This is a genomic window from Pseudarthrobacter sp. NPDC092439 (assembly GCF_044754945.1).
Classification (GTDB): domain Bacteria; phylum Actinomycetota; class Actinomycetes; order Actinomycetales; family Micrococcaceae; genus Arthrobacter.
Genome location: NZ_JBIVQB010000005.1, coordinates 1 through 110,251 on the forward strand (window position 1 = coordinate 1; position 110,251 = coordinate 110,251).

Genomic DNA, 110,251 nt, shown 5'->3' on the forward strand with positions numbered 1-110,251 from the left:
CACCACGGGGTGGCGGCACAGCAAATCCAACCAATTCATAAAAAATCGGTATCAATAAACTTGGCACACTATTGAGTTCTCAAACAACAGACACACCCGGCACCACCCAAACCAACGTTCAGGATCGCTCCGGAGCAACTTTTCAAACTTACCCGATCCCCCGCCCCAACGCAAATCCATCTTCCAGGACCCACCAGGACAAGAAACCACCCCGCCAACTTTCCAGCGCCCTAAAGAGCAACCAAAAACTGGCCTTGAAATTCGGGGGATTCGCCACCCGCGGTACCCAGCTCTTCGCTGTCTCCCTCGCGGCGACTTAGAAAACAATACACCCCACCCAACCCCACCGCAAATCCCCCAAATGAGGGGTGCAAAACCCCGGAATTGCGCGGCAGAACGGCCCCTTGAGGCACCCAAGCCGCCCTTCGCCGTCGTACTCAAATTTTGTGTGCTGCAGCACAATGCTCGACGCCCGGGCACTCGTCCGCCACCGGATCCTTAAAAGCACAAAAAGGCCGGCAACCAAATGGTTGCCGGCCTTTTTCAAGCTGCTGGATTCAGCGGAGCTGAATTACCAGGAAGACTTGGTGATGCCCGGAAGTTCACCCTTGTGGGCCATGTCGCGGAAGCGGACACGGGAGATACCGAACTTCTGGAAGGTACCGCGGGGGCGGCCGTCGATGATGTCGCGGTTACGCAGACGGATCGGGGACGCGTTACGGGGCAGCTTCTGCAGGCCCAGGCGGGCTGCTTCGCGTGCTTCGTCGGTTGCGTTTTCGTCAACCAGCGTCTTCTTCAGCTCGAGGCGCTTTGCGGCGTAACGCTCAACGATGACCTTGCGCTGCTCGTTGCGAGCAATCTTGGACTTCTTAGCCATTGTTTAGCGCTCCTCTCGGAATTCGACGTGCTGGCGGATCTTGGGGTCGTACTTCTTCAGAACCATACGGTCCGGGTCGTTACGACGGTTCTTGCGGGTTACGTAGGTGTAACCCGTGCCCGCGGTCGACTTGAGCTTGATGATCGGACGTACGTCCTTGTCCTTAGCCACTAGAGCTTCACCCCACGAGCAAGAATGCTGGCGACGACTGCGTCGATGCCGCGCACGTCGATGGTCTTAATGCCGCGTGCAGAAACCTGCAGCGTGACATTACGGCGCAGGGACGGAACCCAGTAGCGCTTCTTCTGAATGTTCGGATCGAACCGGCGCTTGTTGCGGCGGTGCGAGTGCGAAATGCTGTGCCCAAAGCCCGGCTCGGCCCCGGTCACTTGGCAGTGTGCTGCCATGACTTCTCCTCAAGAATTGAAAGTAATGATCCGCATATCTGCTGCTGGACCATGCTGCTAAGTGCGACCCAAAAGTGAAGAAGGGCAACGGTTAGTCACGCAACTTGAGCCCCTAACTACCGGCCGCCCTGGAGAAATTACCGGACAACCGGAGCAATTGCGCACGCTCCGCGCACTTAGCGCCTACCAAGTCTACGAGTTCGCGCAATTAAAGACCAATCCGGCCGCCGGAGGGTGTATAAGGAGCGCACGACGGCGGCGGCTTCCGGAGGCGCTAGAGCCGGGTCAGTGCAGGGTACCTGGGCAGGAGATTATCCCCCGACGACTTGCCTGTGACCCGCCGCATGACCCATGGCCCGGCGTACTCCCGGACCCACTGGGCGTTGGCGCGCAGCGCTTCGGCGCCGTTCAGTTCCGGGACCGGAGTCATGGGCGGGATGTCGATGGAGTGGTCGTATTTGAGGACCTCCAGCACGCGCTTGGCCATATTCGCATGGCCGGCGGCGGACATGTGCATCCGGTCCCGGGCCCACATTCCCCAGTCGTAGTACTCGCTGAAGCGCCAGTAATCCACCAGCAGCGCGCCATGGTCGCCGGCAATGCCGCGGACCAGCTCGTTGTAGATGGCGGTGCGCCCGCGCATGGTGCCGAAAACCTTGGAACCGCGCGCATCGAACCCCGTGAACATCACGACTGTGGCGCCCGTGGCACTCAACCTGCGGATGCCGTCGTCGTACTCTGCCAGGAGGTCGTCAATGTTGATCCGGGGTCGAAGGATGTCGTTGGCGCCCGCATAGATGCTCACCAGGGTGGGCTTAAGCTCGACGGCGGCGTCCACCTGCTCTGCCAGGATCTGCCGGAGTTTCCTACCGCGGATGGCGAGGTTGGCGTACCCGAAGCCGGGGTCCTCGGCGCCCAGCCGTTCCGCCACGCGGTCAGCCCAGCCGCGGACACCGTTGGGGCGGGCGGGGTCGTCGTCGCCGACCCCTTCGGTGAAGGAATCGCCAAGGGCCACGAACCGGGTAGTGAAGTCCATTCGGCTAGTTTGCCACCCGTTGCCGGGAGCAACCAACCAGCGGGCGCGGAGGCTAGTTTTCCCGCAGGATCCAGTGGTCGTCGTCGAGGCGGCCCACGATCTTTTCACCGATCCGGGCCAGGTCCAGTACGTCCTGTTCGGAAAGGGCATCGAGGAAGAGCTCCCGCACCGTCTCCACGTGGTCCGGCGCGAGCGCGACGATGGTGTCCATTCCCTCGGGGGTGAGGTGCGCGATGGTGACCCGGGCATCGTGCGGGTGCGGCCGGCGCTCCACCCAGCCCCGCTTCTGCAGCTTGGTGACCACGTGCGAAAGCCTCGACAGCGACGCGCTCGTGCGGGCCGCGAGTTCGCTCATCGGCAGGAACCGCTCCTCGGCCTCGGAAAGCATGGCCAGCACGGTGTAGTCGAAGAGGGAGAGCTTCCCCGCGGCGTGCAGCTTGGTATCCAGGGCAGCCGGAAGCAGCGTATTGATGCTGACCAGGGCCAGCCAGGCACGGCGTTCGTCAGCGTTGAGCCAGCGCGGTTCGGTCATCCGCCCATTCTACGATTGATCGTTCAAGCTCCGGGGACGGGCCGGTAGGCTGGGCGCATGTATGTTGTCTCCCTGACCTACCGGGTTCCCCAGGACATCGTCGACTTCCACAATGACGCCCACATCGCGTGGCTGCAGCAGGCTTTCGACGACGGCGTATTCATCGCGGCAGGGCGCAAGATTCCGCGCACGGGCGGGCTGCTCCTGTCCCAGGCGGACCGCGCAGTGCTGGACGCGGCGCTGGCCAGGGATCCGTTCTACGTCAACGGTGTGGCCGAGTTTGAGGTCATGGAGTTCCATGCCGGCCGCGTTGCCCCCGGGTTCGAAAACCTGCTGGACGGCTAGCTTCCGGTTTCCCGGGCCAGCCCTGCCTCCCGCGCCACTTTTTTCATTCCCCCCTTGCGCGGCACCTTCACCGGCTCCGGCCAGCGCGGCGTCAGACCATCCCCCAGCGTGACTCCGCGCAACTTGCGCCCGAACAACGGCAGCACCCAATCGTGCACCCAGCGGCGCTGGTGCCGCTCCCATTCGCGGATGCCCGGTCTGGTGGGCGGCTCCCAGTCCTTCGGCCGGATTTTGTGCGGCACGCCCAGCTGGTCCAGCACCTGGCCGGCGAGGTACTTGTGGCCCGCCTTGGACATGTGCAGGCGGTCCGAATCCCACATCCGCCTGTCCTGGAAGGCGTCCAGGCACCAGTAATCCACCAGGACGGCACCGTATTTTTCCGCAATGCCGCGCACCCGCCGGTTATAGAAGGCATTGCGCTTCTTCAGCGGCTCCAACAGGGCGGACACCTTCACGTCGAAGCCAGTGAACAGCACAAGGACCGCACCGGTTTCCGCCAGCCTGGCCACCAACTGCTCATAATCCGCCATCAGCGCGGCCATGTCGGTTTTCAGGTCCAGGATGTCATTACCGCCGGCATACAGCGTGACCAGCGAGGGGCGCATCCGCAGCGCCGGTTCCAGCTGCTCGTCGATGACGTGCCGGAGCCGCTTGCTGCGGATGGCCAGGTTCGCGTACTTCCAGCCGGGCTGGTGCCGCGCCAGTTTGTCCGCCACCCGGTCCGCCCAGCCCCGCACGCCGTTGGGCATGGCCTCGTTCCGGTCCCCCACGCCCTCCGTGAACGAATCGCCCAAAGCGACAAAAACCCGCCTGCCGGTCTGGGGAAGCAAAGGTTCGGGAGGCACCCGCCCACGGTAGCCAGCCAAACCAAAGGGCGGACGACGGCGGGGTGAACAGTCAGTGCCGGCGGGTCAGGGCTGCGCTTTGCGCAGACCCCAGCCGGTCAGGCCGCGGGGTTTGTAGACCGAAAGCAGCACGGCCAGGACGAGGAGGACGAGGGCGCCGGAGGCGTGAAGAATTGATGAGGACTCCTGCGCGCTGCCGTGAAGGCCTCCACCGGTTTCCGGCCCGCCATGGCCAAACGACTGCATGAACACCAGCAGCACGGCCGTTGCAACGACCGTAATCAGCAGCTTCGCCAGGACCCAGTAGTGGCGAAGGAGGCCCCACGGGGTGACGAGCGACTGGAGGATGCCGGTCGTCAGGGAGGCGAGGCTGAGCGGAACCAGCACTGTCCAGCCGATCAGTTCCAGCGCGGCCTCGGCCGCCTGCGCCGCGTCCGCTGTGGCGCCCTGCCGCGCCCCGGCCGCAACCGCCAGAAAGGCCAGGACGGCACCGATCCAGCCGGCGGATACAGAGATGTGGAGGACCAGCAGGCCCTTGCGGAGCTTCTGTCCTACAGCCATGGCGCTGATGCCTCCCCGGACAACGCCACCGCTGCTGTCTGGGGAAGAACCATCGCGGCAGATCCATGCTGCGCGGGCCTGTGTCCGCTGAGCAGCGCGACTGCCACAAGGACCCCCAAAGCTGCCAGGACGATTATCGTCACCTTGACCCAACGCGGCATCTCCGTGGACAGAGGCCGTTGAGCGGACTGCCGGCGCTGCCCAAGTTTCTGTTGCTCCATGGCGTCTATTCCTCTGTTGATCCGACTGCGCCATCTCCGCCATCGACGCCTATCTAAACAGAGTGTAACCCTCTAGACATAGTGCCGCCTATCGGGCAGCGCGTACACTAGAGCGTGCCCAAGCTGTGGAGTGAAACGATGAGCGCGCACAGGAGTGCCGTGCGCGAGGCCATTCTGGACGCTGCCGTGTCGCTGGCGGCGGAACACGGCATCCTTTCCGTCACCATGTCTGACGTGGCAGCCTCGGCCGGCGTAAGCCGGGCTACGCTCTACAAATACTTTCCGGACGTCCAGTCCATCCTGCAGGCCGCGCACGACCGGCAAACGGCCGGCGAACTGGACGAACTCCATTCGGTCAAAGCCGCAGGTGGAGATGCCCGCCGTCAGCTCGAGCAGGTGCTGCGCATCCACGCCATGATGGTTCATCGGCATCACGACAGCGCCATAGCCGGAGTGCTGCACCAGTCCGGCGCCCTGCAGCACAAGGAACAATTCCTCGAAGTGATCATCCGCAAGGCCGGTGACGACGGGATGCTCCGGACGGATGTTGCGGCTGCCGAGCTGACCAGGTTCTGTCTGCATGCCCTTGCCGCCGCAGGCCAGGCGGACTCAGAGGCGGAGGTTGACCGGCTGGTCCGGCTCACCCTGGACGCGCTGGAAACCCCGGCGCCCCAGCAAACGTGAGCGGGCGCGTCAGAGTTCGGCTTTGCCGCGGCGCCAGTAGCCCATGAACGCAACCTGCTTGCGGTCGATGCCCACGTCGCGGACCAGGTACCGCCGCATGTCCTTGATGACGGCGGCCTCCCCGGCGATCCAGGCGTAGAACGGCATGGCGCCGGCAGGCATGCCGGGGTTCTTGGACGCACCGATCGCCGCCGTATCCATGCGCGCGGGCGTCTCCCAGAGGATGTCCACGTCCACGTTGACGTCCTCTGGCTCGGGCCCCGCACCGCCGTCGGACGCCTTGATCCCCACCCAGCCCGGAACAGGGACGGCCTTGCGCACCGCGGCGGAGAGCAGCTCGCCGTGCGGGCGCGAACGGCCGATCCGGGCGCCGCGGGCCAACCAGGTGATGTCGATGTCGGCGGCAGTCTTCAGTTCCTGGAAGTCCCCGGCTTCGGGAACTTCCAGGAACGCGTGGCCGGTCATGTATGGCGGGAGGCTCTCAAGGATGGCCGAGATGGCGGGAACGGCGGTCTCATCGCCGGCCAACAGGACGCGTTGCGCCAGGCCGGGACGCCATTCGATGCCGGAGTAGATCTCGGCAGTGACGCAGTGCGCGGCGCGGTTGTTGGGTCCGATGATGGTGATGGCGTCGCCGGGCCGGGCGTTGAGGGCCCAGTTGGCGGCCGGCCCCGGTTTCGCCTGGGCATGCCCAGGTTCCTCGAAATGCATCACGAAATCCACGTCGATCTCCGGGTAGACGCCGTCCAGGCGCGCCTCGCGGACCGTGTACGTGCGCATGGAACCGCGTACTGCCGGGTCCATGGCCAGCCACTCGCGGTACCAGCCGGCGTGGGCCATCTCGAACACGGGGAGCGGCAACGCACTGCCATCTTCCGCAAGGGAAGGGATCATCAGCTTGATCCGCAGGTCCAGCGTTCCGCCGTGGACGCCGAAGTCGCGCAGCGAGTAGCCGCCAAACGTAATCCTGCGGAAGTTGGGACTGAGTTCCCGGACCGAGGAAACTGTAACCTCGAAGGCCAGGGTCATCGGCTCGGTGTTGACGGCCTTTGCGGACGCAGCTTCGCGGATCTTCATGAAACGAGCTCCAGTTCAGTGGCAGGGACGTGGTGGCGGCCGATGGGGACAACAAGCGGGGTTCCGGTCACAGGGTCCGGGATCACACGGGATTCGAGTCCGAAGACGCTGCGGACCAGTTCTTCGGTGACCACTTCGCGGGCACTGCCACCGGCCACCACAGCGCCGCCCTTCATGGCAATGACGTGGTCCGCATAGCGCGCGGCGAGGTTGAGGTCGTGCAGCACGATGGCCACAGTGGTGCCGCGCCGGCGGTTCAGGTCCGTGATGAGGTCCAGGACCTCCACCTGGTGCGCCAGGTCCAGGTAGGTGGTGGGCTCATCCAGCAACAGGACCTCGGTCTCCTGCGCAAGGGCCATCGCAATCCACACACGCTGCCGCTGTCCGCCGGACAGTTCGTCCACGTCACGCGCGGCGAGGGCGAGCGTATCGGTGGCTTCCAGCGCCCGCTGCACGGCGTCGTCGTCCTTCTCACTCCAGCTTCGGAAGAAGCCCTGGTGCGGGTACCGGCCGCGGCCCACCAGGTCCCGGACCGTGATGCCGTCCGGCGCCGTGGGATGCTGCGGCAGGAGGCCCAGGCTGCGGGCCAGTTCGCGGGCGGGGCGGGCATGGATGTCCTTGCCGTCCAGGGTCACGGCGCCGCCGGCCGGCTTCAGCAGCCGGGAGAGTCCGCGCAGCAGGGTGGACTTTCCGCAGGCGTTGGCACCCACGATCATGGTCACCTTGCCTTCCGGGATCTCTACGGAGAGCCCGTCCACCACGCAGCGCTGGTCGTACTTCAGCGTCAGGTCCTTGGCGTTGAGAACTGCCACGTCAGGCGTCCTTTCGGTTGGCGGTGACCAGCAGCCACAGCAGGAAGGGGGCACCGAGTGCGCCGGTGACGACGCCCACCGGCAGGACGGTGCCGTTCAGCAGCAGGGGCGCCAGATTGGCGGCGAAGTAGTCTGCGGCGAGGACTATGAGGGCACCCACCAGGGCCGACGCCGGAAGGCTGGCTTGCCCGATGGCGCGGCGGGCGATGGGGCCGGCCAGGAAGGCGACGAATGCGACCGGGCCGGCTGCCGCCGTCGCCACCGCAGCGAGGGCCACCGCGATGACCACCAGGGCCAGCCGCGAGGCGTTGACCCGGATGCCCAGGCCGGCGGCCGTGTCATCGCCCAGCTCCATAATGCGCAGCGGCCCGGCGATCACGGCGACGGCGGGGACCAGGACCAGGAGGGCCAGGGACAGGACGCCGGCGCGGTCCCAGCTGGCGGAGTTCAGCGAGCCGTTCAGCCACACGAGGGCCTCCGCGGCGGTGCGGATATCCGCGCGGGTCATCAGGAAGCTGACCAGCGCGTGCAGCGCCGCTGCGATCCCGACGCCGGCCAGCACCAGCCGGTTGCCGGCGGCGTTTCCGCCGGTTGCGCCGCGCATGGCGCCGCCGCTGGAGATCGCGTAGATGATCGCTGCCACGGCCAGGGCACCACCGAGCGCTGCGCCGGACACCACTGCGCCGGACGCGCCGAACATCACGATGGCAAGAACGGCCGCGGCGCTCGCACCGTAGCTGATCCCGATCACATCGGGGCTGGCCAGCGGGTTGCGGAGCATCGTCTGGAACAGGGCGCCGGCCAGGCCGAAGGCAACCCCGATCATGGTGGCGATGACCGCGCGCGGCAGCTTGTTTTCCATCACGATGAAGCTGGCGCCGGGGATCCTGGGGCCGCCGGTCAGGTGGTTGAAGACGATGGTGAAGAAATCCGGGATGGTCACCGTGTAACTGCCCAGCAGCACGGAAGCGGCGAACAGGAACACGACACCGGCGGCCAGTACGGCGGTCCTTCCCACTCCGCGAGATGGCAGTTCACGGGGGTGTCTGCCCGCCGCACTGCCGTTAAGTGCCATCTCGCGGGGGTGGAGGAGGCTCACAGCCCGGCCCCCTTGCCGCGGCGGACCAGCCATACGAAGACCGGCGCGCCCACCAGTGCGGTCATGATGCCGGCGGGGACCTCGCCCGGGAGCAGGATCACGCGGCCAATGATGTCGGCGGCCAGCAGCAGCACCGGCGCGGCCACCAGGGAGAACGGCAGGATCCAGCGATAGTCAGGGCCGGTCAGGAAACGGACGGCGTGCGGGATAACCAGGCCCACGAAGCCGATGGGACCGGCCAGCGCCGTGGCGGAACCGGCCAGCAGCACAATTCCCAGGGCAGCGACCGTCCGGGCCAGCCCCACGCGCTGGCCAAGCCCCCGGGCGATGTCGTCGCCGAGGGCCAGGCTGTTGAGGACGCGTCCGGTCAGGAGCACAATCAGGGCGCCCAAGGCCAGGAACGGCAATCCGGGGAGGACCACGGACCAGTCGCGCCCGGCCACGCCGCCCACCTGCCAGAAGCGGAAGCGGTCCAGGGTGTCCTGGCTGGAAACGAGAATGACGTTCATGAGCGAGTACAGCCCGGCACTCAGCGCTGCCCCGGCGAGGGCCAGCTTCACAGGCGTGGCGCCTTCCCTGCCCAGGGAGGCCACCAGGTAAACCACGACGGCGGCACCCGCTGCGCCCGCAAAAGCGAACCAGATGTAACCGGAGAGCGAGCCGACGCCGAACACGTAGATTCCGGTCACCACGGCAAGCGCGGCCCCGGCGTTGACGCCCATGATTCCGGGGTCGGCCAGCGGGTTGCGGGCCAGGCCCTGCATGGCAGCGCCCGCAAGCCCCAACGCGCCGCCGGCCAGCAGGCCAAGGACGGTGCGGGGAATGCGGGCGTGGACAACGGCATGGTCCCCGTTGCCCGGATCAAACCGGACCAGCGCCTGCCAGACAGTGGCAAGCGAGAGGTCACGGGCGCCGATGGCAAGGGACGCCCCGGCCAGCAGCGCAAGCACGACGACGGCGGCCAGCAGCCACGCGGCACGCCGCGGCCCTGCAGCCAAGGCACGCGCGGAACCGGGAGGAACCTGCGCCGGCACCTGGGCGCCGGGAACCCCCGCAAGGGGCGCCGCCGTCGTCGTACTCTGCGTCATGAAGGTGCTACTTCACGGCATCCGCTGCGGTGGCCAGCTGCGGCAGGAACGTGTCCAGCGACCACGGCAGGCTCAGCGGGGAGGAAGCCGAGATGGACAGCGTCAGGGTGTTGTCCGAGTCGGCCACCAGGGCGCCGTCCTTGATGGCGGGAATCTGGCTGAGCAGCGGGTCGGACTTGATGGCCTTGGCCGTGGAGGCGTCCGGAACCCAGGTCACGAAGATGTCGGAATCCAGCTCGTTGGCCTTTTCTGCGGACCAGGGCAGGAAGAATTCCTTGGAACCCTTTGACTTCTCCTCCACTACCGGGGCGAGCTCCATGCCGATTTCGCTAAGGAACCGGGGACGGTTGTCGTTGGCGGTGTAGACGTTGACGCCGTCGCCCTTGGCGGGCTCGAGGTTGCCGTAGATGAAGCTCTTGCCCTGGATCTGCGGGTACTCGGCGACCTTTTCCTTGATGGTGGCCTCGGTGTCGGAAATCAGTTTGGCGGCTTCGGCCTCCTTGCCCAGGGCCTTGCCGATGATGGACGTGGAGTCCTGCCAGGACGTGCCGTAGGCCAGCTCAGGGTGCGCCACCACCGGGGCGATCTCGCTGAGCTTCTTGTAGTCCTCTTCGGTCAGGCCGGAGTAGGCGGCCAGGATGACGTCCGGGTTGAGCTTGGCGACCTCGGTGAAGTTGATGCCGTCAGCCTCGGAGTACTGGGCCGGGGCCTTTTCGGACCCGAAGCCGGCGCCGAGTTCCTCGAGGGCTGCGTCCTTCCAGGGCGTGGAGCCCTTGTCATTGCCGCCCCATTCGTTCTTGGGGACGCCTACCGGTACCACGCCCAGGGCAATGGCCACATCGTCATTGACCCAGGAAACGGTGGCAACGCGGGAGGGCTGCTTTTCGATGGTGGTCTCGCCGTACACGTGCTCGATGGTCACGGGGAACCGGGCTGCGCCGCCCGTCTCTGCCGGGGCCGAAGCCGCCGGTCCCGTGGAGCAGGCGGAGAGGGTGAGAGCCGCCGCGGCCAGGACGGCCGATGCCTTGCCGGCCGACTTAAGCAGTGTGCGCCGGGTGGCGCTGAGGCGGGGAAAGAGGGGGGAAGTCACGGAACTCCTTAGGTGAATAATGCGAACCTAAGTAAGGCTAGCCTAGCCTCCAGTGCATTACGCAACGTTCACGTAACTTAATGCCCATAGTGACGAAGCACACACCATCCCGACGCTCTCTCACTTAACGCAGAAAACCCCTGACCCTCTCTCACCAGGTGAGAGAGGGTCAGGGGAAAAGGCACATTAAGTGAGAGAGCGTCCGGGTCAGCGGAGCAGGATGTCCACCGGGTTTGCCTCGGACCGCCACGCGCCCTCTTCGCCGGGGCGCGGCCGGATCACCGGCGCCGTGAGCACGCCGGAGCGGTTGGTGCGCTTGTCGCGGAGGATTTCGGTGACGGAGCCCAGGTGCCGGGAAAGGTCGATGACGTTCTCCGGGGCGGCCAGCAGCAGCTGGAACCCAAACTCGTGCAGCGCCTTGATGCCGGCGCCGGCAAATTCCTCCGACGCCAGCACGAACGCCTCGTCCATCATCACGGTGCCGTAGGTGGTAAACCCCTGCTCGGCGATGCCCAGCTGGTAGCTCAGCGCCGCGGCCATGATGAACGCGGTGAACCGCTGCCGCTCGCCGCCGGACATGGAGCCGGTGTCCGCATGCATGAAGACTTCGGTCCTGCTGCCCACTTCGCGGTGTTCCTTGCACTGGATGAACAGATGTCCGCGCACGTCCAGCACTTCGGCCCGCCACCGCCTGTCCTCCGGAGCCTGCGAGCCCAGCCGCTTGACCAGGGTTTCCAAGGACTTGTACCGGGCGGTGAGCTCGGCGTCCTCGTCACGTTCGGGAGCGGCGCCCTCCGTTTTGGGCGCGCGCGAGTGCCGCGCCTTCAGTGCGTTCTGGATGGCGTCCTTGAACTGCTTGGCCGTGGCGGGCAGCGTCTGCTTGATGTCCAGTTCGAGGTAGCTGCCCTCGTGGAAGTTCACCTCGGACAGGATCCCGTTCAGGGGCAGGATGCGGCTGGTTATGGACCGGCGTTCCTCATCCAGCAGGTGCAGCAGCGTACTGAAGGATTCGTGCGTGCGCTGGTTGAAGAACTGCCGGAACTCGGCCTCCTGCGCGGGCAGTCCGTCATTCACGATCGCGTGGTACCGGGCTTCGAACTCCCCCGCAGCGCCGATTGTGGTGCCGTGGTCCGCGGAAATCGCGCTTCCCCAGTCCCGGACGAACGCTTCGAAGATTCGCGTCAGCCGCTCGGCGGTGCCCTGGCCCCGCGACTCCGCCGCGTGCAGTTCACCCAGGAGCACGGTCCGCACGCGGTTGGCCAGGTTGTCCAGCTCGTGCATCTGCGCCACTTCGCCAAAGTCCGCAAAGTACGGTTCCAGCGCGGCAACCGTGGCGTCCGACGGCGGCGCTTCAGCCAGGCGTCCCCGTGCGGCTTCCAGCAGCGCATCGGCGGTGGTGAGCTCCCGGTCCAGTGCCTTGTACTCGCTCTGCAGGACGGCCGCAGCCTCGGTGCTGGCCTGGTGTTTCTGCCGCACCTCCTCGATGGCGGCGCGCAGGGGTTCCAGGTCGGCCTGGGCCGCCAGGGCGTCCTTCAGCCGCTGTTCGATCCGCGCCAGTTCCTCGGCCGCCACCACGGCGGAGACCTGGTCCCAGGTCCGTTCGTCCTGGGCGATCCGGCGCAGGGCGTCCAGCTGCCGGCTCATGCCCTGGTGTGAGTCTTCGCGGCTCTGCGCCAGCTCGGCGGCCTTGGCCACTTCCTGCCGGAGGTCTTCAACCTGGCCGGCCACGAGTTCCAGCTTGGCGGCATTGTCGAAGCCCAGCACGTAATCCTGCCGGCTGGTGAAGCGGTCGTCCTTCTCCACGGTGTGGCGGTTCCGCTTGACCACGCCGCCGAGGCTCAGGCCGCGGTCCAGCCCGGCGAGCTCGCCGGGGTCCTCCACGCACGGGTATGCGAAGTCCAGGGCGATCCGCTCGCGGACCCAGGCCCCGGCGTCGGCAGCCGAACCGGTGGCGAGGATGTCCAGCTTGGTAAGCAGGTCGCCGTGGTGCGCTTCCTCCACGGCGAGCGCACCGCCTGCGAGCGGCTTGGAGATATCCACCGCCCGCAACGCGCCGCGGATATTGTGGCCGTTCAGGTACCGGGTCACCGCGGCGAAGTGCTCGCCGGGGACCAGCAGCGTGGTGGCCAGGCTGCGGAGCGCGCGCTCGGCGGCGGGGCGCCACCGCTCCTCCCCCTCCGCAAGGTCCATGAGTTCGCCGGCGAAGGGCATCCGGTCCTCCGGGACGCCGGTTGCGGCGGCGATCGCGGCACGGTTTTCGATGCTCGACGGCGGCAGGAGGGATTTGCGCGTCTTCAGCGAGTCGAGTTCCTGCTCAGCCGCGGCAAGTTCGCGCTTTCGGGTCGCGTGCGCGTCGAAGGCTTCGAAGCGGAGCTCCTGGAGCGCGTGCGAGTCGTCCTGAAGTTCGGCGGAGCGCGCGGCGGCCTGTTCGTGGGCCTGTTCCCAGCCTTCCTCCGTCCACTCGAGCTGCAGGCCGGCGTCGGCGAGCGCCTGCTTAGCGGATTCCTCCACCTGCTGGCGCAGCCTGAGCCCTACCCTGGCGTTCTCGAGGGCCTGCTCTATGGCTGAGATGGCGTTGCCGCCCTGGTTGTTGTAGTCCGCCTCGAGCTGACGCAGCTCCTTGGCCAGCCCATCCCGGACTGCGCGCTCGGCACCGAGTTCCTTCGCCTTGGCCTGCGCCAGTTCCTTGAAGCGGGCAAGCGTCTTCTGGTGCACGGATACCGCCAGCTGCTGCCGGTACGCCTCGAACTCTTCACCGGTGAGATCGCGGAGCCGGTTGGCGTCGAGCAGTGCCTGCGCGTATTCACGGTTCAGGCCGGGGACCGGCGCCAGCTGGTCCCGCTGCTGCCGGACGTCTTCCAGCCGCTGCCTGATGGACATGAGGTTGCTGAACTCCTCCACCACGTCATCAGCGGCGGCGAGGGTGGCCGGCGCGTCCAGGACCTGGTCGCGGAAAAACGTGTTGACGCTCCCGCCCAGGCCCTTGCCGGCCTGGATGACGCGCAGCAGAGGCAGCGCCTGGTCCGAGTTGATGCCCAGCAGCCGGCGGAAGCGTTCCGCGAAGGCCTTGTGCACGTCGAACACCTGCGCGTTGGGGAACACCGCCTCCAGGGCCGCGCGGCTGAACCGCTTGTCCGCGATTCCTTCCAGCGTTTCGAGGTCCAGCGGCGCGTTGTCGATCAGGTAGAACCGGCCCACGCTGGATTCGGTGCCGTTCTTGGGCAGGTCGAACAGTGCAGACACGGTAACCCGGGTGCCGGCGGCGTTGTCGAACGTGAGGGCGACGGCGGACCAGGTCGCCCCGGGGCGCTGAAAGGCACTTGCCGATCCCTCGCCCACGGCCTTGTCGCCCACCTTGCCACGCATGTAGGTGAAGGTGGTCCGCTTGTCCTCCACCGCCCCGCCGGCGCGCTGGGCGGCAGCCTCGTTGGACCGGGGGCGCGCGTCGAAGACCCGCAGCATCGCATCGAAAAGCGTGGACTTGCCCACGCCGGAGTTGCCGGTCAGCAGGGTGCCGTTGCGGTCCACGTGCATGGTGTGGGCGCCGTGGAACGTTCCCCAGTTGACCACCTGCACCAACGCCAGGCGCATCTGGCCGGGGTTGGTCAGCTCGCCCAGTGGCAGCATGCTCGCGATCGTCACTTGGTGCCCCTTTCGGTGAGCGCATCCTCAGGTTCGGTGTCCCCGTCAGGTGCCGCATCGCCGTCGAACTCCAGCAGCGGTTCCGTCCCCGACTGGTCTGCCGAGGCGGCAACGAGGGCTGTGATCTGGGCCGGGATGTCGCCGATGTTCTCGAACGGGAGCGCCAGGGGCAGGGCGTTGGAGATGGCGTACACGTCCTCCAGCCCGGTGGGGATGAGGAGCTGGCGGGCAAGGAGCTTGCTGATGGCGCGGGTGACCACGTCCGAATCCCGTAGGGCGTCCTGCTGGCCGGCGGGCTGGTAGTGCGCCACGAGGTCCGTGATCTCCTCGCGGGTCACGGTGGGGTCCGTCTGCGCGGTGACATGGCGGTCCAGGAGCAGCCGCAGTCGGAGCAGGACGATGGTTTCCACCCGGCTCAAGGCGCGCTGCTGGCGCAGGATGCTGGACCGGGCGCTTGCGCCGATTGCTTCGGGGTCCACGGGCCGCAAAACGGCGATCTTCCGTTCATGGTCAAGCTGCATGGTCAGGAACAGCTCCGACAGGCGGCTGCGCAGGATCACCTGGTTGTCCAGCAGCACCGTCCACAGCTTCTCGTCCCGTCCGCCGTCGATGTACGGGCCCTTGAGGAGCCTGACCAGCGCCTGGCGCACCTTCATGGGCAGCACGCCGGTGTCACCCGGAAACAGCGCGGCGCCGTCAACGAAGGTGTCCCGCGGCGCAGGTGCGGCGTGCCGCCCGGGAGCTGCCGCCGTCGTGATCTCTTCAGTCATCAGAATCCTTTGCGAGCGTGACCACCGGAAGGTAGGCCGTGCGGGTGGTGCCGTCTATCTGTTCAAAGTCCACGCCGTCCCAGGCGTCCCTGCTGAAGTCCGCCCCGGCGTGGAGGGCGTGCGAAAGGAGGCCGCGGATGGTGTTGATGTGCTGCTCCTCCCGCGGCAGCTGTGCCCAGGCCTCCGCGAGGGTCCCGGCGCCTGCCATGGCCGCCCGGATCACCTCGGGTTTGGCCTTGGCGGTCCGCGGCGAGCGCACCCGGTCCGAATCGCTGAAGGCGATCGGGTCAGCGAGCCTGGGCGGGGCGGCAAACTCGTCCGGGTCGAAGAGCTTGACCATTGAGAGGGATTCAAACCCGGCGTTGTAGAGGACCGGGCCAGGCACCAGGGCGGGACGTTCCCGTTCGTAGGGAAGGGAGCGGATGGCCTGTTCGGCCTCCCGGAGGACCTGGCGAAGCCGGACGGACTGGCGGAAATCGTCGCTCTGGACGTAGGTGTTCAGGCTCTCGCTGAGCTTGCCGTAGATCCGCTGGATCTGGCTGTGCTGCTGCCGCAGTTCCGCCACCAGGTTCTTGAGGGTTTCCCGGTCCTCCGGCGTAAGGTCGTCCGCGAACTGCCGGCCCAGGACCTCGCTGATGGCGGACCGGAACCTCAGCTGTTGCTGGGGGTCCTCCAGGAAGGCGGCGAAGGAACGGAAAGTCCTGCCTTCCGGGCTTTGCCGGAGCCGCTTGTCCGCCTCCAGCACCTGGGCCATGGTGGCGCCCTTGGTGAGCGACTCCTCGATGATCTGGTTGCGGAGCCCGCCCACCAGTTCCTCGATCCGGTCACGCATCTTCTTGTAGTCCGCCGGGAGGCTCGCGGCGAGGTCCAGGATGTTCCCGGCCGCTTCCACGGCCTCGTCGTCATCGAGCAGGCCGTCAAATTCACCGCTGCTGATGTCCTGGATCAGCTGCTGGCGCTCCTCGATCTCCTCTTCCAGGGATTCAAGGCGGGCGCTTTGGTCGGGGTTGGTTTCGTTGGCCAGCTTCTCCACGTCCCCCAGGAGGGTGCCCAGGCGGGACCCGTTGAGGGTGGAGCGGTCGCTGGAGAGGCTGTCCAGGAACGCGAGCACGCGTGCGGCCGGCTCGGTGACTTCGTAGACGATCTGGCCCGACTGGTTCCGGCGGGTGAGGAACTGCCTGCGCGTCCATTCGTCGCCGAACGCCTTTCCGTTGGCCCCTCCGCCCAGCGCAGGATCCTTGCGCCGGAGCTCCTCAAGGAAGGAGTCGACGTCGGCATGGAACTCCTCGAGCGGAAGCTGCGGCCGGGTGCGGGTAAATGAGGCCTGCAGTACCGCGATCACCCACGGCGCCGAACGCGTGAGGGCCCATGCCGGTCCTTTGGTGAGGAGTTCGAGGTCCCGGAGCCGGGCGCTGATGGCGTCAGCGGATGACCTGGCGGAGCGGGGCACGCACTCTCCTCGGGCTGGTTGGGGATTCTGTGGTCTTGGGCGGCGGAAAACCGCCACCCTCAAGGTTAACGCAGACCGTCTAAGGCAACGCGGGCCGCGACCCGTCCGTGACCTACCCCCGCGTAGTGTTTCGATCCCGTATCAACAGCTCCCGGGGGCCTTTTGGCTCTGGCTGGCGGCCCGGCCCGCACCTACGCTTCAGCTACCGATTCCGGCCAAAAGCAGCCAACAACACGTTTCGCAGCAGGGGGAACCATGCAGTTCGATCTCAGCGCATTTGAAACCGGGACCCTGGTGTTCATCGGAACCCTGGTCTTCGCAGCCGTCCTGGCAGCCTTCGTCCTCACCGCGGCCCTCGCGGCCCTGCTGCTGCTGGGGCTGGGCAAGCTCGCCTGGACGGTGGCCGCCGGCACGGTACTGGCGCTGGTGAACGGGATCAATGCGGGCTGGGAGATCGTGGCGCGTTCCGCCGCCGGGGTGTCCGACCGGGCCGCCACCGGCGACCGCCGGCCGTCACCGGCCCCTGGCACAGGAAGCTACCCGCGGGTAATATAGAAAGACAGCTGAAGGGTTCTCCAACCCGGCGGATCCATGGCTACACCGGCCGGTCCGGCCAAGGAGATGACCCATGAGCTCCGCAACTGACACCCCCGCAACCACTGATGCTCCTGGCGCGGAAACTCCCGTTCCGGCCGGCAACCTCGGTGCGGGAGCCACCGCGGATGACGCCCGCGCCATCGCCGAGGCCGCCCGCGAATCTGCCTGGGAACGGCCCAGCTTCGCCAAGGGCCTGTACCTGGGCAGCTTCGACCTGGGGCTGGTGCACCCGTGGCCCGCCGCGCGCTCCGAGGATGTGGAGCGCGGTGAAGCCTTCATGGCCCGGCTCACCGACTACGCGAAGACCCTGGACGGGAGCGTGATCGAGCGGGAGGCGAAGATCCCGGACGAATACATCCGGGGCCTGGCCGATCTCGGCGTCTTCGGCATGAAGATCCCGCAGGACTACGGCGGGTTGGGCCTCTCCCTGGTTTACTACGGCCGGGCGCTGGCGATGCTGGGCAGCGTGCACCCCAGCCTGGGAGCCCTGCTCTCGGCCCACCAGTCCATCGGCGTCCCCGAACCGGTCAAGGTTTTCGGCACCCCTGAGCAGAAGCGCGAGTACCTGCCGCGCTGCGCCGCCGGGGCCATCACCGCGTTCCTCCTGACGGAGCCGGACGTGGGCAGCGACCCCGCCCGCATGGGCGCCACGGCAACACCAACGGGCGACGGCGATGCGTACCTTTTGGACGGCGTGAAACTTTGGACCACCAATGGGGTGATTGCTGAACTGGTGGTGGTGATGGCGGTGGTCCCGGCCTACACCGGCCCGGACGGAACCGTTCACAAGGGCGGGATCAGCGCTTTCGTGGTGGAGATGGATTCGCCCGGGATCACCGTGGAAAACCGGAACGCCTTCATGGGCCTGCGCGGCATCGAGAACGGCGTCACACGGTTCCACCAGGTCCGGGTGCCTGCCGCCAACCGGCTGGGCCGCGAAGGACAGGGACTGAAGATCGCGCTGACCACCCTTAATACAGGGCGGCTCTCCATCCCCGCGCTGTGCGTGGCATCGGGGCGCTGGAGCCTGAAGATTGCCCGCGAATGGTCCAACGCCCGCACTCAGTGGGGCCGGCCGGTGGGTGAACATGAGGCCGTTGGCAAGAAGATCGCCTTCATCGCCGCCTCCGCGTTTGCCCTGGATGCCGTCTTTGAACTCTCCGCCGAACTCGCCGACGCCGGCCAGAAGGACGTGCGGATCGAAGCCGCGCTGGCCAAGCTGTGGGCAACCGAGATCAGCTGCCGGATCGCGGACGAACTGGTCCAGGTCCGGGGCGGGCGCGGCTTCGAGACGGCGGAATCACTGGCGGCACGCGGTGAACGGGCCGTGCCGGCGGAGCAGCAGCTGCGGGACCTGCGGATCAACCGGATCTTCGAGGGTTCGTCGGAAATCATGCGCCTGCTGATTGCCCGGGAAGCCGTGGACGCGCACTTGGCAGCCGCGGGCGACCTCGCGTCCCTGGATGCGAGCCTGCAGGACAAGGCGCGTGCCGCCGTCGGAGCCTCCGGCTTCTACGCCAAGTGGTTGCCCAGGCTCGTGGCCGGCGCCGGCATGGACCCTCGCTCCTACGGCGAGTTCGGCCGGCTGGCCAAGCACCTGCGGTTCGTGGAGCGCTCGTCCCGGCGGCTGGCCCGGCAAACGTTCTACGCCATGGGCCGCTGGCAGGCGAAGCTCGAGCGGAAGCAGGCATTCCTGGGGCGCGTGGTGGACATCGGCGCCGAACTGTTCGCGATGACCGCCTGCTGCTCCCGGGCCGAGATGCTCATGCGCACATCACCGGAGAAGGGCGCCGGCGCCTACGAATTGGCGGAGGCGTACTGCGAACAGGCGCGCGTGCGGGTGGACGAATACTTCGACCAGCTGTGGCGCAACACGGACGACGCCGACCGGCGCCTCACGCGCAAGGTCCTCGCTGGCGATTACACCTGGCTTGAGGCAGGGGTGCTGGACCAGTCCGAAGGGACCGGCCCATGGATCGCGGACGCTTCCCCCGGGGCCTCCACCAGGGAGAACCTGCACCGGAAGTATCGGTAAAACCGCTGGTCACCGCACCGTAAGCATGCTTGCTATCCGCCGAAGCGGGTGGTTGAGTTGAACCATGAGCAGCTCAACGGACCCAGAGAACCTGCCTTCCCGGCGTGCCCGCGAGGACGACACCCGCGCCTTTGACCGTCCACGGACGGACGACGACGCCACGCGCGCCTACCCGGAAACGTCCGGCGCGTCAGCCACGCGGGACTACGTCCCGGCGGCACCGGTTGCCGATCCCGGCCTGGCGGACCGGGAAACGGCTTTCACCCGCGAAAAGGAGCAGTTCGGCGGCATCAAGGCCGGCTCTGCCTTCTTCGGCTGGCTTACTGCCACGGGCATGGCTGTCCTGCTGACCGCACTGGTCGCAGCGGCCGGAACCGCCGTTGGCCTGGCGAACAACGCGGACGTCGGCGACGCCGTCAGCGAGGTGGCCAACAACGGCACCATCGGACTGGTGGGCATCATCGTGCTGCTGGTCATCCTTCTGGTGTCCTACTATTGCGGCGGCTACGTGGCGGGCCGGATGGCGCGGTTCAACGGCGCCAAGCAGGGGCTCATGGTGTGGATCTGGGCACTCATCGCCGCGATCGTCATGGCCATCCTGGGATTGGTGGCCGGCCAGCGCTTCAACGTGCTGGCAAGCCTGAACAGCTTTCCCCGGATTCCCATCAACGAGGGTGAGCTGACCACCACCAGCATCATCGCGGCAGTGGTGGTTGCCGCGGTGGCACTGCTGGGTGCCATACTCGGCGGGCTGGCCGGCATGCGGTTCCACCGGAAGGTGGACCGCGCGGGCTTCACCCCGGAAAGCGACTACCGGGACGAGTAGCCGGGCCACCTGGCCGCCAGTCCGGGACCGTCAGCCGCGGAACGTGCCGTCCACGTAGTACCAGCGGCCGCCTTCCCGGACAAACCTGCTGGCCTCATGGAGGATGCCGCGTTCATCCCCCTGCCGGTAGTAGGCCTTGAACTCCACCATGCCCTCGGTATCCAGCGGCCCGCCCCGGCTGGTGGACACGATATCCAGGCGCCGCCACTCCATATCCGGCTCCAGCACCAGTTCCGCCGGGACCGTGTCCGGATGGTGCGTCAGCAGCAGGTAATCGGCATCCAGGAGCGCAAACGCGCTGTAGCGGGAACGCATCAACTGCTCCGCCGTGGCGGCCTTGGCACGGCCTGAATGGAACCGCCCGCAGCATGCCCCGTACTGCTCGCCGGACAGGCACGGGCAGTTGGCGTCATCCCGGTTTCCGTTCATAAGCCGATGCTGTCATACCGGGTAACAGCTTTGAAACAACCCGCCCCGGCCGCCCTTCACACCGGCAATCGGCCACAAAAATCCGTATGGTGGAGAAAGAGCTGATGCCCTGGACGAGTGGGCGCCGGCGGGGCCTCGCTGCCGGCAGAGAGGAGAGATGACGTGGAAGATCCGGATACCCTCATCCTCAACCTGACCTTTTTGGGCACCGTGGGCATCGCCGTCCTGATGTTCCTTGTGCTCTTCCTTTTGGGCGTCCTCACCCTGATTCTTGCCGGCGTGGGCCGCCTTACCGCCGTAGTGTTGATGGCCCTCCTGGGCTACCGCCCCAGCCGGGAATCCATTCCCCTGGTGCGGCTCACGGGGGCCGACGGGCGCGCCGGAACTGAGGAACCGGCGGAAGCGTCGACGTCCGACGACGACGCTGCCGCCCCCCGGGTGCGGCGCAGCTGGCGGTCTGCACTCAGCCCGCGACGGCTGGATCCGAGGCGGTTTAAGCCCGCGCGCGTGAAGGCGGCGCTGCGCTCCGCCGTCGTGCATCACCCGGCCGTGGCAGCCGGACACCGTGAGCCGCCCGCCCTCGCCGACGACTGGGCTGCCGCCGTTGCCGAGGCGGACGCCCGCGCCATCGCCCGGGCACGCGCGGCCACCCCGGACATCAGACTCACGGTCCGCGACCTGCCCGACCCCAAGGTGCCGGCGGACAACCTGGCGGAGGTGGCGCCGCTGGTGGAATCAGCCGTGGAGACCAGCCGGCCGGCCGGGGAAGTGCCGCGGTCATTCAAGAAGCCGCCCGAGCCCAAGCCTCTGGCGCCGCTGGACACCGGATCGCTGGTATCGCTCGCCGGACCGGGTCTGCCCGGGAGACCGCTGCCGGAACTGAAAGGCAAACAGCCCTTACCCTGAGCAACCAACTGGGTTAGCGTAAAACCCATGGAATTCAGGTATCTCGGAAACAGCGGTTTCAAAGTCTCGGAAATCACGTTCGGCAACTGGCTGACGCACGGCTCGCAGGTGGAAAACGACGTGGCCGCCCAGTGCGTCCGCGCCGCGCTCGATGCCGGCGTCAGCACCTTTGACACGGCCGACGTCTATGCGAATACGGCCGCGGAAACGGTGCTGGGAGAGGCGCTGAAGGGCGAGCGCCGGGAGTCGCTGGAGATCTTCACGAAGGTCTACGGACCTACCGGGCCCAAGGGCAAGAACGATCTGGGCCTGTCCCGCAAGCACATCATGGAGTCCATCAATGGGTCGCTGCGCCGGCTGCAGACCGACTACGTGGACCTGTACCAGGCGCACCGGTACGACTTCGAAACGCCGCTGGAAGAGACCATGCAGGCGTTCGCAGACATCGTCAGGCAGGGCAAGGCCCTGTATATCGGGGTCAGCGAGTGGACCGCCGATCAGCTGCGCGAAGGCCACAAGCTGTCGAAGGAGCTTGGCTTCCAGCTGATCTCCAACCAGCCGCAGTACTCCATGCTTTGGCGGGTCATCGAGGCCGAGGTAGTGCCGGCGTCGGAGGAGCTGGGTGTATCGCAGATCGTCTGGTCGCCGATGGCCCAAGGCGTACTGAGCGGCAAGTACCTGCCCGGCCAGCCGGCTCCGGAAGGCAGCCGCGCAACGGACCAGAAGGGCGGGGCCAAGATGATCGAGCGCTGGATGCGGGACGACGTCCTGGCCGGCGTGCAGGAGCTGAAGCCGATCGCGGCCGACGCCGGGCTGTCCATGCCGCAGCTTGCCGTGGCGTGGGTGCTGCAGAACCCGAACGTGGCCTCCGCCATCGTGGGGGCTTCCCGGCCGGAGCAAATCGCGGACAGTGTGGCTGCCGCCGGCGTGAAGCTGGAACCGCAGGTTCTGAAGCGGATCGACGACGCCATCGGCTCCCTCGCCGAGCGGGACCCGGCGCAGACCAAATCGCCGGCCCAGCGGGAAGCCTAAACTCCAGACTCCCGCGCCGCCCTCCCCGCGGAGGGCGGCAGAGGGCGGCGGGGCCGTTGACGGCGCGTGCACCCGTGCGTAAACCTGTGAGGAGGGGGAACCAGCCACACCGGGCCCAACAGAACGCCGCGCCATGAAGCAGACCCAGCGGAACCGCAATGCCGCCCCTCCTTCCACGGGACCGCTCACCCGGGAGGAACTCCAGCTCGCCGCGCGGAACCACTCGATGCCGCTGGAGGCGCTCCGGTACGAAGTCACGCCGCCGGGGCTCCACTACGTCCTGACGCACTTCGACATCCCGGACATTGACCCCGACCACTGGCACCTGCGTGTCCATGGCGCCGTGGAAGGCTCCCTCGAGTTGTCGATGGCAGCGCTGCACCGTGAACCGGCCATTACCGTGCCCGTCACGCTTGAATGTGCCGGCAATGGCCGGTCCCTCCTGGAGCCGCGGCCGCTTAGCCAGCCCTGGGTGCTCGAAGGCGTCGGCACCGCCGAGTGGACCGGGGTGCCGCTTGCCTACCTGCTGGGGAAGGCCGGGGTGCGGCCGAATGCCGTCGACGTTGTCTTCACCGGGGCCGACTCCGGGGTTCAGGGCGGCGTCCCCCAGCGGTACGCACGGAGCCTGCCGATCCGGCGAGGCGTTGCGTCCCGACGTCGTGCTTGCCTACGCCATGAATGGTGCGCCGCTGCCGCCCCAGCACGGCTATCCGCTGCGCCTGGTGGTTCCGGGCTGGTACGGCATGGCCAGCGTGAAATGGCTGGAATCGATCGAGGTGGCCACCACCCGTTTCACCGGGTTCCAGCAGGACGTCGCGTACCGGTACCAGGAATCCGCGGACGACGGCGGCACTCCCGTTTCGCGGATCCGGGTGCGTTCGCTGATGGTTCCGCCGGGCGTCCCGGACTTCTTCACGCGGACCCGGATCCTGCCGCACGGTCCCGTTCTGCTGCAGGGCCGCGCGTGGTCCGGGGAAGGTGCGGTGACCGGAGTGGAGGTGGGCATTGACGGCAAATGGGTGCCCGCCCATCTCGAGCCGCCCGCCGGCGGCTTCGCCTGGCGCAAATGGACCCTCCCGTGGGTGGCCGATCCGGGCGAGCATGTCCTGAGCTGCCGCGCCACGGATGTAACCGGCGCTGCCCAGCCCCTGGAGCAGAACTGGAACTACCAGGGGCTGGGCAACAACGTGGTCCAGCGGGTGCGCGTGCTGGTCGAGTGAGGGCAGGGGCGCGGGGCTATACTCGGTCCCAGCCATGACGAGCCTTCCTTCTTCCCCCGCCACCGTCCGCATTGATGCCTGGCTGTGGGCAATCCGCGCCTACAAGACCCGGTCGGCGGCCACAGCGTCCTGCCGCGCGGGCCACGTCCGCCTCAACGGCACCCCGGCCAAGGCCTCGGCCACCCTGGTCACCGGCGACACCGTCACCGTGCGCATGCCGGGGTACGAACGCATTCTCGAGGTTCGCAGGCTGATCGCCAAGCGCGTTGGGGCCGAGGCGGCGTCGCACTGCTTCACGGACCACACCCCTCCACGCCCGCTGGCCCCTGCGCTCGGTATCCCTCAGCGGGACCGCGGCGCCGGCCGGCCCACCAAGAAGGACCGCCGCGAAATGGACCGCCTCCGGGGGCCGGCATGACCGGCCTGGCGCTCAAATCGGTCCGCTTCCCGGGTGACGGTGCTGCATACGACGTCCACATCCGCGACGGTGCCGTGGCCGGGGTCTTTCGTCGGGAAGCGGCCCCCGGCGCCGGCTTGCCTGTGCTGGACTGCGGCGGACGATACCTGATTCCCGGGTTGTGGGACGAGCACGTCCACATGACCCAGTGGGCCATGCACGCGAACCGGCTGGACCTCTCAGGCGCGGCGTCGGCACGCGAGGCGGCGGCCGCCGTCGGCCGTTCCCTTGCCGGCGTGGACACCGGGGAGGGGACCTTCGTGGGCGTCGGCTTCCGGGACGCCCTGTGGAGGGACAGTCCCACGCGTGACCTGCTCGACGCCGCGTCGGGGGAACGCCCCGTCGCGCTGGTGAGCCATGACCTGCACTGCGTGTGGCTCAACAGCGCGGCCGGACGCCGCTATGGCGTGGAACTGGACGCGTCCGGGCTGCTGCGCGAGGATCCCGCGTTCCGCCTCACCCGGGAGCTGGGCCGGCTGCCGGACGCTGTGGTGGACAAGTGGGTGGACTCCGCCGCCCGGGCTGCTGCCGCACGCGGCTTGGTGGGCGTGGTGGACCTGGAGATGACGTGGAACCGGGAGCCGTGGCTGCGGCGGATCGCCGGCGGCTTCGATGCCCTGCGGGTGGAAGCCGGCGTCTATCCGGAGGACCTGGATCGCGCCGTTTCGGGGGGCATGCGGACGGGGCAGGAGGTCGACGGCGGTGGCGGGCTCTTGCGCGTCGGGCCGCTCAAGGTGCTTGTCGACGGCTCGCTCAACACGCGAACCGCCTACTGCGTGGACCCGTACCCGTTCGGCGGGCACGGGCTCCTGACGGTCAGCGCCGGGGAGCTCCTGGCGCTGCTGGAGGCGGCCCGGGATACCGGGTTCCTCCCGGCCGTCCATGCGATTGGCGACGCGGCGAACCAGGTGGCGCTGGATGCTTTCGAGCGGGCGGGAATTGGCGGGCGGATCGAGCACGCGCAGTTTGTGCGGCGGGAGGATTTCCCGCGGTTCGGCGCCCTGGGCGTGGTGGCCAGCGTCCAGCCCCTGCACGCCCTGGACGATCGCGACGCCGCCGAGTCCAACTGGCCGGACGGGACGGACCGTGCGTTTCCCCTGCGCTCCCTTCTCGACGCCGGCGCCACGCTCGCGCTCGGTTCCGACGCCCCGGTGGCGCGCCTCGATCCGTGGGCGGCGATGTCCGCTGCCACCACACGGTCTGCCCTGGACGGGCGGGAGCCGTGGCAGCCGCAGGAGGCCATCACGCGTGAGCAGGCCCTTTCAGCGTCGATCCGGGGGCGGTTTGGGGCGGGAATCCGTGCGGGTGATCCTGCCGATCTGGTGCTCCTGGACGCCGATCCCCTCGCTGTTCCGGAACCTCATTTTGCCGCCATGCCCGTGGCGGCCACGCTGGTGGCAGGACGTTTTACGTACGACGGCGGCTGGGCGGGTTTGTAGGCCGGGCCACCTGGCGCAGTGGTCGAGTTAGAGCCTGGAAACCACTGGTTTTCCACGGAGGGCGGGTTTTCCACATAGGCCTGATGCTTACGGGAAGTTGGCTACACGGGCTGGAAGACTTGGTTCATGGTGATGCTCAGGGAACCAGCAGGGGTGGAGGAGGCCGAAAGCCGCGGCCTCCCCGCGGTTCCAGACGTCCTGGAGCTGTTGGACCGCGTGCCCGTTGCCGCAGAGGGGCCAGGCATGATTGATCAACTGCGCCTACTGGAAGATCTGAAATCCGCCGCCGCCGCGCTCCAGGCCCGGATCGCCGTCACTTTCGATGCTGCTGAGCGTCGCGCCCAGGCCGCTGCAGGCCTCCCTTCCGGTGAGGTGGGACGGGGTGTTGCGGCGCAGATTGCCTTGGCGCGTCGGGAATCCCCGGCCCGGGGCGGAAGGCTGCTGGGCCTGGCCCGGGCGCTGGTCACGGAGATGCCCCACACGCTCGCCGCCCTAGAGGGCGGACAGCTCAATGAATGGCGCACCACCCTTTTTGCGCGGGAAACCGCGTGCCTGCCCGCCGCTGACCGGTGCGCCGTAGACGAGGAACTGGGAGCAGACGCCGGCGGCTTCGCCGGCGCGGGCGACCGCACCATCCTTGCTGCAGTCCGTGCGGCAGCCTACCGGCGGGACCCACGGTCCGTCGCCCAGCGGGCCAGCCATGCCGCATCGGAACGCACCGTGAGAGCCTCCGGCCTGCACCGGACACCATGACCTACCTGACTGCCCTGCTTCCCGTCGCCCAGGGCGTGGCCGTGCATGCCGCGCTCACACGGGAGGCTGATTCGCTGCGCTCGGCCGGAGACGGCCGTTCCAGGGAACAGATCATGGCCGATTCGCTGGTGGAGCGCGTTACCGGCACCCCGGGAGGCGTCACGAGCATCGAGATCCAGCTGGTCATGACTGACCGCACCCTCTTCCAGGGCGACTCCGAGCCCGCCCGGTTGGCCGGTTACGGCATCATTCCGGCGGAAAGAGCACGTGCAGCCGTCACTCGCCGGTGCAGTACCCGGCACGGCGTTTTCCGGCGGTGCATTTTCCGGCGCACAAGGTTTCTCCGCCCGGGAAGAGATCCCGGCGCCGGACGCCATCTCCGCCCCGGCAGTCTTCCTCAGGCGGCTCTACACAGCCCCGGGTGGCGGGGAACTGGTTGCGCTGGATTCCCGGGCCCGGCTCTTTCCGCCGGGTCTCCGGCGCATGCTCCAGGTGCGCGACGACGTCTGCCGCACGCCGTACTGCGACGCGCCCATCCGCCACCACGACCATATCGTGGCGTGGTGCCGGGACGGTGCGACCACTGCCAGGAACGGCCAGGGACTGTGTGCAGCCTGCAACCACGCCAAAGAGTCCCCCGGCTGGTCGGCCGCGGCTGTGCCCGGGCCCCGGCACACAGTGGAGCTGCGCACCCCCACCGGTCACGGCTACCGCTCAACAGCACCACCGCTGCCGGGAACAGCGCCGCCGTCGGGAGCAAGGTCGCGGGAAACAGCAACACCCACGGATCACCAACTGCCGGTTCCCGCCTGACTCTCACGGCAGACGCCGGTTGAGAGGCGGTGCCTCCGGCTTCCCCTGCCCACCTCCAGCAGTGAAAGCGTAGAGTGGCATAAGACGCCTGATTCTGGACGCCTTGCTGCCGAGGGAGACATCGTGACGATTGACTGGGACGAAAAAAAGGCCCTGCTACAGGAACCGAACATCGCGAAGGTAACCCAGCTTTGCGATGAATTGATGGAAAAGAAGCCGGGCTCTACCGTCCCGTACATCGACCCAATCCACGATGAAGACGAATGCCGGATCGTCAGCCTCCACATCAGTCCGGGGAAGGGCACCGAATCAGGTTTTGTCTCCCATAACAACGACGACGAGGCCGCCCGGCGCGCCACCCAGATCTACGAATTAGCAGAACTGGACCCGCGTTACGTCATGCCCTGGAACGCCTACCCGTGGGTGCGGGATCCCGGCACGCCGTCGGCCCTGAGCGTGCAGGAAAAGACAGACGGCTTGCGCCCGTTCCGCCAGTTCCTCAAGATCAACTCCCGTGTCTCGGCAATCATTGCGCACGGTACGGATGCTTCAGCGTTCCTCACGCTTTTCGAGAAGACCTATCACTCGTCGCTGAAGAACAGCGGAATCAAGATCTACAAGGCCAGCGCCCTGGGCGGCCGCGCGTTTGCAGTCTCGGAGGCCAAGCAGGAAGAGCTCCTGACCAAGAACGTGGATATCTACAAGGACGCCATGCAGCGGGCGGGTATCCAGCACCTGTAGCAGCCTCCCAGTCCCTGCTCAACCCTCCAGCAGCCTCCGCCGGTGTTTCAACTCCTTAACCCACGCCCTTGTGACGAGATCGGGAAACGGCGAACCGCCGCCGTCGGAGGCTCCTGCCAGGCCTGCGCCGCCAGCAAAAGCAGCACCGGACTCAAGGTCACCGATGAGCGGGCCGGACGCTTTCAGGGCAGTATCCACCACCTGGGCGGCCGTGCGGTCGGTCAGGCCCAGCTCCGCGGCCCAGCCCAGGAAGTGGCGGCGGGAGATGCCCGTCCGCTTGCCGTTGAGGGCCAGCGCAAGAGTTTTGTCACCGTAGACCACGGTGGAGGGAATGTCGTAGACGGGGGCAATGGTCCATTCGCCGTGCGGCTGCTGGACCATTGAGACGTTCTTGGCATGAAGGTCGCCGTTTCCGGTCAGCCAGGCGAACGCGGCCTGAATTGCAAGGTTCCTGAGCGCAGGCATCGGCGCCGAGCAATAGTCGGCCAGCGCCCGGCAGACCTGGCCGTACCCCACGTTGTACTTGTCAGCCGGATAGAGCTTCAGCACTTGGGCTCCGTCCTCCACCGCCAGCCGCTGCACTCCCTGAAGGCCGCCACCGGGAAGCGGCACCCGGTCGAAGCGTTCCACCAGTAGCCCCGGCCGGCCGGCGACGTCCCGGATCAGCCGGACCCGGCTTAGCGGGATCCTCAGCCTGGCCGCATAGCGAAACATCGCCAGCTCGTTCTCAACCACGTGCGGATACTCGGGGGCGTTGAGTTTGAGGATGAACTGGCGGCCGGTGGCGGACACCGGCACCGAGATCATTCCGGCGGACATCTTGTCCTGAACGCCCGCCAAGGCCACCGGATCGATCAGGTCGGGATCCCCCAGCAGCTGGTCAAAGTCCACGGGCTGCTTTGGATTAAGCCGGACCGCGTGGTCATCGGGATCCAAGGGCTCCCCGTGCCCCACGATCTGCACGTCCCCCACCGGGTTTCCGCCGGCGGCGATGAGCAGGGACAGATCGTCATCAGCGCTGGTCTTGATGGAGCGGCGCAGGGCATTCAGGCGGCGGCCCTCGGGCAGGAGTCCGGTGAAGTACGGCGGGGCGGCACCTGCCGCGGACAGCACCGGTTCGCTGCTGAGCGGCAGGGACGTGGCGACGGCGGGTCCCCCAGTCTCGAGGTACGCGGGCAGGTAGCTGAAGCGGGTGCCGCCGTCGTGCCGTTCCAGGCGCGCGGCAAGGACGCCGGCCTTATAGATGTCCGCTACGCGGTGCCTCATTGCTCGACGCCGTTCTGGGCGGTGTGGTCCGCGTGCGTGCGTGCGGCCTGGCTGGTGCGGGTGCCGAGCGATAATTCCAGGCCCAGCGTGTCCAGCACTGCAAGCAGCGAGTCCAGCTGGACACTCGACTTTCCCTGCTCCACGAAACGGACAAAACGCTCGGAGACGCCTGCCATATCGGCGACATCGTGCTGGGTCAGCCGGAGGACTGCCCGGCGGCCGCGCACCTCGGCAGCGACTTTTTCTGCAAATGAGCCGGTCATGTTGAATTCCTTAGGCACGAACGTACCGATATTGATCTGGCTCAACTCTAGGCCGGACCGTACTTCCCCGCAAAGGGCGGATGCGGTACGAACGTGCCGGAACGGGTCCATAGGGGTTCATGCGCCTCCATATGGGGCACTAAACGCGCTCGGGTGATCACAGGTGAAATCACGTTCCAGGTAGACAAATCGAGTGCGTTAGATGTGCCGGTAGCCGAGGTGCCGGGTGACCTCGAGTGCCGAGCCGGGCGGGGGCGCCGCGTCAGGGCGCCAGGTCTTGCTGGACCTACCTCCGGTGATGAAGGTGCCGAGATGGTTCCCGTCCATGAGGAGTGTGCCGTCCGGTGCCACAACGCGCAGAGCGGTGACGTCCTCACCCCTGCTGGTGATAACAAACACCGTGCCGCTGGCCGTGATCTGCAGTTCAAGGCCAGCGAGTTCCGGGCTGCTGACCGGGCCGGGTTGGAACGGCACGCGTGTCGTGCGCACAATGTCCTCCGCGAGCACCCGGAAATCCACAAAGAGGGATGCGAGACCCCCATCGGCGGCCACACCCCAGTAGCAGGGGTACGCCCCGTCCCCGCTCGAGACCATGACCGCATCCGTTGCCTCGCCGGTGAGGCCGAACATTGCCCCCGGTGTTCCCTTGAGCAGTGCCGCATGATCTTGAAGCAGCTCCTCCATGCGCTGGGCCTGGCATTGCACCAGCGACCCGGCATCCAGGAGCGCAACGCTCCCGACGTCGACGCCAACACTGCGCGTGCCGTCGGTGAACTCGGCTGGATGCCAGCTGACCGCTGGGGCCTCCGAGAGCAGCAGCCGCACGGCGACAGTCGCTTCCGAAACCGTCGCAACTTCCACGGGGTACGCCCCCGGCACTATACGTCGCGCCAACGGCGCAAAGCGGGCGTCAGCAAAACCCAAGTCCAAGACTGCGAGCACGCCCGAGGCGCAGGTGAGCTTGCCCAGGTGGCGTGCTTCGATCGGCGCCTGTTTGCCAAATGATCCAGCCACCCGGCCAGCTGCGAACAACCCCGGCACGTCGAGCTCCAGATGGGCTGGCAGGTCAGGCAGGGCGGCCTCGGCCGTTGCACTGAGCATAAGCGCTTCAGCCCGGGCCGGATCGACGAAGGGGGCGCCCGGCGGATGGAGGAAAGTCGAGAGTTGGGAGATCCGCCAGCCGTCATCACCGCGCAGCAATTGGTACTTGTAGTAGTAGGGGCTGTTCCCTGCACTGTGGATGACTGAGCGCACCGTCGCAGCGTCCCCGTCCACCTCGACGTCGGTGATCAGCTCGGCGTCCGGATGATGCGCGGGATTGGAAGACAGTGCGCCTTCCCGGCCGGTACGCATTCCCGGCGTGCAGTGGGTCGCTAGCAAATCAGCCAGCTCGGCGGCCCAGGTTTCGAACACCCGGGGATCGAAACCGGAAGGGTCCGGCGACTTGCCCGACCGTTGCCATCCTGCGTGGAAATCGGCCACAAATGCCTCTACCCTGCCGCGGGCCTCCTTGCGGGTGACGCTTGACAGTTCCTCCATGGCAGGAGGCTACCGGGCGGGACCTTGAGACGGCACGGTTTTCCGGGATGAATTCTCAAAGTTCACCCCGGACCTTGGGCCCCGGGGAATTGACACGTCCTGTGACCCCTGCCATATTTAAACCCATGAACCTGTCAGACAGCCGGACAGCAGGACAGCCTGTGGCCTCTCCGCTCGCCCGCCTCAGCGCTGCCGAGGCGGTGTTCAACGCGATTCGCAAAGACATCGAAGCGGGCATCGTCCCCGTCGGCGGCAAACTCGGCGCCGAGGCAACGCTGGCCCAGCAGTACGGGGTCAGCCGTTCGGTGATCCGGGAAGCGCTGCGGTCCTGCACTGCGCTCGGCCTGACGGTCACCAAGACGGGCAAGGGCACTTTCGTCGTGGCCAACACGGTGGCCAATGACCTCACATTGGGCCAATACTCCGCCCGCGACCTCACCGAAGCCCGTCCCCACATCGAAGTCCCTGCCGCAGGCCTTGCGGCCGAGCGCCGGTCCGACGAGGAACTGGACACCCTCCGCAGCATTGTTGCCGCCATGGCCACCGAGTCCGATCCTGAATCCTGGGTGGCCCTGGACTCCAGCTTCCACGCTGCCATTGCCTCCGCCAGCGGAAACAAGGTCTTCGCCAGTGTTGTCGCGGAGATCCGCAGCGCCCTGGCCCACCAGTCCGAAACCCTGAACATCGTGGCGGACCGGCAACACGACTCCGACGTTGAACACCAGGAAATCCTCGCCGCCATCGAGTCCGGTTCCGCGGACGACGCACGGGCCGCCATGGCGCGGCACCTGGACGCCGTGGACCGCACCCTCGGAACAATCCTCAACCACAAGTAGCACCCGACAAGGAACCCATGCTCTCCCCCGCACCTTCCCCCGCCCTGGCTGCCGCCGAGCTTCCGCAGCATGCACCCCTCGTCACCGCCACCCGGGACGGCGTCGTGGAAAGCATCCATTACGGCTCCGCGGTCGCCACCGCCCCGGACGGCACCACCTTGGCCGCTGCGGGCGACCCCCTTGCCCCGTTCTACCCCCGCTCCTCGCTCAAGCCGCTCCAGGCGGTGGCCATGCTCCGCGCCGGCCTGCAACTTCCGGCGGACCTGCTGGCCCTCGCCTCGGCAAGCCACTCGGGCGGCACCCGGCACCGCAGCGGCACCCAGCGGATACTCGCCATGCACGGGTTGACCATCCACGACCTGGAAAACAGCACCGACCTGCCCTACGGCATCATCGAGCGCGAAGCGTGGCTGCAGGCGGGCCTCCACGCCACCCGGCTGACCCAGAACTGCTCCGGCAAGCACGCCGCCATGGCTGCCACCTGCGTCATCAACGGCTGGCCCGTGCGCGGCTACCTGGACCCGTCGCATCCATTGCAGCAGCTCATCGCCGCCACCATCACGGAACTGACCGGCGAGGAACCGCTCGCCCGCAGCACGGACGGCTGCGGCACTCCCCTGTTCGCGCTGACCCTGCGCGCGATGGCCCGCGCCTTCGGCCGGATTGCACGCGCCGCCGCAATCCGGAAAGACGCGGACGACGGCGGACCGGCCTCCCTGGGCGCCGAGGCCGCCGTCGGACTCGCCATGCAGCATCACCCCGTGATGGTGGCCGGCGAGCGCCGGGACGTCACCGAGCTGATGCGGCGGCTTCCGGGCGCCGTGGCGAAGGACGGATTCGAAGGTGTCCAGCTGGTGGGGCTCCCGGACGGCCGCGCCACCGCGGTGAAGATTTCCGACGGCGGTGACCGTGCCCGGATGCCCGCGACCGTCGCCCTGCTCGATGCCCTCGGCGTGGATACCGCCCCGCTGGCCGGCATCGCCGCAGCGCCCGTGCTCGGTGGCGGACGCCGCGTCGGCCTGCTGCAGGCCACCGACTTCCTGTCCTAGACCCCAACCCATTTCGTGAGGACCCCATGACCATCACAGACACCGCCGCGGAAACCCGGTCCGAGCACGATCTGCTCGGCGACCGCGATGTACCCGCCGCCGCCTACTGGGGCGTCCACACGCTCCGCGCAGTCGAAAACTTCCCCATCACTGGCCAGCCCCTGGCCTCCAACCTCCACCTGGTCCGCGGACTGGCCGCAGTGAAGCTGGCCGCAGCCCGCGCCAACCGGGACCTGGGCCTGCTCGACGCGGAACGCGCAGCAGCCATCGAACAGGCCTGCCAGGACATCCTGGAAGGACGCCTGGCCGATCAGTTCGTGGTGGACGTGATCCAGGGAGGCGCCGGGACGTCGTCGAACATGAACGCCAACGAGGTCATCGCCAACCGGGCCCTGGAAATCCTCGGCCGGCCGAAGGGCGACTACTCCCTGCTGCACCCCAACGACCACGTCAACCTCAGCCAGTCCACCAACGACGTTTACCCCACTGCGGTGAAGCTCGGCACGATCTTTGCCGCGCGGGAGCTGCTGGCCGCCCTCGAAGAACTCGAAGACGCGTGCGCAGCCAAGGCGGTGGAGTTCCGCACCGTCGTGAAGATGGGCCGCACCCAGCTTCAGGACGCGGTTCCCATGACCCTTGGCCAGGAGTTCGGCTCCTACGCCGTAACCATCGGCGAGGACCGGCTCCGCCTGGCCGAGGCTGAACTGCTCGTCCACGAGATCAACCTGGGCGCCACGGCGATCGGAACGGGGTTGAACGCCCATGCCGGCTACGCCGAGGCGGCCTGCCGGCACCTCGCCGAGGTGACCGGCCTGCCGCTGGTCACGGCACCCGACCTGATCGAAGCCACCCAGGACGTCGGCGCATTCGTGCACCTGTCCGGAGTCCTGAAGCGCGTGGCCGTCAAGCTTTCCAAGATCTGCAACGACCTCCGCCTGCTGTCCTCCGGCCCGCGCGCCGGGTTCGGCGAAATCAACCTGCCGGCCGTCCAGTCCGGCTCCTCCATCATGCCCGGCAAGATCAACCCGGTGATACCGGAAGTGGTCAGCCAGGTGGCCTACGAGGTCATCGGCAACGACGTCACCATCACCATGGCCGCGGAAGCCGGCCAGCTTCAGCTGAACGCCTTCGAGCCCATCATCGTCCACAGCCTCCACAAGAGCATCTCCCACCTGGAAGCCGCGTGCCGCACCCTCACGGCACGCTGCATCCGGGGAATCACCGCCAACACCGCCCATCTTCGGCTCACCGTGGAGCAGTCGATCGGCCTGGTGACGGCGCTCAACCCCCATCTTGGCTACGCCACGGCAACCGCCATTGCCCAGGAGGCGCTCGCCACCGGCAAGGGCGTGGCTGAACTGGTCCTCGAGCGCGGGCTCCTCAGGGATGCCCGGCTCCAGGAACTCCTCAGCCCCGAACGCCTGGCCAACCTGAGCACCACCTAAGGAACTCCCTATGACGAACTCCCCCATCACTGACCACACCATCCCGCCCCAGTCCCATGCGAGCGAAACCGCACTGCACGCCGAGGACAAGGGCTACCACAAGAACCTGAAGCCCCGGCAGATCCAGATGATCGCCATCGGCGGCGCCATCGGCACCGGCCTGTTCCTCGGCGCGGGCGGGCGGCTCAACGCGGCAGGCCCTTCCCTGGTGATCGCCTACGCCGTCTGCGGTTTCTTCGCTTTCCTGATCCTCCGCGCCTTGGGCGAACTGGTGCTGCACCGCCCTTCCTCAGGATCGTTCGTGTCCTACGCCCGGGAGTTCTACGGCGAGAAGGCCGCCTTCGTGTCGGGCTGGTTCTACTGGATCAACTGGGCTACCACCACCATCGTGGACATCACCGCGGCGGCCCTCTACATGAACTTCTTCGGCAACTACATTCCGTGGATGGCCGCGGTCCCGCAGTGGGCGTGGGCCCTCATGGCCCTGGTGGTGGTCCTTGCACTGAACCTCGTGTCCGTTAAGGTCTTCGGTGAAATGGAATTCTGGTTCGCCCTGGTCAAGGTCGCGGCGCTGGTCGCCTTCCTCGTCGTGGGCACCTACTTCGTCATCTTCGGCACGCCGGTGAACGGCCAGGAAGTGGGCTTCAGCCTGCTGACTGACAACGGCGGCATCTTCCCCAACGGTCTGCTGCCCATGATCATCCTCATGCAGGGCGTCCTGTTCGCCTATGCCTCCATTGAACTGGTGGGCACCGCGGCCGGCGAAACGGAGAACCCGGAGAAGATCATGCCGAAGGCCATTAACTCCGTGGTCTTCCGCATCGCCGTGTTCTACGTCGGCTCGGTCATCCTCCTGTCCCTGCTCCTGCCTTTCACCTCGTACCAGAAAGGCGTCAGCCCCTTTGTGACGTTCTTCGGTTCCATCGGCATCCAGGGGGTGGACGTCATCATGAACCTCGTGGTCCTTACGGCGGCCCTGTCCTCCCTCAACGCCGGGCTCTACTCCACCGGCCGGATCCTCCGCTCCATGTCCGTCAACGGCTCCGCCCCGAAATTTGCGTCCCGGATGAACAAAGCCGGCGTGCCCTACGGCGGCATCGCCATCACCGCGGGCGTGTCGCTGCTGGGCGTCCCGCTGAACTACCTGGTCCCTGCAGACGCCTTCGAGATTGTCCTGAACGTCGCGTCCGTAGGCATCATCATGACCTGGGCCACCATCGTGCTCTGCCAGCTGCAGCTCAAGCGCTGGGCGGACAACGGCTGGGTCAAGCGGCCGTCATTCCGGATGTTCGGTGCCCCGTACACCGGCTACCTGTCCTTGCTGTTCCTGGTGGGCGTGCTGGTTATGGTCTTCATCGATTCCCCCCTGGCCATGCTGGTCACGGCCGCCGCGTCCGTCCTGATGGTGTTCGGCTGGTACGCGTGCCGCACCCGGATCCGCGAGATCGCCGAAACGCGCGACGGGCACACCGGCCTCTCCCCCGTGGTCGCCAACCCGCCGGCGGCAACGTTCAAGTAGCGCCGTCACGGCGGAACCCTATGGCGGCAGCGCCCATGCCCGCGGCGACGTGACGTCTGCCCAGTGCAACGCGGGGTCATATCCGGCCCAATATCCGTCCTTTCGGCGGCCGGAAGTGACCCCGCGTTGGGTGCTCGCCTATGCTCGGCAGTATTGGCGCGCTGGCTCAACGACGAACCACGGGAGATACGCATATGACCACCTGGCGGATCAGGGACTTCCACTCGGCTGACCTGGACGGAATCCTGCACCTTTGGGAAACCCTCAAGGCAACCAATGTAGAGCCCGTGTACGCGCTGTCCGAGGTACTGGCATCCTGCGAAAAGGACCATGCCGTGGTGGCGGTGCTCGGCGAGCAGGTGGTGGGTGCCGCCGTCGGACGCGCCGCGCATGACCAGGGCTGGATCGTCTTCCTGGCCACCCTCCCCGAATTCCGCGGCCGCGGGATCGGCACCTCGCTGCTGGCCGCCGTCGAAAACCGGATGGCGCCGCACGGGTTGAACAAGCTGTCCGCGCTGATGCCGGAATCCGAAACCCGCGTGGAGCCTTTCCTTGGCCGCGGTTTCGCCCTGAAGAAGAACCTGCGGTACTTCGAGCGGACCATCCCCGTGCAGCGGCAGGAACTCGGGGCGCTCGGCCAGCTGGGCGGCCGCATCCTGGCACGGGACCTGTGGGAAAACGTGGCCGGCATGCGCCGGGAGAAGGAACTGCTGGAGCGGCGCCTGGTGCTTCCCCTGGCCGAGGCGGACCTGGCCGACGAGTTCGGGGTCGTGCCGCCGCGGGCCGTGGTGCTCTTCGGCCCGCCCGGCACCGGCAAGACCACCTTTGCCAAGGCTATCGCGTCCCGCCTCGAGTGGCCGTTCGTCGAAGTATTCCCCTCCAGGCTCGCCGCGGACCCCCAAGGCCTCGCCGGGGCCCTTCGCGAAACTTTCCTGGAAATCGCGGAGCTGGAACATGCCGTGGTGTTCATAGACGAGGTGGAGGAGATCGCGTCGCAGCGGTCCGGTGAGCCGCCGTCCCCCCTCCAGGGCGTCACCAACGAGCTGCTGAAGATCATCCCGGCGTTCCGTGAGCAGCCCGGCCGCCTCCTGGTGTGCGCCACCAACTTCATCCGCGCGCTGGACTCGGCCTTCCTGCGTCACGGCCGGTTCGACTACGTCATTCCCATCGGCCTGCCCGACCGCCAGGCCCGCGAAGCCATGTGGCAGCGCTTCATCCCAGCCCCCGTGGTGGACGCCGTGGACGTGGCGCTGCTGGTGGAAAAGACCGAAGGATTCTCCCCCGCGGATATCGAGTACGCGGCCCGCAGCGCCTCCCAGCGGGCACTCGAGAAAGCAGTGTACGACGACGGCGGGCTGGCTTCCGGCGGGACGCCTTCCGTCCGCGAGGCGGTGCGGAAGGGGCCCTCCACCCAGGATTACCTGGACGCCATCAGCGAGACCCGGACCACCGTCAGCGCCGAAGTGCATCAGGACTTCCTCGAGGACATCGACGCCCTGGGCCGGGTATAAGGGCCGCTAGGCTCCGCTTCCGCCGTCGTAACGGAGGTTCCCGTAATCCGTGTCGTCCGCCTCATCCAGCTGGGCATCGAACTGCTCCAGCAGCCACGGGTTGGCCCGGGCCAGGATCTTCCGGACCTCTTCCACGTCCACGGCGGCGTAGAGCACCGGCCGGGCATCCCGGTACTTGGTCACAGGCGGCTTGTCCGGCCACTTCGCCGCCAGCGCCTGGACCCGCTCCGGAAGTGAGTTATGCGCATTGTCCGCAATCTTGACCAGGGCTGCGTCGTGGTCCCGCGCGATCTCGGAGATCCCCGCCTGGTAGTCGTCCGGGTTGCTGTGCAGCCGGTTGGTTACCCGCTCAATGATGTCCACGGAACGCTCGGGCACGCCCATCTCCAACAGTGCCTGCCGCGTCATCGGCGTGTCCTCGGCGATGTCATGGAGATAGCCGGCAATCCGGATCTCGTCGTCGAAGTCCTCGAGGGCGTCCCCGACGGCAAGGACGTGCTCACGGTAAGGGCGCTTCAGTTTGTCCTTCTGCCGGTTGTGGGCCACCTCGGCCAGGACCTTGGCGGTCTCCACGGTGAACCGGTACTGCGGGGCGCTTGATTCTTCGGATTCTGGTGCGGACATGGCTCCACCCTACGCGCCGGCCGGGAGGTCAGGATCCGGGCCAGACCCATGGTTCCCGCGGGAGGGCCTCGGGCCGGAACCCCGCAAGCGCCCGTTCCAGTCTTCCGCCGGGGAGGCCCAGCGACTCTAAAAGCCGGTCACGCACTGCCTCTACCGGCACGCCGGCTGCGGCCAGGTCGCCCAGCGTGACGGCACCGTCGCGCTTGGCCAGCCGGGCGCCGTCGTGATTTACCACCAGGGGCACATGCGCATACTCCGGAACCGGAATATCAAGAAGCGCTGCCAAGTAAGCCTGGCGCGGAGTAGAGGAGAGCAGATCGTCCCCTCGAACCACCTGGTCGATGCCTTGGGCAGCGTCGTCCACGACGACGGCCAGGTTGTAGGCCGTCACACCGTCATTGCGGCGCAGCACGAAGTCGTCCACCGCCCCGGTATATGCCCCGCGCAGAACATCCCGGACGGTGTACTCCTGGACCTCCGCCCTGAGTCGGACCGCAGCAGGCCGGATGGACCGCTTGAACTCCAGTTCCGCCGGATCGAGGTTCCGGCAGGTTCCCGGATAGGCGCCCTGTGGCGCGTGCGGCGCCGAAGGGGCTTCCTGGATTTCCCGGCGGGTACAGAAGCACTCGTAGGTGAGACCGGCGGCGCGGAGCCGCCCGATCGCGTCGTCGTAGAGGGAACCGCGGGCGGTCTGGCGTACCGGCTCGCCGTCCCACGTAAGCCCGATCGCGGCAAGATCCCGCAGCTGCAGCGCTTCCGCCCCGGAGCGGGTGCGGTCCAGGTCCTCCACGCGGAGCAGGAACCGGCGGCCGGTGGAACGGGCAAAAAGCCAGGCGAGGATGGCGGTGCGCAGGTTCCCTACGTGCAGTTCACCGGACGGGCTGGGGGCGAAGCGGCCGGCTGGGATCATGGATCCACCCTAAGCCGCAGCAAGGCAAGAGCCCCTCAGCTACCGATAAAGCCGGTGCGTCCGGCGATCGGTGGCTCAGGGGCTCTTGCCATCGTGGTGCGGAATGACGATGCGTGAACAAGAGTCATCAGCGGCAGCCTCCTTGCGGGAAGCGGATCCAGCTGCCGGGTGGTGTACCGGAAAGCCTGTTAGCCCGCGGGCTCCGGCGGTAGCCGTTGCCCTGTTGCCAACATTTCAGCAGCAAGCCTACAGTTGGTGCAACGAGCCCCCACCCGATTGGTCAATTTGACCAATACTACAGCGACCGTTCGGCAGGAAAGTGATCAGATTGCAGCAACTCGACGCTACCGACCGTCGTATCCTCAACGCACTGGACGATGACCCGCGCGTACCGATCATGGTGCTGGCCCAGCGCCTGGGACTGGCCCGCGGCACGGTGCAGTCCCGGCTGGAGCGGATGACCGCGTCCGGCGCCCTGCGCCCGCACAGCAGCCGGGTGCTGCCCGCTGCGCTGGGCCGGGGTGTTGCCGCCTCCGTGAGCGCAGAACTGGACCAGAGCCACCTCAACGAGGCCATCGCGGCGCTGCGGAACATCCCGGAGGTACTGGAGTGCCACGCCCCCGCCGGCGACACCGACCTGCTGATCCGGGTGGTGGCCACCAGCCCGGACGACCTCTACCGGGTGTCCGAGGAGATCCGGCTGTGCCCGGGCATCGTGCGGACCTCCACCAGCATGTTCCTCCGCGAGGTCATCCCGTACCGCACCACCGGCCTGCTGCAGGCGTAGGCGCTGTTACACCGGGGGTCCGGAGTTGGATTTCACGGTCTTCATCACCAGCGTGGAGGTGAGCCGTTCCACGCCGGGGAGGGACGTGAGTTCAGAGTCGTAGAACCGCTGGTAGGCGGGAAGATCCTCGGCGATGACCTTCAGCAGGTAGTCTGGCGAGCCGAACAGCCGCTGCGCCTCCACGATGTTGGGATGGCCCGCGACGCGGCCCTCGAAAATTTCCATCGTGGGCCGGTCCACCTGGCGCAGCGTGACAAAGACAATCGCTTCAAACCCGAGGCCGACGGCGGCCGGGTCGATGTCCGCCTTGTAGCCCCGGATCACTCCGGACTGCTCCAGATCGCGCAGCCGGCGGTGGCACGGCGCCACCGTTAAACCCACCTGCGCGGCCAGGGCCGTGGCAGTCATCCGGCCGTCCTCGCGGAGGTGGCGCAAAATATTCCTGTCTACATGGTCAATCACGCAATAATGCTACTGCCCTGCTCGGAAGGGCGGCAAAAAAGGGACAGCACTTTCGCCCCGAAACTTCCTAAGGTTTGTGCAATACGACATCCCGACAGGAGAATCCCATGAACCCCGAGCTGTTCCTGGCCTTTATCGCGGTGGCGGTTGCCTTGGCCTGCACTCCGGGAGTGGACTGGGCGTTCACCATCAGCGCGGGCCTCCGGCAGCGCAGCTTCGTCCCGGCCGTCGCCGGCCTGTGCAGTGGCTACGTCCTGCATACCGTCCTGCTGGTGGCGGGCCTCGCCGCGCTGCTGGCCGGCATGCCCGGCGTGCTCGGCTGGCTCACCATGGCCGGCGCCGTGTACCTGCTGTGGCTGGGCGTCAGCACCCTTCGCTCGTGGCGCGGGGCCACCTTCAGTGCGGGAGCCGGCGACGAACGTTCCCGCACCGGGCGTTCCGGCGGGACCCAACTGAAAGCCTTCCTGCAGGGCGTCGGCACCAGCGGCATCAACCCGAAGGGTCTGTTGTTTTTCGTGGCCCTGGTGCCGCAGTTCGTCAGTGCGGAGGCAGCGCTGCCGGTTCCGGTGCAGTCGGGCCTGCTGGGGCTGACGTTCGTACTGCTGGTCGCGTTCATCTATACGGCGGTGGCACTGCTGTCCCGGACGCTGCTGCAGAGCCGGCCCGGGGCCGCGCGCGCCGTCACCCTCGCCAGCGGGGTGATTATGGTGATCCTTGGCCTGGCGCTGCTGGGCGAACAGATCCTTGCCCGCGCCTAGTCATCGCTGAGCCGGCGCCAGTCCTGTTCCCACATCCGGCGCAGTTCCTGGTCCTTGCGGATGGGCACCGGAGCCTCGATCTCCTTCTGCGGCACGGGATCCGGATGCTTCCTGCGCCAGTCCCGCGGATGGAGCGAGCGTCGGGAGGAGTCCAGGACCAGCAGCGCACGGTCGGTCAGCGCGTCATTCCGGAGCACATAGTGGGTCTTGCGGCGCCGCAATACTTCGGCGATGGCCTGCTGTGCAGCCTCGAACCGGCCTTCCCGGCGCAGTGCACGTCCGCGCACCAGCAGGAGCGCGGCGGAGAGATCGTCCGCGTTCAAAAGCCCGTCGGTCCAGTCAATCACGGTGCGGCTCCGGCCCAGCGAAAGGGCAAGGGTGCAGCGGGCCAGCGCGGTGGGGAGCGACGGCGGCAGCCCGGTCAGTGCCTCCAGCGCCGCTTCCGTCCGGCCGGTCTCGCGGAACGAATGCGCCAGCGCCAGGAAGACTGATTCCTCGCTGAAGAGGACGGGGACGGCCAGGCGTTCGGCGACCTCGACCCGGGTGACCACGCGCGTGAGGTAGGTGGAGGAGTAGCGGTTGGCGTCGTCGTCGTTCCTGGTGGCCAGCCCGCGCTGGAGCAGCTCCGATGCGCGCAGGTAGCCGCCGTGCTGGTAGTCGAGCAGCCCGGCCATCAGGTAGCAGAGGCCTGCCCAGCCGGGGTTGGCGCGTGCCAGCGCGATCAGCGCGCCCGGTTCTCGGCTGGTGAAGATGGCCTGGTGGACTGCCTTGGCGGGCCTGGGGAGAAGGAGCCGGGGGCGCGGGACCGGGCCGTCAACCGCCAGCAGCGCCGGGTGGCGGGTGCCGAGCACGCCCGTCATGAATTCACCCACTCCGCCGGCTAGGTCGTGGACCGGCGTGCGCACCTGCAGCGGGCCGAACGGGGTCAGGTCCCGGCTGTCCCAAAAAATCGGTGCAGTCTCGCCGGCGGTCATCTTCCTATCGTAGCGGCGCCCCCGACTGCGGCCACGGGTCAGCCGTTCAGCGCCGCCACCCATACGCCCGCCACCCACGTGCTCGCGGCGAGGCAGGCCAGTCCAAACTCGGCAAGCATGCCCAGGCCGGTCGCCTTGAGCGCCGCCCAGCTGGACGTGGCCGCCGTGCCAAGGTTCCGCGTCCTGGCCACTTCACTGAGCAGCAGCCCGGCCGCGAAACCGATGAACAGGCCGGCCACGGGAATGATGAACATGCCCACAACACCTGCCACGATGCCCACGACGATGCTGTGCCCGGGAATCGCGTGCTGCTTCAGCTTCCGGCCGGTCAGCACGGCACTGGCGGCCATCCCCGCGGCAACGAACAGCATGCCGACGGCTAACACCACCCACCCGACGGTGCCCGCACCGCCCCAGATGGCCCACGTGAGGAGGGCAGCCCCGATCAGGATGCTGCCGGGCAGGACCGGAATGACGGTACCCGCCACCCCCACCAGGATCGCCAGGCCGCACAGGATAGTCACCACGGTCTCGGAGTTCATGGGCTTCAGTCTAGGGCCGGCGGCGGGTGGCACTTTCCGGTGCTGACGCACGACGGCGGCGCCTCCTTGCGTGAGGAGGCGCCGCCGTCGTACTCATCCCCCTGGAGTGCTTATTCGGCAGCGGCTGCTGCAACCGCCGCGGTGACGGCGGGAGCGACGCGCGGGTCCAGCGGGCTGGGGACGATGTAGTCAGCCGAGAGGTCCTCCGCCGCGAGTTCCGCGATGGCGTTCGCCGCGGCGAGCTTCATGGCCGGGGTGATGCGCCGGGCGCCGGCATCCAGCGCGCCACGGAAGATTCCGGGGAAGGCCAGGACGTTGTTGATCTGGTTGGGGAAGTCGCTGCGGCCCGTGGCCACCACCGCCGCGTACTTGGCGGCGACCTCGGGGAGGACTTCGGGGTCCGGGTTGGACAGCGCGAACACGATGGCGTCCTGGTTCATGAGCTGCAGGTGCTCCTCGGCCAGCTTCGAGGACGAGACACCAATGAAGACGTCAGCCCCGGCCAGTGCCTCGGCCGGTCCGCCGCTGATGCCGCGGGGGTTGCTCCGTCCGGCGATGTCCGCCTTCTTGCTGCCTGCATCGGCGGCAAGATCTGGGCGTCCGCTGTTGATGACACCGCGGGAGTCCAGCAGCACCACATCCGGGATGCCGGCAGCCAGGAGGATTTCGGCTACGGCGACGCCCGCGGCGCCGGCGCCCGAAACAACGATCCTGAGGCCTTCCAGCCCGCGGCCGGTCACCTTGGCGGCGTTGGTGAGGGCAGCCAGGGCAACGACGGCGGTGCCGTGCTGGTCATCGTGCATGACCGGGCAGTCGAGGGCCTCGATGAGCTTTTCTTCGAGCTCGAAGCAGCGCGGGGCGGAGATGTCCTCCAGGTTCACGGCTCCGAAGCTGGGGCGCAGGCGGACGAGGGTTTCCACGATCTCGTCCACATCCGTGGTGTTGAGGACCAGCGGAATGGAGTCGAGATCGCCGAAGGTCTTGAAGAGGGCGGACTTGCCCTCCATGACGGGAAGGGACGCGCTGGCGCCGATGTTGCCCAGGCCCAGGACGGCCGTGCCGTCGCTGACCACGACGACGAGGCGCTCGGCCCAGGTCAGGGTGCGGGCGAGTTCGGGTGTGGCGTGGATGGCCCGGCTGACCTCGGCTACACCCGGCGTGTAGGCGATGGAAAGGTCGCGTTTGTTGGACAGCGGAACGGTGCTGCTGACTGAGAGCTTGCCGCCCTGGTGGGCTTCGAAGATCTCTGCCTCGGTCAACGCGGTGGCTGCGGAATTGTCGGTGGTGCTGATGGCGTCAATGGACACGTCGTTGTCTCCTGGTGCTGGCCGTCTACAGACGGCACGTGGCGGCTGCGGCGCACGGGCGCCGGCGAGGAAAAGTTGCGTCAGGAAACCCAGGGGTGGCGGGTCCGTGGAAGCTGCGGGGATGCGCCCTGTGGCTTCGCTTTCAGCAATCGTAGGCAAGCGAAAAACGGAGGGCTTCCCTCTTGACACGCTTAACCCCAAGCCAAACCGTTTTATCGCGCCCGGATGTGACTTAGGTCATGCGATTATGGCGGATTTATTGCCTGCTTGGTCTAGACCGGTTACGCGCTTTGATGGAGTGTGTAGCCCACGCGGTCTTCCGATGAGAGGTGCGAACACGCCTTCTTGAGGTCCTCTTCGGCCTCAAAGAGGGACAACCGGCGGTTTCGGACGGACTGGACCAGACCAGTGACCGCCAGGAGCAGAATGCGTGCCGAGGTCCGGTCGCCACAGGCTTCCGCAACCGCACGCTCACTGAGCTCGTCGATCTCGCGCAGCAGGGCCGTGGCATCATGGTGCGGCAGGTAGACGCCGCGGCTGAGGCACTGTTCGACGGCCGGCTGCATGACCCGCATGTGGAAGATCTCCATCACCAGCCCCGTGAGCCCGCGGCCCCTGAAACGCGGCGTGAGTACCCGGCTCCCGGCCGCCAGCTCCTCAAGCTGATGGCGGTACAGGGCCAGCATCAGGTGCGTCCGCGTGGGAAAGTAGCGGTACATGGTGCCCAGCGGAACGTCGGCCTGGGCCGCCACGTCGGTAAGCTCCACGTCGCACAGCCCCTTACGGGCGAAACTGCCTGCCACCTCCAGAATGCGGGAGTAGCGCAGCCGCTGCCTCGGAGCGGAGGGTCGGGCGGCCATGGGCGGATGATCTGGAAAAGTCTCAGGCATCGTGTTCCGGGGTTGGTTTCGACGTTTGCAGCAGTCGGGACCTTCGCCATAACGGACCGCCTGCAATCCGGATTAACTATACGGCACGGATCCGTTGCGTAATTAGTCAGGCGCCTTAGCTTCCAGCTGTTCCAGGTCCTTTTGAAGCGGCAAAAAAGATCAGGCCACGCCCTTGATTTTCACCACGAAGACGGCCCCCAGCAGGCCGATGACGGCCGCCGCCAGGAACAGCGTGGCGTAGCCGCCCAGGAACTGGACCGAGAGGAAAGCCAGACCCGGCGCCACTACCTGCGGCAGGGAGTTGGCCACGTTGATCACCCCCATATCCTTGCCGCGGTGGGCAGCCTGCGGCAGCACCTGGGTCAGCAGGGCAAAGTCCACAGCGAGGTAAGCACCAAACCCGATGCCCAACACCGCGGCGCCGGCCAGCGCACCCGGCCAGACGGGAAAGAACGCCATGATGGCGCCCGCCATGGCGATGGTTACCGATGAGCCGATGACGAAGGGCTTCCGCCGTCCCGCCCGATCGCTCCAGGGTCCGGCGAGCACCGCCGTCACCATGACCATCAGCGCGTAGATGCCGGTGAGGATAAGGACTCCGGTGGCCGGATCGTCATGTTTGATGATGTCCCGCAGGAAGAACAGCAGGTAGACGATGGTCATCTGGTTGCCCACGTTGACCAGGAACCGGGTGAGCCAGGCCCAGCCGAAGTCCGGGTAGCGCCGCGGGCTGACATAGAACCCCCGGAGGAAATCCGCCGGCCGGAACGGTTGCAGGGCGCCCGCGGGCAGGACCGGGTCGTTCCGGTGGAACAGGTACGGCAGCACGGACAGCAGCAGCGCCGCCGCGCAGAGCCAGTACCCCACCATAAAGTTTCCGGAGACCACGGCACCGAACACTGCCCCCGTCAGGATGCCCAGCGTCTGCCCCATGGCGGCCAGGCCGCCCACTCCGCCGCGCTGGGGAACCGGAACGCGGTCGGGAACGGCAGCGGTGATGGCGGCGTAGGCCGCATTGGCGCCCAGCTGGACCAGGCACCAGAAGAGCACCATCAGGGCCACTGCCGCGGCGCCGGACATCGCCAGCAGCGCGGCCGCTGCCAGGACGGCGCCGGCCAGCACCCAGGGGGAACGCCGGCCGAAACGGGATGTGGTGCGGTCCGAAAACGCACCGAAAAGCGGGTTGGCCACCAGGGACACCGCAGCGCCGCACGCAGTGACCAGCGACAGGATCGCTTCTTTGCTGGGGGCGTCAATGCTGATGGCCTGTTGGCCGATGAAGACGTTGATGGGGCCGAAGAACGCGGCGTTGATGCCCACGTTGACCAGCACCAGGCCTGCGACCCAGCGGGCCGTGACCCTCCGGGTGGGCTCGGCGAGCGCCGCGGCCGCAGGATCCGCCGGAGCGGGAGTATCGGGCAGACTCATGGCGTGCTTCCCCTGGTGCGGCGGTGATGTTAGGAGTCAGACTATCGTGGGCCGTAAACCGGCCACCGCAGGGACCCGCACTAAGGAGACGCATGAGCCAGCCCATCAACACAGCAGACCTCTACGACGAACGGGGCGGGCAACTGGCCTCGGTGTCGCTGCAGTTCCAGTCCCTTGGCGGGCGGAGCCACTTCAGCGGCAAGGCGCGGACCATCCGCTGCTTCCAGGACAACGCGCTGGTCAAGGCCACGCTCGCCACCCCGGGAAACGGTGCGGTGCTTGTGGTGGACGGCGGCGGCTCGCTGGGCACGGCACTGATGGGGGACATGATCGCGGAGAGCGCCGTGGCCAACGGATGGGCCGGCGTCGTCATCAATGGCGCCATCCGGGACCGCCAGGCAATCGCGGCGCTGGATCTGGGCGTGAAGGCCCTGGGCAGCAACCCGCGCAAGAGTGCCAAGGACGGCGCCGGCGAGGTGGATGTGGACGTGGTGATCGACGGTGTGACCATCCGGGCCGGGGCCATGATCTGGTGCGATCCGGACGGCATCCTGGTGGAGCGCTAAAGGGCCAGCAGGAAGAATCTGCCGACACCGGGAAGAAAACCGGGCCTAAGATAGTTACTGAGAGCAACTATCAACGCTCGATTCCCCTTCTTTCCCTGGAGCACCCATGTCCACACGCTCTGCCGCGCCCGGCGCCGGCGAAACGCTGACCCAGCGCCAAATCGTCACCGTGATGGTGGGCCTGATGCTGGGCATGTTCCTGGCCTCGCTGGACCAGACCATCGTGTCCACTTCCATCTACACCATCGCCAATGACCTGGACGGCCTCTCGCTGCAGGCCTGGGCCACCACGGCTTACCTGATCACCTCCACCGTGAGCACCCCGCTGTACGGAAAGCTGAGCGACATCTTCGGCCGCCGCCCGCTCTACCTCACGGCGATCGGCATCTTCCTGGTGGGCTCGCTGTACGCCGGCTCGGTCAACTCCATGACCGAACTGGCCTTGGCCCGCGGCGTCCAGGGCCTCGGTGCCGGCGGCCTGCTGGCCCTGGCGCTGACCATCATCGGGGACATCGTTTCGCTCAAGGACCGGGCCAAGTACCAGGGCTACTTCATGTCCGTCTTCGGCATCTCCTCCGTGCTCGGCCCCGTGGTGGGCGGCGCGTTCGCCGGTTCCGCCACCATCCTGGGGTTCGACGGCTGGCGCTGGGTGTTCTTCATCAACCTGCCCATCGGCCTGGCCGCGCTGGCAGTGGTCTTCCTCTTCCTTCACCTGCCGGCGAAGCACGTGAAGCAGAAGATCGACTACTGGGGCGCGGCGGCCATCACCCTGGCCATCGTGCCGCTGCTGCTGGTGGCGGAGCAGGGCCGCAGCTGGGGCTGGACCTCCCTGAACTCCTTCCTCTGCTACGGGCTGGGAGTTGCCGGCATTGTCTGGTTCCTGCTGGCCGAGAAGCGTGCGGGCGACTACGCGCTGATCCCGCTGCGGCTCTTCCGGAACAACACCTTCGGGCTGTCCTCGCTGCTGAACTTCATCATCGGCATCGGGATGTTCGGAGCCATCGCGATGCTGCCGCTGTACCTGCAGCTGGTGAAGGGCCTGACCCCCACGGAAGCCGGCCTGATGATGATCACCTTTACCGTGGGCATCCTGGCGGGCTCCATCACTGCCGGCCGCACCATTTCCGCGTCCGGCACCTTCCGGATCTTCCCCATCATGGGCACCGCCCTCCTTACCGCGGCCGCCCTGGTCATGGGCTTCTCGCTGGGCGTGGACACCGGGCTCTGGGTTCCCGGCCTCATTGCCGTTTTCTTCGGCATGGGCCTGGGCTTCTGCATGCAGCCACTCACCCTGGCCATGCAGACCTCCGTCCCGCCGCGGGACATGGGCGTGGGCACATCCTCCGCCGCGTTCTTCCGCTCCATGGGCGGCGCGGTGGGCACGGCGGTGTTCATTTCCATGCTGTTCAGCCTCGCCGCGAACCGCATCGCGGACAGCATGAAGACCGCGATGGCGGACCCCGCCTACCTGGCCGTCCTGCAGGACCCGGCAGTCGCGGCGGACCCGGCCAACGCCAAGCTGTACGAGTTCTTCCGGAACGGGGCGTCCAACGAGTCCCTCAACGACACCAGCTGGCTGCACACCGCCAACAGCACGCTGACGCGGCCCATCACCGAAGGGTTCGCGCACTCGATCGACGTGGTCATGCTGACCGCTTCGGCGCTCACTGCAGTGGCCTTCCTCATCAGCCTGGCACTGCCCAACAAGAAGCTGACGGACCAGAACGCTGCCCCGGAGGGCGAGGACTCCATGCAGGTCCCCGCCCACTAGCGCATCCGCCGGGCGTCACGGGAGGCACCCTTTTGGGCTGCCTCCCGTTGTATTTTCCCTACAATCCGCGGTTTCCCACGTTGAGGCGAGCCAAAAGCGTGCCGGGAGTGACGGATAGGGAGCAGCCTGGGAGAGAAGGCGTACGACGGCGGCGCCTCCCGCCGTCGTACGCATCCGGCTGCCGCGTCCCTGGCCGCCCGAGTGGAACCGCGGGCGGTGACATGCCACACTGTACAGCGCGAGTGCGCCGGCCGGTTGGGCCGGTACCGCAGCCGACGACGTCCGCACCGCATCCATCAACCCCCAGACCCAGGGAGAACCATGCCCACTGCCCAGGAGCCGACAAACGTGCACATTCCGAGGCGGGTGATCTGGCTGGCACTCGCGGGGGCGGTGGGCGGATTCCTGTTCGGCTTCGATTCCTCCGTGGTAAACGGCGCCGTGGATGCGATGAAGGACGAATTTGCGCTGTCCGAGGCCGTCACAGGCTTCGCCGTGGCCATCGCACTCCTGGGCTGCGCCGCCGGTGCATACCTGGCCGGTAAGGTGGCGGACCGCTACGGCCGGATCCCTGCCATGAAGATCGGTGCGCTGCTGTTCCTGGTCAGCGCGCTGGGCACTGGCTTCGCGTTCAGCGTGTGGGACCTGATCTTCTGGCGCCTGGTGGGCGGCCTGGGTATCGGACTGGCTTCCGTGATTGCGCCGGCCTACATTTCCGAGATCTCGCCACGGCAGGTCCGCGGCCGGCTGGCATCGCTGCAGCAGCTGGCCATCACTACCGGTATCTTCGCCGCACTGCTGTCCGACGCGCTGCTGGCCACCGGCGCGGGCGGCGCCGACGAGCCGCTCTGGCTGGGCATCGAGGCCTGGCGCTGGATGTTCCTGGCCGCCGCGCTTCCCGCCGTGGTGTACGGCTGGGTGGCCTACACGCTGCCGGAATCCCCGCGCTTCCTGGTGTTCCAGGGCAAGGAAGACCAGGCCCGGGAGGTGTTCGGCTCCATCGCACCGGCCGGGGACGTGGACCGGCACATCCGCGAAATCCGCGACGCCATCGAAGACGACAAGCTCGCCGGCCAGAAGGGCTCCCTGCGCGGCAAGACGTTTGGCCTGCAGGCCGTGGTTTGGGTGGGCATCACGCTCTCCGTGCTCCAGCAGTTCGTGGGCATCAACGTGATCTTCTACTACTCCACCACGCTGTGGAAGGCGGTGGGTTTCCAGGAAAAGGATTCGCTTGCCATCTCCGTGGCAACGTCCGTGACCAATATCCTGGTGACCCTCGTGGCTATCGCCCTGGTGGACCGGATCGGGCGCCGCCCCATCCTGCTGGCCGGTTCCGTGGGCATGGCAGTGTCCCTGGGCGCCATGGCGCTGGCCTTCTCGTCGGCCACCGGTTCCGGGTCCGGGATTTCGCTGCCCGGCGCGTGGGGCCCCGTGGCACTGGTTGCGGCGAACGTGTTCGTGGTCAGTTTCGGCGCCTCCTGGGGCCCGCTGGTGTGGGTTCTGCTGGGCGAGATCTTCCCGTCCCGGATCCGTGCCCGCGCGCTCGGCCTGGCCGCAGCAGCGCAGTGGGTAGCGAACTTTGCCATCACGCTCAGCTTCCCGGTGATGGCCGCGGGATCACTGCCGCTGACGTACGCCATGTATGCATTGTTCGCCGCGGCGTCCTTCTTCTTCGTCATGTTCAAGGTGCCCGAGACCAACGGGATGTCCCTGGAACAGGCGGAGACGCTGTTCGTGGCGAAGGGCTCGGCCCGGGTTTAGGTGTCCCTGGGCGGTACATCAAGGACCGCGCCCGTCCCCTCTCCGAACGCTCTCTCACTTAATGCGCCATCATTGCCGGCGCTCTCTCACTAACCGGCAACGACGTCAGGGCGGAAACTGCGGCTTCGCCACGTGAGAAAGCGCACGACGCCGGCACTCGGGTGAGTGCCGGCGTCGTGATTGCAGGAGGGTTGCGTCAAAAGCGACATGATCTGCACGAGCGATGCCGAAAAAGCCGCATTAAGTGAGAGAGCGTCCCACCTTGGAGTCAGGCGGAGGCGGCTGCCAGCTCCGCCTGACGCTCCTCCACCAGGGTGGCGACGGCGTTGAACAGCGGGTGCTCCGGCTCCAGTCCGGTGATGCGGGCCGTGGCCCCTGCCGCGCTTTCGGCGGCGAGAATGGCCGCCAAGTCGGTGGCCTCGGAATCCGCGGGATCGGTGAAGCGCAGCGCGGCGGCGATGGCCCCCAGCAGCGCCTCCGGCACCACGCCGCGCTCGGCAAGGTCGGCCGCCGGCCCAATGAACCGTTCGTGCCGGCTCAGCTTCCGCAGCGGCGCGCGGCCCACGCGGGTGACGGTGTCCGGCAGGTAGGGGTTGGCGAAGCGGACCAGGATCTTCTGGACATACGCCTCCTGCTCGCCGTTGCTGAACCCGTGCTTGGCCACCAGAAGCTGCTTGGTCTCCTCCAGAACCGCCCGGACGTCCTCGGCCACGTCCTGGTCCGCCATCGCGTCGGAGATCTTCTCCAGCCCGGCCTCGAACCCGAGATACGCGGCCGAGGCGTGCCCCGTGTTAACGGTGAACAGCTTCCGCTCGATGTACGGGGAGAGCTCGTCCACGAAGGTGGCACCGGGAATCACCGGAGCGGCATCGCCGAACGCGGTGCGGTCGATGACCCACTCGTAGAAAGTCTCCACGGTGACGTCCAGGCCCTGGCCGGGCTCCTGGTTGGGCACGATCCGGTCCACGGCGGTGTTGGCGAACACCACCTTGCCGTCCAGGGAACCCGCGGCGGCGCCCGGCTGGGCGCCCACCTCCTTGGCCAGGATGTCCGTGGCGTTGATAGCGTTCTCGCACGCCATCACCTGCAGCGGTGCCAGGCCGGGCTCCCGCGCAACGATGCCCCGTGCAATGGCGGGCGCCACGAACTTCAGGATGTGCGGGCCCACCGCAGTGGTGACGATATCCGCCGTCGCGATTTCCGCGACGAGCTCCGCCTCCTGCGTGGTGGAATTCAGCGCGCGGAAGTTCTCCACCGTCCGCACGGCCGGGTTCTCCCCCACCTCGTGCACGCTGTAGCTGTCCGCGGCCGCCAGTTGGTTGATCAGCCCCTCTGCGACGTCCGCGAAAACCACCTCGTAGCCGGCGTCGTGCAGCAGCAGGCCTACGAAGCCGCGGCCGATGTTCCCTGCGCCGAAATGAACAGCCTTCACTATGAGTTGACCTTTCCGAAGAGCGACAGGACTTCGTCCACGGTGGTGGCGGCCTCAAGCCGGGCCACCTGCTCCTTGTCCGTGAACACCTTGGCGATGGAGGACAGGATGTGCAGGTGCTCGTTGTTCACACCGGCCACGCCCACCACGAACTTGACCTCCTTGCCGTTCCAGTCGATGCCCTGCGGGTAGCGCACCACGGAGACGGCGGACGAACGGATGTGGTCCTTCGCGGCGTTGGTGCCGTGCGGGATAGCCAGGTAGCTGCCCATGTACGTGGACACGGATTCCTCGCGCTCGTGCATCGCGGCCAGGTAGCCCTCATCCACGGCGCCCCGGGCCAGCAGCAGCTGCCCGGCCTCGTCGATCGCGGCGTCCCGCGTGGTGGCGGAACCTTCCAGGATCACGCTTTCGCGGGCCAGCACCTCGGGGGCTGCACTTGCGGGAGTTGCATCCACCGGAGCGTCGGCGGCGTGCGCGCCGTGGGGGGCGGCAGCACGGTCGTCGCCCGTGGCGTTCTTCTCCCGGACCAGCTCCACGATCTCGTCATAGCGGGGGCTGTTCATGAAGTTGTCCACGGAGTAGTGCAGGGCGCTCCCGGTGGAGTGCCTGGCCCGTTCGGTGAGGTCCTGGTGGGTGACCACAACGTCGTAGGTGTCGCTGAGGTTGGCGATGGAGGCGTTGGTAACCTTCACGTCCGGGAAGCCGGCCGCTTTGATCTTGTTCCGCAGCACGGAGGCGCCCATGGCGCTGGAGCCCATGCCGGCGTCGCACGCGAATACGATGTTGCGCACCGGTCCGGCCACGACAGCCACGCCACCCGCGCCGGCACCGGTCAGGGTGGAGGCAACCGAGCTCTTCTTGCCCTTCATCTGCTCCATCTTCGCGGTAGCGTCGTGGAGGTCCACCTCGTCGCTGTGCTTGGTCGTCTTGAGGATCACCGACGCCACCAGGAAAGACACCGTGGCGGCCAGCAGCACCGAGAGGATGACGCCCACGTAGCTGTCGCGCGAAGTCTGGGCGAGCACCGCGATGATGGAACCCGGCGCTGCCGGGGCAACCAGGCCGGAACCGGTGATGGCAAGCGTGGCAACACCCGTCATGCCGCCGGCGATGGCCGCCAGGATCAGCAGGGGGCGCATCAGCACGTAGGGGAAGTAGATCTCGTGGATGCCGCCCAGGAAGTGGATGATGGCCGCGCCGGGGGCAGAAGCCTTGGCCACGCCGCGGCCAAAGAACATGTAGGCCAGCAGGATGCCCAGGCCGGGTCCGGGATTGGCTTCAAGCAGGAACAGGATGGACTTGCCCTGTTCCAGGGACTGCTGGACACCCAGCGGGGTGAGCACGCCGTGGTTGATGGCGTTGTTCAGGAAGAGTACCTTCGCGGGCTCGATGAAGATGCTGGTCAGCGGCAGCAGGCCGTTGTCCACCAGGAACTGGACAACATTTCCGGCACCCTCGCTGAATGCCTTGACCAGCGGCGAAATGCCGTAGAAGCCCAGCATGGCCAGGAGCGCGCCCCAGATGCCGGCGGAGAAGTTGTTCACCAGCATCTCAAAGCCCGGGCGGATCCTGCCGTCCCAGAGCGCGTCGAGCTTCTTCATGGTCCAGCCGCCCAGCGGGCCCATGATCATGGCGCCGATGAACATCGGGATGCCGGCGCCCACGATCACGCCCATGGTGCCGATGGCGCCCACTACGCCGCCACGGACGTCGTAGACCATACGTCCGCCCGTGTAGGCGATCAGGAGAGGCAGCAGGTAGGTGATCATGGGGCCCACCAGGCCGGTGTTGGGATCGCCGTCGGCGTTGGTGCCGAAGCCGCCCAGTTCCGGCACCGGCAGCCAGCCCTTCTCGATGAACAGGGCCGTGATGATGCCCCAGGCGATAAACGCGCCGATGTTGGGCATGATCATCCCGGAGAGGAAGGTGCCGAACTTCTGGACGTGCACGCGCGCGCTGGTGCGTGGCTTTGCAACTGTCTCTGTTGCCATGTGAATTCCTAACCGTTATTCCTGCAGCTGCGCAGGATGGTCCGATGTTTACGAGCTGGCGCTGATCCGGTGAAGCCATTCGAGGAACAGTTTGAGTTCCGAGCTGGAGAGCTGGTCAGAGTGCGAGGCCTGAAGTGCGGCGTTCAGGGCGATCGCTGCCACCACCACCGAGGACTTTCCGGTGCCGCCGGGGGCCGCGCCGGCGGCCGGCTCTGCGGACACCGCGAAAATCATGGCGTCACGGGTCATGGTGGACAGTTCAAGGTTCCGTTCTGCGGCCGGCTCCGCAATCAGCATCAGCGTCACGCCCACGTTGGCCGCCAGGATGGACCTGGCAGCCTCGCGTGGCTGGACGTTCAGCTGGCCCGCCACCGCTGCCTTGTTCAGCATTTCCTCCATGAGCGCCTCTGCATCAGCCACGATGGCAGGACGGCTTTCCGGGCGGATGTTGCCGAACATCACCAGGTACAGCTCCGGCTGGTTGAGGCCGAACCGGACATGGTTGTCCCACATTCTCCGGATGTCCTCGAGGGGATTGCCGGAAGGTGCGAAATCCCGCTCTCCGGCGACATACTCCTCGAAGCCCGCCGCTACAACGGCGTCGAAGAGGCCTTCCTTGTCACCGAAGTGGTGGTACAGCGTGGGGGCGGTGACGCCCGCCAGCTGGGTGATCTGGCGGGTGGAGACTGGCGCCCCCGCGGATTTGGCCAACAATTCCGCCGCAGCGCGCAGCAGTCGCATTTTGGGGGGAAGCTGGCCATCCAAACTCATAACCGCTACCCTAGCACCTATAGCACCGCTATATGAACTGAATCACATACAATTTTTTTCCGGCACATTTCCGTAGACCTAAGGACCTTCAGTGCAGAACTTCCCAGGAGTTGGCGTCAGCCCCGGCCGCATCATCGGCACCGTCCGGCAGATGCCCAAGCCCATCAGCGAACCGCCCGCAGGCCAGCAGCTGGCAGAAGGCACCACTCCTGAGGAAGCCACGGCAGCACTGAAAGCCGCCGCCACCGCCGTCCATGACGAGCTGAAGGCCCGCGCGGCGCATGCCAGCGGTGACGGCAAGGCGGTCCTCGAGGCTACCGCGCTGATGGCCAAGGACACCATGCTCCTCAAGGGCGCAGCCAAGCTGGTTGCCCGCGGGACCTCGGCAGAACGGGCCATCTGGGAATCCGGCTCCTCCGTCTCGGAGATGCTGCTCAACCTGGGCGGCTACATGGCAGAGCGCGCCACCGATGTCCTGGACGTCCGCGCCCGGATCGTCGCGGAACTGCGCGGCGTTGCAGCGCCCGGTATCCCGGCCTCGGAGACCCCCTTTGTCCTGGTGGCCGACGACCTCGCCCCGGCGGACACCGCGACCCTGGACCCGAACAAGGTCCTGGCACTGGTGACCTCCGGCGGCGGGCCGCAGTCGCACACCGCCATCATCGCCCGCTCGCTGGGACTGCCCGCGGTGGTCGCCGCCGTCGGCGTTGACGAACTGCCGGACGGCACCGACGTGTACGTGGACGGCGCCGCCGGCACCGTCATCGCGGAACCGGACGCGGAGCTCCGCGAAGCCGCTGAGGCCTGGGCGGCCACGGCATCACTGCTGGCCGAGTTCACCGGCACCGGCGTGACGGCGGACGGGCATGAGGTGCCGTTGCTGGCCAACGTGGGCGGTGGCAAGGACGCAGAGGCTGCCGCCAAGTTGGGCGCCCAGGGCGTGGGCTTGTTCCGTACCGAGTTCTGCTTCCTGGAACGGGATACCGAGCCTTCCGTGGAAGAGCAGGCCGCAGCCTACAAAAGCGTCTTCGACGCCTTCCCGGGCAAGAAGGTGGTCCTGCGCACCCTGGACGCCGGCGCCGACAAGCCGCTGCCCTTCCTCACGGACTCCACGGAACCCAACCCGGCCCTCGGCGTGCGCGGTTACCGCACCGACTTCACCACCCCCGGCGTCCTGGACCGCCAGCTGGAGGCCATCGCTCTGGCTGCTGGCCAGTCCCGGGCGGATGTGTGGGTCATGGCCCCGATGATCTCCACCGCGGAGGAGGCCGCCCGCTTCGCGTCCATGTGCGCGGACGCCGGCATCAGGACCCCTGGCGTGATGGTGGAGGTTCCCTCCGCCGCCCTGACGGCCGAGTCCATCCTGCGCGAGGTGGAGTTCGCCAGCCTGGGCACCAACGACCTCACCCAGTACGCCATGGCCGCGGACCGCCAGCTCGGCCCGCTCGCCAACCTGAACACTCCCTGGCAGCCCGCCGTCCTGCGGCTGGTGGGCCTGACCGTGGAAGGTTCGCGGGCCGAAGGCAGCAACAAACCCGTCGGTGTCTGCGGTGAGGCTGCCGCGGACCCCGCCCTCGCCGTCGTCCTAACCGGTCTGGGCGTGACCACCCTGTCCATGACTGCGCGTTCCCTTGCCGCCGTGGCGGCCGTACTCAAGACCGTGACACTGGCCGAGGCCCAGGAGCTGGCCAAGCTGGCCCTCTCAGCCCCGAGCGCCACAGAGGCCCGGGCCTGGGTGCGGGAGAAGCTGCCGGTCCTTGCGGAGCTTGGCCTGTAACTTCCCGCGCTGTGTGTATCGACAGCTAGGCTTCTGCCATGGCATTGATAGCTCCCCGGGTCACGGCCGGCCTGCCCACTGAGGACGCGCACAGCCTCGCCCGCGCGCTGGAGGGCGGGCAGGACATCACGGTTTTCGTTGACGGCACCGTCCACCGCCTGCCAGGGCAGGCGAGGGACGCCGTCGTGGACCTCCTGGCGCGGCTGGGCCGCGGCGAAACCGTGACCGTCAGCAGCGTGGAGGAAATGCTGACCACGTCGCAGGCCGCGGAACTGGCCGGCATCTCGCACACGTACCTGCGCAACATGACGGACCGGGGCGAGATCCCGGTGGAGTACCGCGGCACGCACCGGCGCATCCGGCAGGCCGCCATCATGGCTTGGCTGGAGGGGCAGAAGAGAAAGGCCGACGGGACCGGGGACCAGGCGTGAAGCTGCAGTCGCAGGCCCTCCATGCCCGCGGGCTTACGGGCCGGATCCTCTGGTCCGGCGGGACGCCTGCGCCGCGGGGCGGTGAACCGGCGGCCGCCGCCGTGGCGGCGACAGGTTCAGGCGAGGGACAAGCTGCGTACGTGCTGATCCACGGCATCGGCGTGTCCCACCGGTACCTGGCGCGCCTGCACGTGGTGCTCTCGGCGTCGGCCCCTACATACTCCCTGGACCTGCCCGGGTTCGCCGGCACCCCCAAACCGGAACGGCAGCTGTCCGTTGTTGATTACGGCGCGTTCATCGCCGAGGCACTCGCTGCATGCGGTATCACTTCCTACATCCTGGTGGGCCACTCGATGGGCGCGCAGTTCGCCATTGAGGCGGCCCTCGCAGCGCCCGAACGGGCGGAACAGCTGGTACTGATGGGGCCGGTGGTGGATTCACGCTACCGGAACGTCCGGCGTCAGTCGCTGGCGCTGTTCCTGGACGCGCTGCTGGCTGAGACCCCGTCCTCCAACTGGGCCGTGTTCACCGATTACCTCCGTTGCGGCCCCCGCTGGTACTTCACCGAGCTGCCCGTAATGATGGCCTACCGCACCGAGGAGCGGCTCCGCGCCGTGGCCGCTCCCGTCCTGGTGCTCCGCGGCGAACGCGACCACGTGGCCGGGTCCGGCTGGTCCCGCCACCTGGCCGAGGCAGTTCCCCAGGGCCGCTTCGTGGAGATTCCCGGCGCGGGCCACGTAGCGCAGCACCTCCGCCCGGACGCCGTGGCGTCGGCCATCCGGCACTTTGTCACCGCCACCGCGCGGCGCACCTGAGTCCGGGGGCGCCTGCCTTACTAAGGTAGGAGCCGGCATTAGAGTACGACGCCGGCGGAGCTCCTCAGATGCGCGGCCTCGCCGCCCAGCGTCGCATCTTGAGCGCGGCGTGGAGTTCCAGCCGGGGCATCCCCTTGAGCGGGTCCACGCCCAGGAGCTGCCGAATGCGGCCCAGCCGGTTGTAGATGCTGCTGCGGTGCAGGTGGAGTTTAGCGGCCACGTCCTGCACTGAGCCGTCATTGTCATAGAGCAGTTCCAGGACGGGAATGAGTTCCGCGTTGCGGTCGTGGTCCTCCAGCATCCGGAAGTAGACGGAGCCGGTATCCGCCCACGCGCCGGCCCCTCCCCCGGCGGACGCCAGTAGCTGGTAAACGCCGGTGGCCCGGCAGTCCACCAGTTCGCCCAGCTGAGGGTCCACGGCGGCTGCCTGCGCGGCCTGCTTTGACTGCCGGTACGCTTCAGCCAGTTCACGGGGGCGGGCAAACCCTTCGCTGATGCCCAGGATGATCCGGTGCACCGGACGGCCGGAGCGCTTGGCAAGCTCCAGCTGGTAATGGACCAGGACCTGCGCGTGGCTGGCCCGTCCGGACGTTTCGCGGAACAGCACCACCGAGTGGGTCTCCGTGCCGGCGCTGAAGAGGGCGGAGTCGACGCCGATGGTGGCCTGCAGCGCTGCCGACCGGTGGATCAGGGTGGACGCGATGGGGTCCGGGCCGCCGGACCAGCCGTCAGAGTCCAGCACGGTCACCACCTGCCAAGGCCCGCGGCCCTGCACTTCCTTCCACCCGGCCACCGCCGCCACGGCATTCGGTTCACCGGCGCATGCGGCCAGAAATTCCCGTTCGCGGCTTCGGCGGAACTCGGATTCGGCGGTGTTGGAATCCAAAAGCAGCCCGGACAGCGTCTCCAGCTCATGGCTGACGCCGGGCAACTGGGTGAGGATCGCCGTCGGGCTTTCCTCCGCCGAGTCCTGCTGCACCCAGAGGTACCCCACGCGGAAACCCCGTACGAGGAGGGGCACGCACACCCGGCCCAGCATGCCCAGGTCCGGGTTTCCGGGCACCACCACGGGCCGCACCGCCGTGGCGATGCCATGCGACAGCTGCCACGCACTCACGTCCGCCGGCACCTTTTTGCTCAGCAGGAAATTGACCCGGACACGGTCGGCGTGGGACTGGTTGGAACTGTAGGCCAGCAGCAGCCCGTCCAGGTCCTCAAGCGAAAGGCCCCGGCCCAGCTTCTGCGCCACCTGCTCAACGAGCTGCTCCACATCCTGCTGCATGGGCCAAGAGTACTGCCTGGAAGGGCTCCCCGACGAACGGACATGAGGCGACACCTGACGCTCTCCGACTGAACAAATGTCGCGCCGGCGGGGGAAAAATCCGCGAATTTCCGCGGACGACCTATGCCGGGGCCGGCGGGCCCGTGTCGGGTGGCTCACAACCGGTCCTATCGTGGATTAACGAATCCCCTTCCACCTTTTTCCGGCAAACCGGCCGAGAACTGGAGCCCAAAATGATCATCGGTGTCCCCAAAGAAATCAAGAACAACGAATTCCGGGTGGCCATCACCGCCGCCGGCGTCCACGAGTTCCGCACCCACGGCCACACCGTCCTGGTGGAGCGCGGCGCGGGCCTGGGCTCCGGCATCACCGACGAGGAGTACGCGATCGCCGGCGCCGAGATCGTCAACGAAGCGGACGACGTCTGGGGCCGCGCGGACATGGTCATGAAGGTCAAGGAGCCGGTCAAGGCCGAATACCACCGCTTCCGCAAGGGCCTGATCCTCTTCACCTACCTGCACCTCGCCGCTGAACCCGAGCTGACGCAGGAACTGATCAACTCCGGCGTCACCGCCATCGCCTACGAAACCGTCCAGGACGGCCGCGCCCTGCCGCTGCTGGCCCCGATGTCCGAGGTTGCCGGCCGCCTGTCCGTCCAGGTTGGCGCCACCTCCCTGATGGCCCCCGCCGGCGGCAAGGGCGTCCTGCTGGGCGGCGTCCCCGGCGTCCGTCCCGCGAAGGTTGTTGTCCTCGGTGCGGGCGTGGCCGGCACCAACGCCGCAGCCATGGCCCTTGGCCTCGGCGCCGACGTCACCATCCTGGACATCAACATCAACCGCCTCCGCGAACTCGACGCCCAGTACCAGGGCCGGCTGAAGACCGTGGCCTCGAACAAGTACGAGATCGAGAAGTCCGTGGTGGACGCCGACCTGGTCATCGGCTCGGTGCTGATCCCCGGCGCCAAGGCCCCCAAGCTGGTCACCAACGACCTCGTGGCCCGCATGAAGCCGGGTTCGGTGCTGGTGGACATCGCCGTGGACCAGGGCGGCTGCTTCGAGGACACCCGTCCCACCACGCACCAGGAGCCCACGTACAAGGTGCACAACACCATCTTCTACTGCGTGGCGAACATGCCCGGCGCCGTGCCGAACACGTCCACGTACGCACTGACCAACGTCACCCTGCGCTACGCGGTCTCCCTGGCCAACCTGGGCGTCAAGGCCGCCTTCGACCGCGACCCCGCCCTGGCCGCCGGACTCAACATCGCCGCCGGCCACGTGGCGCACCACTCGGTCTCCGAGGCGCATAACCTGCCCCTCGTCGCCGACTGGCACGAGCTGGTTTCCGCCTGACCTAGGCCAGTGCCCTGGCCTCCTCGATGATCTCGAGGACCCCGACGGCGTCTTCCGGGTTAACCGGGAGGGGCGCCGCCGGGGTGGGGCCGGCCAGGATCCTGTCCGCCAGGATCCGGTAAAACTCGGAGTATGCGCCGCGTTCGGTGGGCAGGGCATCAAGGTGGCCGTCACGGCCCAGCAGCCCTGCCCATTCCGGCGCCTCCAGGCCGAAGTCCGGATCGAGCGGGCTTCCCCCCGCCTCGATGTACGGTTCCTGCGGGTCCACCCCCTTCTTGGTGTAGCCCCCTTCGGATCCCAGCACCCGGAACCGGTGCCCCTGCTGGGCGCACATGAGGTTCATGGTGAGGTGGCTCGACACTCCTGAACCGTGGCGCAGCACCAGGAACGCGTCGTCCTCAGCGCGGGCGTCCGGGCGGCGGGCGTCCAGCTCGGCGTGGACCACGCGGGCCGGACCGAACAGCTGCAGCGCCTGGTCAATCAGGTGGCTGCCCAGATCGAACAGCACACCGCCGCCTTGCTCCGGCGTGGCCGCGGCCTTCCACGGCTTGGACACCACCGGCTGCCACCGCTCAAACCGCGACTCAAACCTCGTGACCGTGCCCAGCACGTCCGCGGCCAGAAGCTTCCGTACCGTCAGGAAATCGCCGTCCCACCGTCGGTTGTGGAAAACGGTGAGCACCCTGCCCAGATCCTTTGCCAGCCTGACCAGTTCCCGGCCCTCGCCGCTGGTCACGGCAAATGGCTTGTCCACCACCACGTCCAGCCCGGCTTCGAGGGCCGCCTTCGCCAACGGGTAGTGCGTGGCCGGCGGGGTACCCAGGACCACCAGGTCCAGTCCGGCGGCGAGCCCGAAAACCGCGGCGGCGTCGGGCACGGTCCTGGCCCCCGGATGGCGCGCCAGGGCGGCTGCCTGCCTGCCGGCGTCGGACGTTGCAATGACCTCCAAGGAGTACCGCGGGTCGGCTGCGATGAAGGGAGCGTGGAAAACGCGCCCGGAGAGCCCATAACCCACGACGGCGGTGCGGATGGTTGGCGGGGAGGCTTCAGTTCGGCTCATCCCGCCAACGCTACCCCCGCACCCTCTCTCACTTAATGCGCATCAAAACCAAACGCTCTCTCACTTCCGGTGGATGTGCGTTCCGGAAGTGAGAGAGCGTTGGTGAAACACCCACACTAAGTGAGAGAGCGTCGCGTGGGGTGTTACTTCTTTTCCCAGCCGATGGTGGTCCAGTCCGGAACCTGGGACAGGCTCTGGAACAGTGACGGGCCGTAGTTGGCCAGGCCGGTGCGGACGAAGGAGATCTGCGGGCCGTTCATGACCGGGCCCATGGAGAAGTACTTCGCCATGTGCTCCTTCTCGACGTCCATTGCTGCCTTGTTGCGTTCCGCGCCATCCTCGATGGAGGCGAGGTCGGCGATCTTCTTGTCCAGTTCCGCGTCGCCCAGGCCGTTTACGTTGGTCTTGGAGTCGTAGTACTGCTTGACCGAGTCCGTGGCGTCGGCGCCCACCGTGTATCCGGAGACGCTGAGGTCGAAGTCCCGGCCGCCAATGACCTTGCCAAAGTCGGCGGAGGCGCGCTGGTCGATGCCCACCTCCATGCCGCCGGCCTGGAGCTGCTTCTGCAGCGTCTGGGTGAAGGCGAGGGTGGTGGGGTCGTCACCGAAGTTGCTGATCCTGAAGGACACGGGTTTGCCGTCCTTCTCCATGATGCCGTCGGCGTTTTCGGTGTAGCCGGCCTCGGTGAGGACCTTCTTGGCTGCCTCCGGACCAGTCTCCGTCACGGGGTAATTGTCCTGGTAGTAGTCGGAGAAGGGCAGGAGCATCATGGAGCCGGAGCTGGGCTCTTCCCAGTTCAGGCCGTTGAAGCGCACCTTGCGGAGGGCCTCGCGGTCCACGGCGCTGAAGATGGCCTTGCGGACCGCCACGTCGGTAATCTTCTGGGCATTCAGGTTCAGGCCGCCGGCGAACAGTCGCTGGCCACGGCGGACTTCGGCGTCCTTGCTGCCTTCGAGCTGCTTGTACAGGGCGATGGTGTTCGCGGAGACGGCGTCGATCTCACCGTTCTTGAAGGCCGCCACCTGCGCACTCGTTTCCAGCTGGCGGAACACGACGCTTTCCAGGACCGGCTTGTTGCCCCACCATTTCTCGTTGGGGACCAGGGTCACCGTCAGGGCAGCGGAGTCGTACTGGTCCAGCTTGAAGGGGCCGGCCATCCATTCGGGGTGCATCTCGCCGACGAATCCCTCGTTGAAGACCTCCGGGGAATTCACTGCCGGGTGGATCAGGCCGAAGAAGAGCGACTCCAGGGGGTACACCGGACGGGATGTCTTGACGATGACTTCCTTGTCATTCGCGCCGGCCTCCACGGACTCAACGAACTCATAGGCGCCCGGGCTGACAATGTCGTACCCGGCGTCCGGGCTCTTCAGGATGTTCCAGGTGTTCTGGAAGGCCTTGACGTCGATGGGCGTGCCGTCGTTGTACGTGGCCTTCTCATTGACCTTGATGGTGATGGTCTGCTTGCCGTCCTCCACCTTGCTGTCCACGGACTCGCAGAAATCGGGGTTGGGCGAGGCCTTGCCCTCGAAGTTCACCTTCCAGCAGCCGCCGATGCCGCCGCTGTTGATGGCAACCGGGTTCATCGGAATCTGCAGTGCGGAATTGTCCGAGCTGTTGCCGTCGTTCGAGAAACCGTTGAAGTTTGGGCCGATGCTGCCCAGCGGCAGGGTGACCTTCCCGCCAGGTTCCAGGTCGGCTGCGGGCTTTTCGTTAACGCTGATGAGCTTGGACAGGTCGCTGCCTGCCTCCTGCCCCTTGCCTGCATCGGGGCCGGTGGAGCCGCCGCCGCATGCCGTCAGCGCCAGGGCAGCAGCTACTGCCGCCACGCCGCCGATCCTGGTCATGTTCCTCATGGTGTTCCCTTCATTGTGCGGGTGTTGGTACGGATGTGAAGCGTGTGAAGTGCCGAAAGAATCCTAGGGCGCAGTGTGCCCGGCGTCGCCATGGCTCACCAGCATGTCGTGGTCGATTTCCCCATCGGGGAAGAAGCAGGCGAACCGCTGGTCAACGGGGGTCTCCGGCGCCCCTTCGAGGGCCTGTACGGCCACGGACGGACCGGCGGGCTCCAGGGGCGGTTCCAGGGTGCGGCACTGCTCCTGCCTGGCCGCCGGAAGCGCCGCGTAAATGGGGCAGCGGGTGGCGAAGTTGCAGCCCTTGGGTGCGTCCAGCGGGGACGGCACGTCGCCCTGGAGGATGATGCGTTCCCGGGTGCGTTCCAGCTGCGGGTCCGGCACCGGGATGGCGGAGAGGAGCGCCCGGGTGTACGGGTGCCGGGGGTTGTCGAAGACCCGGTCCACCTCGCCGATTTCCACGATCTTGCCCAGGTACATGACGGCCACGCGGTTGGAGATGTGCCGCACCACGGACAGGTCATGGGCCACCAGCAGGTAACTGAGGCCCAGCTCTGCCCGCAGCTTGTCCAGGAGGTTGATGACGCCGGCCTGCACGGACACGTCCAGCGCGGAGACGGGCTCGTCCAGGACCACGAGCTTGGGGTTGACCGCCAGCGCGCGGGCAATGCCGATGCGCTGCCGCTGGCCGCCAGAAAACTGGTTCGGAAAGCGGTTCACGTGGTCCGGCTGCAGTCCCACCAGCTTCATCAACTCCATGATGCGGGTCCGGATGGCCTTGCGGTCCAGGCCGGCGTTCTGCAGCGGCTCGGCCAGGACCTCATAGACGGTGAAGCGGGGGTCCAGCGCACCGGTGGGATCCTGGAAGACCATCTGCAGTTCCCGGCGCATGGCGCTCTTGGTTTTGGCATCAGCCGCCTGCTTGTTGCTGATGCCGCCGATCACCACCTCGCCGTCCTGGTCCTTGTGGAACTCCATGATCTCCAGGAGCGTGGTGGTCTTGCCGGAGCCGGATTCACCCACGATGGAGAAGCACTCACCCTCACGGATGTCGAAGCTCAGCCCGTCCACTGCCTTCACCGTGCCGATCCGCCGCTTCATGAGGGCCCCCTTTGTGAGCGGGAAATGCTTTCGCACATCGGTCAGCTGCAACACGGTGGCCCGTTCCCCGCGCGGGATGGCGTCGAAACGCGAAACGGGGACTGGCGGCGCAGCGAAGATGTCATGGACATCCACGCCCCCACCGAGCGCTTCGGACTTGATGCACGCGGCATGGTGCAGCCCGTCGACAGTCACGGGCTGCAGCGGCGGTTCGCCCTGCAGGCACGGCTCCGAGGCCAGGGGACAGCGCGGTGCGAAGGAACAGCCGGTGGGCTCATGGATGAGGTTTGGCGGCATTCCCTCGATGGGCACCAGCGACGCTTTCTCCGCCGCATCCACGCGCGGAACGGCGCCGAGCAGGCCCATGGTGTACGGCATGCGCGGGTTGTAGTAGAGCTCGTCCACCGGCCCGGTTTCCACGGGTTTTCCCGCGTACATCACCATGATCTCGTCCGCCATCCCGGCAACCACGCCAAGGTCGTGGGTGATCATCACGACGGCGGCGCCCGTTTCCTCCTGCGCCGTGTGCAGCACCTCCAGCACCTGCGCCTGGATGGTCACGTCCAGGGCCGTGGTGGGTTCGTCTGCGATGAGGACGCGCGGGTTGTTGGCGATGGCGATGGCGATCATCACTCGCTGGCGCATGCCACCGGAGAATTCGTGCGGGAAAGCCTTGAGCCGGTCCCGCGGACTGGGGATGCCCACCATGGCAAGGAGCTCGACGGCGCGGGCTTCTTTGGCGTGCCTGCTCATGCCGGGGTTGTGGACAGTCAGCGCCTCGACGATCTGGGTTCCCACGGTATAGACGGGCGTCAGGGAGGACAGCGGGTCCTGGAAGACCATGGCCAGCTCGTTGCCGCGGTAGGCGCACATTGCCTTGTCACTGAGACCCAGCAGTTCCTTGCCCCGGAGCCGGACGGAGCCTGTCACATCGGCCGTGGATGGCAGCAGGCCCATGACGGCCAGGGACGTGACGGACTTGCCGGACCCTGACTCTCCCACGATGCCGAGCGTCTTGCCGGGCATGAGGTCGAAGTCAACGCCACGGACCGCGTGCACCACGCCGTTCTCCGAGTTGAAGCGGACGTTCAGCCCGCGGACGGACAGGACGGCATCCCGGTGCGCGGCCAACGGCCCGGCGTGGAGCCCGGCAATCTGCAGCCGTTCCACCGTTGTGGCAGACGGCTCTACGGGGCCGGTGCTGATTTCGCTGCTCATGCTGTCATCTTCTCCACGCCGGGGGTTGCTGTGCTGCCGCCGGCCGGGGACTTACGCTGCCGGCGCTTCCTGGCCCCGCCGATGGAACTGCTGTTCGGATCGAAGGCATCCCGCAACCCGTCGTTCATCATGGCCAGGGAACCGGTCAGCAGGAACATCACCGTCAGCGGCACCCAGAACATCCACGGAAAGGTCTGGACCTGGGACGTGGCGCCACCGATCAGGACGCCCAGGCTCACGTCCGGCACCTTGATGCCGATGCCGATGAACGAGAAGGCCACCTCGGCGAGGATGGCACCGGTGACGCCGCGGGTGATGTCCAGGACCAGGAGCGAGCCGATGTTCGGGACCAGGTGGCGCCAGACGATCCGGCGGGGCGGGACGCCCATGTACTGGGCAGCTTTGACGAAATCACGCTGCATGAGGGACATGGAGAGGGACCGGATAAGCCTGGCAGTCCCCATCCAGCTGAAGACGAGCAGCACCATGATCAACAGGAACCAGGACGGCAGGTCCCGCTTGAGGCCTTCACCGCCGCCGCTGGTGGCCACTGCCACAACGAGCAGGGCGGGCATCATGATGAGCGCCTCGAGGACAAAGAGCATGACCTTGTCCACCTTGCCGCCGAAATAGGCCATGGTGCACCCGTAAACGGCGGCCACGAGGACGGATGCCAGGCCCACTACCAGGCCGATCAGGATGGAGATCCGGGTGCCCTCGACGGTCATGGCATAGAGGTCGATGCCCGCCTGGGACGTTCCCAGGTAATGGTCCCCCGATGGCGGCATGCCGATGTTAAAGGGGTCGATGGTTTCTTTGTCCCAGGGCGTGAAGTAGCCGCCCACCAGGGAGAAGAGGGTCAGTGCAAGGAAGATCGCCAGGCCCGCTACGGCGGTCCGGTTCCGCAGGAACCGCCGGAGGATAATGGTGGATTTTCCAATAACGACGTCGGCGCTTTCCAGGTGCGCCTCCTGCGCCACGGCTGCCGGGTCAACGGCGTTCAGGTTGGTCACGGTTACTGCACCCGCACTCTCGGGTCCACAAGGGTGGTGGCGAAGTCGGCCAGGATTGCTCCCAGCGCGAAGATGACGGAGCCGTAGGCCAGGGTGGCCGTGGCGGCGTTGACGTCCTGGAGCGCAATGGCGTCGATGCTCCAGGAGCCGACGCCCGGCCAGGCGAAGATCTTCTCTGCGAAGAAGCCACCGGCAAAAATGGCGGGGATGGTGAACGCGATGCTTTGGGCCACCGGGATGAAGGACACCCGCAGGGCGTGCCGGGTGATGGCCTGGTTCCGGGTGAGGCCCTTGGCCCTGGCGGTCCGGACAAAGTCGGCGTTGACGTTGTCCAGAAGGTACTGGCGCTGGGCAATTTGGTAGGCACCCCAGCCCACCAGGGTGATGGCCACCGTTGGCACCACGTAGTGGCCCAGCATGTCCAGGAACTGTCCCCACCCCGGTGCGATGCCGGGGGTTGAGATGCCAGTGACGAAGAAGATCCGCTGGCCCACGCCCTCATTGATGTTGATGGCGCCCAGCTGCACCAGGAAGTATGCGATCGGCGCAGGCACAATGTAGGCGAGGTAGCTGTAGGACGTGATGACCCGGTCCTGCAGTTTGTATTGGCGCGCGGCTGAATATACGCCCAGGGCAACACCGATCACCAGGGTGAGGATGATGGAAGCCAGGAAGAGCCGTGTGGAGATCCAGACCCGGTCGCCGAACTCGGCGTTGATGAAGGCGCCGTTGGGGCTGCGGCCCCAGTCCCAGCGGGTCACGATTGCCGTGAGCCACTCGACGTACCGCTCCCACGGGCTCAGGTGGGGATCAAGGCCCTTGAGCCGCATGGAGTTGGCCACCTGCTCCGGGCTGGGCCGGGGAATACGCTCCTGCTCCAGGAGGGCGGGCTTGAGCGAACTGACCGCGAGGAAGTATCCGGCCGACGTCGTCAGGAAGATCATGAAGACGTACGTGATGCCGCGTTTGGCGAGGTACCTGAGCACGGGTTGAATCCTTCCGAATGTTCCCGGCCGGGACGGTTGTGGCGTCGCGCCGGAACTTCCGCCAGCGGGTAGCTGGGCTCCCGCTGCCCATAAGGCCAGTCCTGGCGGACCATGCTGCGGGTCACATTGAGAGGAAAGTATCACAACGCACGCCCCAAACCGCACGCCGTTGCAGGTAAAACTGCCCTGCGGGGCCAGATCGTTATGAATAAGTTTGTGAAGTTGATTTGACTGGACGAACAGCCAAAAAGGTGCATGAGCTAAGCGCCGGCGAGTACCCGTGTGACAAGGTCGCGCCACGACGCAGCCAGCCGCTCCGTACTGACACTGTCCCGCCGAACGAGCCCCAGGATGCGTTCCGGGTCGAGGGTCGCGCTCAGGGCGCCCGCCATCAGCCAAGGCTCCGGTTCAAACCCCGACTGCCGCAGCAGCATGTCGATGTGCCGCTGGCCAAGGACGGCGGCCGGTACCTCGAACCGTCCGGGCGAAGACTTCTCCGCGGCCAACACCAGGTCGCCGAACTCCACGACATACCGGATCCGTTCCGTGCCGTAGGCAACGAGCCGGCTCAACGGAGCGGCGCCGGGACCCAAGGGGGCCGGGCCAAACATGAACCGTGCCTGGAAGGCCGATTCGGAATCGTCGAGGAGCGCGAGCAAGAGTCCGGAGCGGCTGCCGAACCTGCGGAAAACGGTCCCCTTCCCCACGCCGGCGTGCTTGGCGAGCAGGTCCATGGTGAGGCATGCGGTCCCGCCCTCCCGGATGAGCTCGCGGGCGGCACCGAGCAGGCGCTCCCGGTTGCGGGCAGCGTCGCTGCGTTCCGGAGCCGGGCCGGGGGCAATGCCGGGCCCCAATGGGATGGATCTCACAGCTTCCAGTGTAGGTGCCGGGAATAGAAAACGGACTACGGTCCGTTTACTCTGGTGAAAGCCGGTGATAAGCGCCAGCCGCGTTCAGCCCGGAATGCAACCCGATACCAACCCAGGAGTTCCCATGACGAAAAGCACCGTCCTGACCCTCGTCGGCAGCCTGCGCGCTGAGTCCACCAACCAGAAGCTGGCTGAGGCGATCCAGCTCAACGCGCCGGAGCACGTGGATGTCGTCATCCACGAAAGCCTGGGCAACATCCCGTTCTACAACGAGGACATCGACGTGGAAGGCCAGGTCCCGGCCGCGGCCGCTGCGCTCCGCGCCGCCGCCGGCGAGGCGGACACCCTGCTGCTGGTGACCCCCGAGCACAACGGCACCGTCCCCGCCTCCCTGAAAAACGCCATCGACTGGCTGTCCCGCCCGTTCGGCGCCGGCGCCCTCGCGGGCAAGCCGACCGCCGTCGTCGGAACCGCTTTTGGCCAGTACGGCGGCGTATGGGCACAGGATGAGGCCCGCAAGGCCGTTGGCATCGCCGGCGCCGAGGTCCTGGAGGACGTCAAGCTCGCCGTTCCCGGCTCCATGGTCCGCTTTGCTGAGGTCCACCCCAAGGACGACGCCGAAGTCGTTGAGCAGATCCGGGGCATTTTCGACGCCTTGGCCGCAGACCGCGCGGCAGCCTAAGCTCCCGCCCGCCTGAACCCGCAGTGCCCGGTGCGCGTCATGCGCACCGGGCACTGCGGCGTTGGAGCCGCAGTACGGACTCCGGTAAATCAGTACTCAACATCTGTTGCCTTTTTGGCAACAAGAGGCTGTATCCTGATGGTGTGACACACGAAACAATCGACGCCGCAGCAGGGACGCTGCCAGCTGAAGCAATTGATGCCATCGAGAGGGCGGCCACGTCCGCCCACCGCCACGAGGAACTTTTCTCGGAGCGCGCCGCAAACATCCGTCAGTCCGCCGTCCGCGACGTCTTCGACATCTCCATGCGCCCGGGGCTTGTCTCCCTGGCCGGCGGCAGCCCCTACCTGCAGTCACTTCCGCTGGACCGCCTGGCTGCCACCGCGGCGGAGATCATTGCCCGCGACGGCCTCACCGCACTGCAGTATGGCGCCGGACAGGGTACCCCGGAACTACGCGCCCAGATCTGCGAAGTGATGGCCGCCGAGGGCATCCTGGATGCCCGCCCGGAGAACGTGGTGATCACCGCGGGCTCGCAGTCGGCCCAGGACATCGCAACCAAAGTCTTCTGCAACCCGGGGGACGTGGTCCTCGTGGAGGACCCCACGTACGTGGGCGCCCTGAACACCTTCGAGGCCTACCAGGTCCAGGTGGAGACCGTCGAAATGGACCAGTCCGGGCTGGTGCCGGAACTGCTTGAAGCCAGGATTGCCGCACTTCAGTTGGCGGGCAGGAACGTCAAGTTCCTGTACACCATCCCGAACTTCAACAACCCTTCCGGGATCACGCTGGCGAAGGAACGGCGGCAGCAGATTGTCGATATATGCCGTAAGGCGAATATCTTGATCCTGGAGGACAACCCGTACGGTCTCCTCCGTTTCGACGGTGAACCCCTGGCTCCGCTGCGGGCCGCGAACCCGGCCGACGTCATTTACATGGGGTCGTTTTCCAAGATCTTCGCGCCTGGCCTGCGCATCGGCTGGGCCCTGGTTCCGGAGCATCTGCAGCGCCGTTACTACCTCGCAGCCGAGGCTGTCACCCTCTGCCCTCCGGCCCTGAATCAGATGCTCGTTTCGGCGTACCTCCGCGACTTCGACTGGCGCGGACAGATCGAGACGTACCGCGGCCTCTACGCCGAACGGTGCCGGGCCATGCTGGCGGCCCTGGAAGAGCACATGCCCGCCGGAACCAGCTGGACCAGCCCCGAGGGCGGATTCTTCGTCTGGGTGACGCTGCCCGAGGGGCTGGACACCTACCCGCTGCTGCAAAAGGCGATCGACGCCGGAGTGGTGTTTATCCCGGGAGCCGCCTTCACGCCGTCGGACGAGCCGTCGAACAAACTGCGCCTCGCCTTCAGTGCCGTGCCCCCGGAGTCCATCACCGAAGGCGTGCGGCGCCTGGCGCCGGTACTGCGGGAAGCCATCGCCGCGCTGTAGCGTTGGCCTCACACATCGCGTATGACATGAGCAAAGGAGCACACACATGAGCGGAACCATCGTTGTAGGCGTGGACGGCAGCGCCACGGCCAAGAAGGCAGCAGAGTCTGCGAGGGACCTCGCGGCGGCACTGGGTGCATCGCTGCACGTGGTCTCGGCCTTCGACAGCGACCGCACCGAGGTGTTCGGCAGCGGCAGCGACCGCTGGATCGTCTCCGACGCAGATGCTGCCGAGCACGTGGCCCGCACCGTCGCGGAGTCGCTGGGCCGGGACGTCAAGGTGACCTACTCCTCCGCCCGCGGCCGCCCGGCCGACGCCCTCATCAAGGAAGCGCTGCGCATGGATGCCCGGATCATAGTGGTGGGTAACCGCCGGATGCACGGGATCGGCCGGGTGCTGGGCAGCGTCGCCAACAGCGTCGCGCACAACGCCCCCTGCGACGTGTACATCGCCAACACGTACGACGCCGACTAGCGCCACCGGCGCACGACCCGGAACAGAACCCTCCTGCGATCCCGCAGGAGGGTTCTGTTCTCAGGACGGCGCAGGGACTTAGTCCAGCAGCAGCGCCGGTTCCTCCAGGATCGCGGCCACGTCAGCCATGAAGCGGGCCGACAGGTCGCCGTCCACCACCCGGTGGTCGAAGGATCCGCCCAAAGTGGTGATCCAGCGCGGAATCACCTCGCCGTCCAGCACCCACGGCTTCTGCTTGATGGTGCCGAAGGCCACGATTGCCACCTCGCCCGGGTTGATGATGGGAGTTCCGGTGTCAATGCCCAGGGCGCCGATGTTGGTGATGGTCAGCGTCCCGCCCTGCATCTCCGCCGGCTGCGTCTTGCCGGCCCGCGCTGTGGTGGCCAGGCTGTTGAGCGCCTGTGCGAGTTCCTTGAGGGACAGGTCCTGGGCGTTCTTGATGTTGGGCACCATCAGGCCGCGGGGGGTGGCGGCCGCGATGCCAAGGTTCATGAAGTGCTTCACCTGGATCTCGGCGGTTCCGTCAGCGTTGTCCACCCAGCTGGCGTTGACGCTGGGGTTCCGCGCCGCGGCCCAGATGACGGCCTTGGCCAGGATGAGCAGGGGCGAGACCCGGATGCCTTCGAAGTCCCGTGACGCCTTGAGCCGCTTGACGAATTCCATGGTCCGGCTGGCGTCGACGTCCACGAAAATGCTCACATGCGGGGCGGAAAACGCGGAGTCCACCATCGCCTTCGCCGTGGCTTTGCGGACACCCTTGACGGGGACCCGTTCAATCCGCTGGTCCTGCGGCTTCCCCGCGGCACCCCAAAAACCGGTCGCCTTGTCCAGTTCGGCGTCACGCTGGGCCTGGTAGCTCACCAGGTCCTCGCGCGTGACCTCGCCGCGGGAACCGGTGGCCACCACATCGGCAAGGTCGATGCCCAGGTCCCGGGCGATCTTCCGGACAGGCGGCTTGGCCAGCACCTTGCTGACCAGGCCGGTGATGGTACCGCCGAGGGTGGGCCGGGGGTCGACGGCGGCGGCTTTCGCGGACACCTCGGCAGGCGTGTGCGGCTGGATCGGCTCCACCTCCGGGGCGTTGACCGTCACCGAGGCGGACGGCGACGTTTTGCGCGGGCGGCGCTTGACGGCGTCGGCCTTGGGACCCGAACCCACCAGCGGTCCGGCCTCCGGGCTGTCCGCTTCCGCTCCCGGAAGCGTGCCGTAGAGCGGCTGGGCCGGCTTTTCCGGTGCCCGGGCCGGCTGCCCGCGATTTTCGGGGGCGCGGACATCCGCAGGGGTGGGGTCGCCCGCGATGTCGTCGCTGACGCTAATGATGGGCGTGCCAACGTCCACCGTGACGCCTTCCGGCACCAGCAGTTCGCTGATGGTGCCGGCGTACGGCGACGGCAGCTCCACCAGGGACTTGGCCGTTTCGATCTCGCACAGGACGTCATTGACGGCCACGGCGTCTCCCGGCTTGACCTTCCAGGAAACGATCTCCGCCTCGGTCAGGCCCTCGCCGACATCCGGCAGGTTGAACTTGTTCAGTGTCATGGTGTCCTCGGGTTGGGCAGGAATCAGTACGCGAGGGCGCGGTCCAGCGCCTCAAGGATGCGGTCGATGTCCGGAAGGTAGTCTTCCTCCACCTTGGCCACTGGATACGGCATGTGGAAGCCGCCCACGCGGATGACGGGCGCTTCCAGCGAGTGGAAGGCCCGCTCGCTGACGCGGGCTGCGATTTCGCCACCGATCCCGCCGAAAGTGGGCGCCTCGTGGGCAATGATCAGGCGTCCGGTCTTCTGCACCGAAGCGGTCACCGTCTCGAAGTCGATCGGCGAGATGGAACGGAGGTCGATTACCTCCACGCTGCGGCCGTCCTCCTGGGCAGCGTCAGCGGCGGCGAGGGCGACGGGAACCAACGGGCCATAGGCCAGGATGGTGGCGTCGTTACCAGTGCGCAGGACGTGGGCCCGGAACGGATCCGCGGACGGTCCCGGGGTGGCCGTGTCCACCTCGCCCTTGAGCCAGTAGCGCCGCTTGGGCTCGAACACGATGACCGGGTCCTGGCAGGCGACGGCCTGCTGGATCATCCAGTAGGCATCGTGCGGGTTCGACGGGGTGATGATGCGCAGCCCGGCCGTGTGGGCAAAAAGCGCCTCGGGCGATTCGGAGTGGTGCTCCACTGAACCGATGCCGCCGCCGTACGGAATGCGGATCACCACTGGAACTGTGAGGTTGCCGTTGCTGCGGGCGTGCATCTTGGCCAGTTGCGTGGTGATCTGGTTGAAACCGGGGAAGACAAAGCCGTCGAACTGGATTTCGCACACCGGGTAGTAGCCGCGCAACGCAAGGCCGATTGCGGTGCCGATGATGCCGGATTCCGCCAACGGGGTGTCCACCACCCGGTCCGGGCCGAACTCGCCAATCAGGCCGTCGGTGACCCGGTAGACGCCGCCCAGCGGGCCGATGTCCTCGCCCATCAGCAGCGACTTTGGGTTGGCGGCCAGCGTGGCCCGGAGGCCCTCGTTGATGGCCTTGGCGATGGTCATGGTGGTCATCAGTGGCCTGCCTCTGCTGCTGCGCCGGATTCTTCGCTTGCCGCGTCACCGGCAAACCCGGCGCTGTAGTCCTCAAACCAGGCCAGTTCCTCGGCCACCAGCGGATGGGCCTCCGCGTAGGTATTGGCGAAGGCGGAACGGATGTCCGGGCTTTCCAGGTCGTGGGTGGTGCGCCGTACGTAGGCGGCGAGCTCATCGCCGTCCGCCTTGACCTGGTCGAAAAACACGTCGTCCGCCAGTCCCTCGGCGCGCAGGTACTTCTCGAGCCGCATCAGGGGATCCTTGGCGCGCCAGGCGTCCTCTTCAGCCGATTCGCGGTACTTTGTGGGGTCGTCCGCCGTGGTGTGGGCGCCGACCCGGTAGGTGAAGGCCTCAATCAGCACCGGGCCCTTGCCTTGGCGGGCGTGCTCCAGCGCCCATTCGGTGACGGCGTGGACAGCGATGACATCGTTGCCGTCCACCCGGATACCCGGGAAGCCGTAGCCCTTGGCCCGGTCGGACAGCGGAACCTTGGTCTGGACGTTGGTCGGGACGGAGATGGCCCAATGGTTGTTCTGGCAGAAGAACACCACAGGCGCGTTGTAGGAGGAGGCGAACACCATGGATTCGTGGACGTCGCCCTCGGAGCTGGCGCCGTCGCCGAAGTAGGCAATCACGGCCGCATCAGCGGCTTCCTGCCCGCCGGCCCCGGCGAGCTTCCGGTCCCGCTGGATGCCCATGGCGTAGCCCACCGCATGGAGGGTCTGGGCGGCCAGGACAAGGGTGTACAGGTGGAAGTTCGTATCTCTGGGGTTCCAGCCGCCATTGGACACGCCGCGGAACTGGCGCAGAAGTTCGGCCAGGTCCACGTTGCGGGTCAGCGCTACGCCGTGTTCGCGGTAGGTGGGGAAGATGTAGTCCTGCGGACGGCTGGCCCGGCCGGAGCCGATCTGTGCGGCTTCCTGGCCGGTCAGGGGCACCCAGAGAGCCAGTTGGCCCTGGCGCTGCAGTGCGGTTGCCTCGACGTCGAACCGGCGGATGGAGGCCATGTCCGCGTACAGGCCGCGGAGAGCTTCCGGAGTCAGTTTTTCCGCGTACGGGCTATAGACGGGGTCGTGGCCGAGCTTTCCATCCGCGGCCAGCAACTGGACCATCTTTACCGGGGGCTCGCCCATAACCGCTTCGGCATCAGCTTCACGCTGGTCCTCAACCGCTGTTCCGTCGAACTCGGTGGCAGGCAGATGTGTGCCCATACCGTCTCCTCGCTTGCCGCGTCCGGAAGGACCGCAATATAGCTGGGATATATGCCGCGCGGGGCATAGATTCCCCACGCGGCATATACATTGGCTTACTGATCCTAACTTTATCCGCAGCACCAGGCGGCAGGGCTACTTGTTAAGCGCTAGGAACCTCCGGGCGCGTTTGTATAGTCCGCACATAGGCCCAGGAAGCGGGTATTCGCCTCTTCCTCGCCGATGCTGACCCGGACACCCTCACCCGGGAAGGCCCGCACGGACAGCGCGCGTTCCCCGGCCAGCTCAGCGAACCGGGCGCTTTCCGCACCAAGTTCCAGCCACACGAAGTTGCCCTGCGCGTCAGGGACGCGCCAGCCAAGGTCACGCAGTCCAGCCACCACCCGGGAGCGTTCGTCCACAAGGCTTTGTACCCTTTCTACAACCTGGTCATAGTTCTGCACCGAAACCATGGCGGCTCTTTCGGCGATCTGCGACACGGCGAAAGGCGTGGCCGCCACCCTCAGGTGCCGGGTAAGTTCCGGGCCGGACACGCTGTAACCCACCCGGAGCCCGGCCAGGCCATGGGCCTTGGAGAACGTCCGGAGCACCACCACATTGGGATACTTCCGGTACATGGCGATGCCGTCCACCGCATCTCCAGCGCGGACGAACTCCTGGTAGGCCTCGTCGATCACCACCACCACGTGAGAGGGCACGGAGCGGATAAAGCGCTCGGTTTCTGCCGCGGTCAGCGCCGGGCCGGTTGGGTTGTTGGGCGTGCAGAGCAGGATGACCTTGGTCCGGGCGCTGACGGCACCGGCCATGGCGTCGAGGTCGTGGCGGCCGTCGGCGGTGACGGGAACGCGGACGCTCTCGGCTCCGGCCAGGCCCACGCTGATGGGGTAGGCCTCGAAGGACCGCCACGCATAGATGACTTCGTCGGCCTTGCCGTCGTCATTCTGCCCGGCGAAGGTGGCCAGGATCTGGTTGAGCGCGCCCAGGCTGCCGGCGCCGGTGACAATGTCATCGGCCGGGACGTCGAGGAATTCCGCCAGCGTGGCCCGCAGCCGGCTGCTGAGCGGATCCGGATACCTGTTGAAGTCGGTTTGCAGTGCAATTGCGTCCACGACGGCGGGGAGCGGAGGCAGCGGATTTTCGTTGGAGGACAGCTTGTAGCTTGCCAGTCCCTCGACGGTGACGGGGGGCTTGCCGGCGGCGTACCGGGGCAGCCTGTTCACCACGGGACGGGGCGGGATTCCGCCAGCCAGGGCATCAGAAGGAGTCATGGGGCTTAGCCTACTTCCCGGCAATCATCTTCCGCGGGGGCCGGTACGGTTCACCAATTCTTTGCCCCGGCGTCACGTTGCACTGATGGACTGGCAGCCCACGAGGACCAACAGGAAAGACACCACAATGATGATGCGAAAGTTTGCCGCGGCGCTCACAGCTGCAGCACTGGCGGTCGCCGGTGTGCTGGCCGCACATGCGCCAGCGCACGCCGAGGAGGATATTAAGACAACTGGCCACAGCGAGATCCGGGTCATGTCCTACAACATCCACCACGGCGCCAGTGGCGAAGACGTGCTTGACCTGGAACGGATTGCGCAGGAAATCGAGGCCACCGGGGCCCGGCTTGTCGGCCTGCAGGAGGTGGACCGTCACTGGTCCGCACGCAGCAATTACCAAGACCAGGCCGCGTGGTTGGCTGAGCGGCTGGACATGCACTACGTGTTTGCGGCAAACCTCGACCTGGACCCGGAACCGGGACGGACCGAGCGCCGCCAGTACGGAACGGCGGTACTCAGCAAATATCCGATCCTCAGCTCAGAGAACCACCTGCTCACCAACATTCAATACGCGGAGAAGCCGACGGAGCAGCGCGGGCTCCTTGAGACGGTCATCAACGTTGCGGGCAACCACATCAGCTTCTACAACACCCATCTTGATCACCGCCGGAGCGAACAGCGCCAGCTGCAGGTCAAGGAAATGATGGCGATCACTGCCGAATCCCACAGACCGTCCCTGCTGGTGGGCGACCTCAACGCAGTTCCGGAGTCGATCGAAATGCAGCAACTCATGACGCGCTTCCATGATGTCTTCGCCGCGCTCGGCCAAAGCAGTGACTACACGATGCCGGTGGAGAACCCCACCCGCCGCATCGACTACATCCTCAGTGAAGGGGAAATCGAACCTCGCTTCGCTGAGGTGATCAACACGGCGGCATCCGACCACCTGCCCATCGTTGCCGACGTTTCGGTGGCACAAAAGCCAAACGGCCAGATGCGCTAGCTGAAGCGTTTGACGGGTCACCCGGCGGAGCTCAGCCCTCCGTCGGGTGACTTTTCGGAAGGCAACCCTCAGATGCGCGGACTGTGTGGAAACATTGGTCCATGCGCATCATCCTGCGGGTCATCATCAACGCTGCCGCCCTCTGGGTTGCCAGCTGGATCCTGCCGGGACTGGACATCACCACCTCCGCCGCGTCCGAGGCCGTGGCAAAGACCGGGGTCACGCAGGGAAGTGAGACCACGGGCGTAGTACTTGCCTACCTGTTCATCGGGGCGATTTTCGGGGTTGTCAACGCGCTGGTCCGCCCCGTGGTGAGCTTCCTGGCGCTTCCCCTCACCGTCCTCACGCTGGGCCTGTTCACCATCGTCATCAATGCGGCGATGCTGTACCTGACAGCCTGGATCAGCAGCTACACGCCGGTAAAATTCACCATTGACTCCTTCTTCTGGACCGCTGTGCTGGCGGCCATCATCATCACCCTCATCTCCCTGGTGACCGGCCGGCTTGCCGGTGCCGGCCGGCGCTGACGTCCGGGCCGTAGCTGACATCCGAACGGTGCACGCGGGGAGAGAACGGCCGGAACGGACTGCCCGACTGCGGTTCCGCCCTGGTCAGGGAAAACCGCGTGGCCGTTGCCGTGCCTCCCGCACCCAGGACACCCGTGAGCACAGCGGATGAGGCCGCAAGCGCGGGATCTGTGCTGGCGGAGACCGCGCGGGCACCGTCTTCATAGTTGGCCAGCGCATGTCCCGGCCCCAGGGCACCGCGCTCATAACCGGACACGTCGTTGGTGAGAGTGACCGTGACCCGATGGCCGGTATCGGGGTTAGGCGTCCCGTCTCCCCCGGGCACTCCGTCCGCCTGGTGCTCAAGGTGGAGCAACTCGACACCCGGCCCCGGTTCGATGCGCCCCACCGGCGAACCCGCCGTAAGGACATAGCGGACGTCGAACTTCTCCAGGACCTGTGGGTCTGCCGCGAAGTTCATGGCGTGGATCCCGCCCTGGCTGTATCCCACCGCCACTACCGGGTCGCCTTCGTGGGCTCCGGCCGCCTTCAGGGCCTGCAGGGTCGCAGCCGTGACGTGCCCGGAATCCCAGGCCATGGACTCGTGGATGCCGCCCAGGTCAAAAGGGTTGTCCTGGCCGACGGCCACCGACTGCGTCCCCGGCACCACAACGACATAGGCCTTGCGGCCGGCGTCGTCGACTTCGATGACCTCGATGTACCCGGCTCCGCGCGCCTCGATGGCGCGGATGCGCTCCAACAGTCCTGCCGGGCTGGCATCAAGCTGTACCTGCAGCGTTTCCGCCCGCCGCGCATCAAGAGGACGGGAGAGGAAGTCCGGAGGGACGCCCTCGACCGCCTGGGTCAGTGATGATGCCAGCACCGCCCCCGCGCCAACCACCCCGACCGCCATCGTCTGATCCAGAGTGTCGCGGTCCGGCACCCAAGTGGCCAGGAAATTCGTTACCCGCTGGGACACCTCACCCCAAGTAAGGAATCCCAGCGTCCGCCGGGCCACCGCTCCCGCCTCGGCCAACTGGTAGTCACGGATGCAGTCCCTGATCCGGGCGCCGGTGCCCTCCATGTCCGCCGCAACGCGGCCGACAATTCCGTGCCCGGCCCGCACGGCATCAGCTGCCGGCGCAGTGGACCATGGCGGCAGGCGCTCAAGCCGGCAAAGTTCCTGCAGGATCCGCCCGGCCTCTGCTTGGACCGCCTGCAGCTCATCTGCCAGGGCATCCAGCTTTTCCGCGCCTCCCGTCAGCTCGGCAGACTGGACGCTGATGCCGCCGGTGCCGCCCCTGATCACCAGGCTGCCGTCCACGGCAGGCCCATGGATGCGCAGCGAGTCGTCCCCGGAGTCCACGCGCATCATTACGGCCATCGGGGTGGAGCCGCGGCCCCGTACTCAGGCGCCTCCCGGGCGCGGTTCCTGATGGCAACGCCCCCCTCATGGAGCCGGTCCAACGCGTTCCGCAGAACCGCAGCGTGTTCTGCGACCCTGCGCCGGTAGGCATTGCCCGCCGGTGACTGCCAATTGAGCAGCTGGATTTCGCCGCAGCGCCGCAGGACCTCCTCCACCCTGGCGGCGCAGGCCTCAGCACGGAGTGCCAGGTGCTCCAGCTCCACGGCGCGAGGTGGCTCCGTTCTGATCCCCGACATTGGATCATGGCCCATAGTGTGTTCCCCTTTGCCCCGTTCCGGACACCACGGTAGGGACGGTCCGCCGCGAAGGTAACTGCCGCCGTCGTCTATGTGGATAAAAGGGCGGCGGCCGGTAATGCAGGCCGCCCCGCTTAGAGGGGTGGGGGAGTTCGTGAAAGAATCAGCACATGCCTCAGACTGCCGCCACAGACACCCGTACGCCCTCAGGACGCCTGGCCCTCGCCGCGTCCCAGGAACAGATCGCGCTGGGCCCGCTGGACGGCCGTTACCAGGCCGCCGTCGCGCCGCTGGTGGACTACCTGTCCGAAGCCGCGCTGAACCGCGACCGCGTGGCCGTTGAAGTTGAGTGGCTCATCCACCTGACCAGCAACAACGTCCTCCCGGGCGCGGGTCCCCTGAGCCCGGAACAGCAGGACCGGCTCCGTGCCATCGTCACCGAATTCGACGCCGCCTCCGTTGCCGAGCTCGCGGAGATCGAGGCCGTGACCGTCCACGACGTGAAGGCAGTGGAGTACTACATCGGACGCCGCCTGCCCGCCATCGGCATCGAAAACCTGACCGCGATGGTCCACTTTGGCTGCACGTCCGAGGACATCAACAACCTCTCCTACGCCCTGGGCGTCAAGGGAGCTGTGGAGGACGTGTGGCTCCCGGCCGCCCGCAACCTCGTGGCCCAGATCAGCAGGATGGCGGAGGACAACCGTGCCGTCCCCATGCTCTCCCGCACCCACGGCCAGCCCGCCACCCCCACCACGCTGGGCAAGGAACTCGCGGTCATCGCGCACCGCCTGCATCGCCAGCTGGACCGGATCGCCAGGACTGAGTACCTGGGCAAGATCAACGGCGCCACCGGCACCTACGCCGCCCACGTCGCATCGGTCCCCACCGCTGACTGGCAGCGGGTCTCGAAGTCGTTCGTGGAAGGCCTGGGGCTCACCTGGAACCCGCTCACCACGCAGATCGAAAGCCACGACTGGCAGGCTGAGCTTTACGCCGACGTGGCACGCTTCAACCGCATCCTGCACAACGTCTGCACGGACATCTGGAGCTACATTTCCATCGGCTACTTCGCGCAGATCCCGGTGGCCGGCGCCACGGGCTCTTCCACCATGCCGCACAAAGTGAACCCCATCCGGTTCGAGAACGCCGAAGCCAACCTGGAAATCTCCTCCGGCCTGCTGGACGTGCTGGGTTCCACCCTGGTCACCTCCCGCTGGCAGCGTGACCTCACGGACTCCTCCAGCCAGCGCAACATCGGTGTGGCGTTCGGCCACTCCCTGCTGGCCATCTCCAACGTGGCCAAGGGCCTGGAGCGCCTGGACGTCGCGGAAGAGGTGCTGGCCGGGGACCTGGACACCAACTGGGAAGTCCTGGGCGAGGCCATCCAGATGGTCATGCGCGCCGAGGCGATTGCCGGCGTCGAAGGCATGGAGAACCCGTATGAGCGCCTCAAGGACCTGACCCGCGGCCAGCGCGTGGACGCGGCCCGCATGCAGGAATTCGTGCAGGGCCTGGGCCTCTCGCCCGAGGCCGAGGCGCGCCTGCTGGCGCTCACCCCGGGCAAGTACACGGGCATCGCGGACCAGCTGGTGGACCACCTCAAATAGGCGGCTCCCCCCACTGCAGCGTACGACGGCGGCGCCGGGCTCTTCGGGGCCCGGCGCGTTCGCGTTAACGCAGCGGCGCCGGGCCGGGAGGGTGCGAAACTGGGAGAATGAAGCTCCTCCTCATCCGGCACGGCCAGACTCCCGGGAACGTCCTGGGCCAGCTGGACACCGCCCACCCCGGGCCCGGGCTCACCGAACTCGGAGAGCGGCAGGCCGAGGCGATGGCGCGTTCACTGGCGCATGAGCCGATCGGAGCACTCTATGCCTCCACCCTGGTCCGCACACGGATGACTGCAGCTCCGCTGGGCCGGCTGCACAACCTGGACGTGGAAGTCCTGGAGGGCGTGCAGGAAATCGAAGCGGGTGCGCTGGAACTTCTGACGGACCACGAGTCCATCCGCCGCTATCTGGGAACAGTGTTTTCCTGGGCTGCGGGCGAGCTGGACCGCAGGATGCCCGCGGGGCCGGACGGACACGAGTTCTTTGGCCGCTTCGATGCCGCCATTGCGGAGGTGGCCGGGCGGGCCGCAGCCCGGGAGCACGCCGCAGCCGCCGTTGTCAGCCACGGCGCAGCCATCCGGACCTGGGCCGGCTACCGGGCCAGGGACGTGGACCACGAGTTCGCCGCCCGCCACATGCTGTCCAACACCGGCATCGTTGCCCTGGAAGGCGATCCTGACAGAGGCTGGACCCTCATTCACTGGGACGGCAGCCCTATCGGCGGACTCGCGCTGGCCGATCCCGCCGCGCAGGACCCGGCCGGCCGCGGCGGCGTCCGGCCGTAACTGGGGAGGCTGCCAGCAGACCGGTCCTGCCCGCTGATCTAGCGGCGCATCAGGCGCGCCGCCGTGACGGCGGCCTCCGCCGCCGTCGGCCGTTCTGCACTGTCCATGGCAGTGAGGGAGCGGAGAAAGGACCGCCACTCCGGATCCAGCGAATCCGGGACATGGGGGCTGCGGAAGGTCCGTGCCACCAGTGACTCGACGGCCGTTCCCGGGAAGGCCTTCGCGCCGGTATGCAGTTCGAGAAGCACCAGGCCCATGGAGTAGACGTCCCACGAATGCCGGGCCGCGCCCCCGGAGGCCTGTTCCGGGCTCATGTAGTGCACTGTGCCGGAGGAAATGCCGGGCTCCGGGGAAGCTCCCGAGCGGGCGGTGATGCCGAAGTCGATGATGCGTACGGGGCTGCGCCGAAGTCCGCTGAGCATCAGGTTGGAAGGCTTGATGTCCCTGTGGACCAGCCCGTGGGAGTGCAGGTGGGCGAGCGCCTCAAAGAGGCAGTGCGCCCAGGCCGCCAGCTCCCGTTCGGGGCAGCACCCCAGCGCCGCCACCCGGGCCAGGCTCTGACCGAGCGCAAGCTCTTCCACCAGGTAGGGCCGGCCGGCGTGGGTGCCGTCCCCGGGAGTGGTTCCGGAGGCGATGAAACGAATGATCGAGGGGTGGTCCAGGGTTGCCAGGACGGCCGCTTCGTTGAGAATCACGTTGCGGTTCTTCGGCTCGCCCGCCACCGCGATCTTCACGGCAGCATCCGGGCCTCCGGCCAGGTCGACAGCACGGTATACCTCGGCTGCAGAACCCCTGCCTACGCGTTCCCGCAGTTCATAGCGGCCTGCCAGGACGGCGTCTCTCGCATGCCCGACGGCGTGCCGGCCGATGGATGCACCGGAGGCAGCCGGCGCCGCGGGGCAAGTTGGTCCGGCGAAGCCGGCCGGCGTGGCGAGGGTCGCGGACATTACGCGCAGAGTGCGGACACGTAGGCGGACGCGGGTTCCAGCAGCCCCTCCGGGGCGGTGGCCCCGGCGTCCAGCTGGAAGCCGCAGCTGCAGCGCCAGACCGGCGGGAGGTGGACGGGTTCACCCTCTTCCGGCTCGAAAGAGTACTCCACGGCCTGTGGCCCTACCGCCGGAACCACCAATTCCATGGGCTCGCCACAGTGCATGGCAAGGCTGTCATCGGTCGTTGGCATGCCGGCGAAAGAATTCGACGGTGAAAACTCTGCGAAGGTAACCAAAATGCTCACGACTCCATCTGGATGTAAACTCAGGACTGATCGTAAGCATACATATTACTAGCCGCACTAGCTAGTCCGCCTAGCTATTTGCTTCGGACGCTTCCTCCAAGGCCCTGGTCATGCGGTGCAGGAAGTCCACCACCACGCGGGCTTCATCCGGACTCAGGCTTTCGGCCACGGCCATCATGCGCCGGTGCATGGCGCCCAGCGTCACCCGCACCTCCTTGTCCGACTCCACGGTGGGGACCACCACCACCGAACGCCGGTCAGTGGGGTGCGCCTCGCGCCGGACATGGCCGCTGGCCACCAGACGGTCAATCAGGGATGTGGTGGAGGCGCTGGTGATGCCGAGGAATTGGCTCAGGTCCTTGGGGACAACAGCCCGCCCGGACGCCTGGGCGCGCAGGAGGTAGCGAAGGGCGAGGATATCGGTCTCGCCCATGCCCATCGAGTCGCGGGTGGAGCGGCGGACGGCCGTTTCGGCACTTCGGTAGTCGCGCAGGGATTTCAGGATCGCGGCGCTGTTGTCCAGTTGCCCGTCCTGCCCGTACCAGTACCCCGAGCCCTCGTTCAGCGAAGCAGCCATGCAAAACATCTTAGGCCAACTGATAACTAGCCCACCAAGAAACTTGATTTTCATCGCTGAAGCGGGCGGGTGTTTGCGCCTGGCGGCTGTTCTCCAGCCGCTTACGGGGCGGAAACACCAGCGTAACCGGGTCCTCCTAGCCTTGAGAGGCATAACCCTTCGGCGAATCGAGGCAAACATGCAGACCAACCCGCGGCTGAACATCCGGCAGGTAGCCTGGTCCAACCCGGTGGGCGCGGATCTGCGCAGGGCCCAGCAGGCGGAGCTGGACGCCCGCTTCGGCGCCCCGGACCACGAACCCGGCCCGCCGCCGTCGGGCGCCGACTGCGCGGTATTCCTGGTGGCGTACGACAAGGGATCCGGGCAGCCCGTGGGATGCGGCGGGCTGCGGCTGCTCGACCCGGTCACTGCTGAAATCAAGCGCCTCTACGTCGTGCCGTACATGCGGGGATCCGGGGTGGCCAGTTCCATCCTCGCTGCCGTGGAAGCCGAGGCCTACCGGCAGGGCATCACGCACATCAAGGCGGAGGCCGGCTCCGCGCAGCCTGACGGCAGGAACTTTTATGCCAACGCAGGGTTCAAGCAGGTCCCGAATTTTGGCCCCTACGTCGGCCTGGAACATTCCGCCTGCTACGCCAAGACCATCGACTGCCACAGCGCTGCCCACACCGCCATGGCGTGACGGCCGCGAATCCCGTCACGCTCCGGTCCCAACCCGGGGCCCCCGTCCCCTAATCGGAACCCGGGGGCAACACCGCTGAAACAGCATCGGGGAATCCTTGGAACCATGAAGCCCAGTAAAAGGAACATCCCGGCCGTGGACCTAAGCTGCGAAGTGTGCGGAATGATGCCCGAGCCTCCAAAGGGACGGCTGACCTTGGCAAACGTGGCTGCGATGCTGCCAATAGAACTGATAGTGCACGCCCTGGTGGTGGACACCCCTCTCCCCTACGCAGCCAAGGTTCTGGTGCTGACGGTGACAGCCACTGTCCTGGTGATCTGGGTGGCGGAACCCTCAGCCGCCAGGGTGCTGCGCGGCTGGCTCCATGCACCGGCGGTCCGCCACCGCCGCCGCCTGGCTGCCGCGCCGGCGCTGTGGCGGGCACGTGCCGTGCTGCGCGACCAGCCGGGCTCCCTGGAACGCGTCACCCGGGCGCTGGCCCGGATGAACGCCAACATCCTGAGTATCCACGTCCATCAGGTCCCGGGGGGCGTACTGGACGAGTTCGTCCTGTCCGCCCCCGGCAGCGTTCGTGAAGCGGAACTCCTCGGGGCACTGCACGACGGCGGGGCGTCGGCTGTGCACGTCTGGCCCACCACCGCGCTGGCCATGGCTGACGGCCAGACCCGTGCCCTGAGCCTGGCAGCCCGGCTGGCGCACGCGCCGGATGAGCTTCCACTCGCCGTTGCCGAACTGCTGCGGGCCCGGATCCTGGATCCGGCCGGCTCTGCCCTGGAGAAGCACGAAACCGGCGACAGCCTAAAGATCCCGACGGCCTGGCATGGACCCATAACGTTTGTCCGGCCCGGTGAGCCGTTCACCCCTGCCGAGTCGGCACGGGCGCACCGGCTCGCGGAGCTCGCGGAAATCCTCACGCACCGCTTCGGGCCTATCCAGCCAAACAGCGCGAAGTGCCGGTGTTAGGCGCTCAAAACAGGACGCGCTCCCTGTGGGGTCACATTCGCAGGGTGAGGGCGCCCGGGTCGATGGTCATCCGGACGTGCTTGCCCTCGCCTTCATGGTCCCCGTCAAGCTGGTAGTCGTCGTTGTGTTCCAGGGTGATCTCCACGGACTTGCCCTGGAAGTACTCAACCGAGGTGTCCTTGTTCCGGCCCTTGCCCATGATCCCGGCCAGCACGGAGAGCCAGCCCAGCTTGCCGTGGTGCGGGGCAAGGACGGCGACATCCAGGAGACCGTCGTCGATCTTGGCATCCGGGAAGATCTCCAGACCGCCCTGGACCTTCCCGCAATTGCCCACCATCACGCTGCGCACGCCGCGGCGCACCACGGTCCTGCCGTCCACCACCACGGTGGCCTTAACCGGCTTGCCGGGCAGGTTCCTGATGCCTGCATCCACGTACGCCAGCCAACCCACCTTGTCCTTGAGGTCCTCGTTGGTGTCCGCCATTATCGTGGCGTCGTACCCCACTCCGGCCATCACCAGGAACATTTGTTCCTGGTCCGGCTCGCGGCGGAGGGCCCGGACCACGTCGATCCTGCGCTCAGTGCCGATCAGCGCGCCGGCCATGGCGCCGTCGTAGTCCGTCACGTCCATGCCCAGATTCCGGGCCAGCAGGTTGCCGGTGCCCAGCGGAAGCAGGCCCATCGGGATCTCCCCGCCGGCGAGTACCTCTGCCACGCACCGCACGGTTCCGTCGCCGCCGGCGGCGATCACGAGGTCCGCTCCCTGGGCCAATGCCTCCTTGGCCTGCCCCACTCCGGGATCCTCCTTGGTGGTTTCCAGCCAGATCGCCTCGCCCCACCCGTTTTCGACGCAGTGTTTGGCCACCAGGCCGCGCACGTCGATGTCCACCGGCTTGGCAGGGTTGACGATAATGGCAGCGCGCGGGGGCGACGCGGGGTTCTTGGCAGTCATGGCGCCAGCCTACAGTGCCTTGACCGCTCCCAGGACCTGCGCCAACGACTCTTTGGCGTCACCGAAGAGCAGCGACGTCTGGGGTTCGTACAGCAGCTCATTCTCGATGCCGGCGAACCCCGGGCGCATGGACCGTTTGAGGAACACCACCTGCCGGGCCTCGGCCACTTCGAGGATGGGCATGCCGTAGATCGGCGACCCGGAGGACGTCTTGGCCGCAGGGTTGACCACGTCGTTGGCGCCCACCACCAGCGCCACGTCGGCGGTCTTGAAGGCCGGGTTGATCTCCGCCATCTCCTTCAATGACTCGTACGGCACGTTGGCCTCGGCAAGCAGCACGTTCATGTGCCCGGGCATGCGGCCTGCCACCGGGTGGATGGCAAAGTCCACCTCGATCCCCCGCGCCTCCAGGGCCTGCGCCAGTTCCGCCGCCGTATGCTGCCCCTGCGCCACCGCCAGGCCGTACCCCGGCACGATGATCACCCGCTGTGCATAGCCCAGCAGCACCGCCACGTCTTCCGGGCTGGAAGACCTTACGGGACGGTCGCTCACGGCGGTGGAACCCGCCGTCGAACCTCCGCGGAAAGCCCCGAACAGGATGCCCGCAACGCTGCGGCCCATCGCGGCCGCCATGGCCCGGGTGAGGATCGTACCCGAGGCGCCCACCAGCGTGCCGGCCACCACGAGCAGGACGTTGCCCAGGACCACGCCGGACGCCGCAACGGCCAGGCCGGTGAACGCGTTCAGGAGTGAGATGACAATCGGCACGTCCGCACCGCCGACGGGCAGCACCAGCAGGATGCCGGCGGCCAGGCCCAGGATAAGCAGACCCACCGCGAGCGCCGGGGACCCCGTCAGGATGATTCCGACGGCGGCGCCCACCGCCCCGAGCAGGACGAGCGCCATCACCACCGGAAGGCCGGGGAAGACGACGGGGCGGGTGGTCATCAGTTCCTGCAGCTTGGCGAACGTGACGCCGGAGCCGGCGAAGGAGACGGCACCCACCAGCAGCGTGAACACAATGGCCAGGCGCACCCAGGGATTCTCCGTGTGGCTCAGCTCCAGCAGTGCCACCAGCGCTGCCGCGCCGCCGCCCACGCCGTTGAACAGGGCCACCAGCTGCGGCATCTGCGTCATCTTCACCCGGCGCGCCACGGGGGCAGCCACGGCGCTGCCCACCGCGATGGCCGCCAGGATCCAGGGGATGTTGTCCAGCCGTGCGGACAGGAACACGGTGACGACGGCGACCAGCGCACCGAATGCGCCGATCAGGTTGCCCCGGCGCGCGGTCCGCGGTGAGCTGAGGCCCCGCAGCGCCAGGATGAAGAAGACTGCGGCGGCCAGGTACAGGAGGGAGGTCCAGACGGGATCGAGGAGGCTCATTTGCTGGCCGCCTTCGGTGCTGCCTTCTTCGCGTGGAACATGTGCAGCATCCGGTCAGTAACCACAAACCCGCCCACCAGGTTCGCCGTAGCCAGGACCACGGCCAGCAGCGCCACCGCGAGGACCCACGGATCCCCGGCCTGGCCGGCCACAATGATGGCGCCCACCAGGATGATCCCGTGGATGGCGTTGGCACCGGACATCAGCGGCGTGTGCAGCGTGCTGGAGACCTTGGAGACCACCTCGAAGCCCACGAAAACGGCCAGCACCGTGATGGTCAGCAGGCTCATTCCATCCATCACTGCGCCCCCTCCTGCCATGCGTCAATACGTTGTGCCAAGAGCTCGGCTGTCGGCTGGTGCCGCACCGCGCCGCCATGGGTGAGGCACGCGCCGGCCACCACCTCGTCGTCGAAATCCAGTGTGAGCGCGCCGTCCCTGACCAGAAGGGCCAGCAGGTTCGCCACGTTCTTGGCATACAGCCTCGAGGCGTCGGCCGCCATCGCCGATGCCGGATCCTTCAGCCCCACCAAAGTGACGTAGCCGGAACCGTCCGTGGCGGGAACCAGGATGTCCTGGCCCGGGACCGATCCCTCCACGTTGCCGCCGGACTCCGCGGCGAGGTCGATGACGACCGAGCCGGAGCGCATGTCCTGCACCATTTCGCGCGTCACCAGGAGGGGCGCAGGGCGGCCGGGGACCGCCGCCGTCGTAATTAATACGTCCGACTGCGCCACATGCGGTGCCAGCAGCTGGCGTTGGCGGGTGCCGGCGTCGGAACTCAATTGGCGGGCGTACCCGCCGGCCGCCTCCGCGGTCTCCAGGTCGAGCCGGATGAAGGTGCCGCCCATGGATGCGACTTCGTCGGCGGAGGCGGGGCGGATGTCATTGGCGAAGACGCGGGCGCCCAGGCGTTTGGCGGTGCCGATCGCCTGCAGGCCGGCCACGCCCGCGCCGAGGACCAGGACCCGCGCCGGAGGCACCGTGCCCGCAGCGGTCATATAGAGCGGGAAAAATCGCGGCAGGCGGATGGCCGCCTCGAGGACGCAGCGGTAGCCTGCAACCAGCGCCTGGGAGCTGAGCGCGTCCATCGACTGCGCCCGGGAAATTCGGGGCACCAGCTCGAGCGCGAATGACGTGACGCCTGCGTCCGCCAGCGCCTGCACCGTGGGAAGCGCGGACGACGGCGACGCGAGCCCCACCGTCACGGCGCCCGTTTTCAGGGCGGCGGCTTCGCCCGGGTGCAGTGGGCGGACGTGGGCCAGGATGTCCAGGGCGGCCGGGTCGAGTTCATTGGCGATCTCCGCGCCCGCCTGGCGGTACTCCCGGTCCGGATGCCCGGCGAACTCCCCGGCACCGGCCTCGACGATGACGTCCAGGCCCAGCCCGGCCAGCTGCTTCACCGTCTCCGGCGTGGCGGCCACGCGCCGTTCACCGTCCGTCCGGTCCCGCGGTACGCCCAGTTTCACCCGCGACTCCCTTCCTGCTGCACATGGAACAAGGTCCGCGGGCAGCGGCACTGCAGCGCGCGGTTGGCTAGAGTCTATGGCCCACACTGCCGTGGCGGGAGTAGGACGGAGTCCGTGGGGGCAAAGAGGTGCCGGGAGCCCGGCCCCGGGTCCCCGCGCAGTGGCAGCTGCCCTGAGGCCGCTGCCGGGCCGGACCCGGGTCAGCCGCGGGCCGTGAGGTCCGCCGAGATCAGCTTGGCCGTGGCTACGGTTTCCTTTGCCACGGAGGCCAGGTAGGCGTCAGGGTCCGGCTGCGCGGCCACCGACTGCGCCTGCAGGGAAACGTTCACCGCCGCCACCACTTTGGGCCCGTCAAACACCGGCGCCGCCACGGACATGAGTCCGAGTTCCAGTTCCTGGTCCAGCACGCACCAGCCCTGCGCCCGGACGGTGTCCAGGACGGCGAGCAGTTCCGGGACGGTTCCCAGTGCGCGGGGCGTCAGGGGTTTGATCTCCGCGGCCTCAAGGTACGCCGCCAGGGCGTCCGGCGGCAGGTTTGCCAGCAGCACCCGGCCCATCGAAGTGGCGTAGGCCGGGAAACGGGTCCCCACGGTGATGCCGATGGTCATGATCCGGCGCGTGGTCACCCGCGCAATGTAGGCGATGTCGGTGCCGTCCAGCACGGCCGCGGAGGTGGACTCCCCCAGTTTCAGGGACAGTTCCTCCAGGTGCGGCTGCGCCAACTGCGGCAGTGAGAGTCCGGACAGGTAGGCATATCCCAACTGCAGGACCTTGGCCGTCAGCGCGAATGTCTTCCCGTCCGTCCGCACGTAGCCCAGCTCCACGAGCGTGTGCAGGAAGCGCCGCGCGGTGGCACGCGTCAGCCCGGTCCGCGCCGCCACCTCGGTGAGCGTCATCACCGGGTGCTCCGCCCCGAACGCGCGGATCACCGCCAGGCCGCGCGCCAGCGACTGCACGTACTGGTCGCTGGCCTGCGGGGTTTCTGTAAGGGCGGCGTCGGTCATGGTTACCAATCCTAGCCCCGGCGCCTTTGCCTAATTCCCGACGGCGGGCGCGGCCTTCAGCGGCACCGGCACCAGTTCCTGGAGTTCTTCAAGGGTGCAGCCGAAGGTTTCGCGGACGCTGACGCCCTCGGGTCCCGTGAGGAAGACGGCCTTGTCCGTGTAGACCCGCGTCACGCAGCCCACCCCGGTGAGCGGGTAGGTGCAGGACTCCACGATCTTGGATGCACCCTCGCGGGTCAGGAGCGTCATCATGACGAACACGTCCCGGGCGCCGGTGGCAAGGTCCATCGCACCCCCGACGGCCGGAATGGCACCGGGCGCACCGGTATGCCAGTTCGCCAGGTCGCCGGTCACAGAGACCTGGAAAGCTCCGAGCACGCAGATGTCCAGGTGCCCGCCGCGCATCATCGCGAACGAGTCGGCGTGGTGGAAGTAGGACGCACCGGGGAGTTCCGTCACGGGGATCTTGCCGGCGTTGATCAGGTCCTCGTCAATCTCCTCCCCCTTTGCTTCGGGGCCCATGCCCAACATGCCGTTCTCGGTGTGGAGGGTGATGTTCTGTTCCTCGGTGAGGTAGTTCGACACGAGGGTGGGCTGGCCGATGCCGAGGTTCACGAAGGAGCCCGGGGCGATATCGCGGGCCACGAGTCGTGCCAGGTCTTCACGTCCCAACGGGGTGTCAGAGGTCCGGAGGGACTGCTCATTGGACTGGATGGTCATGCTAGGCCGCCTTTTCTGCCGTGTTGCCGCTGCCGGCCACCTGGACGATGGTGTTGACGTAGATTCCCGGGGTTACGACCTCCTCCGGGTCCAGGGCGCCGGTGGGCACGATCCCGGAGACCTGGACGATGGTCTGCTTTGCCGCGGCGGCCATGATGGGGCCGAAGTTCCGGGCGGTCTTGCGGTAGACCAGGTTGCCCTTGCCGTCCGCCTTCAGTGCCTTGATCAGCGCGACGTCGGCGTGGATGGGCGTCTCGAACACCTGGCCGCGGCCGTCAATGATCCGGGTTTCCTTGCCCTCGGCGAGCATGGTCCCGTACCCGGTGGGCGTGAAGAACCCGCCGATACCGGCGCCGGCGGCCCGGATCCGCTCGGCCAGGTTGCCCTGCGGGACGAGTTCCAGCTCGATCTCGCCGGCCTTGTACTTGGCGTCAAAGTGCCACGAGTCGGACTGGCGCGGGAAGGAACAGATCATCTTCTTCACCCGCCCCTCCTTGATCAGCAACGCCAGGCCCTGGTCGCCCTGTCCCGCGTTGTTGTTGACCACGGTGAGGTCCGTGGCGCCGCAGTCCAGCAGCGCGTCGATCAGTTCGAACGGCTGCCCGGCGTTGCCGAACCCGCCGATCATCACCGTGGAACCGTCCTTGATTCCGGCGACGGCCGCCTGGACCGAATCTACGAAGTTCAACATTGCCTATCCCTTTCCAGCAGTTACGTTCTCGAGGACCACGGCGAGGCCCTGGCCCACGCCGATGCAGATTGCCGCGACGCCCCAGCGTTCCCCGGAGGCCTGCAGGGAGCGGGCCAGCGTGCCGAGGATCCGGGTGCCGGAAGCCCCCAGGGGGTGCCCCATGGCAATCGCGCCGCCGTGCCGGTTCACGATCCAGGGATCGATGCCCCAGGCGTTGACGCACGCCAGGGACTGCGCGGCGAACGCTTCGTTAAGCTCGACGGCGCCTACCTGGTCCCAGCCGATCCCCGCCTTCGCGAGGGCCTTGTTCGCCGCCTCCACCGGTGCGTAGCCAAAGTACTGGGGGTCGTTCGCGTGCGCGCCGCGCCCCGCGATCCGGGCGAGCGGGTCCAGCCCGAGCAGCCCGGCGGCAGTCTCGGATCCAATCCAGGCCGCGGAGGCGCCGTCGGACAGCGGGGACGCGTTGCCCGCCGTGACCGTGCCGTTTTCCGTCCGGAACACCGTCTTGAGGCCGGCCAGCTTCTCGGCGGAAGAGCCGGGCCGGACTCCTTCGTCCCGGACCAGGTCGGTGCCGGGGACCGGCGCCACCAGGTTGTCGTAGAAGCCCTCGTCCCAGGCGGCGGCGGAGAGGTTGTGGGAGTTCGCGGCGAACTCGTCCTGGGCCTCCCGCGTCACCTTGTACTTCTCGCGGAGCCGTTCGGTGGCCTCGCCAAGGGAGATGGTCCATTCCTTCGGCATCGCCTTGTTCACCAGGCGCCACCCCAGCGTGGTGGAGGCCAGCGTCATGTCCCCCGCCGGGTAGGGCTTCTCCGTCTTCGGCAGCACCCAGGGTGCCCGGGACATCGACTCCGCACCGCCGACCAGCATCAGGTCCGCGTCGCCGGCGTTGATCTGCCGCGAGGCGATAATTGCAGCGTCCAGCGACGAGCCGCAGAGCCGGTTCACCGTGGTGCCCGGGATGGAAACCGGCAGCCCCGCCAGCAGCGTGCCCATGCGGGCGATGTTGCGGTTCTCCTCGCCGGCACCGTTGGCGTTGCCGAACACCACCTCATCGATCCGTTCGGAATCAAGTCCAGGGGCGCGCTTCACGGACTCCCTGATCACGTGCGCGGCCAGGTCATCCGGCCGGACTGCAGCCAGTCCGGAACCGAACTTGCCAAACGGGGTGCGCACGGCGTCGTACACAAAAGCCTGGTTCATCAGGAGGCATCCATTTCTTTGAAGACGTTCTGGGCAGTTTTGAAAGCCGTGTTGGCGGAGGGGACGCCGCAGTAGATGGCGGTCTGGAGGAGGATCTCCTTGATCTCGTCCCGGGTCAGGCCGTTGCGGAGGGCTGCGCGGACGTGCATGGCCAGCTCTTCCCAATGGCCGTGGGCCACCATGGCCGTCAGGGTCACGGCGGAGCGCATCTGCCGGGAGAGTCCGGGCCTGGTCCAGATGCCACCCCAGGCGATCCTGGTGATCATGTCCTGGAAGTCGTCGGTGAACGCATCCTTATTGGCGTTGGCACGGTCCACATGGGCGTCACCGAGCACCTCGCGCCGGACCACCATCCCGCCGTCGTAAATCTCCTGGCTCGTGGCCTCCGGCTGAACGACGCCGTGGCGCGGGTCGCTGGTGTTCATGCCTGTGCTCCGTTCGTCTCGGCCCAGGCGATGAGGCTGCGCATCAGGTCCGCCACGTGTGCCGGGGCCTCGGCAGGGGCGAGGTGGGCCACGCCTTCGAGGCTCACGGCCGTGGCGGTGCCGCCGCCCGCGGTGATCCCGGCCGCCACCTCTTCGGCCATTGACGGCGGCGCCACACCATCCAGGACGCCGGCAATGATCTGGGTAGGGACGCGGATGCTGCCCAGTTCGCCGCGCACGTCAAAGGCGGCCAGCGCCTCGCAGCAGAACGCGTAACTGAAGCGGTCGGCGTCGCGCAGGGCGTGCAGGAGACGGCTGCTGAAGTCGGGTTCGCGGTCCATGAAGCCGGCGGCGAACCAGCGTTCGGCGGAACCCTGGATCATCACGGCTGTCCCCTGGGTGCGGACGGTCTCGGCACGTTCCAGCCAGGCCTCCGGGGTGCCCAGCTTGGCGCCGCTGCACTGGACGGAAAGGCTCTTGAGCCGCTCCCCGTGCTTGATGCCCAGCTGCAGTCCGGCGGCTCCGCCCAGGGAGACCCCGGCGTAGTGGAACCCCGCGCCCGGCGCAATGGAATCCACCAGGTCCACCACGGCGTCGGCCAGGTCAGCGACGTCGAAAGCTTCGGCCGCAGAAGGCGACAGGCCGTGGCCGGGCAGGTCCCACGCCACCACGTCATAGTCGTTGCCCAGCAGGGAGGCGGCCCGGTTCCACAGGAGGATGGAGGTTCCCAGCGAGGGCCCCACCACCAGCAGGGGGTGGTCTCCGAGGGGTCGCTGGGGGGAAAGCAGTGCGGCTTTCAGGGCGGGCTTAACCACGGGGGGCTCCGTTCGCATCGGTGCTGGATGGGGCAAAGTCGGGATAGGCGGCCAGGATGCGGCGCGCGACCTCCTGCGCCTGGCCCAGGTAGCTGGCCGGGTCCAGTAGTTCTGTGAGCCGCAGGTCCGTGAGGGTCCCGGCCGGGACGGCCCCACGCAGCAGCCTGCGGTAGGCCGCGGGCTGGTCTGCGGGCGGGGCTTCCAGGGTTTGGTCCACCACAGCCTGGAGCTGCTGCCTGCCGTTCAGGCCGTCCCGTTCCGGAAGCAGGGGGGCCACGGCGGCGGCCACGCCTTCGGCCAGCAGCAGCGGACCGGCGAGGTCCAGGTTGCGCCGCATGCCCCCGGGGAACGCCTGCAGCCCTTCGGCCAGCTCCCGTGCGTGGCCCGCAGCGCCCAGGGCCAACGCCAACAGCTGCCGGAGTGCCGGCCATTCGGCATGCCAGGCGCCGTCCGGGCGTTCGTCATTGAAGTTGGCGGCCGCGAGGTGTAGTTGCGCGGACAACCCGGGGGCCTGCAGCGCGGCGCTGCGCACCAGGACGGACAGGACCGGGTTCTGCTTCTGAGGCATTGCGGAGGACACACCGCGGCCGGCAGCCCGCGGTTCCGCCACCTCGGCCACCTCCGGACGGCTCAGGAACAGCACGTCCGAGGCGACCTTGCCGAACGCGTCCAGCACGGAGGCCAGGGCGTGGCCGAGCGCTGTTATGGGCAGCCGGTTTGTGTGCCACGGGCCGGGGGCGGCTGCCAGTCCCAGCTGGACGGCCAGCCCATCCGCCAGGCTGAACGGAGTGGACGGGGAATCTGCGGTGAGGACCGTTGCGGCGGCCAGTGTCCCGGCGGCCCCGCCGGACTGCACCGGAAACTCCAGCGCAGCGAGCTGCCGCCCTGCCGCGGCCACGCCGTGGAACCACTGCGCGGCCCGGAGCCCGAAGGTATAGGGAAGCGAATGCTGCGTCAGGCTCCTGCCGACGCACAGCGTGTCCGCATACCGCTCCGCCAGGGCGGCGAGCGCCGCCGTCGTGCCTTTCAGGTCCCCCAGCACCGCCTCAACGGTGTTCCGGGCCAGGAGCATCAAGGCGGTGTCCAGGACATCCTGGCTGGTCAGCGACGTGTGGACGGCGCTGGACGCACCAATGCCTCCGTGGTCCAGTGCCTGGACGTTCTTCCGGAGGTCCGCCAGCAGCGGGATGACGGGGTTGCCTCCGCCCTGGGCGCGCCGGGCGATATCTGCCGCGTCGTAGCGGCCGGGGTCGGCGGCAGCGCTGACGACGGCAGCCGACCCCGCGGGCGCCAGGCCCGCCTTTTCGAGCACGGCAGCCCAGCCGGACTCGACGGCGAGGATCGCCGCGAGCACCGCACCGTCACCTGCCAGCGACGCCACCACGGGTGATGCGGAGACGGGGCTGAGCAGGCCGGCGTCACCCGCTGCCGGAAAGGCGCCTCCCGCGCCGGCGGCGCGGCTCACTGGAAGTCCAGGAAGACTGTCTCGCCCTCGCCCTGCAGACGGATGTCCCAGGTGAGGCCGCCGTCCGGGTCGCGGCGGGCGACGAGGGTGCTGCGCCGCTCCGGCTCCAGCGAACGGAGCAGCGCGTCCTTGGCCAGCGCCTCCTGGTCCTCCGGCAGGTAGACCCGGGTGAAGAGCCGGTTCATCAGGCCGCGGGCAAAGATCGCCACAGAGATGAACGGCGCAGCACCCGGCTCCGTCGGGCCGGGGTTGACCGTAGTGAAGGTGAACTGTCCCGTGTTGCCAACGGCGGAGCGGCCCCACCCGGTGAAGGTGTAACCGTCGCGGACCAGGGAACCGGTCCGCTGGACCACATTGCCTTCGGCGTCGGGCTGCCAGATTTCGAGGATGGCGTCCGGGATTGGCTCGCCGGCGCCGTCGTAAACGGTGCCCTGGAGGCGGACGGAGCCTGGCGAGCCGGGCGCCAGCAGCTCCCTGTCCTTGGCGAACGGCAGTGCGTAGCCGTAGAAGGGTCCCACGGTCTGGCCGGGGGTGGGAACGGGCTTATTCATGGTCATCTCCGTCTGCTCCCATCGCTTCATTCTCGGTCCAGGTCCGCTTGGGGCCGGTCAGGACGATGTCCCAGTTGTAGCCCAGCGCCCATTCGGGGCTGGTGAGGCTGTGGTCGTAGGTGGCCACCAGCCGGTCCCGGGCATCCTGGTCCACGATGGACTGGTAGATGGGGTCCAGCGGGAAAAGCTGGTCGCCCGGGAAGTACATCTGGGTGACGATGCGCTGGGTGAACTCCTGCCCGAACAGGGAAAAGTGGATGTGCGCCGGACGCCACGCGTTCAGGTGGTTCTTCCATGGGTAGGCGCCGGGTTTGATGGTGGTGAACCGGTACGAACCGTCCGGTCCGGTGATGCAGCGGCCCACGCCGGTGAAGTTGGGGTCCAGCGGCGCGGGGTGCTGGTCCCGCTTGTGGATGTAGCGGCCGGCGGAGTTCGCCTGCCAGATCTCCACCAGTTGCCCGGCCACCGGGCGGCCGTCGCCGTCCAGGACGCGGCCGGTGACGATGATCCGCTCGCCCAGGGGTTCGCCGTTGTGCTGGATGGTCAAGTCCGACTCCAGCGCGTGCACGTCCTGGTGGCCGAAGGCCGGCGAGTACAGCTCGATGGTCTCCGGGTCCGCATGGTGCAGGCTCTTGGTGGGGTGGCGCAGGATGCTGCTGCGGTACGGGGCGTAATCCAGCCGCGGCTGTGTTTCCACGGCGGCTCCGTCCTTGACGGCCCGGGCGTAGGCCTCGCCGAGGGCGGCCATCTCGGCGCTGAGGTCCGCCTGGCTTTCTGCGGCAGCGTCGAGGGGTGCGTGGCCTGCCTTGGGTTCGGCGGGAGGTACGAGCTCGTCTGATTCAGCGTTGATCTCTTCCGGCACGGCTGGCTCCTTTCTGGTGCTCTGGTTATCTGCTGGGCGGGTGGGGTTGGCGGTGGTCGTACTGGACTGCATGGCGGACCGGGGCGTTGGGGGCGCCGTAGCCGTCATAGCCGCCGCGGCGCTCCACCATTTCGAAGAACACGCTGCCCACGGTGGCCGTGTAGAAGTGCAGGAATTCGCCGTCGGCGTCGCGGTCATACAGGAGGTTCAGTTCCCTGAGCGTCGCCAGGAAACCGGGTTCGAGATCGAACCGGGCATCCAGGTCCTCGTAGTAGTTGGCCGGGATCTGCAGGAACTCCAGGCCTCGGCGGCGGGCCTCCCGGGCGGTTGACACCAGGTCTTCCACCGCGAAGGCGATGTGTTCCTGGTAGGCCCGGCGGACCTCGCTCTGTGCCTGCTGCACGGGTGCGAGGTTGAGCACCAGCCGGACGGCGGCGTCGGACGTCTGCATGACCTGCGAGCGGACCAGGCCGCTGGGGCTGGGAACCTCGGCGAACGGCTGCGGTTCCAGGGCCAGCGCACTGGTATAGAAGAGGACGGCCTCGTCGAAGTGCTGCCACGGCTGGGCCAGGTTGACGTGATCGATGATGGCGCTGACTCCGCCCGAGGGGTGCTCCAGGCCCTCCCCGAACTCGCGGGTCCACGCGGCGGTGCCGTCGGGGCTGCCCTGGCACAGGAAGATCTCGGTGGAGTCCGGGGCGCAGATGCCCTGGAACACTTCCTCGTCCGCCTGCACCTTCCGGGCCACCACGGGGGCCTTGAGCTGCTGGGCCCGGGCGGAGGCAATCACGGGCGATTCGACGTCGAATCCCAGGGCCGCGATGGCAGGTTCTGCGTGCCGCGCGGCCTGTTCGTTGATGATGACGCGCGCCTGGCCCATGGTCCACAGCTGGACGTCCTTGGTCCGGTGCCGGCCTTCGAAGGCGAAGCCCAGCTGGCCCAGGAGCTTCTCCAGCTGCGCGGTATCGTCCGCCTTGACCTCGGCGAAGTTGAAGCCGGCGGGTTCGTTCACCTTGGGCAGCGTGGCCAGTTCCATGGGATAACGACGGCGGGAGTCGGCGGAGCCCCGGGTTTCCGCTGCGTTCCCGGCGAGCCACTTGGCGCTCTGCTCTTCCAGCCAGATGAGCGAGCGCATGGCGTCCACGGCCGTCCGCTCCACGTCCGCCTGGCGGAAGACGTCATTGAAGACCTCCAGCGAAACCGGTCCGCTGTAACCGGCGCGGATCACGTGGCCCATGAACTTGGCCAGCTCGAACTGCCCCTCGCCGGGGAACACCCGGTAGTGGCGGCTCCAGGACAGGACGTCCATGGAGAGCTTGGGGGCGTCGGCCACCTGGACGAAGAAGATCTTCTCCGCGTTGATGGCTTCGATGGGTGCGGTGTCCCAGTCGCGCGAAAGGATGTGGAACGAGTCCAGGCACGTGCCCAGATTGGGGTGGGCCACCTTTTCTACGAGCCGGTGGGCGTGCTCGTAGTCGTTGACGTACTTGCCCCAGGCCAGGGCCTCGTAGGCGACTTTGACCCCGTGTTCCCCTGCCAGTTCCGCCAGCCGGGACAACTGCTCGGCACGGAAGTCGTCGTCATCGATGGTGGCCGTGGCCACGTTGGAGCAGACCAGGATGGTGTCCATCCCCAGGCGGGACATCAGCGTGAACTTTGCCGCGGCCCGGCGGAGGTTGGCCTTGAGCAGGTCCGGGGTGACGCCGTCGAAATCGCGGAACGGCTGGTAAAGGTCCAGGCCCAGGCCCAGGTCCGCGGCCATTTTCCGGATGTCCTCGGGGCTCAGCGGCGACGTGACCAGGTCCTGCTCGAAGATCTCGATGCCGTCGAACCCGGCGACGGCGCAGGCCTGCATCTTTTCCTTCAGGGTGCCGGACAGGCAGACTGTGGCGATTCCGGTGCGCATCAGGCGGCCACCTCCTCGGCGGCGACGAGCTCCAGGAAGTGCGAGCGCATGCGGTCCGGGTCGGCGTCCAGGCCGGTGAAGATCCGGAACGCGTCTGCGGCCTGGCCCACAGCCATGCGGCCGCCGTCCAGGACGTCGCAGCCCTTGGCGCGGGCGGCACGGACAAGCTCAGTGTCGATGGGCCGGTAGACGATGTCCGCCACCCAGTGGCGCGGTGCCAGCAGGTCAAGGTCAAGGGGTACGCCGGGATGGGCGGCCATGCCCACCGGCGTACAGTGCACCAGGCCGTCGGCGGCGCGCATCAGCTGCGGCAGCTCCGCCGTCGTACGGGCTGTAACGGTGCTTGCGGGGAAGAAGCCGGCCAGCTCGGCGGCGCGCGCTTCGGCGCGCATGGGGTCCACGTCCACCAGGTCCAGGACGCGCACGCCGGCGGTCAGCAGGGCGTAGGCGACGGCGGACCCGGCACCGCCGGCACCCAGCTGGACTACGCGGTCCAGCGCCGCGCCGGGGAGGCCGGAAGCGAGCGCCGAGGCGAAGCCGGAGAAGTCGGTGTTGTGGCCGATGAAGCGGCCATCCCGGATGAGGACCGTGTTCACCGCACCCAGCCGGCGCGCGTCCGGGGTGATCTCATCCAGATGTTCCAGTACCAACTGCTTACACGGGTGGGTGATGTTCAGGCCGTTAAAGCCCAGGACGCGGGCGCTCTGCAGGATGCCGCCGACGGCTTCGCCGTGCAGTCCAAGCTCGAGGAGGTCGATGGGCCGGTAGAGATAGCGCAGGCCCTGCACATCCCCTTCGCGCTCGTGCATGGGAGGCGTGAGTGAGGGCATGACGCCCTCGCCGACCAGTCCCACAAGGCAAGACTCAGTCTGATTACTCATCCGCGCAGCTCCTTTGGTTACGGCACCGGAAGCCGGATGCGGGCCTGCCGCATGGCCAGTTTTCAGTGATGGTGATTACGGTACAGGAAAAGTTTACTCTGCGCACTATGGTTCGTCATGCGAACTCTAGCGCTGCGGAAGTCGGGCAGCCAACTCAGCGGCGGCATCCTGAAGGAGCGGCACGTGGGCTATCAGCTCCGGGAGCGTGAGGCGGAAGACCGGGACCGCCGTGGCCAGGGAGGCGAACGCGAAGCCTTGCGCGTTCAGGAGGGGTACGGCCACCGCCCTCATGCCCGCTTCGTTTTCCTCATCCATCAGCGCATAGCCTTGCCGCCGCACCTGCTCGATCTCCGCCCGGAAGGCTTCGCGGCTGGTGATGGACTTTTCGGTCAACGCCTCCAGCGGCAGGTCCGCCAGCAATTCCTCCCGCTCCGCGTCCTCGGCGAAGGCCACCAGCGCCTTGCCGACGGCGGTGGTGGACAGCGAGCCCAGGTGGCCGGGGTCGCTGGTCACCCGGAACATCTGTGGGCCGTCCACCTTGTTCACGGTCAGGTGATGCCGGCCGTCCCGCACGCTGAGGATGGTGGCCTCGCCGGTCTGTTCGGTGACCCGACGCAGGACCGGCATGGCGGCCCCGGCGAATCCGTGGTGGTTCGAGACCCGCTGGCCCAGCTGGAACACGCGCAGGCCAAGGTGGTAGCGCCGGCCGTCCGGCTCATAGTCGACGAATCCGTCGCGGGCCAGGGAGCCGAGCAGGCGGTACGTGGTGCTGAAGGGCAGCCCGGCGCGCCGGGAGACCTCCGCGGCACTTGCGCCACGCGGCTCGTCACCCAGGAGGACCAGCAGGCCCAAGGCCTTACCCACCATGTCCGTGCGGTCCGGACTCTTGCCCGCAGGCTGCCCCTCATCGTGGGCGGGGGCATCGTTGGCCGCTGTGGCTTGTTTCACACTCATGCCTTGATATTGCCACAATGTGAGAGCTATTTCTAGATTGTGGGTAATTTCTTGACAGGTGATGAGGTTCACAGACATCATTGCTGTATCGCACAAGTAGCTCTCACCATGTGGCTACTCGTCCCGGGTGTTCCCCGACTCCAGCCGCGTACCGCACCCCTGCCCGCACCAAGGCACCAGCGGCTGCGGACCCCAGATCCATCCGCGACAATGTCGTCACACTAAGGAATTCCATGAGCCAGACAACCTCCCAGGCCGTACAGGCCACAACCGGGAACGGCGGCACCCCCAAGAAGGCTGCCCTTGCCAGCTTCCTGGGCAGCGCCGTCGAATACTACGACTTCTTCATCTTCGGTTCGGCCGCGGCGCTGATCTTCCCCACAGTCTTCTTTCCCAGTGCAGATGCCAACGCCGCCATCATGTCGTTTGCCACCTTCGGGTTCGCCTACGTGGCCCGGCCGGTAGGCGCCGTCATCCTGGGCCACTTCGGCGACCGCGTGGGCAGGCAGAAGGTCCTGATGTTCACGCTCCTGCTCATGGGTGCCTCGACGTTCCTCATCGGCTGCCTTCCGGACTTCAACACCGTGGGATGGTGGGCACCGGCCCTCCTGGTACTGGCCCGGCTCTGCCAGGGACTCTCCGCTGCCGGCGAGCAGGCAGGTGCTTCCTCCATGACGCTCGAGCACGCACCGGACAACCGCCGCTCCTTCTTCACGTCCTGGACGCTCACCGGCACCCAGGGTGGCCAGATCCTCGCGGCCCTGGTCTTCATTCCCGTCCTGGCACTGCCGGACGAAATCAAATACGGCATCGGCTGGCGCGTTCCGTTCTGGCTCAGTGCCCTGGTGGTTGTAGTGGCGTTCTTCATTCGCCGCACCCTGCACGAACCCCCGGCCTTCGAAGAAGCGCAGAAGTCGGCCCAGATCTCCAAGCTCCCGGTCGCCGACCTTCTGAAAGGCCACTGGCGCGACGTGCTCCGCGTGATCTGCTGCGCCTTCATCGCCGCCGTCTCCACCGTGTTCGGCACCCTTGCCATCAGCTACGCCAAGACTGTTGCCGGCGTGGACGGCACCACCACGCTATGGCTGGTGGTGGGCGCGAACCTCGTGGCCCTGGGCACCCAGCCGCTGTTTGGCATGCTGGCTGACCGGATCGGCCGCAAGCCCGTCTTCATCTACGGCGCGCTGGCCAGCGCCGTGCTGACCCCCGTGTTCCTGCTCAGCCTGGAATCCGGCAGCGTCCCCCTGATGTTCCTTGCCGCCATCGGCTTCTTCTCCTGCGGCTACGCAGCCTCCAACGCCGTCTGGCCGTCCTTCTACGCGGAGATGTTCAGCACCAAGGTGCGCTTCTCCGGCCTGGCCATCGGCACGCAGCTCGGGTTCCTGATGGCAGGATTCGCTCCGGCAATCGTTGCCGCCATGGGTGGCATCAAGCCCGGCGGCTGGGTCCAGATCAGCATCTTCACCGCCGTCATCTGCTCTGTTGCAGCCATCTCGGCCCTCACAGCCAAGGAATCCTTCAAGATCCCCACCAAGGAGCTCGGCCTCAAGTAGCCCTGGTCTCAGGTAACGGGCTGGCCCGTCTTTGGCGAGAGCCCGCCGTCCACTGTGGATGGCGGGCTCTCGGCGTCTGAACAGGGCCGGCCCGGCAGCCTACGGCCGGCCCGTTGCCAGGACCGAGGCCAGGTTGAAATTCACCGGTTCCTCGAGCTGCGCGTAGGTGCAGGACTCCGGGTCGCGGTCGGGCCGCCAGCGGTTGAACTGCGCCGTATGCCGGAACCGGTCGCCTTCCATGTGGTCGTACCGGACCTCCACCACCAGTTCCGGGCGGAGCGGGACAAAGGAGAGATCCTTCCCTGCGCTCCAGCGGCTGCCCTCGGCGTTGCGCGGTGTGCGCCCGCCTTCCTCCTGTTTGGCCCAGGACCAGGGGTGGTCCTCGAAATCCGTCACCAGGGGCTGCAGCTGTTCATGGAGCTCCCTGCGCCGGGCCACGGGGAAGGCTCCGATCACGCCGACGCTGGCCAGGGCGCCGTCGTCCTTGTACAGGCCCAGCAGCAGCGAGCCGATGGCGTCCGGGCCGCTCTTGTGCAGCCGGTAGCCGGCCACCACGCAATCGGCGGTTCGCTCGTGTTTGACCTTGAACATCACGCGCTTGTCCGGCTCGTAGCGGCCGTCCAGCCGCTTGGCCACAATGCCGTCCAGCCCGGCGCCCTCGAACTGCTCGAACCACTGCCCTGCTGTGTATTGGTCGGTTGTGGCTGCCGTGAGGTGGATAGGGGCGGCGCTGGCTGCGAGCGCTTTCTCCAGGGCCGCCCGGCGTTCTGAAAAAGGCCTGGCGGTGTAGTCATCGTCCCCCAGCCCCAGCAGGTCGAAGGCCACAAAGGCTGCCGGGGTCTTCTGGGAGAGCAGTTTCACCCGGCTGGCCGCGGGGTGGATACGCTGCTGGAGGGCATCGAAATCGAGCCTGTCCCCGGATGCTCCCACCAGGATGATCTCGCCATCCACCACACAGCGCGGCGGAAGGTTCTCTTTGACCGCGGCCACCAGCTCCGGGAAGTAGCGGGTCAGGGGCTTCTCGTTGCGGCTGCCGATTTCCACTTCGTCCCCGTCGCGAAAAATGATGGACCGGAAGCCATCCCATTTGGGCTCGTAGCTGAGGCCGCCGCCGGCCGGAAGACTTCCGATCCCGCTGACGGCCTTGGCAAGCATGGGCGGGACGGGCGGCATCACGGGAAGTTCCATGGTGCCCATTCTTGCCCGTCAGGCGCAGACGGGAAAGGGCCCCGTCCGGATTGGACGGGGCCCTTCACGTGGGAACGGACCTCGGTGACGCCGGGAAACTAGGCGGCGGGAACGGCGGCCGGGTCGGTGACGGGTGCTTCCTCGACCGGCGCTTCAACCACGGCGTTCTGTGCTTCGTACTGCTCGGCCAGAGCCTGGTAGGCGGCCTTCGCCTGGTCCACGGCAACCTGGTTGGCGGCCTTCAGGGACTTCAGCGCCTCGAGGTTGGCGGCGCGGAGGGCCTGGACCTGGTCCTGGGCCGCCTTCTTGGCGGTGCCCTTGGCCGACTTGGTGGCCTCGAGGGCAGCCTTTTCGGCGGCCTGGTAGTCGGCGTGTGCCTGCTTCTCGGCAGCGAGAGCATCGGCCTGGACGGTCTTGAAGGCTGCGAATGCCGCCTCCACCTCTTCGAGGGTGACCGGTGCAGCCACAATTTCCTCCACGGCCACGTAGCCGCTGTCCACGGTGGCGTCAGAAGCGAACGCGGCCCCTGCGCCTGCGCCTGCCATGAGACCGGACGCGAAAACTACTGCTGCCACTTTGGTGATTGCTGACATGTAAAGACTCCATTGGTTTGGGAAGTGTCGCAGCTGGCCCAGCACCAGCCGTCCATTCCAAGGTAGCCAGCCGAAATCGGCGTAGGGGAAACCTTGGGCTGATCCTTGCCAAACCTTTTCCGGGCTGGCTTTTTCCTGCGGGAAAGCTGCACGCATGCTTGCCTTAGCCGGTACAAGCTCGACAGAACACCGCACGGGACGGTAGAGGTTAACGATGGTTACTGTCGGGTTTCACGCATCGCATGAACAGATCAGTCCGGGCCGCCTGCTCCAGGACGTCCAGCACGCAGAGCGGGCCGGCTTCGACGCCGCCATGTGCTCGGACCACATCGAACCGTGGTCCGCGCGGCAGGGCCACTCCGGCTTCGCCTGGTCCTGGCTGGGCGCCGCGCTGGCCACCACGGACCTGCGCTTCGGCGTGGTCACCGCGCCGGGCCAGCGATACCACCCGGCGATCATTGCCCACGCCTCGGCCACCTTGGCCAGCATGTTTCCGGACCGGTTCTGGATGGCGCCCGGCAGCGGTGAGAACATGAACGAGCACGTGACCGGGGACGCCTGGCCGCCCAAGGAAACCCGGCAGCAGAGACTTGAAGAATGCGTGGACGTAATCCGCCGGCTGCACCGGGGTGAGGATGTGACCCACCACGGCCTGGTGACGGTAGAGCAGGCCCGGATCTGGGATGTCCCCGATTCTCCCCCGCCGCTGATTGCCCCGGCCATCAGCGTGGAAACGGCACGCCGGGCGGCCGCGTGGGCTGACGGCCTGGTCACCGTGAACCAGCCGGCTGCGAAGCTCACGGAGATGCTGGCCGCCTACCGGGACAACGGCGGGCGCGGCAAGGCCGTCCTCCAGGTCCACCTGTCCTGGGCGCCCAGCGAGGAGGAGGCCGTGGCGATTGCGCTGGACCAGTGGCGGACCAACACCTTCGCTCCCCCCGTCCCATGGGACCTTCCCACCGCAGGGCATTTCGACGGCGTGAGCGCCACCGTGGGCGAGGAACAGGTGAGGAAGTCGGTTAACGTGTCCGCCGATCCTGCCCGGCACGCCGAATGGCTGGCCGGGTATGCGGACCTGGGCTTCGACGAGCTGTACCTGCACTTCGTGGGGCAGGAGCAGGCCCCGTTCATCGACAAGTTCGCGGACCAGGTCCTGCCTCAGCTCAGGACTGCGGGGGCGTACGCATGAGGATCGCGGAAACCTCGGATCTGTGGTGGAAGAACGCGGTCATATACTGCCTGGACGTGGAGACGTTCTTTGATCACGACGGCGACGGTACCGGTGACTTTGCCGGCCTCACCCAGCGCGTGGACTACCTGGCGGCCCTGGGGGTGACCTGCATCTGGCTGATGCCGTTCTATCCGTCTCCTGACCGGGATGACGGATACGACGTGACGGACTTCTTCGGCGTGGATCCGCGCTTGGGCACGCTGGGCGATGTGGTGGAGTTCATCCGGGCGGCCAAGGACCGCGGCATGCGGGTCATCGCGGACTTCGTGGTAAACCACACCTCGGACCAGCACCCCTGGTTTGTGGAGGCCCGCAAGTCAACGGACAACCCCTACCGGGACTTCTATGTGTGGCGCCCGGATTCTCCGCCGGACACGTCCGACGAAGTGGTGTTCCCCGGTGAGGAGACCTCGCTGTGGACGAGGGACGAGGCCACGGGCGAGTGGTACCTGCACATGTTCGCCAAGCACCAGCCTGACCTGAACGTAGTCAATCCGAAGGTCCGGGACCAGATCGCCAAGGCCATGGGCTTGTGGCTGGAGCTCGGCCTGGACGGGTTCCGCCTCGACGCGGTGCCCTTCTTCCTGGAAACCCGGGGCCAGCCCAAGGACGAGGCCGCCAACCTGGATCCGCACGAATACCTGGCGGCACTGCGGAGTTTCGTGAGCCGCCGCAACGGGAGCGCGGTCCTGCTGGGCGAGGTGAACCTGCCCTACAAGGAGCAGCTGGAGTACTTCGGCGGCCCCGAGGGCAACGAGCTGAACCTGCAGTTCGACTTCATGTCGATGCAGAACATCTACCTGTCCCTGGCCCGCCAGGACGCCCGCCACCTCGGGGAAACGCTGAAAAGCCGGCCGGCCATCCACCCGGACAACCAGTGGGCCATGTTCGTGCGCAACCATGACGAGTTGACGCTGGACAAGCTCAGCGACGGGGAGCGGCAGGAGGTCTTCGACGCCTTCGGGCCGGAGAAGAACATGCAGATTTACGGCCGTGGCCTGCGCCGCCGCCTGCCCCCGATGCTCGGCGGCGATGCTGAACGCCTGCGCATGGTGTATTCACTGATGTTCTCGCTGCCCGGCACCCCCGTGCTGTTCTACGGCGAGGAACTGGGCATGGGCGAGGACCTGAGGCAAAAGAGCCGCGCCGCGGTCCGCACCCCAATGCAATGGACCAGCGAAAAGAATGGCGGTTTTTCCACCGCCAAGGCCTCGGACCTGGTGGCCCCGCTGGTCCGCGGAGAGTACGGCCCGGAGAACGTCAACGCCGCAGCGGCCAAACGGGACCCCGAGTCGCTGTTCAGCTTCATGTCGGCGCTGATCAGCCGCTACCGCGAATCCCCGGAGCTGGGGTGGGGCGAATTCAGCATCATCGACCAGCCCGAACCCGCTGTCTTCGCCCACACCTGCACTTCCGACGGCGGCACCCTGGTGCTGCTGCACAACTTCAGCGAAAAGAAGGTGAAGGCTGCAGGTTCCGTGGCGCCGGAGAACTCTCCGGCCGGAGCCTTCCGGAACTGCCAGCTGCTGGACCTGTTCGACGGCGAGAACGCGGCCGTGGAACCGGACGGCACCTTCAGCGTGGAGCTGGGGCGCTATGGTCACCGGTGGTTCCGCCTGCACCGCAAGGGCGACCGGCTGGCGCCGTGAAACCCGCAGGGTGCCAAGAACTAACAGCCGCCTAACCGCGGGGAAACAGGGACGCAACATCGCCGGGCCACACTGGAGGTGCAGGCAAGAGCCGGCACCCGCTCCAGCCAGGAGGTCCCGCCATGTTGAAGAAAGCGACCCCGCAGGTTACCCGCATCCGCGCCCTGGACCAGTTGCACCGCGGCGACGAAATTGAAGCACGCCTCTCAGTGGGCCCGTCTTACGATGACGTGGTGGTGCGCCGCGGCAGCGTCCAGGAAACGGCGCCGGGCATCGGCGTGGTCTGGATCCTGGACCGCATTACCGGCCTGCGGAAAGCCATCAATACGGACGAGTGCAGCGTGTGGCGCGTTGCCTGACCGGCGCCCCCTCGCGACGCTCTCTCACGCAATGCGCTTAAACTCCCAACCCTCTCTCACTTGATGCGCCTGAAACCCAAACGCTCTCTCACCTTCCGGTGGACAGGTGGCGGTAGGTGAGAGAGCGTCGCCCCGGCAGCGGCATTAAGTGAGAGAGCGTCGCCCCGGCAGCGGCATTAAGTGAGAGAGCGTCGCCCGGGCAGCGGCATTAAGTGAGAGAGGGTCGGCAGGCAGCGGGGGCAGGCGTACGACGGCGGCCCACCCGGCCGTGGCGCGGGCGCAGTCAGCAAGGACTGCCCGCAGCCGCGGCGGCTCCGGGGGTCAGCCGCCGGCCACGGACTGGATGACCAGCACTTCCTGCCCCGGAACGACCTCGGTGTCCAGGCCCTGCAGCCGCCGCACCTCGTCGCCGTCCACGTAGATATTCACGAAGCGCCGCAGTGTTCCGGTCTCGTCCCGCAGCCGCCGGCCGAGCACCGTGAAGTCAGCGGTGACCGCGTCAAGGAGCTTCGCCACCGTCAGCGGACCGTCGGCGGGCGCAGTCAGCACGGACTGCCCGCCGGCGAGGGGCTGCAGGACGCCGGGAAGGACCACCCTGATCTCAGCCACCGGCCACCACGGCGGCACGGACGCAGAGGACGTCCGGCAGGTGGGCCGCCACCTCGGTAAACGTTTCGCCTTGGTCCGCACTGGCATAGACGGAGCCGCCCCGGGTCCCGAAATAGACGCCGGCCGGTTCCGCAGTGTCCACGGAAGCGGCGTCACGAAGCACGCTGTTGTACTCCCGGTCGGGCAGCCCGGAATCGTGCCTCTGCCAGGTGGTCCCGGCGTCGTCCGTCCGGTGCACGGCGAGCTCGCCCCCTGGCGGGATGCGTTCGCCGTCGGCCTTCAGCGGAACCACCCATGCCGTGCCTGCCCGCCGGGGGTGGGCCAGCATCACGAAGCCGAAGTCCGCCGGCAGGCCATCAGCGATGGATTCCCAGGTGTCACCGTTGTTCTCCGTGCGGTAGACGCCGTGGTGGTTCTGGGCATAGAGGCGGCCGGGGACGGCGGCATCGGCGGCGATCTTGTGCACGCACTGGCCGAACTCGGGCTGGGGATCAGGCATGAAGTACGCCGAGATGCCGCGGTTCCGGGGCTCCCAGGACGCGCCGCCGTCGGACGAGCGGTAGACGCCGCCCGTGCTCATGGCCACATGCATGGTGTCCCCGTCCGGCTGCACCGCGATGGAGTGCGCCGCTGCGCCGCCGTACCCGGCGCCCCACTCGGGGCGGTGTGGATGGTCCCAGAGACCGCGGTTGAGCTCGAAGTGTTCGCCGCCGTCCGTGGATTTCCAGAGCGAAATGGGCTCCGCGCCCGCCCAGACGACACCCGGCCGGGACGCAGCATCCGGATGGATCTGCCAGATCCGCTCCACCGCCGTCTCCGTGTCCGCGGGGAAGCTGATGGCGCCCTCTATCGGTTCGGACCACGTGGACCCGAGATCGTCCGAGTGGGCTACGGTGGGTCCCCAGTGTTCGCTGCGCACGCCCACCATGATCCGGGTGCGGCCTTCCCGCGTGTCGATTCCGATACTGGGAATCTCGTTCATCAGGAAGTGCGGGCCGGTGAAGGACCATTCACGGCGGTCACTGCTGGTGGCCAGCCACAGGCCTTTCTTGGTGCCGATCGCCAGGAGGTAGCTCTCTGCTGCCGTCACGGCTAATCAACGAATTCCGATTGCGTTTCGATGAAATCCCAGTCGGCCTCCGTCAGCACGGCAGCCGGGTGCTCCGGGGACGGTCCGCCTGCCTGCGCGATGCCCTGCAGCACGGACTGCGGGATCTCCGCGGCCCGGAGGTTCTCCCGCAGCCATTCCTTGCTGGCGAGGTCCAGGTCCAGCCACCACATGAAGATTTCCATGCCTTCACGCCCTTTCGTCAGTTTCAACGTTAGGCGCGGGAGCTGGGCCCGACAAGGGAGGGCTGAACTCCCGGACGGAGGGCCGGAAGGTGGCGCGGCCGCGTTTTCCGCGTAGCTCTGCGGCCGTCCCGGTACCCGCTTCGGAAAAAGACGGGTACCGCCCACCCGGGACCGGCCGCCGCGGTGTTCCTAGCCTGAGAATTACCAACCTTGCCCGATTCCCCGCAGCGCACCAGGAGCATCATGCGCATGGAACGCAGCCGCCATACCGCCCCGCGCGGGGTGCCCTGGTGGCGGTGGGACCGTGCCGACGCGGCCATCCTGATGTGCGGCGTCCTGGCCTTCCTGGCCATCACCTTCGGCGGGCCGCTCTTTCAGTACGGCAGCAGCCTGACGCTGGGCGAAGGCGTTCCGGACGGCACGGCGGCAACGCCACCCGCTCCGCTGCCCGCCGCCGTCGTGCCTTCCCCCACGCCCGCCGCCGCGCCGTCACCCACCGCTGCACAAAGTACGACGCCGGCTCCCGCGTCCGCCTCCGCGTCCCCGCCCGGGCCGGTGCTTCCGGCCGCCGCGGCGCCGCTGCGGGTCCGGTACCCCGCCGCCGGCTTCGACGTTCCGGTGCACCCGCTGAAGCCGGACAGCCGGGCCAGGACCATCGAACCGCCGCCCACCAGGGACGGGTACTGGCTCAGCCCGTACGGTTCCCCGGGCGCAGGATCAACCAACACCACGTACGTGATCGGGCACAGCTGGGACGGTGCGGACGCCCCCTTCAACCACCTCAGCTCGCAGGCGGCGAAAGGCGACCGGTTCGCCGTCGACACCCGGTCCGGGACCATCACCTACCGCGTGGAAACCGTCACCACCTACCTGAAGTCCACCCTGGCGGACAGCTCCATCTGGGACGTGGTGCCTAACCGGCTGGTGCTCATCAGCTGCTACACGCAGGACCTGTGGGGAAAGAACGTGGTGGTCATCGCCTCGCCGGCACCCGCGTGACGGGACCACGGCCTGTTCAACGATCACGGCCGGGCAGACAATAAGGGTATGGCCGCTGAAGAGTCCCGTTTGCCTCCACTGCTGGTGGGGGTGGTCCCCGGGCAGCATCCTGAGGTCCTGGCCACGGCAGCCTCGCTGGCAGTACGCCTGCGGGTCCCGCTTGCCTGCGCCTACGTGGACGAGGCCAGCTATGTGGTGGAGTGGGACCCGGCACGCTCAGCCCACCGGCTGTCCCCGCATCCTGACGCGGACGACGCGGACATGGCCGTGCTCACCGCGGGGTTGAAGGAGGAGATTACCGGCGCAGTATCCGCTGCCGGCGGGAACGCCCCGTCCCCGCAGTGGACGCTGCAGACACTGACAGGGGACGCTGCACGCGCCCTGGGCCGGCAGGCCGCAGAACTGGGCGCGTCAATGATCATCGTGGGCACCTCGGAACGCGGCCTCGCCCACCGCATCTCGGAGGCACTGAACGGTTCCGTGGGGACGTGGCTGAGCCACCACCAGGACCGACCTGTCCTGGTGGTTCCGCCGCGCCGTCCCGCGGGCCCGGGCCCGGCAGACCGGCGCGGAAAATAAAGCGAAAGAAGTTATTCGCGGTAGTGGCGGAGCACCGCACCAGCCCGTAAGCTGGACCAAGCAGGCCGGATCCCCAGGGCTTCCGGAACTGCCCAAAAGCTGCTCCGGAGTGCGTATCCCCCAATAACGCACTCCGGAGCTTTTTTGCGTTCCGGCTGCCTTTGGGTGCCGGGCTGTCCATGCGTCGCCGCCCGAGGCCATACCCCCTGGGGGTACTTGCGTGGATACCCCTCAGGGGTATATGTTGTGGCTATGGAGCATACGGAAGAGACGCTGGCCGGCGTCGGGGGCCCAGCCCCGCAGCACGGTTATTCCGG

The 110,251-nt window shown here is 67.3% G+C and carries 106 protein-coding genes and 2 pseudogenes (1 of these 108 cut by a window edge); 42 read left to right on the forward strand and 66 right to left on the reverse strand.

The annotated features are described in order from the left end of the window. Nucleotides 1-571: 571 nt before the first annotated feature. From rpsN to ACIQCM_RS11630, 5 genes are all read right to left on the reverse strand, one after another. Nucleotides 572-877, reverse strand: a complete 306-nt coding sequence (gene rpsN, locus ACIQCM_RS11610) for a 30S ribosomal protein S14 (protein WP_009358853.1) — start codon at nucleotides 875-877, stop codon at nucleotides 572-574. 3 nt (nucleotides 878-880) lie between these two features. Continuing rightward, nucleotides 881-1,048 carry a 50S ribosomal protein L33 gene (gene rpmG / locus ACIQCM_RS11615; RefSeq protein WP_013602737.1) on the reverse strand — a complete coding sequence of 56 codons (168 nt, stop codon included), beginning with the start codon at nucleotides 1,046-1,048 and terminating at the stop codon, nucleotides 881-883. After that, the gene (gene rpmB / locus ACIQCM_RS11620) at nucleotides 1,048-1,284 is read right to left on the reverse strand and encodes a 50S ribosomal protein L28 (protein WP_015938871.1); all 237 of its coding nucleotides are present in this window, start codon (nucleotides 1,282-1,284) and stop codon (nucleotides 1,048-1,050) included. Before rpmB ends, rpmG begins: the two co-directional genes overlap by 1 nt. A gap of 274 nt (nucleotides 1,285-1,558) precedes the next feature. Beyond that, nucleotides 1,559-2,320, reverse strand: a complete 762-nt coding sequence (locus ACIQCM_RS11625; RefSeq protein ID WP_400607430.1) for an SGNH/GDSL hydrolase family protein — start codon at nucleotides 2,318-2,320, stop codon at nucleotides 1,559-1,561. A 52-nt stretch (nucleotides 2,321-2,372) separates the two neighbouring features. Beyond that, nucleotides 2,373-2,852 (reverse strand): MarR family winged helix-turn-helix transcriptional regulator, encoded by a 480-nt coding sequence (locus ACIQCM_RS11630; RefSeq protein WP_400607428.1) that lies wholly within the window; start codon nucleotides 2,850-2,852, stop codon nucleotides 2,373-2,375. Between the two features lie 57 nt (nucleotides 2,853-2,909). Here ACIQCM_RS11630 and ACIQCM_RS11635 point away from each other — a divergent pair, with 57 nt between their 5' ends. After that, nucleotides 2,910-3,197 carry a YciI family protein gene (locus ACIQCM_RS11635; RefSeq protein ID WP_400607426.1) on the forward strand — a complete coding sequence of 96 codons (288 nt, stop codon included), beginning with the start codon at nucleotides 2,910-2,912 and terminating at the stop codon, nucleotides 3,195-3,197. Here ACIQCM_RS11635 and ACIQCM_RS11640 read toward each other — a convergent pair. After that, nucleotides 3,194-4,042, reverse strand: coding sequence for an SGNH/GDSL hydrolase family protein (locus ACIQCM_RS11640; protein ID WP_400607424.1), 849 nt, complete (start codon nucleotides 4,040-4,042; stop codon nucleotides 3,194-3,196). The genes ACIQCM_RS11635 and ACIQCM_RS11640 overlap by 4 nt on opposite strands. Before the next feature lie 66 nt (nucleotides 4,043-4,108). Beyond that, the gene (locus tag ACIQCM_RS11645; protein WP_400607422.1) at nucleotides 4,109-4,603 is read right to left on the reverse strand and encodes a DUF2269 domain-containing protein; all 495 of its coding nucleotides are present in this window, start codon (nucleotides 4,601-4,603) and stop codon (nucleotides 4,109-4,111) included. 359 nt (nucleotides 4,604-4,962) lie between these two features. Here ACIQCM_RS11645 and ACIQCM_RS11650 point away from each other — a divergent pair, with 359 nt between their 5' ends. Further along, on the forward strand, nucleotides 4,963-5,508 hold the full coding sequence (locus ACIQCM_RS11650) for a TetR/AcrR family transcriptional regulator (RefSeq protein ID WP_400607420.1): 546 nt from the start codon (nucleotides 4,963-4,965) through the stop codon (nucleotides 5,506-5,508). A gap of 9 nt (nucleotides 5,509-5,517) precedes the next feature. On the opposite strand, the gene ACIQCM_RS11655 is transcribed toward ACIQCM_RS11650, so the two are convergent. The 8 genes from ACIQCM_RS11655 to ACIQCM_RS11690 all read right to left on the reverse strand — a co-directional run bounded on the left by ACIQCM_RS11655 (nucleotide 5,518) and on the right by ACIQCM_RS11690 (nucleotide 16,536). Next, nucleotides 5,518-6,585, reverse strand: coding sequence for a siderophore-interacting protein (locus ACIQCM_RS11655; RefSeq protein ID WP_400607418.1), 1,068 nt, complete (start codon nucleotides 6,583-6,585; stop codon nucleotides 5,518-5,520). Then, nucleotides 6,582-7,397, reverse strand: coding sequence for an ABC transporter ATP-binding protein (locus ACIQCM_RS11660; RefSeq protein WP_400607416.1), 816 nt, complete (start codon nucleotides 7,395-7,397; stop codon nucleotides 6,582-6,584). Before ACIQCM_RS11660 ends, ACIQCM_RS11655 begins: the two co-directional genes overlap by 4 nt. Before the next feature lies 1 nt (nucleotide 7,398). Continuing rightward, complete coding sequence (locus ACIQCM_RS11665; RefSeq protein WP_400607443.1) at nucleotides 7,399-8,472, reverse strand: FecCD family ABC transporter permease; 1,074 nt, start codon at nucleotides 8,470-8,472, stop codon at nucleotides 7,399-7,401. Nucleotides 8,473-8,492: 20 nt separating this feature from the next. Further along, complete coding sequence (locus ACIQCM_RS11670) at nucleotides 8,493-9,584, reverse strand: FecCD family ABC transporter permease (RefSeq protein WP_400607414.1); 1,092 nt, start codon at nucleotides 9,582-9,584, stop codon at nucleotides 8,493-8,495. A gap of 7 nt (nucleotides 9,585-9,591) precedes the next feature. Beyond that, nucleotides 9,592-10,674 carry an iron-siderophore ABC transporter substrate-binding protein gene (locus ACIQCM_RS11675; RefSeq protein WP_400607412.1) on the reverse strand — a complete coding sequence of 361 codons (1,083 nt, stop codon included), beginning with the start codon at nucleotides 10,672-10,674 and terminating at the stop codon, nucleotides 9,592-9,594. Between the two features lie 207 nt (nucleotides 10,675-10,881). Beyond that, a complete protein-coding gene (locus ACIQCM_RS11680) occupies nucleotides 10,882-14,316 on the reverse strand; it encodes an ATP-binding protein (RefSeq protein ID WP_400607410.1) in 3,435 nt (1,144 codons plus the stop codon). Beyond that, on the reverse strand, nucleotides 14,313-15,086 hold the full coding sequence (locus ACIQCM_RS11685; protein ID WP_400607408.1) for a DUF4194 domain-containing protein: 774 nt from the start codon (nucleotides 15,084-15,086) through the stop codon (nucleotides 14,313-14,315). The genes ACIQCM_RS11680 and ACIQCM_RS11685 overlap by 4 nt, the downstream gene beginning before the upstream one ends. Then, nucleotides 15,079-16,536, reverse strand: a complete 1,458-nt coding sequence (locus tag ACIQCM_RS11690) for a DUF3375 family protein (protein ID WP_400607405.1) — start codon at nucleotides 16,534-16,536, stop codon at nucleotides 15,079-15,081. The genes ACIQCM_RS11685 and ACIQCM_RS11690 overlap by 8 nt, the downstream gene beginning before the upstream one ends. Before the next feature lie 255 nt (nucleotides 16,537-16,791). Between ACIQCM_RS11690 and ACIQCM_RS11695 the strand changes: the two genes are divergently transcribed. The 3 genes from ACIQCM_RS11695 to ACIQCM_RS11705 all read left to right on the forward strand — a co-directional run bounded on the left by ACIQCM_RS11695 (nucleotide 16,792) and on the right by ACIQCM_RS11705 (nucleotide 19,994). Further along, on the forward strand, nucleotides 16,792-17,091 hold the full coding sequence (locus ACIQCM_RS11695; RefSeq protein WP_400607403.1) for a hypothetical protein: 300 nt from the start codon (nucleotides 16,792-16,794) through the stop codon (nucleotides 17,089-17,091). Nucleotides 17,092-17,164: 73 nt separating this feature from the next. Beyond that, entirely contained in the window at nucleotides 17,165-19,168 is a 2,004-nt protein-coding gene (locus ACIQCM_RS11700) for an acyl-CoA dehydrogenase family protein (RefSeq protein ID WP_400607401.1), read from the forward strand. 64 nt (nucleotides 19,169-19,232) lie between these two features. Next, nucleotides 19,233-19,994 (forward strand): hypothetical protein, encoded by a 762-nt coding sequence (locus ACIQCM_RS11705; protein ID WP_400607399.1) that lies wholly within the window; start codon nucleotides 19,233-19,235, stop codon nucleotides 19,992-19,994. A gap of 30 nt (nucleotides 19,995-20,024) precedes the next feature. Here the strand turns inward: ACIQCM_RS11705 and ACIQCM_RS11710 are convergent, their stop codons facing one another. Further along, nucleotides 20,025-20,423 (reverse strand): YchJ family protein, encoded by a 399-nt coding sequence (locus tag ACIQCM_RS11710; RefSeq protein WP_400607396.1) that lies wholly within the window; start codon nucleotides 20,421-20,423, stop codon nucleotides 20,025-20,027. A gap of 162 nt (nucleotides 20,424-20,585) precedes the next feature. Here ACIQCM_RS11710 and ACIQCM_RS11715 point away from each other — a divergent pair, with 162 nt between their 5' ends. From ACIQCM_RS11715 to ACIQCM_RS11745, 7 genes and pseudogenes are all read left to right on the forward strand, one after another. After that, nucleotides 20,586-21,329: a hypothetical protein gene (locus ACIQCM_RS11715; RefSeq protein ID WP_400607393.1), complete on the forward strand. Its 744-nt coding sequence runs from the start codon at nucleotides 20,586-20,588 to the stop codon at nucleotides 21,327-21,329. A gap of 27 nt (nucleotides 21,330-21,356) precedes the next feature. Further along, nucleotides 21,357-22,361: an aldo/keto reductase family protein gene (locus tag ACIQCM_RS11720; protein WP_400607391.1), complete on the forward strand. Its 1,005-nt coding sequence runs from the start codon at nucleotides 21,357-21,359 to the stop codon at nucleotides 22,359-22,361. Nucleotides 22,362-22,494: 133 nt separating this feature from the next. Continuing rightward, nucleotides 22,495-23,581: pseudogene (locus ACIQCM_RS11725) on the forward strand (sulfite oxidase). A gap of 34 nt (nucleotides 23,582-23,615) precedes the next feature. Beyond that, the gene (locus ACIQCM_RS11730; RefSeq protein WP_400607389.1) at nucleotides 23,616-23,999 is read left to right on the forward strand and encodes an RNA-binding S4 domain-containing protein; all 384 of its coding nucleotides are present in this window, start codon (nucleotides 23,616-23,618) and stop codon (nucleotides 23,997-23,999) included. After that, nucleotides 23,996-25,477 (forward strand): amidohydrolase, encoded by a 1,482-nt coding sequence (locus ACIQCM_RS11735; protein ID WP_400607387.1) that lies wholly within the window; start codon nucleotides 23,996-23,998, stop codon nucleotides 25,475-25,477. The genes ACIQCM_RS11730 and ACIQCM_RS11735 overlap by 4 nt, the downstream gene beginning before the upstream one ends. Nucleotides 25,478-25,609: 132 nt before the next feature. Beyond that, nucleotides 25,610-27,043, forward strand: a pseudogene (locus tag ACIQCM_RS11740) (HNH endonuclease). Between the two features lie 123 nt (nucleotides 27,044-27,166). Next, the gene (locus ACIQCM_RS11745) at nucleotides 27,167-27,784 is read left to right on the forward strand and encodes a uracil-DNA glycosylase (RefSeq protein WP_400607384.1); all 618 of its coding nucleotides are present in this window, start codon (nucleotides 27,167-27,169) and stop codon (nucleotides 27,782-27,784) included. Nucleotides 27,785-27,802: 18 nt separating this feature from the next. On the opposite strand, the gene ACIQCM_RS11750 is transcribed toward ACIQCM_RS11745, so the two are convergent. The 3 genes from ACIQCM_RS11750 to ACIQCM_RS11760 form a co-directional block, all read right to left on the reverse strand. Beyond that, nucleotides 27,803-29,050, reverse strand: coding sequence for a type II toxin-antitoxin system HipA family toxin (locus ACIQCM_RS11750; RefSeq protein WP_400607382.1), 1,248 nt, complete (start codon nucleotides 29,048-29,050; stop codon nucleotides 27,803-27,805). Further along, a complete protein-coding gene (locus ACIQCM_RS11755) occupies nucleotides 29,047-29,313 on the reverse strand; it encodes a helix-turn-helix transcriptional regulator (protein ID WP_400607381.1) in 267 nt (88 codons plus the stop codon). The genes ACIQCM_RS11750 and ACIQCM_RS11755 overlap by 4 nt, the downstream gene beginning before the upstream one ends. A 198-nt stretch (nucleotides 29,314-29,511) precedes the next feature. Then, complete coding sequence (locus ACIQCM_RS11760) at nucleotides 29,512-30,852, reverse strand: DUF4241 domain-containing protein (protein ID WP_400607379.1); 1,341 nt, start codon at nucleotides 30,850-30,852, stop codon at nucleotides 29,512-29,514. 125 nt (nucleotides 30,853-30,977) lie between these two features. Here ACIQCM_RS11760 and ACIQCM_RS11765 point away from each other — a divergent pair, with 125 nt between their 5' ends. The 5 genes from ACIQCM_RS11765 to ACIQCM_RS11785 all read left to right on the forward strand — a co-directional run bounded on the left by ACIQCM_RS11765 (nucleotide 30,978) and on the right by ACIQCM_RS11785 (nucleotide 37,212). Next, nucleotides 30,978-31,688: a FadR/GntR family transcriptional regulator gene (locus ACIQCM_RS11765; RefSeq protein WP_400607377.1), complete on the forward strand. Its 711-nt coding sequence runs from the start codon at nucleotides 30,978-30,980 to the stop codon at nucleotides 31,686-31,688. Nucleotides 31,689-31,705: 17 nt separating this feature from the next. Then, nucleotides 31,706-32,737, forward strand: coding sequence for an asparaginase (locus ACIQCM_RS11770; protein ID WP_400607375.1), 1,032 nt, complete (start codon nucleotides 31,706-31,708; stop codon nucleotides 32,735-32,737). Between the two features lie 26 nt (nucleotides 32,738-32,763). Further along, nucleotides 32,764-34,182 carry an aspartate ammonia-lyase gene (locus tag ACIQCM_RS11775; RefSeq protein ID WP_400607373.1) on the forward strand — a complete coding sequence of 473 codons (1,419 nt, stop codon included), beginning with the start codon at nucleotides 32,764-32,766 and terminating at the stop codon, nucleotides 34,180-34,182. 10 nt (nucleotides 34,183-34,192) lie between these two features. Next, nucleotides 34,193-35,701 carry an amino acid permease gene (locus ACIQCM_RS11780; RefSeq protein ID WP_400607371.1) on the forward strand — a complete coding sequence of 503 codons (1,509 nt, stop codon included), beginning with the start codon at nucleotides 34,193-34,195 and terminating at the stop codon, nucleotides 35,699-35,701. A 194-nt stretch (nucleotides 35,702-35,895) separates the two neighbouring features. After that, entirely contained in the window at nucleotides 35,896-37,212 is a 1,317-nt protein-coding gene (locus ACIQCM_RS11785; RefSeq protein WP_400607368.1) for an ATP-binding protein, read from the forward strand. Between the two features lie 6 nt (nucleotides 37,213-37,218). On the opposite strand, the gene ACIQCM_RS11790 is transcribed toward ACIQCM_RS11785, so the two are convergent. Both ACIQCM_RS11790 and gluQRS read right to left on the reverse strand, forming a co-directional pair. Next, nucleotides 37,219-37,836 carry an HD domain-containing protein gene (locus ACIQCM_RS11790; protein ID WP_400607365.1) on the reverse strand — a complete coding sequence of 206 codons (618 nt, stop codon included), beginning with the start codon at nucleotides 37,834-37,836 and terminating at the stop codon, nucleotides 37,219-37,221. Between the two features lie 28 nt (nucleotides 37,837-37,864). Continuing rightward, the gene (gluQRS, locus tag ACIQCM_RS11795; protein ID WP_400607363.1) at nucleotides 37,865-38,746 is read right to left on the reverse strand and encodes a tRNA glutamyl-Q(34) synthetase GluQRS; all 882 of its coding nucleotides are present in this window, start codon (nucleotides 38,744-38,746) and stop codon (nucleotides 37,865-37,867) included. A gap of 328 nt (nucleotides 38,747-39,074) precedes the next feature. Between gluQRS and ACIQCM_RS11800 the strand changes: the two genes are divergently transcribed. Then, complete coding sequence (locus ACIQCM_RS11800) at nucleotides 39,075-39,533, forward strand: Lrp/AsnC family transcriptional regulator (protein ID WP_400607360.1); 459 nt, start codon at nucleotides 39,075-39,077, stop codon at nucleotides 39,531-39,533. Between the two features lie 6 nt (nucleotides 39,534-39,539). Here ACIQCM_RS11800 and ACIQCM_RS11805 read toward each other — a convergent pair whose 3' ends face one another. Continuing rightward, the gene (locus ACIQCM_RS11805) at nucleotides 39,540-39,995 is read right to left on the reverse strand and encodes an Lrp/AsnC family transcriptional regulator (protein ID WP_400607358.1); all 456 of its coding nucleotides are present in this window, start codon (nucleotides 39,993-39,995) and stop codon (nucleotides 39,540-39,542) included. Nucleotides 39,996-40,102: 107 nt separating this feature from the next. Here ACIQCM_RS11805 and ACIQCM_RS11810 point away from each other — a divergent pair, with 107 nt between their 5' ends. Next, a complete protein-coding gene (locus ACIQCM_RS11810) occupies nucleotides 40,103-40,753 on the forward strand; it encodes a LysE family translocator (RefSeq protein ID WP_400607356.1) in 651 nt (216 codons plus the stop codon). On the opposite strand, the gene ACIQCM_RS11815 is transcribed toward ACIQCM_RS11810, so the two are convergent. The 5 genes from ACIQCM_RS11815 to ACIQCM_RS11835 form a co-directional block, all read right to left on the reverse strand. Beyond that, nucleotides 40,750-41,727, reverse strand: coding sequence for a tetratricopeptide repeat protein (locus tag ACIQCM_RS11815; protein WP_400607354.1), 978 nt, complete (start codon nucleotides 41,725-41,727; stop codon nucleotides 40,750-40,752). The genes ACIQCM_RS11810 and ACIQCM_RS11815 overlap by 4 nt on opposite strands. Nucleotides 41,728-41,765: 38 nt before the next feature. Then, on the reverse strand, nucleotides 41,766-42,269 hold the full coding sequence (locus ACIQCM_RS11820) for a DUF456 domain-containing protein (RefSeq protein ID WP_400607353.1): 504 nt from the start codon (nucleotides 42,267-42,269) through the stop codon (nucleotides 41,766-41,768). Between the two features lie 110 nt (nucleotides 42,270-42,379). Beyond that, nucleotides 42,380-43,576 (reverse strand): NADP-dependent malic enzyme, encoded by a 1,197-nt coding sequence (locus tag ACIQCM_RS11825; protein WP_400607351.1) that lies wholly within the window; start codon nucleotides 43,574-43,576, stop codon nucleotides 42,380-42,382. 281 nt (nucleotides 43,577-43,857) lie between these two features. After that, a complete protein-coding gene (locus ACIQCM_RS11830; RefSeq protein WP_400607349.1) occupies nucleotides 43,858-44,466 on the reverse strand; it encodes a TetR/AcrR family transcriptional regulator in 609 nt (202 codons plus the stop codon). A gap of 159 nt (nucleotides 44,467-44,625) precedes the next feature. Further along, nucleotides 44,626-45,894: an MFS transporter gene (locus ACIQCM_RS11835; RefSeq protein WP_400607347.1), complete on the reverse strand. Its 1,269-nt coding sequence runs from the start codon at nucleotides 45,892-45,894 to the stop codon at nucleotides 44,626-44,628. A gap of 92 nt (nucleotides 45,895-45,986) precedes the next feature. Here ACIQCM_RS11835 and rraA point away from each other — a divergent pair, with 92 nt between their 5' ends. From rraA to ACIQCM_RS11850, 3 genes are all read left to right on the forward strand, one after another. Further along, nucleotides 45,987-46,460, forward strand: coding sequence for a ribonuclease E activity regulator RraA (gene rraA, locus ACIQCM_RS11840; protein WP_400607345.1), 474 nt, complete (start codon nucleotides 45,987-45,989; stop codon nucleotides 46,458-46,460). 106 nt (nucleotides 46,461-46,566) lie between these two features. After that, nucleotides 46,567-48,231 (forward strand): MDR family MFS transporter, encoded by a 1,665-nt coding sequence (locus ACIQCM_RS11845; protein ID WP_400607343.1) that lies wholly within the window; start codon nucleotides 46,567-46,569, stop codon nucleotides 48,229-48,231. 321 nt (nucleotides 48,232-48,552) lie between these two features. Further along, nucleotides 48,553-49,992 (forward strand): sugar porter family MFS transporter, encoded by a 1,440-nt coding sequence (locus tag ACIQCM_RS11850; RefSeq protein ID WP_400607341.1) that lies wholly within the window; start codon nucleotides 48,553-48,555, stop codon nucleotides 49,990-49,992. A gap of 268 nt (nucleotides 49,993-50,260) precedes the next feature. Here ACIQCM_RS11850 and ACIQCM_RS11855 read toward each other — a convergent pair whose 3' ends face one another. Genes ACIQCM_RS11855 through ACIQCM_RS11865 form a run of 3 tightly spaced genes read right to left on the reverse strand, consistent with a single transcriptional unit; the run spans nucleotide 50,261 to nucleotide 54,189 of the window. Then, on the reverse strand, nucleotides 50,261-51,424 hold the full coding sequence (locus tag ACIQCM_RS11855; protein WP_400607339.1) for a mannitol-1-phosphate 5-dehydrogenase: 1,164 nt from the start codon (nucleotides 51,422-51,424) through the stop codon (nucleotides 50,261-50,263). After that, nucleotides 51,424-53,418 carry a PTS mannitol transporter subunit IICBA gene (locus ACIQCM_RS11860; protein ID WP_400607338.1) on the reverse strand — a complete coding sequence of 665 codons (1,995 nt, stop codon included), beginning with the start codon at nucleotides 53,416-53,418 and terminating at the stop codon, nucleotides 51,424-51,426. Before ACIQCM_RS11860 ends, ACIQCM_RS11855 begins: the two co-directional genes overlap by 1 nt. Before the next feature lie 48 nt (nucleotides 53,419-53,466). Further along, the gene (locus ACIQCM_RS11865) at nucleotides 53,467-54,189 is read right to left on the reverse strand and encodes a TetR/AcrR family transcriptional regulator (RefSeq protein WP_400607336.1); all 723 of its coding nucleotides are present in this window, start codon (nucleotides 54,187-54,189) and stop codon (nucleotides 53,467-53,469) included. A 91-nt stretch (nucleotides 54,190-54,280) separates the two neighbouring features. Here ACIQCM_RS11865 and ptsP point away from each other — a divergent pair, with 91 nt between their 5' ends. From ptsP to ACIQCM_RS11880, 3 genes are read left to right on the forward strand one after another with little or no spacing between them, the layout of a single operon-like run. Next, on the forward strand, nucleotides 54,281-55,966 hold the full coding sequence (gene ptsP / locus ACIQCM_RS11870) for a phosphoenolpyruvate--protein phosphotransferase (RefSeq protein WP_400607334.1): 1,686 nt from the start codon (nucleotides 54,281-54,283) through the stop codon (nucleotides 55,964-55,966). Between the two features lie 38 nt (nucleotides 55,967-56,004). Then, on the forward strand, nucleotides 56,005-56,397 hold the full coding sequence (locus tag ACIQCM_RS11875) for a helix-turn-helix domain-containing protein (protein WP_400607332.1): 393 nt from the start codon (nucleotides 56,005-56,007) through the stop codon (nucleotides 56,395-56,397). Continuing rightward, nucleotides 56,394-57,212 (forward strand): alpha/beta fold hydrolase, encoded by an 819-nt coding sequence (locus tag ACIQCM_RS11880; RefSeq protein ID WP_400607331.1) that lies wholly within the window; start codon nucleotides 56,394-56,396, stop codon nucleotides 57,210-57,212. Before ACIQCM_RS11875 ends, ACIQCM_RS11880 begins: the two co-directional genes overlap by 4 nt. 64 nt (nucleotides 57,213-57,276) lie before the next feature. Here ACIQCM_RS11880 and ACIQCM_RS11885 read toward each other — a convergent pair whose 3' ends face one another. Then, nucleotides 57,277-58,494, reverse strand: coding sequence for a PucR family transcriptional regulator (locus ACIQCM_RS11885; protein WP_400607328.1), 1,218 nt, complete (start codon nucleotides 58,492-58,494; stop codon nucleotides 57,277-57,279). A 233-nt stretch (nucleotides 58,495-58,727) separates the two neighbouring features. On the opposite strand from ACIQCM_RS11885, the gene ald reads away from it, so the two are divergent. Further along, complete coding sequence (gene ald / locus ACIQCM_RS11890; RefSeq protein WP_377216251.1) at nucleotides 58,728-59,846, forward strand: alanine dehydrogenase; 1,119 nt, start codon at nucleotides 58,728-58,730, stop codon at nucleotides 59,844-59,846. Between the two features lies 1 nt (nucleotide 59,847). On the opposite strand, the gene ACIQCM_RS11895 is transcribed toward ald, so the two are convergent. The 6 genes from ACIQCM_RS11895 to ACIQCM_RS11920 form a co-directional block, all read right to left on the reverse strand. Beyond that, nucleotides 59,848-60,906 (reverse strand): Gfo/Idh/MocA family oxidoreductase, encoded by a 1,059-nt coding sequence (locus ACIQCM_RS11895; protein WP_400607326.1) that lies wholly within the window; start codon nucleotides 60,904-60,906, stop codon nucleotides 59,848-59,850. A 143-nt stretch (nucleotides 60,907-61,049) separates the two neighbouring features. Further along, nucleotides 61,050-62,762: an ABC transporter family substrate-binding protein gene (locus ACIQCM_RS11900; RefSeq protein ID WP_400607325.1), complete on the reverse strand. Its 1,713-nt coding sequence runs from the start codon at nucleotides 62,760-62,762 to the stop codon at nucleotides 61,050-61,052. Between the two features lie 63 nt (nucleotides 62,763-62,825). Further along, complete coding sequence (locus ACIQCM_RS11905) at nucleotides 62,826-65,078, reverse strand: dipeptide ABC transporter ATP-binding protein (RefSeq protein WP_400607323.1); 2,253 nt, start codon at nucleotides 65,076-65,078, stop codon at nucleotides 62,826-62,828. After that, nucleotides 65,075-66,091: an ABC transporter permease gene (locus ACIQCM_RS11910; protein ID WP_400607320.1), complete on the reverse strand. Its 1,017-nt coding sequence runs from the start codon at nucleotides 66,089-66,091 to the stop codon at nucleotides 65,075-65,077. Before ACIQCM_RS11910 ends, ACIQCM_RS11905 begins: the two co-directional genes overlap by 4 nt. Nucleotides 66,092-66,093: 2 nt before the next feature. Then, nucleotides 66,094-67,077 carry an ABC transporter permease gene (locus ACIQCM_RS11915; RefSeq protein ID WP_400607317.1) on the reverse strand — a complete coding sequence of 328 codons (984 nt, stop codon included), beginning with the start codon at nucleotides 67,075-67,077 and terminating at the stop codon, nucleotides 66,094-66,096. A gap of 260 nt (nucleotides 67,078-67,337) precedes the next feature. Beyond that, nucleotides 67,338-67,946 (reverse strand): TetR/AcrR family transcriptional regulator, encoded by a 609-nt coding sequence (locus ACIQCM_RS11920; protein WP_400607315.1) that lies wholly within the window; start codon nucleotides 67,944-67,946, stop codon nucleotides 67,338-67,340. Between the two features lie 124 nt (nucleotides 67,947-68,070). Here ACIQCM_RS11920 and ACIQCM_RS11925 point away from each other — a divergent pair, with 124 nt between their 5' ends. From ACIQCM_RS11925 to ACIQCM_RS11935, 3 genes are all read left to right on the forward strand, one after another. After that, nucleotides 68,071-68,628, forward strand: coding sequence for an NAD(P)H-dependent oxidoreductase (locus tag ACIQCM_RS11925; RefSeq protein ID WP_400607312.1), 558 nt, complete (start codon nucleotides 68,071-68,073; stop codon nucleotides 68,626-68,628). 143 nt (nucleotides 68,629-68,771) lie between these two features. Then, nucleotides 68,772-70,064 (forward strand): PLP-dependent aminotransferase family protein, encoded by a 1,293-nt coding sequence (locus tag ACIQCM_RS11930; protein ID WP_400607310.1) that lies wholly within the window; start codon nucleotides 68,772-68,774, stop codon nucleotides 70,062-70,064. Between the two features lie 46 nt (nucleotides 70,065-70,110). Next, the gene (locus ACIQCM_RS11935) at nucleotides 70,111-70,539 is read left to right on the forward strand and encodes a universal stress protein (RefSeq protein ID WP_400607308.1); all 429 of its coding nucleotides are present in this window, start codon (nucleotides 70,111-70,113) and stop codon (nucleotides 70,537-70,539) included. A gap of 78 nt (nucleotides 70,540-70,617) precedes the next feature. Here the strand turns inward: ACIQCM_RS11935 and ACIQCM_RS11940 are convergent, their stop codons facing one another. The 4 genes from ACIQCM_RS11940 to ACIQCM_RS11955 all read right to left on the reverse strand — a co-directional run bounded on the left by ACIQCM_RS11940 (nucleotide 70,618) and on the right by ACIQCM_RS11955 (nucleotide 75,582). Then, nucleotides 70,618-72,078: a dihydrolipoamide acetyltransferase family protein gene (locus ACIQCM_RS11940; protein ID WP_400607306.1), complete on the reverse strand. Its 1,461-nt coding sequence runs from the start codon at nucleotides 72,076-72,078 to the stop codon at nucleotides 70,618-70,620. Nucleotides 72,079-72,101: 23 nt separating this feature from the next. Next, nucleotides 72,102-73,082, reverse strand: coding sequence for an alpha-ketoacid dehydrogenase subunit beta (locus tag ACIQCM_RS11945; RefSeq protein ID WP_400607304.1), 981 nt, complete (start codon nucleotides 73,080-73,082; stop codon nucleotides 72,102-72,104). Beyond that, nucleotides 73,082-74,314, reverse strand: a complete 1,233-nt coding sequence (gene pdhA / locus ACIQCM_RS11950) for a pyruvate dehydrogenase (acetyl-transferring) E1 component subunit alpha (RefSeq protein ID WP_400607302.1) — start codon at nucleotides 74,312-74,314, stop codon at nucleotides 73,082-73,084. Before pdhA ends, ACIQCM_RS11945 begins: the two co-directional genes overlap by 1 nt. Before the next feature lie 149 nt (nucleotides 74,315-74,463). Next, nucleotides 74,464-75,582: a histidinol-phosphate transaminase gene (locus ACIQCM_RS11955; protein ID WP_400607301.1), complete on the reverse strand. Its 1,119-nt coding sequence runs from the start codon at nucleotides 75,580-75,582 to the stop codon at nucleotides 74,464-74,466. A 127-nt stretch (nucleotides 75,583-75,709) separates the two neighbouring features. On the opposite strand from ACIQCM_RS11955, the gene ACIQCM_RS11960 reads away from it, so the two are divergent. Continuing rightward, nucleotides 75,710-76,585 (forward strand): endonuclease/exonuclease/phosphatase family protein, encoded by an 876-nt coding sequence (locus tag ACIQCM_RS11960; protein WP_400607299.1) that lies wholly within the window; start codon nucleotides 75,710-75,712, stop codon nucleotides 76,583-76,585. Nucleotides 76,586-76,686: 101 nt separating this feature from the next. Then, entirely contained in the window at nucleotides 76,687-77,112 is a 426-nt protein-coding gene (locus ACIQCM_RS11965) for a phage holin family protein (protein WP_400607296.1), read from the forward strand. On the opposite strand, the gene ACIQCM_RS11970 is transcribed toward ACIQCM_RS11965, so the two are convergent. After that, the gene (locus tag ACIQCM_RS11970; RefSeq protein ID WP_400607294.1) at nucleotides 77,066-78,475 is read right to left on the reverse strand and encodes a hypothetical protein; all 1,410 of its coding nucleotides are present in this window, start codon (nucleotides 78,473-78,475) and stop codon (nucleotides 77,066-77,068) included. The two genes, ACIQCM_RS11965 and ACIQCM_RS11970, sit on opposite strands and share 47 nt — an antisense overlap. A gap of 448 nt (nucleotides 78,476-78,923) precedes the next feature. On the opposite strand from ACIQCM_RS11970, the gene purB reads away from it, so the two are divergent. Together purB and ACIQCM_RS11980 are read left to right on the forward strand one after the other, a co-directional pair. Then, the gene (purB, locus tag ACIQCM_RS11975) at nucleotides 78,924-80,363 is read left to right on the forward strand and encodes an adenylosuccinate lyase (RefSeq protein WP_400607293.1); all 1,440 of its coding nucleotides are present in this window, start codon (nucleotides 78,924-78,926) and stop codon (nucleotides 80,361-80,363) included. A gap of 107 nt (nucleotides 80,364-80,470) precedes the next feature. Further along, nucleotides 80,471-81,148, forward strand: coding sequence for a histidine phosphatase family protein (locus ACIQCM_RS11980; protein WP_400607290.1), 678 nt, complete (start codon nucleotides 80,471-80,473; stop codon nucleotides 81,146-81,148). Nucleotides 81,149-81,186: 38 nt separating this feature from the next. Here ACIQCM_RS11980 and ACIQCM_RS11985 read toward each other — a convergent pair whose 3' ends face one another. The 3 genes from ACIQCM_RS11985 to ACIQCM_RS11995 form a co-directional block, all read right to left on the reverse strand. Then, nucleotides 81,187-82,095 carry a serine/threonine-protein kinase gene (locus ACIQCM_RS11985; protein WP_400607288.1) on the reverse strand — a complete coding sequence of 303 codons (909 nt, stop codon included), beginning with the start codon at nucleotides 82,093-82,095 and terminating at the stop codon, nucleotides 81,187-81,189. Next, nucleotides 82,095-82,382 (reverse strand): hypothetical protein, encoded by a 288-nt coding sequence (locus tag ACIQCM_RS11990; protein ID WP_400607286.1) that lies wholly within the window; start codon nucleotides 82,380-82,382, stop codon nucleotides 82,095-82,097. The genes ACIQCM_RS11985 and ACIQCM_RS11990 overlap by 1 nt, the downstream gene beginning before the upstream one ends. A 70-nt stretch (nucleotides 82,383-82,452) precedes the next feature. Next, nucleotides 82,453-82,959 carry a MarR family winged helix-turn-helix transcriptional regulator gene (locus ACIQCM_RS11995; RefSeq protein ID WP_400607284.1) on the reverse strand — a complete coding sequence of 169 codons (507 nt, stop codon included), beginning with the start codon at nucleotides 82,957-82,959 and terminating at the stop codon, nucleotides 82,453-82,455. 178 nt (nucleotides 82,960-83,137) lie between these two features. Between ACIQCM_RS11995 and ACIQCM_RS12000 the strand changes: the two genes are divergently transcribed. Then, the gene (locus ACIQCM_RS12000) at nucleotides 83,138-83,641 is read left to right on the forward strand and encodes a GNAT family N-acetyltransferase (protein ID WP_400607282.1); all 504 of its coding nucleotides are present in this window, start codon (nucleotides 83,138-83,140) and stop codon (nucleotides 83,639-83,641) included. A gap of 105 nt (nucleotides 83,642-83,746) precedes the next feature. Further along, a complete protein-coding gene (locus ACIQCM_RS12005) occupies nucleotides 83,747-84,604 on the forward strand; it encodes an ACT domain-containing protein (RefSeq protein WP_400607280.1) in 858 nt (285 codons plus the stop codon). A 31-nt stretch (nucleotides 84,605-84,635) separates the two neighbouring features. On the opposite strand, the gene ACIQCM_RS12010 is transcribed toward ACIQCM_RS12005, so the two are convergent. The 16 genes from ACIQCM_RS12010 to ACIQCM_RS12085 all read right to left on the reverse strand — a co-directional run bounded on the left by ACIQCM_RS12010 (nucleotide 84,636) and on the right by ACIQCM_RS12085 (nucleotide 99,881). Beyond that, nucleotides 84,636-85,556, reverse strand: a complete 921-nt coding sequence (locus tag ACIQCM_RS12010; protein WP_400607278.1) for a diacylglycerol/lipid kinase family protein — start codon at nucleotides 85,554-85,556, stop codon at nucleotides 84,636-84,638. A gap of 9 nt (nucleotides 85,557-85,565) precedes the next feature. Further along, on the reverse strand, nucleotides 85,566-86,939 hold the full coding sequence (locus tag ACIQCM_RS12015) for an NAD(P)(+) transhydrogenase (Re/Si-specific) subunit beta (RefSeq protein ID WP_400607276.1): 1,374 nt from the start codon (nucleotides 86,937-86,939) through the stop codon (nucleotides 85,566-85,568). After that, the gene (locus ACIQCM_RS12020) at nucleotides 86,936-87,238 is read right to left on the reverse strand and encodes an NAD(P) transhydrogenase subunit alpha (RefSeq protein WP_400607273.1); all 303 of its coding nucleotides are present in this window, start codon (nucleotides 87,236-87,238) and stop codon (nucleotides 86,936-86,938) included. The genes ACIQCM_RS12015 and ACIQCM_RS12020 overlap by 4 nt, the downstream gene beginning before the upstream one ends. Next, a complete protein-coding gene (locus tag ACIQCM_RS12025; RefSeq protein ID WP_400607271.1) occupies nucleotides 87,238-88,407 on the reverse strand; it encodes a Re/Si-specific NAD(P)(+) transhydrogenase subunit alpha in 1,170 nt (389 codons plus the stop codon). The genes ACIQCM_RS12020 and ACIQCM_RS12025 overlap by 1 nt, the downstream gene beginning before the upstream one ends. 200 nt (nucleotides 88,408-88,607) lie before the next feature. Then, on the reverse strand, nucleotides 88,608-89,411 hold the full coding sequence (locus tag ACIQCM_RS12030; RefSeq protein WP_400607269.1) for an IclR family transcriptional regulator C-terminal domain-containing protein: 804 nt from the start codon (nucleotides 89,409-89,411) through the stop codon (nucleotides 88,608-88,610). A 30-nt stretch (nucleotides 89,412-89,441) separates the two neighbouring features. Continuing rightward, nucleotides 89,442-90,131, reverse strand: a complete 690-nt coding sequence (locus ACIQCM_RS12035) for a 3-oxoacid CoA-transferase subunit B (RefSeq protein WP_400607267.1) — start codon at nucleotides 90,129-90,131, stop codon at nucleotides 89,442-89,444. A 1-nt stretch (nucleotide 90,132) separates the two neighbouring features. Continuing rightward, nucleotides 90,133-90,822 (reverse strand): 3-oxoacid CoA-transferase subunit A, encoded by a 690-nt coding sequence (locus ACIQCM_RS12040; protein WP_400607265.1) that lies wholly within the window; start codon nucleotides 90,820-90,822, stop codon nucleotides 90,133-90,135. Nucleotides 90,823-90,825: 3 nt separating this feature from the next. Continuing rightward, nucleotides 90,826-92,022 carry a thiolase family protein gene (locus tag ACIQCM_RS12045; RefSeq protein ID WP_400607263.1) on the reverse strand — a complete coding sequence of 399 codons (1,197 nt, stop codon included), beginning with the start codon at nucleotides 92,020-92,022 and terminating at the stop codon, nucleotides 90,826-90,828. After that, on the reverse strand, nucleotides 92,022-92,447 hold the full coding sequence (gene pcaC, locus ACIQCM_RS12050) for a 4-carboxymuconolactone decarboxylase (RefSeq protein ID WP_400607261.1): 426 nt from the start codon (nucleotides 92,445-92,447) through the stop codon (nucleotides 92,022-92,024). The genes ACIQCM_RS12045 and pcaC overlap by 1 nt, the downstream gene beginning before the upstream one ends. Then, nucleotides 92,444-93,262: an alpha/beta fold hydrolase gene (locus ACIQCM_RS12055; protein ID WP_400607259.1), complete on the reverse strand. Its 819-nt coding sequence runs from the start codon at nucleotides 93,260-93,262 to the stop codon at nucleotides 92,444-92,446. The genes pcaC and ACIQCM_RS12055 overlap by 4 nt, the downstream gene beginning before the upstream one ends. Then, nucleotides 93,255-94,727: a lyase family protein gene (locus tag ACIQCM_RS12060; protein WP_400607257.1), complete on the reverse strand. Its 1,473-nt coding sequence runs from the start codon at nucleotides 94,725-94,727 to the stop codon at nucleotides 93,255-93,257. Before ACIQCM_RS12060 ends, ACIQCM_RS12055 begins: the two co-directional genes overlap by 8 nt. Further along, on the reverse strand, nucleotides 94,724-95,278 hold the full coding sequence (gene pcaG, locus ACIQCM_RS12065) for a protocatechuate 3,4-dioxygenase subunit alpha (protein WP_400607255.1): 555 nt from the start codon (nucleotides 95,276-95,278) through the stop codon (nucleotides 94,724-94,726). The genes ACIQCM_RS12060 and pcaG overlap by 4 nt, the downstream gene beginning before the upstream one ends. Next, nucleotides 95,271-96,140 carry a protocatechuate 3,4-dioxygenase subunit beta gene (gene pcaH / locus ACIQCM_RS12070; protein ID WP_400607253.1) on the reverse strand — a complete coding sequence of 290 codons (870 nt, stop codon included), beginning with the start codon at nucleotides 96,138-96,140 and terminating at the stop codon, nucleotides 95,271-95,273. The genes pcaG and pcaH overlap by 8 nt, the downstream gene beginning before the upstream one ends. Before the next feature lie 25 nt (nucleotides 96,141-96,165). After that, nucleotides 96,166-98,046 (reverse strand): bifunctional sugar phosphate isomerase/epimerase/4-hydroxyphenylpyruvate dioxygenase family protein, encoded by a 1,881-nt coding sequence (locus ACIQCM_RS12075; RefSeq protein WP_400607251.1) that lies wholly within the window; start codon nucleotides 98,044-98,046, stop codon nucleotides 96,166-96,168. Beyond that, nucleotides 98,046-98,927 (reverse strand): shikimate dehydrogenase, encoded by an 882-nt coding sequence (locus ACIQCM_RS12080; RefSeq protein WP_400607248.1) that lies wholly within the window; start codon nucleotides 98,925-98,927, stop codon nucleotides 98,046-98,048. Before ACIQCM_RS12080 ends, ACIQCM_RS12075 begins: the two co-directional genes overlap by 1 nt. A 126-nt stretch (nucleotides 98,928-99,053) precedes the next feature. Continuing rightward, complete coding sequence (locus tag ACIQCM_RS12085; protein WP_400607246.1) at nucleotides 99,054-99,881, reverse strand: IclR family transcriptional regulator; 828 nt, start codon at nucleotides 99,879-99,881, stop codon at nucleotides 99,054-99,056. A gap of 233 nt (nucleotides 99,882-100,114) precedes the next feature. Here ACIQCM_RS12085 and ACIQCM_RS12090 point away from each other — a divergent pair, with 233 nt between their 5' ends. Then, nucleotides 100,115-101,434 (forward strand): MFS transporter, encoded by a 1,320-nt coding sequence (locus ACIQCM_RS12090; RefSeq protein ID WP_400607244.1) that lies wholly within the window; start codon nucleotides 100,115-100,117, stop codon nucleotides 101,432-101,434. Between the two features lie 99 nt (nucleotides 101,435-101,533). Here the strand turns inward: ACIQCM_RS12090 and ACIQCM_RS12095 are convergent, their stop codons facing one another. Together ACIQCM_RS12095 and ACIQCM_RS12100 are read right to left on the reverse strand one after the other, a co-directional pair. Then, entirely contained in the window at nucleotides 101,534-102,622 is a 1,089-nt protein-coding gene (locus tag ACIQCM_RS12095) for an ATP-dependent DNA ligase (protein ID WP_400607242.1), read from the reverse strand. A gap of 98 nt (nucleotides 102,623-102,720) precedes the next feature. Next, a complete protein-coding gene (locus ACIQCM_RS12100) occupies nucleotides 102,721-103,215 on the reverse strand; it encodes a hypothetical protein (RefSeq protein ID WP_400607240.1) in 495 nt (164 codons plus the stop codon). Nucleotides 103,216-103,429: 214 nt separating this feature from the next. Between ACIQCM_RS12100 and ACIQCM_RS12105 the strand changes: the two genes are divergently transcribed. The 3 genes from ACIQCM_RS12105 (at nucleotide 103,430) to ACIQCM_RS12115 (ending at nucleotide 106,454) form a co-directional block, all read left to right on the forward strand. Further along, the gene (locus ACIQCM_RS12105) at nucleotides 103,430-104,404 is read left to right on the forward strand and encodes a TIGR03885 family FMN-dependent LLM class oxidoreductase (RefSeq protein WP_400607238.1); all 975 of its coding nucleotides are present in this window, start codon (nucleotides 103,430-103,432) and stop codon (nucleotides 104,402-104,404) included. Beyond that, nucleotides 104,401-106,095: an alpha-amylase family protein gene (locus ACIQCM_RS12110; RefSeq protein WP_400607236.1), complete on the forward strand. Its 1,695-nt coding sequence runs from the start codon at nucleotides 104,401-104,403 to the stop codon at nucleotides 106,093-106,095. The genes ACIQCM_RS12105 and ACIQCM_RS12110 overlap by 4 nt, the downstream gene beginning before the upstream one ends. Before the next feature lie 122 nt (nucleotides 106,096-106,217). Continuing rightward, a complete protein-coding gene (locus tag ACIQCM_RS12115; RefSeq protein WP_400607234.1) occupies nucleotides 106,218-106,454 on the forward strand; it encodes a hypothetical protein in 237 nt (78 codons plus the stop codon). 321 nt (nucleotides 106,455-106,775) lie between these two features. Here ACIQCM_RS12115 and ACIQCM_RS12120 read toward each other — a convergent pair whose 3' ends face one another. From ACIQCM_RS12120 to ACIQCM_RS12130, 3 genes are read right to left on the reverse strand one after another with little or no spacing between them, the layout of a single operon-like run. Beyond that, nucleotides 106,776-107,063, reverse strand: a complete 288-nt coding sequence (locus ACIQCM_RS12120; RefSeq protein WP_400607232.1) for a MoaD/ThiS family protein — start codon at nucleotides 107,061-107,063, stop codon at nucleotides 106,776-106,778. Beyond that, nucleotides 107,056-108,153 (reverse strand): exo-alpha-sialidase, encoded by a 1,098-nt coding sequence (locus ACIQCM_RS12125; RefSeq protein WP_400607230.1) that lies wholly within the window; start codon nucleotides 108,151-108,153, stop codon nucleotides 107,056-107,058. Before ACIQCM_RS12125 ends, ACIQCM_RS12120 begins: the two co-directional genes overlap by 8 nt. Before the next feature lie 2 nt (nucleotides 108,154-108,155). Next, complete coding sequence (locus tag ACIQCM_RS12130; RefSeq protein ID WP_400607228.1) at nucleotides 108,156-108,356, reverse strand: hypothetical protein; 201 nt, start codon at nucleotides 108,354-108,356, stop codon at nucleotides 108,156-108,158. Between the two features lie 243 nt (nucleotides 108,357-108,599). Between ACIQCM_RS12130 and ACIQCM_RS12135 the strand changes: the two genes are divergently transcribed. From ACIQCM_RS12135 to ACIQCM_RS12145, 3 genes are all read left to right on the forward strand, one after another. Further along, nucleotides 108,600-109,355 carry a class F sortase gene (locus tag ACIQCM_RS12135; protein ID WP_400607225.1) on the forward strand — a complete coding sequence of 252 codons (756 nt, stop codon included), beginning with the start codon at nucleotides 108,600-108,602 and terminating at the stop codon, nucleotides 109,353-109,355. A 48-nt stretch (nucleotides 109,356-109,403) separates the two neighbouring features. Next, on the forward strand, nucleotides 109,404-109,934 hold the full coding sequence (locus ACIQCM_RS12140) for a universal stress protein (protein ID WP_400607222.1): 531 nt from the start codon (nucleotides 109,404-109,406) through the stop codon (nucleotides 109,932-109,934). A gap of 252 nt (nucleotides 109,935-110,186) precedes the next feature. Further along, on the forward strand, nucleotides 110,187-110,251 hold the start of the coding sequence (locus tag ACIQCM_RS12145; RefSeq protein ID WP_377216305.1) for a metal-sensitive transcriptional regulator. The gene runs 277 nt beyond the window's last position; the window shows 65 of its 342 coding nt (coding positions 1-65); the start codon lies at nucleotides 110,187-110,189; its stop codon lies beyond the right edge, outside the window.

What these genes read in the sequence shown, in the direction of transcription:
- ACIQCM_RS11765 (WP_400607377.1), top strand. Translation starts at nt 30,978, where the DNA reads ATGAACCTGTCAGACAGCCGGACAGCAGGACAGCCTGTGGCCTCTCCG.
- ACIQCM_RS11900 (WP_400607325.1), bottom strand. Translation starts at nt 62,762, where the DNA reads ATGAGGAACATGACCAGGATCGGCGGCGTGGCGGCAGTAGCTGCTGCC.
- ACIQCM_RS11925 (WP_400607312.1), top strand. Translation starts at nt 68,071, where the DNA reads ATGACGAAAAGCACCGTCCTGACCCTCGTCGGCAGCCTGCGCGCTGAG.
- ACIQCM_RS12030 (WP_400607269.1), bottom strand. Translation starts at nt 89,411, where the DNA reads ATGACCGACGCCGCCCTTACAGAAACCCCGCAGGCCAGCGACCAGTAC.
- ACIQCM_RS11820 (WP_400607353.1), bottom strand. Translation starts at nt 42,269, where the DNA reads ATGAACTCCGAGACCGTGGTGACTATCCTGTGCGGCCTGGCGATCCTG.
- ACIQCM_RS11755 (WP_400607381.1), bottom strand. Translation starts at nt 29,313, where the DNA reads ATGACCGGCTCATTTGCAGAAAAAGTCGCTGCCGAGGTGCGCGGCCGC.
- ACIQCM_RS11665 (WP_400607443.1), bottom strand. Translation starts at nt 8,472, where the DNA reads ATGGCACTTAACGGCAGTGCGGCGGGCAGACACCCCCGTGAACTGCCA.
- ACIQCM_RS11815 (WP_400607354.1), bottom strand. Translation starts at nt 41,727, where the DNA reads ATGACCGCCGGCGAGACTGCACCGATTTTTTGGGACAGCCGGGACCTG.
- ACIQCM_RS11865 (WP_400607336.1), bottom strand. Translation starts at nt 54,189, where the DNA reads ATGAGTTTGGATGGCCAGCTTCCCCCCAAAATGCGACTGCTGCGCGCT.
- ACIQCM_RS12135 (WP_400607225.1), top strand. Translation starts at nt 108,600, where the DNA reads ATGCGCATGGAACGCAGCCGCCATACCGCCCCGCGCGGGGTGCCCTGG.
- ACIQCM_RS11785 (WP_400607368.1), top strand. Translation starts at nt 35,896, where the DNA reads ATGACCACCTGGCGGATCAGGGACTTCCACTCGGCTGACCTGGACGGA.
- ACIQCM_RS11720 (WP_400607391.1), top strand. Translation starts at nt 21,357, where the DNA reads ATGGAATTCAGGTATCTCGGAAACAGCGGTTTCAAAGTCTCGGAAATC.
- ACIQCM_RS11780 (WP_400607371.1), top strand. Translation starts at nt 34,193, where the DNA reads ATGACGAACTCCCCCATCACTGACCACACCATCCCGCCCCAGTCCCAT.
- ACIQCM_RS11730 (WP_400607389.1), top strand. Translation starts at nt 23,616, where the DNA reads ATGACGAGCCTTCCTTCTTCCCCCGCCACCGTCCGCATTGATGCCTGG.
- ACIQCM_RS11845 (WP_400607343.1), top strand. Translation starts at nt 46,567, where the DNA reads ATGTCCACACGCTCTGCCGCGCCCGGCGCCGGCGAAACGCTGACCCAG.
- ACIQCM_RS11705 (WP_400607399.1), top strand. Translation starts at nt 19,233, where the DNA reads ATGAGCAGCTCAACGGACCCAGAGAACCTGCCTTCCCGGCGTGCCCGC.
- ACIQCM_RS12075 (WP_400607251.1), bottom strand. Translation starts at nt 98,046, where the DNA reads ATGCGCACCGGAATCGCCACAGTCTGCCTGTCCGGCACCCTGAAGGAA.
- ACIQCM_RS11955 (WP_400607301.1), bottom strand. Translation starts at nt 75,582, where the DNA reads ATGACTCCTTCTGATGCCCTGGCTGGCGGAATCCCGCCCCGTCCCGTG.
- ACIQCM_RS11965 (WP_400607296.1), top strand. Translation starts at nt 76,687, where the DNA reads ATGCGCATCATCCTGCGGGTCATCATCAACGCTGCCGCCCTCTGGGTT.
- ACIQCM_RS12100 (WP_400607240.1), bottom strand. Translation starts at nt 103,215, where the DNA reads ATGTCAGCAATCACCAAAGTGGCAGCAGTAGTTTTCGCGTCCGGTCTC.
- ACIQCM_RS11850 (WP_400607341.1), top strand. Translation starts at nt 48,553, where the DNA reads ATGCCCACTGCCCAGGAGCCGACAAACGTGCACATTCCGAGGCGGGTG.
- ACIQCM_RS12045 (WP_400607263.1), bottom strand. Translation starts at nt 92,022, where the DNA reads ATGAACCAGGCTTTTGTGTACGACGCCGTGCGCACCCCGTTTGGCAAG.
- ACIQCM_RS11710 (WP_400607396.1), bottom strand. Translation starts at nt 20,423, where the DNA reads ATGAACGGAAACCGGGATGACGCCAACTGCCCGTGCCTGTCCGGCGAG.
- ACIQCM_RS11635 (WP_400607426.1), top strand. Translation starts at nt 2,910, where the DNA reads ATGTATGTTGTCTCCCTGACCTACCGGGTTCCCCAGGACATCGTCGAC.
- ACIQCM_RS12090 (WP_400607244.1), top strand. Translation starts at nt 100,115, where the DNA reads ATGAGCCAGACAACCTCCCAGGCCGTACAGGCCACAACCGGGAACGGC.
- ACIQCM_RS12085 (WP_400607246.1), bottom strand. Translation starts at nt 99,881, where the DNA reads ATGAGTGTGAAACAAGCCACAGCGGCCAACGATGCCCCCGCCCACGAT.
- ald (WP_377216251.1), top strand. Translation starts at nt 58,728, where the DNA reads ATGATCATCGGTGTCCCCAAAGAAATCAAGAACAACGAATTCCGGGTG.
- ACIQCM_RS11685 (WP_400607408.1), bottom strand. Translation starts at nt 15,086, where the DNA reads ATGACTGAAGAGATCACGACGGCGGCAGCTCCCGGGCGGCACGCCGCA.
- ACIQCM_RS12040 (WP_400607265.1), bottom strand. Translation starts at nt 90,822, where the DNA reads ATGTTGAACTTCGTAGATTCGGTCCAGGCGGCCGTCGCCGGAATCAAG.
- ACIQCM_RS12010 (WP_400607278.1), bottom strand. Translation starts at nt 85,556, where the DNA reads ATGACTGCCAAGAACCCCGCGTCGCCCCCGCGCGCTGCCATTATCGTC.
- ACIQCM_RS11940 (WP_400607306.1), bottom strand. Translation starts at nt 72,078, where the DNA reads ATGACACTGAACAAGTTCAACCTGCCGGATGTCGGCGAGGGCCTGACC.
- ACIQCM_RS11735 (WP_400607387.1), top strand. Translation starts at nt 23,996, where the DNA reads ATGACCGGCCTGGCGCTCAAATCGGTCCGCTTCCCGGGTGACGGTGCT.
- ACIQCM_RS12080 (WP_400607248.1), bottom strand. Translation starts at nt 98,927, where the DNA reads ATGAGTAATCAGACTGAGTCTTGCCTTGTGGGACTGGTCGGCGAGGGC.
- ACIQCM_RS12105 (WP_400607238.1), top strand. Translation starts at nt 103,430, where the DNA reads ATGGTTACTGTCGGGTTTCACGCATCGCATGAACAGATCAGTCCGGGC.
- ACIQCM_RS12020 (WP_400607273.1), bottom strand. Translation starts at nt 87,238, where the DNA reads ATGGATGGAATGAGCCTGCTGACCATCACGGTGCTGGCCGTTTTCGTG.
- ACIQCM_RS11905 (WP_400607323.1), bottom strand. Translation starts at nt 65,078, where the DNA reads ATGAGCAGCGAAATCAGCACCGGCCCCGTAGAGCCGTCTGCCACAACG.
- ACIQCM_RS11970 (WP_400607294.1), bottom strand. Translation starts at nt 78,475, where the DNA reads ATGGCCGTAATGATGCGCGTGGACTCCGGGGACGACTCGCTGCGCATC.
- purB (WP_400607293.1), top strand. Translation starts at nt 78,924, where the DNA reads ATGCCTCAGACTGCCGCCACAGACACCCGTACGCCCTCAGGACGCCTG.
- rpmB (WP_015938871.1), bottom strand. Translation starts at nt 1,284, where the DNA reads ATGGCAGCACACTGCCAAGTGACCGGGGCCGAGCCGGGCTTTGGGCAC.
- ACIQCM_RS11985 (WP_400607288.1), bottom strand. Translation starts at nt 82,095, where the DNA reads ATGTCCGCGACCCTCGCCACGCCGGCCGGCTTCGCCGGACCAACTTGC.
- ACIQCM_RS11835 (WP_400607347.1), bottom strand. Translation starts at nt 45,894, where the DNA reads ATGAGTCTGCCCGATACTCCCGCTCCGGCGGATCCTGCGGCCGCGGCG.
- ACIQCM_RS12115 (WP_400607234.1), top strand. Translation starts at nt 106,218, where the DNA reads ATGTTGAAGAAAGCGACCCCGCAGGTTACCCGCATCCGCGCCCTGGAC.
- rraA (WP_400607345.1), top strand. Translation starts at nt 45,987, where the DNA reads ATGAGCCAGCCCATCAACACAGCAGACCTCTACGACGAACGGGGCGGG.
- ACIQCM_RS11945 (WP_400607304.1), bottom strand. Translation starts at nt 73,082, where the DNA reads ATGACCACCATGACCATCGCCAAGGCCATCAACGAGGGCCTCCGGGCC.
- ACIQCM_RS11750 (WP_400607382.1), bottom strand. Translation starts at nt 29,050, where the DNA reads ATGAGGCACCGCGTAGCGGACATCTATAAGGCCGGCGTCCTTGCCGCG.
- ACIQCM_RS11760 (WP_400607379.1), bottom strand. Translation starts at nt 30,852, where the DNA reads ATGGAGGAACTGTCAAGCGTCACCCGCAAGGAGGCCCGCGGCAGGGTA.
- ACIQCM_RS12005 (WP_400607280.1), top strand. Translation starts at nt 83,747, where the DNA reads ATGAAGCCCAGTAAAAGGAACATCCCGGCCGTGGACCTAAGCTGCGAA.
- ACIQCM_RS11860 (WP_400607338.1), bottom strand. Translation starts at nt 53,418, where the DNA reads ATGGCAACAGAGACAGTTGCAAAGCCACGCACCAGCGCGCGCGTGCAC.
- pcaC (WP_400607261.1), bottom strand. Translation starts at nt 92,447, where the DNA reads ATGAACACCAGCGACCCGCGCCACGGCGTCGTTCAGCCGGAGGCCACG.
- ACIQCM_RS12140 (WP_400607222.1), top strand. Translation starts at nt 109,404, where the DNA reads ATGGCCGCTGAAGAGTCCCGTTTGCCTCCACTGCTGGTGGGGGTGGTC.
- ACIQCM_RS11770 (WP_400607375.1), top strand. Translation starts at nt 31,706, where the DNA reads ATGCTCTCCCCCGCACCTTCCCCCGCCCTGGCTGCCGCCGAGCTTCCG.
- ACIQCM_RS11650 (WP_400607420.1), top strand. Translation starts at nt 4,963, where the DNA reads ATGAGCGCGCACAGGAGTGCCGTGCGCGAGGCCATTCTGGACGCTGCC.
- ACIQCM_RS12095 (WP_400607242.1), bottom strand. Translation starts at nt 102,622, where the DNA reads ATGGAACTTCCCGTGATGCCGCCCGTCCCGCCCATGCTTGCCAAGGCC.
- ACIQCM_RS12035 (WP_400607267.1), bottom strand. Translation starts at nt 90,131, where the DNA reads ATGACCATCCAGTCCAATGAGCAGTCCCTCCGGACCTCTGACACCCCG.
- ACIQCM_RS12000 (WP_400607282.1), top strand. Translation starts at nt 83,138, where the DNA reads ATGCAGACCAACCCGCGGCTGAACATCCGGCAGGTAGCCTGGTCCAAC.
- ACIQCM_RS11960 (WP_400607299.1), top strand. Translation starts at nt 75,710, where the DNA reads ATGATGATGCGAAAGTTTGCCGCGGCGCTCACAGCTGCAGCACTGGCG.
- ACIQCM_RS11995 (WP_400607284.1), bottom strand. Translation starts at nt 82,959, where the DNA reads ATGGCTGCTTCGCTGAACGAGGGCTCGGGGTACTGGTACGGGCAGGAC.
- ACIQCM_RS11810 (WP_400607356.1), top strand. Translation starts at nt 40,103, where the DNA reads ATGAACCCCGAGCTGTTCCTGGCCTTTATCGCGGTGGCGGTTGCCTTG.
- ACIQCM_RS11655 (WP_400607418.1), bottom strand. Translation starts at nt 6,585, where the DNA reads ATGAAGATCCGCGAAGCTGCGTCCGCAAAGGCCGTCAACACCGAGCCG.
- ACIQCM_RS11895 (WP_400607326.1), bottom strand. Translation starts at nt 60,906, where the DNA reads ATGAGCCGAACTGAAGCCTCCCCGCCAACCATCCGCACCGCCGTCGTG.
- ACIQCM_RS11885 (WP_400607328.1), bottom strand. Translation starts at nt 58,494, where the DNA reads ATGCAGCAGGATGTGGAGCAGCTCGTTGAGCAGGTGGCGCAGAAGCTG.
- pdhA (WP_400607302.1), bottom strand. Translation starts at nt 74,314, where the DNA reads ATGGGCACACATCTGCCTGCCACCGAGTTCGACGGAACAGCGGTTGAG.
- rpsN (WP_009358853.1), bottom strand. Translation starts at nt 877, where the DNA reads ATGGCTAAGAAGTCCAAGATTGCTCGCAACGAGCAGCGCAAGGTCATC.
- ACIQCM_RS11700 (WP_400607401.1), top strand. Translation starts at nt 17,165, where the DNA reads ATGAGCTCCGCAACTGACACCCCCGCAACCACTGATGCTCCTGGCGCG.
- ACIQCM_RS11645 (WP_400607422.1), bottom strand. Translation starts at nt 4,603, where the DNA reads ATGGCTGTAGGACAGAAGCTCCGCAAGGGCCTGCTGGTCCTCCACATC.
- ACIQCM_RS11630 (WP_400607428.1), bottom strand. Translation starts at nt 2,852, where the DNA reads ATGACCGAACCGCGCTGGCTCAACGCTGACGAACGCCGTGCCTGGCTG.
- ACIQCM_RS11935 (WP_400607308.1), top strand. Translation starts at nt 70,111, where the DNA reads ATGAGCGGAACCATCGTTGTAGGCGTGGACGGCAGCGCCACGGCCAAG.
- gluQRS (WP_400607363.1), bottom strand. Translation starts at nt 38,746, where the DNA reads ATGATCCCAGCCGGCCGCTTCGCCCCCAGCCCGTCCGGTGAACTGCAC.
- ACIQCM_RS12130 (WP_400607228.1), bottom strand. Translation starts at nt 108,356, where the DNA reads ATGGAAATCTTCATGTGGTGGCTGGACCTGGACCTCGCCAGCAAGGAA.
- ACIQCM_RS11670 (WP_400607414.1), bottom strand. Translation starts at nt 9,584, where the DNA reads ATGACGCAGAGTACGACGACGGCGGCGCCCCTTGCGGGGGTTCCCGGC.
- ACIQCM_RS11625 (WP_400607430.1), bottom strand. Translation starts at nt 2,320, where the DNA reads ATGGACTTCACTACCCGGTTCGTGGCCCTTGGCGATTCCTTCACCGAA.
- ACIQCM_RS11695 (WP_400607403.1), top strand. Translation starts at nt 16,792, where the DNA reads ATGCAGTTCGATCTCAGCGCATTTGAAACCGGGACCCTGGTGTTCATC.
- pcaG (WP_400607255.1), bottom strand. Translation starts at nt 95,278, where the DNA reads ATGAATAAGCCCGTTCCCACCCCCGGCCAGACCGTGGGACCCTTCTAC.
- ACIQCM_RS12110 (WP_400607236.1), top strand. Translation starts at nt 104,401, where the DNA reads ATGAGGATCGCGGAAACCTCGGATCTGTGGTGGAAGAACGCGGTCATA.
- ACIQCM_RS12015 (WP_400607276.1), bottom strand. Translation starts at nt 86,939, where the DNA reads ATGAGCCTCCTCGATCCCGTCTGGACCTCCCTCCTGTACCTGGCCGCC.
- ACIQCM_RS11790 (WP_400607365.1), bottom strand. Translation starts at nt 37,836, where the DNA reads ATGTCCGCACCAGAATCCGAAGAATCAAGCGCCCCGCAGTACCGGTTC.
- ACIQCM_RS11980 (WP_400607290.1), top strand. Translation starts at nt 80,471, where the DNA reads ATGAAGCTCCTCCTCATCCGGCACGGCCAGACTCCCGGGAACGTCCTG.
- ACIQCM_RS11875 (WP_400607332.1), top strand. Translation starts at nt 56,005, where the DNA reads ATGGCATTGATAGCTCCCCGGGTCACGGCCGGCCTGCCCACTGAGGAC.
- ACIQCM_RS11775 (WP_400607373.1), top strand. Translation starts at nt 32,764, where the DNA reads ATGACCATCACAGACACCGCCGCGGAAACCCGGTCCGAGCACGATCTG.
- ACIQCM_RS11830 (WP_400607349.1), bottom strand. Translation starts at nt 44,466, where the DNA reads ATGCCTGAGACTTTTCCAGATCATCCGCCCATGGCCGCCCGACCCTCC.